Annotated in this window: 97 protein-coding genes and 1 other annotated feature (1 of these 98 running past the window's edge); of the genes, 26 read left to right on the forward strand and 71 right to left on the reverse strand. The window is 37.9% G+C overall.

The genetic code is table 11. The features are described 5' to 3' along the window. Window positions 1-110 precede the first annotated feature (110 nt). The 9 genes from ychF to ACFFHT_RS02140 all read right to left on the reverse strand — a co-directional run bounded on the left by ychF (window position 111) and on the right by ACFFHT_RS02140 (window position 10,601). Window positions 111-1,202, reverse strand: coding sequence for a redox-regulated ATPase YchF (gene ychF / locus ACFFHT_RS02100; protein WP_382373008.1), 1,092 nt, complete (start codon window positions 1,200-1,202; stop codon window positions 111-113). Window positions 1,203-1,214: 12 nt separating this feature from the next. After that, window positions 1,215-1,802, reverse strand: a complete 588-nt coding sequence (pth, locus tag ACFFHT_RS02105) for an aminoacyl-tRNA hydrolase (protein ID WP_382373010.1) — start codon at window positions 1,800-1,802, stop codon at window positions 1,215-1,217. 124 nt (window positions 1,803-1,926) lie between these two features. Continuing rightward, a complete protein-coding gene (gene pgsA, locus ACFFHT_RS02110) occupies window positions 1,927-2,481 on the reverse strand; it encodes a CDP-diacylglycerol--glycerol-3-phosphate 3-phosphatidyltransferase (protein WP_382373012.1) in 555 nt (184 codons plus the stop codon). A 73-nt stretch (window positions 2,482-2,554) separates the two neighbouring features. Then, the gene (uvrC, locus tag ACFFHT_RS02115) at window positions 2,555-4,378 is read right to left on the reverse strand and encodes an excinuclease ABC subunit UvrC (protein ID WP_382373014.1); all 1,824 of its coding nucleotides are present in this window, start codon (window positions 4,376-4,378) and stop codon (window positions 2,555-2,557) included. Window positions 4,379-4,382: 4 nt separating this feature from the next. Next, entirely contained in the window at window positions 4,383-5,159 is a 777-nt protein-coding gene (gene kdsB / locus ACFFHT_RS02120; protein ID WP_382373016.1) for a 3-deoxy-manno-octulosonate cytidylyltransferase, read from the reverse strand. Between the two features lies 1 nt (window position 5,160). Then, a complete protein-coding gene (locus tag ACFFHT_RS02125) occupies window positions 5,161-5,367 on the reverse strand; it encodes a Trm112 family protein (RefSeq protein WP_382373018.1) in 207 nt (68 codons plus the stop codon). Continuing rightward, on the reverse strand, window positions 5,367-6,362 hold the full coding sequence (gene lpxK, locus ACFFHT_RS02130) for a tetraacyldisaccharide 4'-kinase (protein WP_382373020.1): 996 nt from the start codon (window positions 6,360-6,362) through the stop codon (window positions 5,367-5,369). The genes ACFFHT_RS02125 and lpxK overlap by 1 nt, the downstream gene beginning before the upstream one ends. Window positions 6,363-6,374: 12 nt before the next feature. Then, a complete protein-coding gene (gene msbA / locus ACFFHT_RS02135) occupies window positions 6,375-8,123 on the reverse strand; it encodes a lipid A ABC transporter ATP-binding protein/permease MsbA (protein ID WP_382373022.1) in 1,749 nt (582 codons plus the stop codon). 57 nt (window positions 8,124-8,180) lie between these two features. Next, window positions 8,181-10,601 carry a DNA internalization-related competence protein ComEC/Rec2 gene (locus tag ACFFHT_RS02140; RefSeq protein ID WP_382373024.1) on the reverse strand — a complete coding sequence of 807 codons (2,421 nt, stop codon included), beginning with the start codon at window positions 10,599-10,601 and terminating at the stop codon, window positions 8,181-8,183. Between the two features lie 368 nt (window positions 10,602-10,969). On the opposite strand from ACFFHT_RS02140, the gene dksA reads away from it, so the two are divergent. The 3 genes from dksA (at window position 10,970) to folK (ending at window position 13,529) form a co-directional block, all read left to right on the forward strand. Continuing rightward, window positions 10,970-11,419, forward strand: a complete 450-nt coding sequence (gene dksA, locus ACFFHT_RS02145; protein ID WP_066109108.1) for an RNA polymerase-binding protein DksA — start codon at window positions 10,970-10,972, stop codon at window positions 11,417-11,419. Window positions 11,420-11,703: 284 nt separating this feature from the next. Then, window positions 11,704-13,032, forward strand: a complete 1,329-nt coding sequence (gene pcnB, locus ACFFHT_RS02150; protein WP_446685284.1) for a polynucleotide adenylyltransferase PcnB — start codon at window positions 11,704-11,706, stop codon at window positions 13,030-13,032. Between the two features lie 8 nt (window positions 13,033-13,040). After that, window positions 13,041-13,529, forward strand: a complete 489-nt coding sequence (gene folK, locus ACFFHT_RS02155) for a 2-amino-4-hydroxy-6-hydroxymethyldihydropteridine diphosphokinase (RefSeq protein WP_382373027.1) — start codon at window positions 13,041-13,043, stop codon at window positions 13,527-13,529. Between the two features lie 85 nt (window positions 13,530-13,614). Here folK and glnE read toward each other — a convergent pair whose 3' ends face one another. From glnE to ACFFHT_RS02265, 22 genes are all read right to left on the reverse strand, one after another. Next, complete coding sequence (gene glnE / locus ACFFHT_RS02160) at window positions 13,615-16,521, reverse strand: bifunctional [glutamate--ammonia ligase]-adenylyl-L-tyrosine phosphorylase/[glutamate--ammonia-ligase] adenylyltransferase (protein ID WP_382373029.1); 2,907 nt, start codon at window positions 16,519-16,521, stop codon at window positions 13,615-13,617. 88 nt (window positions 16,522-16,609) lie between these two features. Then, window positions 16,610-17,305 (reverse strand): 5'-methylthioadenosine/adenosylhomocysteine nucleosidase, encoded by a 696-nt coding sequence (locus tag ACFFHT_RS02165; protein WP_382373031.1) that lies wholly within the window; start codon window positions 17,303-17,305, stop codon window positions 16,610-16,612. Next, window positions 17,302-17,970, reverse strand: a complete 669-nt coding sequence (locus tag ACFFHT_RS02170) for a thioredoxin domain-containing protein (RefSeq protein WP_382373033.1) — start codon at window positions 17,968-17,970, stop codon at window positions 17,302-17,304. The genes ACFFHT_RS02165 and ACFFHT_RS02170 overlap by 4 nt, the downstream gene beginning before the upstream one ends. Window positions 17,971-17,973: 3 nt before the next feature. After that, entirely contained in the window at window positions 17,974-19,692 is a 1,719-nt protein-coding gene (gene recJ / locus ACFFHT_RS02175; RefSeq protein ID WP_382373035.1) for a single-stranded-DNA-specific exonuclease RecJ, read from the reverse strand. A 77-nt stretch (window positions 19,693-19,769) separates the two neighbouring features. Next, on the reverse strand, window positions 19,770-20,456 hold the full coding sequence (gene dsbC / locus ACFFHT_RS02180) for a bifunctional protein-disulfide isomerase/oxidoreductase DsbC (protein WP_382373037.1): 687 nt from the start codon (window positions 20,454-20,456) through the stop codon (window positions 19,770-19,772). A 3-nt stretch (window positions 20,457-20,459) separates the two neighbouring features. Next, complete coding sequence (gene rnhB / locus ACFFHT_RS02185; RefSeq protein WP_382373039.1) at window positions 20,460-21,050, reverse strand: ribonuclease HII; 591 nt, start codon at window positions 21,048-21,050, stop codon at window positions 20,460-20,462. Beyond that, window positions 21,050-22,240 (reverse strand): lipid-A-disaccharide synthase, encoded by a 1,191-nt coding sequence (gene lpxB, locus ACFFHT_RS02190; protein ID WP_382373041.1) that lies wholly within the window; start codon window positions 22,238-22,240, stop codon window positions 21,050-21,052. Before lpxB ends, rnhB begins: the two co-directional genes overlap by 1 nt. A gap of 77 nt (window positions 22,241-22,317) precedes the next feature. After that, window positions 22,318-23,106: an acyl-ACP--UDP-N-acetylglucosamine O-acyltransferase gene (gene lpxA / locus ACFFHT_RS02195; protein ID WP_382373043.1), complete on the reverse strand. Its 789-nt coding sequence runs from the start codon at window positions 23,104-23,106 to the stop codon at window positions 22,318-22,320. A gap of 1 nt (window position 23,107) precedes the next feature. Then, window positions 23,108-23,563, reverse strand: a complete 456-nt coding sequence (gene fabZ / locus ACFFHT_RS02200) for a 3-hydroxyacyl-ACP dehydratase FabZ (protein ID WP_382373045.1) — start codon at window positions 23,561-23,563, stop codon at window positions 23,108-23,110. Between the two features lie 26 nt (window positions 23,564-23,589). Continuing rightward, window positions 23,590-24,624 carry a UDP-3-O-(3-hydroxymyristoyl)glucosamine N-acyltransferase gene (lpxD, locus tag ACFFHT_RS02205; RefSeq protein ID WP_382373047.1) on the reverse strand — a complete coding sequence of 345 codons (1,035 nt, stop codon included), beginning with the start codon at window positions 24,622-24,624 and terminating at the stop codon, window positions 23,590-23,592. A gap of 15 nt (window positions 24,625-24,639) precedes the next feature. Then, on the reverse strand, window positions 24,640-25,173 hold the full coding sequence (locus tag ACFFHT_RS02210) for an OmpH/Skp family outer membrane protein (RefSeq protein WP_382373049.1): 534 nt from the start codon (window positions 25,171-25,173) through the stop codon (window positions 24,640-24,642). Between the two features lie 76 nt (window positions 25,174-25,249). Next, window positions 25,250-27,661 carry an outer membrane protein assembly factor BamA gene (gene bamA, locus ACFFHT_RS02215; RefSeq protein ID WP_382373051.1) on the reverse strand — a complete coding sequence of 804 codons (2,412 nt, stop codon included), beginning with the start codon at window positions 27,659-27,661 and terminating at the stop codon, window positions 25,250-25,252. 57 nt (window positions 27,662-27,718) lie between these two features. Then, on the reverse strand, window positions 27,719-29,059 hold the full coding sequence (rseP, locus tag ACFFHT_RS02220; protein WP_382373053.1) for a sigma E protease regulator RseP: 1,341 nt from the start codon (window positions 29,057-29,059) through the stop codon (window positions 27,719-27,721). Window positions 29,060-29,070: 11 nt separating this feature from the next. Further along, window positions 29,071-29,937 carry a CDP-archaeol synthase gene (locus tag ACFFHT_RS02225; RefSeq protein WP_382373055.1) on the reverse strand — a complete coding sequence of 289 codons (867 nt, stop codon included), beginning with the start codon at window positions 29,935-29,937 and terminating at the stop codon, window positions 29,071-29,073. A gap of 12 nt (window positions 29,938-29,949) precedes the next feature. Further along, window positions 29,950-30,675 carry a polyprenyl diphosphate synthase gene (gene uppS, locus ACFFHT_RS02230; protein WP_382373057.1) on the reverse strand — a complete coding sequence of 242 codons (726 nt, stop codon included), beginning with the start codon at window positions 30,673-30,675 and terminating at the stop codon, window positions 29,950-29,952. Window positions 30,676-30,733: 58 nt separating this feature from the next. Then, the gene (gene ispC / locus ACFFHT_RS02235) at window positions 30,734-31,921 is read right to left on the reverse strand and encodes a 1-deoxy-D-xylulose-5-phosphate reductoisomerase (protein WP_382373059.1); all 1,188 of its coding nucleotides are present in this window, start codon (window positions 31,919-31,921) and stop codon (window positions 30,734-30,736) included. Between the two features lie 75 nt (window positions 31,922-31,996). Continuing rightward, window positions 31,997-32,554, reverse strand: coding sequence for a ribosome recycling factor (frr, locus tag ACFFHT_RS02240; RefSeq protein ID WP_065237278.1), 558 nt, complete (start codon window positions 32,552-32,554; stop codon window positions 31,997-31,999). Between the two features lie 74 nt (window positions 32,555-32,628). After that, window positions 32,629-33,357: a UMP kinase gene (gene pyrH, locus ACFFHT_RS02245; RefSeq protein WP_382373061.1), complete on the reverse strand. Its 729-nt coding sequence runs from the start codon at window positions 33,355-33,357 to the stop codon at window positions 32,629-32,631. A gap of 135 nt (window positions 33,358-33,492) precedes the next feature. Further along, window positions 33,493-34,341: a translation elongation factor Ts gene (gene tsf, locus ACFFHT_RS02250; RefSeq protein ID WP_382373063.1), complete on the reverse strand. Its 849-nt coding sequence runs from the start codon at window positions 34,339-34,341 to the stop codon at window positions 33,493-33,495. Between the two features lie 129 nt (window positions 34,342-34,470). Further along, window positions 34,471-35,220 (reverse strand): 30S ribosomal protein S2, encoded by a 750-nt coding sequence (rpsB, locus tag ACFFHT_RS02255; RefSeq protein ID WP_382373065.1) that lies wholly within the window; start codon window positions 35,218-35,220, stop codon window positions 34,471-34,473. A 193-nt stretch (window positions 35,221-35,413) separates the two neighbouring features. Further along, window positions 35,414-36,784: a DNA repair protein RadA gene (gene radA, locus ACFFHT_RS02260; RefSeq protein WP_382373067.1), complete on the reverse strand. Its 1,371-nt coding sequence runs from the start codon at window positions 36,782-36,784 to the stop codon at window positions 35,414-35,416. 4 nt (window positions 36,785-36,788) lie between these two features. After that, complete coding sequence (locus ACFFHT_RS02265) at window positions 36,789-37,847, reverse strand: CYTH domain-containing protein (protein ID WP_382373069.1); 1,059 nt, start codon at window positions 37,845-37,847, stop codon at window positions 36,789-36,791. 160 nt (window positions 37,848-38,007) lie between these two features. Here ACFFHT_RS02265 and ACFFHT_RS02270 point away from each other — a divergent pair, with 160 nt between their 5' ends. From ACFFHT_RS02270 to ACFFHT_RS02290, 5 genes are all read left to right on the forward strand, one after another. Then, window positions 38,008-38,688, forward strand: a complete 681-nt coding sequence (locus ACFFHT_RS02270) for a TIGR00153 family protein (RefSeq protein WP_382373071.1) — start codon at window positions 38,008-38,010, stop codon at window positions 38,686-38,688. A gap of 42 nt (window positions 38,689-38,730) precedes the next feature. Next, a complete protein-coding gene (locus tag ACFFHT_RS02275; RefSeq protein ID WP_382373073.1) occupies window positions 38,731-39,990 on the forward strand; it encodes an inorganic phosphate transporter in 1,260 nt (419 codons plus the stop codon). 94 nt (window positions 39,991-40,084) lie between these two features. Then, window positions 40,085-40,690, forward strand: coding sequence for a TIGR04211 family SH3 domain-containing protein (locus tag ACFFHT_RS02280; RefSeq protein ID WP_382373075.1), 606 nt, complete (start codon window positions 40,085-40,087; stop codon window positions 40,688-40,690). Beyond that, window positions 40,690-41,868, forward strand: a complete 1,179-nt coding sequence (locus ACFFHT_RS02285; protein ID WP_382373077.1) for a tRNA nucleotidyltransferase/poly(A) polymerase-related protein — start codon at window positions 40,690-40,692, stop codon at window positions 41,866-41,868. The genes ACFFHT_RS02280 and ACFFHT_RS02285 overlap by 1 nt, the downstream gene beginning before the upstream one ends. Beyond that, entirely contained in the window at window positions 41,868-42,623 is a 756-nt protein-coding gene (locus ACFFHT_RS02290; protein ID WP_382373216.1) for a Nif3-like dinuclear metal center hexameric protein, read from the forward strand. The genes ACFFHT_RS02285 and ACFFHT_RS02290 overlap by 1 nt, the downstream gene beginning before the upstream one ends. A gap of 366 nt (window positions 42,624-42,989) precedes the next feature. Here the strand turns inward: ACFFHT_RS02290 and ACFFHT_RS02295 are convergent, their stop codons facing one another. Beyond that, complete coding sequence (locus ACFFHT_RS02295) at window positions 42,990-43,571, reverse strand: thymidine kinase (protein WP_382373079.1); 582 nt, start codon at window positions 43,569-43,571, stop codon at window positions 42,990-42,992. Between the two features lie 138 nt (window positions 43,572-43,709). On the opposite strand from ACFFHT_RS02295, the gene dapF reads away from it, so the two are divergent. From dapF to ACFFHT_RS02320, 5 genes are all read left to right on the forward strand, one after another. Then, window positions 43,710-44,534 (forward strand): diaminopimelate epimerase, encoded by an 825-nt coding sequence (dapF, locus tag ACFFHT_RS02300; protein ID WP_382373081.1) that lies wholly within the window; start codon window positions 43,710-43,712, stop codon window positions 44,532-44,534. 9 nt (window positions 44,535-44,543) lie between these two features. Then, window positions 44,544-45,242, forward strand: a complete 699-nt coding sequence (locus ACFFHT_RS02305) for a DUF484 family protein (RefSeq protein WP_382373083.1) — start codon at window positions 44,544-44,546, stop codon at window positions 45,240-45,242. A 3-nt stretch (window positions 45,243-45,245) separates the two neighbouring features. Further along, entirely contained in the window at window positions 45,246-46,136 is an 891-nt protein-coding gene (xerC, locus tag ACFFHT_RS02310) for a tyrosine recombinase XerC (protein ID WP_382373085.1), read from the forward strand. A 12-nt stretch (window positions 46,137-46,148) separates the two neighbouring features. After that, window positions 46,149-46,856, forward strand: coding sequence for an HAD-IA family hydrolase (locus ACFFHT_RS02315; protein ID WP_382373087.1), 708 nt, complete (start codon window positions 46,149-46,151; stop codon window positions 46,854-46,856). 132 nt (window positions 46,857-46,988) lie between these two features. Next, entirely contained in the window at window positions 46,989-48,320 is a 1,332-nt protein-coding gene (locus ACFFHT_RS02320; protein ID WP_382373089.1) for an anaerobic C4-dicarboxylate transporter, read from the forward strand. A 48-nt stretch (window positions 48,321-48,368) separates the two neighbouring features. Here the strand turns inward: ACFFHT_RS02320 and ACFFHT_RS02325 are convergent, their stop codons facing one another. From ACFFHT_RS02325 to ACFFHT_RS02345, 5 genes are all read right to left on the reverse strand, one after another. Then, window positions 48,369-50,393, reverse strand: coding sequence for an RNA/DNA-binding domain-containing protein (locus ACFFHT_RS02325; protein WP_382373091.1), 2,025 nt, complete (start codon window positions 50,391-50,393; stop codon window positions 48,369-48,371). Between the two features lie 98 nt (window positions 50,394-50,491). Further along, window positions 50,492-50,788, reverse strand: coding sequence for a YciI family protein (locus ACFFHT_RS02330; protein WP_382373093.1), 297 nt, complete (start codon window positions 50,786-50,788; stop codon window positions 50,492-50,494). 5 nt (window positions 50,789-50,793) lie between these two features. After that, window positions 50,794-51,246 (reverse strand): acyl-CoA thioester hydrolase YciA, encoded by a 453-nt coding sequence (yciA, locus tag ACFFHT_RS02335; RefSeq protein WP_382373095.1) that lies wholly within the window; start codon window positions 51,244-51,246, stop codon window positions 50,794-50,796. 1 nt (window position 51,247) lies between these two features. Further along, complete coding sequence (locus tag ACFFHT_RS02340) at window positions 51,248-51,799, reverse strand: septation protein A (RefSeq protein WP_382373097.1); 552 nt, start codon at window positions 51,797-51,799, stop codon at window positions 51,248-51,250. Further along, window positions 51,796-52,536, reverse strand: coding sequence for a hypothetical protein (locus ACFFHT_RS02345; protein ID WP_382373099.1), 741 nt, complete (start codon window positions 52,534-52,536; stop codon window positions 51,796-51,798). The genes ACFFHT_RS02340 and ACFFHT_RS02345 overlap by 4 nt, the downstream gene beginning before the upstream one ends. A gap of 113 nt (window positions 52,537-52,649) precedes the next feature. Between ACFFHT_RS02345 and ACFFHT_RS02350 the strand changes: the two genes are divergently transcribed. After that, window positions 52,650-54,371, forward strand: coding sequence for a protein-disulfide reductase DsbD (locus ACFFHT_RS02350; protein ID WP_382373101.1), 1,722 nt, complete (start codon window positions 52,650-52,652; stop codon window positions 54,369-54,371). A gap of 56 nt (window positions 54,372-54,427) precedes the next feature. Here the strand turns inward: ACFFHT_RS02350 and ACFFHT_RS02355 are convergent, their stop codons facing one another. The 3 genes from ACFFHT_RS02355 to ACFFHT_RS02365 all read right to left on the reverse strand — a co-directional run bounded on the left by ACFFHT_RS02355 (window position 54,428) and on the right by ACFFHT_RS02365 (window position 57,085). After that, a complete protein-coding gene (locus ACFFHT_RS02355; RefSeq protein ID WP_382373103.1) occupies window positions 54,428-55,039 on the reverse strand; it encodes a Fic/DOC family protein in 612 nt (203 codons plus the stop codon). After that, window positions 55,029-55,199 (reverse strand): antitoxin VbhA family protein, encoded by a 171-nt coding sequence (locus tag ACFFHT_RS02360; protein ID WP_382373105.1) that lies wholly within the window; start codon window positions 55,197-55,199, stop codon window positions 55,029-55,031. The genes ACFFHT_RS02355 and ACFFHT_RS02360 overlap by 11 nt, the downstream gene beginning before the upstream one ends. 227 nt (window positions 55,200-55,426) lie before the next feature. Then, the gene (locus ACFFHT_RS02365; protein WP_382373107.1) at window positions 55,427-57,085 is read right to left on the reverse strand and encodes a putative transporter; all 1,659 of its coding nucleotides are present in this window, start codon (window positions 57,083-57,085) and stop codon (window positions 55,427-55,429) included. Window positions 57,086-57,266: 181 nt separating this feature from the next. On the opposite strand from ACFFHT_RS02365, the gene ACFFHT_RS02370 reads away from it, so the two are divergent. After that, window positions 57,267-59,051 carry an ABC transporter ATP-binding protein/permease gene (locus ACFFHT_RS02370; protein WP_382373109.1) on the forward strand — a complete coding sequence of 595 codons (1,785 nt, stop codon included), beginning with the start codon at window positions 57,267-57,269 and terminating at the stop codon, window positions 59,049-59,051. A gap of 254 nt (window positions 59,052-59,305) precedes the next feature. On the opposite strand, the gene hisD is transcribed toward ACFFHT_RS02370, so the two are convergent. The 3 genes from hisD to menC all read right to left on the reverse strand — a co-directional run bounded on the left by hisD (window position 59,306) and on the right by menC (window position 62,766). Next, window positions 59,306-60,592, reverse strand: coding sequence for a histidinol dehydrogenase (gene hisD, locus ACFFHT_RS02375; RefSeq protein WP_382373111.1), 1,287 nt, complete (start codon window positions 60,590-60,592; stop codon window positions 59,306-59,308). Between the two features lie 13 nt (window positions 60,593-60,605). Beyond that, window positions 60,606-61,505: an ATP phosphoribosyltransferase gene (hisG, locus tag ACFFHT_RS02380; RefSeq protein WP_382373113.1), complete on the reverse strand. Its 900-nt coding sequence runs from the start codon at window positions 61,503-61,505 to the stop codon at window positions 60,606-60,608. Between the two features lie 33 nt (window positions 61,506-61,538). Further along, window positions 61,539-61,661, reverse strand: a sequence feature (His leader region). A 106-nt stretch (window positions 61,662-61,767) separates the two neighbouring features. Next, entirely contained in the window at window positions 61,768-62,766 is a 999-nt protein-coding gene (gene menC, locus ACFFHT_RS02385) for an o-succinylbenzoate synthase (RefSeq protein ID WP_382373115.1), read from the reverse strand. Window positions 62,767-62,998: 232 nt separating this feature from the next. Between menC and queA the strand changes: the two genes are divergently transcribed. Beyond that, window positions 62,999-64,084: a tRNA preQ1(34) S-adenosylmethionine ribosyltransferase-isomerase QueA gene (queA, locus tag ACFFHT_RS02390; RefSeq protein ID WP_382373117.1), complete on the forward strand. Its 1,086-nt coding sequence runs from the start codon at window positions 62,999-63,001 to the stop codon at window positions 64,082-64,084. 84 nt (window positions 64,085-64,168) lie between these two features. Continuing rightward, window positions 64,169-65,323, forward strand: a complete 1,155-nt coding sequence (tgt, locus tag ACFFHT_RS02395) for a tRNA guanosine(34) transglycosylase Tgt (RefSeq protein WP_382373119.1) — start codon at window positions 64,169-64,171, stop codon at window positions 65,321-65,323. Between the two features lie 356 nt (window positions 65,324-65,679). Here the strand turns inward: tgt and ACFFHT_RS02400 are convergent, their stop codons facing one another. The 13 genes from ACFFHT_RS02400 to hpaA form a co-directional block, all read right to left on the reverse strand. Further along, the gene (locus ACFFHT_RS02400) at window positions 65,680-67,125 is read right to left on the reverse strand and encodes an NAD-dependent succinate-semialdehyde dehydrogenase (protein WP_382373218.1); all 1,446 of its coding nucleotides are present in this window, start codon (window positions 67,123-67,125) and stop codon (window positions 65,680-65,682) included. Between the two features lie 24 nt (window positions 67,126-67,149). Further along, a complete protein-coding gene (gene hpaI / locus ACFFHT_RS02405; RefSeq protein WP_382373121.1) occupies window positions 67,150-67,959 on the reverse strand; it encodes a 4-hydroxy-2-oxoheptanedioate aldolase in 810 nt (269 codons plus the stop codon). 10 nt (window positions 67,960-67,969) lie between these two features. Next, window positions 67,970-68,773, reverse strand: a complete 804-nt coding sequence (hpaH, locus tag ACFFHT_RS02410) for a 2-oxo-hept-4-ene-1,7-dioate hydratase (protein ID WP_382373123.1) — start codon at window positions 68,771-68,773, stop codon at window positions 67,970-67,972. Window positions 68,774-68,788: 15 nt separating this feature from the next. Then, window positions 68,789-70,012 carry a Bcr/CflA family multidrug efflux MFS transporter gene (locus ACFFHT_RS02415; protein WP_382373125.1) on the reverse strand — a complete coding sequence of 408 codons (1,224 nt, stop codon included), beginning with the start codon at window positions 70,010-70,012 and terminating at the stop codon, window positions 68,789-68,791. A gap of 21 nt (window positions 70,013-70,033) precedes the next feature. Continuing rightward, entirely contained in the window at window positions 70,034-70,414 is a 381-nt protein-coding gene (locus ACFFHT_RS02420) for a 5-carboxymethyl-2-hydroxymuconate Delta-isomerase (RefSeq protein ID WP_382373127.1), read from the reverse strand. Between the two features lie 9 nt (window positions 70,415-70,423). Beyond that, window positions 70,424-71,272, reverse strand: coding sequence for a 3,4-dihydroxyphenylacetate 2,3-dioxygenase (hpaD, locus tag ACFFHT_RS02425; RefSeq protein ID WP_382373129.1), 849 nt, complete (start codon window positions 71,270-71,272; stop codon window positions 70,424-70,426). Between the two features lie 16 nt (window positions 71,273-71,288). After that, entirely contained in the window at window positions 71,289-72,752 is a 1,464-nt protein-coding gene (gene hpaE / locus ACFFHT_RS02430; protein ID WP_382373131.1) for a 5-carboxymethyl-2-hydroxymuconate semialdehyde dehydrogenase, read from the reverse strand. Window positions 72,753-72,775: 23 nt separating this feature from the next. Then, window positions 72,776-73,537, reverse strand: a complete 762-nt coding sequence (locus ACFFHT_RS02435) for a fumarylacetoacetate hydrolase family protein (RefSeq protein WP_382373133.1) — start codon at window positions 73,535-73,537, stop codon at window positions 72,776-72,778. 10 nt (window positions 73,538-73,547) lie between these two features. Then, entirely contained in the window at window positions 73,548-74,234 is a 687-nt protein-coding gene (locus ACFFHT_RS02440) for a fumarylacetoacetate hydrolase family protein (protein WP_382373135.1), read from the reverse strand. Window positions 74,235-74,255: 21 nt separating this feature from the next. Next, on the reverse strand, window positions 74,256-75,587 hold the full coding sequence (locus tag ACFFHT_RS02445) for a TRAP transporter large permease (RefSeq protein WP_382373137.1): 1,332 nt from the start codon (window positions 75,585-75,587) through the stop codon (window positions 74,256-74,258). 3 nt (window positions 75,588-75,590) lie between these two features. Then, window positions 75,591-76,118: a TRAP transporter small permease gene (locus ACFFHT_RS02450; protein ID WP_382373139.1), complete on the reverse strand. Its 528-nt coding sequence runs from the start codon at window positions 76,116-76,118 to the stop codon at window positions 75,591-75,593. 52 nt (window positions 76,119-76,170) lie between these two features. Next, window positions 76,171-77,196, reverse strand: a complete 1,026-nt coding sequence (locus ACFFHT_RS02455; RefSeq protein ID WP_382373141.1) for a TRAP transporter substrate-binding protein — start codon at window positions 77,194-77,196, stop codon at window positions 76,171-76,173. A gap of 242 nt (window positions 77,197-77,438) precedes the next feature. Beyond that, the gene (gene hpaA / locus ACFFHT_RS02460) at window positions 77,439-78,368 is read right to left on the reverse strand and encodes a 4-hydroxyphenylacetate catabolism regulatory protein HpaA (RefSeq protein ID WP_382373143.1); all 930 of its coding nucleotides are present in this window, start codon (window positions 78,366-78,368) and stop codon (window positions 77,439-77,441) included. Between the two features lie 324 nt (window positions 78,369-78,692). On the opposite strand from hpaA, the gene hpaB reads away from it, so the two are divergent. From hpaB to ACFFHT_RS02480, 4 genes are all read left to right on the forward strand, one after another. Next, the gene (hpaB, locus tag ACFFHT_RS02465; RefSeq protein WP_382373145.1) at window positions 78,693-80,294 is read left to right on the forward strand and encodes a 4-hydroxyphenylacetate 3-monooxygenase, oxygenase component; all 1,602 of its coding nucleotides are present in this window, start codon (window positions 78,693-78,695) and stop codon (window positions 80,292-80,294) included. A gap of 62 nt (window positions 80,295-80,356) precedes the next feature. Then, entirely contained in the window at window positions 80,357-80,860 is a 504-nt protein-coding gene (gene hpaC / locus ACFFHT_RS02470; protein WP_382373147.1) for a 4-hydroxyphenylacetate 3-monooxygenase, reductase component, read from the forward strand. 324 nt (window positions 80,861-81,184) lie between these two features. Beyond that, complete coding sequence (locus ACFFHT_RS02475; RefSeq protein WP_382373149.1) at window positions 81,185-81,499, forward strand: hypothetical protein; 315 nt, start codon at window positions 81,185-81,187, stop codon at window positions 81,497-81,499. Further along, a complete protein-coding gene (locus ACFFHT_RS02480) occupies window positions 81,492-81,809 on the forward strand; it encodes a hypothetical protein (protein ID WP_382373151.1) in 318 nt (105 codons plus the stop codon). The genes ACFFHT_RS02475 and ACFFHT_RS02480 overlap by 8 nt, the downstream gene beginning before the upstream one ends. Window positions 81,810-82,036: 227 nt before the next feature. On the opposite strand, the gene ACFFHT_RS02485 is transcribed toward ACFFHT_RS02480, so the two are convergent. Continuing rightward, a complete protein-coding gene (locus ACFFHT_RS02485; protein WP_382373153.1) occupies window positions 82,037-95,494 on the reverse strand; it encodes a YadA-like family protein in 13,458 nt (4,485 codons plus the stop codon). Between the two features lie 717 nt (window positions 95,495-96,211). Between ACFFHT_RS02485 and mobB the strand changes: the two genes are divergently transcribed. From mobB to ACFFHT_RS02500, 3 genes are all read left to right on the forward strand, one after another. Further along, on the forward strand, window positions 96,212-96,706 hold the full coding sequence (mobB, locus tag ACFFHT_RS02490) for a molybdopterin-guanine dinucleotide biosynthesis protein MobB (RefSeq protein ID WP_382373155.1): 495 nt from the start codon (window positions 96,212-96,214) through the stop codon (window positions 96,704-96,706). A gap of 13 nt (window positions 96,707-96,719) precedes the next feature. Beyond that, complete coding sequence (locus ACFFHT_RS02495; RefSeq protein ID WP_382373156.1) at window positions 96,720-98,120, forward strand: DHA2 family efflux MFS transporter permease subunit; 1,401 nt, start codon at window positions 96,720-96,722, stop codon at window positions 98,118-98,120. Between the two features lie 130 nt (window positions 98,121-98,250). Continuing rightward, window positions 98,251-99,855, forward strand: a complete 1,605-nt coding sequence (locus tag ACFFHT_RS02500) for an ABC transporter substrate-binding protein (protein WP_382373158.1) — start codon at window positions 98,251-98,253, stop codon at window positions 99,853-99,855. Between the two features lie 74 nt (window positions 99,856-99,929). Here ACFFHT_RS02500 and fdhE read toward each other — a convergent pair whose 3' ends face one another. From fdhE to fdnG, 4 genes are read right to left on the reverse strand one after another with little or no spacing between them, the layout of a single operon-like run. Next, window positions 99,930-100,853 (reverse strand): formate dehydrogenase accessory protein FdhE, encoded by a 924-nt coding sequence (fdhE, locus tag ACFFHT_RS02505; RefSeq protein WP_382373160.1) that lies wholly within the window; start codon window positions 100,851-100,853, stop codon window positions 99,930-99,932. Window positions 100,854-100,857: 4 nt separating this feature from the next. Continuing rightward, complete coding sequence (locus tag ACFFHT_RS02510) at window positions 100,858-101,514, reverse strand: formate dehydrogenase subunit gamma (RefSeq protein WP_382373162.1); 657 nt, start codon at window positions 101,512-101,514, stop codon at window positions 100,858-100,860. A 1-nt stretch (window position 101,515) separates the two neighbouring features. Continuing rightward, on the reverse strand, window positions 101,516-102,430 hold the full coding sequence (gene fdxH, locus ACFFHT_RS02515) for a formate dehydrogenase subunit beta (RefSeq protein WP_382373164.1): 915 nt from the start codon (window positions 102,428-102,430) through the stop codon (window positions 101,516-101,518). After that, window positions 102,431-105,487, reverse strand: a complete 3,057-nt coding sequence (fdnG, locus tag ACFFHT_RS02520; protein WP_382373166.1) for a formate dehydrogenase-N subunit alpha — start codon at window positions 105,485-105,487, stop codon at window positions 102,431-102,433. Window positions 105,488-105,702: 215 nt separating this feature from the next. On the opposite strand from fdnG, the gene fdhD reads away from it, so the two are divergent. After that, entirely contained in the window at window positions 105,703-106,506 is an 804-nt protein-coding gene (fdhD, locus tag ACFFHT_RS02525; protein WP_382373168.1) for a formate dehydrogenase accessory sulfurtransferase FdhD, read from the forward strand. A gap of 2 nt (window positions 106,507-106,508) precedes the next feature. Here fdhD and ACFFHT_RS02530 read toward each other — a convergent pair whose 3' ends face one another. From ACFFHT_RS02530 to dapA, 3 genes are read right to left on the reverse strand one after another with little or no spacing between them, the layout of a single operon-like run. Beyond that, window positions 106,509-107,201, reverse strand: a complete 693-nt coding sequence (locus ACFFHT_RS02530; RefSeq protein ID WP_382373170.1) for an aspartate/glutamate racemase family protein — start codon at window positions 107,199-107,201, stop codon at window positions 106,509-106,511. 47 nt (window positions 107,202-107,248) lie between these two features. Beyond that, a complete protein-coding gene (locus tag ACFFHT_RS02535) occupies window positions 107,249-108,061 on the reverse strand; it encodes a pyridoxal phosphatase (RefSeq protein WP_382373172.1) in 813 nt (270 codons plus the stop codon). A 60-nt stretch (window positions 108,062-108,121) separates the two neighbouring features. Then, complete coding sequence (gene dapA, locus ACFFHT_RS02540; RefSeq protein ID WP_382373174.1) at window positions 108,122-109,015, reverse strand: 4-hydroxy-tetrahydrodipicolinate synthase; 894 nt, start codon at window positions 109,013-109,015, stop codon at window positions 108,122-108,124. A gap of 162 nt (window positions 109,016-109,177) precedes the next feature. Between dapA and bcp the strand changes: the two genes are divergently transcribed. Beyond that, a complete protein-coding gene (gene bcp, locus ACFFHT_RS02545) occupies window positions 109,178-109,648 on the forward strand; it encodes a thioredoxin-dependent thiol peroxidase (RefSeq protein ID WP_382373176.1) in 471 nt (156 codons plus the stop codon). 61 nt (window positions 109,649-109,709) lie between these two features. Here bcp and hisIE read toward each other — a convergent pair whose 3' ends face one another. The 7 genes in view from hisIE to hisC are tightly spaced (at most 21 nt apart) and all read right to left on the reverse strand, a layout consistent with a single transcriptional unit that may run on beyond the window. Continuing rightward, window positions 109,710-110,327, reverse strand: coding sequence for a bifunctional phosphoribosyl-AMP cyclohydrolase/phosphoribosyl-ATP diphosphatase HisIE (gene hisIE / locus ACFFHT_RS02550; RefSeq protein WP_382373178.1), 618 nt, complete (start codon window positions 110,325-110,327; stop codon window positions 109,710-109,712). A gap of 9 nt (window positions 110,328-110,336) precedes the next feature. Continuing rightward, the gene (hisF, locus tag ACFFHT_RS02555) at window positions 110,337-111,110 is read right to left on the reverse strand and encodes an imidazole glycerol phosphate synthase subunit HisF (protein WP_382373180.1); all 774 of its coding nucleotides are present in this window, start codon (window positions 111,108-111,110) and stop codon (window positions 110,337-110,339) included. After that, window positions 111,092-111,838 carry a 1-(5-phosphoribosyl)-5-[(5-phosphoribosylamino)methylideneamino]imidazole-4-carboxamide isomerase gene (gene hisA, locus ACFFHT_RS02560; RefSeq protein ID WP_382373182.1) on the reverse strand — a complete coding sequence of 249 codons (747 nt, stop codon included), beginning with the start codon at window positions 111,836-111,838 and terminating at the stop codon, window positions 111,092-111,094. The genes hisF and hisA overlap by 19 nt, the downstream gene beginning before the upstream one ends. Window positions 111,839-111,848: 10 nt before the next feature. Next, window positions 111,849-112,442 carry an imidazole glycerol phosphate synthase subunit HisH gene (gene hisH, locus ACFFHT_RS02565; RefSeq protein ID WP_382373220.1) on the reverse strand — a complete coding sequence of 198 codons (594 nt, stop codon included), beginning with the start codon at window positions 112,440-112,442 and terminating at the stop codon, window positions 111,849-111,851. Window position 112,443: 1 nt separating this feature from the next. After that, the gene (locus ACFFHT_RS02570; protein WP_382373184.1) at window positions 112,444-113,463 is read right to left on the reverse strand and encodes a PDDEXK nuclease domain-containing protein; all 1,020 of its coding nucleotides are present in this window, start codon (window positions 113,461-113,463) and stop codon (window positions 112,444-112,446) included. A gap of 21 nt (window positions 113,464-113,484) precedes the next feature. Then, on the reverse strand, window positions 113,485-114,582 hold the full coding sequence (gene hisB, locus ACFFHT_RS02575) for a bifunctional histidinol-phosphatase/imidazoleglycerol-phosphate dehydratase HisB (protein WP_382373186.1): 1,098 nt from the start codon (window positions 114,580-114,582) through the stop codon (window positions 113,485-113,487). Between the two features lie 13 nt (window positions 114,583-114,595). Beyond that, a protein-coding gene (gene hisC / locus ACFFHT_RS02580; protein WP_382373188.1) for a histidinol-phosphate transaminase crosses the window boundary here: on the reverse strand, window positions 114,596-115,343 show its 3' portion. Its footprint extends 311 nt past the window's final position; 748 of the gene's 1,059 nt are visible here — the last part of the coding sequence; its start codon lies off the right edge, out of view — the gene reads right to left on this strand; its stop codon occupies window positions 114,596-114,598.

The following is a 115,343-nucleotide window of genomic DNA, read 5'->3' on the forward strand; positions in this document are numbered from 1 at the left end:
GTTATATTTGGTCATAAAAAATCTGCACCTCTGTCTGTTGGATAATAAGTCCAACTTTAGGGGTGCAGATCACTTTGCCTCTCCTTTTTTTCATCACTATTATTACAAGGTTAGACATTAAATCTAAAGTGCATTACATCACCATCTTGCACAATATATTCTTTCCCTTCTAAACGCCATTTACCCGCTTCTTTTGCACCATTTTCACCACCAAACTCAACAAAGTCTGCATAACTAATCACTTCCGCACGGATAAATCCTTTTTCAAAATCAGTATGGATTACTGAGGCTGCTTTTGGTGCAGTTGCTCCAACTGGAATCGTCCAAGCACGCACTTCTTTCACACCCGCAGTGAAATAAGTTTGTAAATTTAATAACTTATAACCGGCACGAATCACACGATTTAAGCCTGGCTCTTCTAGCCCAAGTTCTTGCAAGAACTCCATTTTTTCTTCATCTTCCAGTTCTGCAATTTCAGCCTCAATCGCTGCACAAACAGGAACAACCACAGCCCCTTCTTTCTCTGCGATTTCACGCACTCTATCAAGATATGGATTATTTTCAAATCCATCTTCATTCACGTTGGCAATATACATTGTTGGTTTTAACGTTAAGAAGTTATAGCTTTTAATCGCCTGTAATTCTTCTTTATCTAAGCCAATCGAACGAATCATTCCTGCATTTTCGAGCACAGGCAAACATTTTTCCATAATGGATAATTCAAATTTTGCCTCTTTGTCGCCACCTTTAGCACGTTTTTGTAAACGTTGAATCGCTTTTTCACAACTCTCTAAATCGGCTAACGCTAACTCTGTATTAATCACTTCAATATCATCAGCTGGATCAATTTTCCCTGCAACATGCACAATATCGTCATTTTCAAAGCAACGAACTACATGACCGATCGCATCTGTTTCCCGAATATTAGCTAAGAATTTATTACCGAGTCCTTCCCCATTTGACGCACCTTTAACCAAACCAGCAATATCTACAAACTCCATCGTGGTTGGTAACACACGTTGTGGATTCACAATTTTTGCCAATTCATCTAAACGATTATCAGGCATCGGTACAACCCCTGTATTTGGCTCGATTGTACAAAACGGATAATTTGCTGCCTCAATTCCTGCTTTGGTTAACGCATTGAATAACGTTGATTTACCGACATTTGGTAAACCGACAATACCACATTTAAACCCCATAATTTGTCCTTTTTATGCTGCATGGAATCCATTTAAGCGATTCATCGCTTTATCGATTCCTTCTTTAATCAAAATTTCAACACAACGTTCTGCTTCGTCTAACGCTTGATCAATTAACTGTTGATCTTGTGGCGAGGCTTTGCTTAATACATAACCTGCCACTAAATTTTTATCACCAGGATGACCAATTCCTAGACGTAAACGGTAAAAATTTTTACTATTTGCTAACTGTGCAATAATATCTTTTAGTCCGTTGTGTCCACCATGTCCACCACCAAGTTTTAATTTGGCACTGCCTGGTGGTAAATCTAATTCATCATGAATAACCAAAATTTCTTCTGGCAAAATACGATAAAAAGTTGCTAATGCCCCTACTGATTTTCCACTTAAATTCATAAATGTTGTTGGGACTAATAAACGCACATCTTGCCCTGCAATAGTAACCATTGCCGTTTTTCCGAAGAATTTATTTTCTTCTTTTAAATTCACATTAAAACGGCGTGCAAGTCGTTCTATTAACCATTCACCAGCATTATGACGAGTATCGCTATATTTGTTGCCTGGATTTCCCAAACCCACAATTAATTTAATTTTTGCCACAATTCTTATCCTGTCGCTAAAAACGGCTTGCTATTGTATGCAAAAACACCTGTTTCTACAATCGCAAATCTATGCAAAAAAAATCGCCCTCAATTTGAGGGCGATTTCACCAATATAAATTTAATTACTCGTCTTCTCTTAATAAACTCTCTTTCGCCAGAGTTAAATATTGCCACATTGACCAAACCGTCAAAATAACAGCAATATAAAGCGCTATAATCGCAATAATTTCCATTGTTGGGCTATAACGCCACAATAAACCAATTAATGCGATCATTTGTGAAGTTGTTTTTACTTTTCCTAACCAAGAAACGGCCACTTTATTACGATCACCTAACTCCGCCATCCATTCACGCAAGGCTGAAATAATAATTTCTCGAGAAATCATTACGATTGCAGGAATGGTGATCCAGAAAACGTGATAATGTTGCACCACTAACACTAACGCTGCTGCGACCATTACTTTATCGGCAACAGGATCAAGAAATGCACCAAACCTTGTTGTTTGTTTCCATCTTCTCGCCAAATACCCGTCTAGCCAATCTGTTACGGCCGCCACTGTAAAAATAATGGCTGTCCATAACGGTGCCCAGCTAAATGGAAGATAAAACAAGAGAATAAAGAATGGAATGAGTACCACACGGAAAAAGGTCAAAAAGGTTGGAATATTTAACTTCATCTTGATCACCAGATCATTTAACACTACGCAATACTATTGTAAAACATAAGGCGTACTTTGCCTATAAACAAAATCAATGTTTTAGAATTTCAAAGATTTTTTCTGCCAATGCACGAGAAATTCCTGGCACTGAAGCAATTTCTTCCACTGAAGCCGCTTTCACACCTTGTAAACCACCTAAGTATTTTAATAATGCTTGTCGACGTTTGGCACCTACACCAGGAATACTCTCTAACCCACTTTGCATAAAAGCCTTTTGTCGTTTTTTACGGTGCCCTGAAATTGCATGATTATGTGATTCATCGCGAATATGTTGAATCAAATGTAAGGCTAAATCATCTGGTGCTAAATGAATCTCTCGATCAGAACGCCCAATTAACAACGTTTCTAAGCCCGCTTTGCGATCAACACCTTTCGCTACGCCAATTAATTTAGGTTTACGCTTATCCCAATTTACCTTGAGATTGTCAAAGACGGCTAATGCACGATTCAACTGTCCTTTACCACCATCAATAAAAATAATATCTGGGATTTTGTCGGCAGTGAGATCTTTGTCATAACGTTTTTGCAAGGCCTGCTCCATTGCAGCATAATCGTCACCATGCGTGCCTTCAATATTAAAACGGCGATACTCTGCTTTTAATGGGCCAGCCTCCCCAAATACTACACAAGAAGCCACTGTGTTTTCCCCCATCGTATGACTAATATCGAAACATTCCATACGTTGAATATTATCTATTCCTAATAAAGTTTGTAACGCCTGATAACGCTCTTCGATTCGTCCTTGTTGCTGTAATTGGGTAGTCAATGCGACTTTAGCATTGGTTTGTGCTAATTGTAGATAACGATTTTTTTCTCCTTTTACTTTATCTTGGATCTGAATTTGTCGCCCCGCTTGCTCACTTAGTAAGGTTTCCAACATTGTTTTTTCTGCTAAGGTATGATCCAAGACTATGCTATCTGGAATACTGCGCCCTTGATGTGCCTGTAAATAAAATTGTCCTAAAAAGGTTTCAATCACCTCCGTCAAACTGGTATTAGCTGGAATTTTGGGAAAATAGCTACGATTTCCTAAAATTTTGCCATGACGAATAAATAATACCTGTACACAAGCTAATCCTGATTTGTATGCAATCGCAATAATATCAATATCATCTAGACGATCATTGCTGACAAATTGTTTTTCCATTACCGAGCGTACTGCTTGAATTTGATCACGAAAACGAGCTGCAGTTTCAAAGGCTAATTGTTGGCTAGCTTGTTCCATTTTTTTAATCAGATGTGTAACAACCTGTTGATCTTTACCTTGTAAAAACAGGCGAGCTAACTCTACTTGTTGCTGATACTCTTCATCACTCACATACCCAGCAACACAAGGCGCTAAACAACGTTTAATCTGATATTGCAGGCACGGACGAGAACGATTGTTATACACGCTATTTTCACACTGACGAATAGGAAATAATTTTTGCATCAATGACAAGGTTTCACGCACAGCAGAAGAGTGTGGATAAGGACCGAAATATTCACCTGCAATTTTTTTCGCCCCACGATAGGAGGTAATTCGAGGATGTCGCTCATTAGTTAATAAAATAAATGGATAAGATTTATCATCACGCAACAACACGTTATAACGAGGTTGGTACTGCTTGATAAAATTATGCTCTAGTAATAACGCTTCGGTTTCTGAATGGGTAATTGTTGTATCAATATGATCGATTGAGGCAACCAATGCTTCTGTTTTTTTACTACTAACTTGTTTACGAAAATAACTGGAAAGACGTTTTTTCAGATTTTTCGCTTTACCAACATAAATGACCGTATTATTACGGTCATACATCCGATAAACACCAGGCTGCTCCGGTGCATCTCGCAGAAAAACTTTTGCATCAAACATAAGATTAACGTGCTAGTAACTCACGAACTTTAATTAAATCTTCCATTGTATCCACACCAACCGCAGGCACTTCTTTTGCTTGTTCACAATGAATACGCTCGCCATTCCATAGCACACGCAACTGCTCTAACGACTCACATTTTTCTAACTTCGTTGGTTGCCACGCCACATATTGACGAATAAAGCCTGCTTTATAGGCATAAATACCAATATGACGTTGATAATCTTGGTCTTCGATAGATAAAGTTGGAATTTGTGATGGCTGTTGGTAAACCGTAGTGAATTGATCACGTTGCCAAGGAATCACGGCTCTTGAAAAATACAAGACATAGCCGTTTTTATCCGTTAACACTTTCACCACATTAGGATTAAATAATTCTTGTGGATCATCAATACTTACCGATAAAGTTGCCAGATTGACCTGATATTTTTGTAAGTTCTCAGCAACTTGCTGCACAATCACAGGCGGAATTAATGGTTCATCACCTTGAATATTCACAATAATTTCATCATCAGGCAATTCCATTTGACTCACGACTTCAGCAAGACGCTCTGTACCAGATGAGTGGGCTTCTGAGGTTAAACAAACTTCACCACCAAAATTACGAACAACATCAACGATTTGAGGATGATCAGTGGCAACAATAACGCGTGTCGCCCCTGATAATTGTGCTTTTTCCCATACATGTTGAATCATCGGTTTACCCGCAATATCCGCTAATGGTTTAGCTGGCAAACGACTAGAAGCATAGCGAGCAGGAATAATAACAGTAAAACTCATTTTATACTCCTTCAACCTTGTGATTATTGAGATTTTGCTCCGTAGGAGTTAAGGAAATCGCATTTTCTGGTAATAATGCTGGAATCCCCTTCACCATTGGATAAGCTAATTGTTCATTTTGGCAAATAAAGCGTTGTTGTTCTGCATCGAAACGTAACGCTTGATGACAATGTGGACAAGCCAACATTGTAATAACAGAAGATTTCATCAAGACTCCTTGTAGGTTACTATACCTACTTTAGCTATGATTTTTTCAATTAAAGAGGTTAATTCATTGTGGTCAATTTCTGCTGTAACAGGCACATACCACCAATTTTCTTGAGCAAAAGCAGTACACTTCACCGCATCTTTTTCTGTCATAAACAGTGGCGTATCTTTATGATCAATTTTCGCTAAATCTGCCGCTTGAAAGGCGTAGTGATCCGCAAAAGATTGTTGTTCAAGTACAGTTAAACCCTGTTGTTGCAATGTCGCAAAAAAACGTGGTGGATGTCCGATCCCTGCAACCGCATTCACTTGAGAAAATTCCGTTAACGACCGTTGCTCACCAGTACATAAATTCACTGCCACTTTAGCCGTGAGCTGCATTGCAATTTCATCAGATTGTGCCATACCACCATTACAAATTATCGCATCTACCGTTGCTAAACGTTGTTGTGGTAATTCACGCAATGGTCCTGCTGGTAATAAATGTCCATTGCCAAAACGACGTTCACCATCAACTACCACCAACTCAACATCTCGCTGTAATTTATAATGTTGTAGCCCATCATCACTAATAATAATTTGTGGATGATACGCCTTATAAAGTAGTTCAATACTTTCCCGACGATTCGGTGAAATAGCGACAGGTACAGCAGTTCGTTTTGCAATCAAGACAGGCTCGTCACCTGTTTTGCGAGGATCAGAACTTGCACAAACTAAAAATGGATAATCATTGCTTTCACCACCATAACCGCGAGAAATTACCCCTACTCGAATACCTCTTGCTTGTAATTGTTCAACTAAACAAACGACTAGCGGTGTTTTCCCATTACCACCCACAGACAAATTACCTACCACAACCACGGGACAAGGCGCTTTCCAACTGGAAAATATCCCTGTTTGATAGGCTTTTCTACGTAAAAAAGTGATGAATTGGAATAACCAAGCAAATGGCAATAATAGCCACTGTAACCACGATTGTTGATACCAAAATTTCATATCGCCCCTTGTTTAGCCATCAAACTGCATTTTATGCAGTTGTGCGTAAACTTGCCCTTGCTGCAATAGTTGTTGATGTGTACCACGCTCAACAATTTGTCCCTGATCAATGACCAAAATTTCATCGGCACGCTCAATCGTAGATAAACGGTGTGCAATCACCAGCAAGGTTTTGTGTTGTTGTAATTCTTCTAATGCACGTTGAATCGCTCTTTCAGATTCCATATCTAATGCTGATGTTGCTTCGTCTAAAATAAGTACTGAGGCATTACGCAACAATGCGCGTGCAATCGCTAAACGCTGCCGTTGTCCACCCGATAGCGATACACCATTCTCGCCGATCATCGTGTCCAAACCATGTTCCATTTTTTCAATAAATTCCATTGCATGAGCTGCTTTTGCCGCTGCAATAATCTCTTCACGGCTATATTTATCAGTCGCTGCATAAGCAATATTATTGGCAACTGTATCATTAAATAGGTGTACTTGTTGTGATACCACTGCACAATGTTGACGTAAATTCGCTAAGGTATAATCCTTGATATTTCGTTCATCTAGATAGATTTCACCTTGTTGAATATCATAAAAACGCGTTATTAAATTCGCGATTGTCGATTTTCCTGATCCAGATCGCCCCACTAAAGCAACGGTTTTCCCTGCAGGAATTGAGAAAGAAATATGCGATAACGCTGGTTCATCCTTACCATCATAATAAAAGCTCACATCATTAAAACGTACTTCACCTTTGACTTGTTCGGTAATATAGCGTCCCTGATCTTCTTCCGTTTTTAGATCTAAAATAGCAAACAGTGTTTGACAAGCAGCCATACCACGTTGGAATTGTGCATTAACATTCGTTAATGATTTTAATGGACGCAATAACGCAAACATTGAGGAAAAAACTAAGGTAAAATCACCTGCGGTCAGTTGCCCACCCATCATGGTTGGTACCGTCGCTAAATACAATACGACTGCCAATGCAAACGAGGCAATAATTTGCACAATAGGATCCGAAATTGCACTCATCGCCATCATTTTCAGGCTCTTGCGTCGCATATCATCACTGACAACATCAAAACGCTCTTCTTCAATTTTTTGTCCACCAAAAGATAACACAACACGATGCCCTTTTAACATCTGCTCTGCACTTGCCGTCAATTCCCCCATTGAGTTTTGCATATTTTTACTTAAACGGCGGAAATGTTTTGATACCACACTAATTAAAGCAGCAATAATAGGTCCAACAACAAATAACACTAATGAAAGCTGCCAGCTGGTATATAACATCAAGGCTAACAACGAAATCACCGTTGCGGTTTCTTTGACAATAGTAATTAGTGCATTTGAAGAAGAGTTTGCCACTTGCTCAGAATCGTAGGTAATTCGAGAAAGCAATTTACCTGCTGCTTGATGATCAAAATAGCTCACTGGCATATACATTAAATGTTTAAATAACATTCTCCGCATCACCATCACGACATTTCCCGATACCCAAGACAAACTATAATCAGAAACAAAACTGGTTAATCCACGCAAAATAATAAGACCAATCACAATAAAGGGTAGCCATTTTAAAAAGGAAAGATCTGCTTTACCAAACCCCTCATCAAGTAATGGCTTTAATAAATAAAGCAAACCAGCCTCTGTTAAAGCATTAAAAACTAAGGCGACAATCGCAATTAAAATTCCAGATTTATATTGCCAAATCATTGGCCATAAACGTTTAAAAGTTTCTTTAGTAGAAAAGTCTTGATCATTCATACAGACAATTTATTCACTTTAAAAATAGCATTAAGGCGCTATTCTACCTTTATTCTGCTATTTCTCCAACTCAAGCAGTGGTCGCTGTAAATTAGGTAAATCCGTAAACCATGCTTTAGCTGAATTACGTTGTCGAATCACTTCTAATTGGTTATTTCGAGTAATGCGTACTGAAATCTGTCCGTCCCAACCAGTATTCAATATTTTGACTTGCTGTCGCTGTAAACGCTCTAAGACCTCCTGATGAGGAAAGCGCCAACGATTTGTTAAGCTAGATGAAATTAATGCTATTTTAGGTTGGATCTGTTGCAAAAAACGCTGGCTAGTTGAGGTTTTACTGCCATGATGGGCAACTTGTAAAATATCCACTGGCGGAAATGAGGCTAAATAATATAATTCACTACGTCGATCTAAATCCCCTGTGAGCAATACACGATAAGTACCATCATCAATCAATACAACACAAGAATGTTGATTGCGTGCAGTGGGAACAATAGTTAATGGAGCTAACATGGTAAATCGTAATGCTCGCCACTGAAAAGATTGTCCTTGTTTACAAGGTAACGGTTTTTTATCGGCATAACTGACCTGCGAAGGAGTGAATAGCGTTGCTTGCGGATAATGTTGGAATAATTTGTTTGCACCACCACTATGATCATTATCATCATGGCTTAACATTATTTTTTCTAGATGAATACCTTGTCGGCGCAAATAAGGCATTATTTCTAACTCTGCCATACTACCACCGTCCCAACTCGCACCAGTATCATACAATATTCCATAATTACCTTGACGAATTAAGATCGCTAATCCTTGACCAACATCTAACATTTCCAATGACCATTTTGTTTGCCACTGTTGATAATAGGTGTAGCCAAGCAATGTAAGTTGTCCACATAGCATCAATATGAAAAAGCATAACAGACGAGCTAAGTGATGGTGTGATGTAAGTAACTCTGCGTTAAGTTGCAATTTTTTAGGGGGTAATTGAGTAATTAAATTAGATTGAACTACTGGTGTTTGACGATAGAAATAGAGATAACTAGCAATCAATACACAAAATAATACACACCCTATACTCACCCAACGTACTTCAATTAATGATAAATCTCGCCAAGTGCTTTGCCAAAAAGTTAATGCTTTAATACTAAATTCGGCAACAGTTATACACCATTGCCAACTATTAAAGAGATCAAAGGTTAAAATTGACGTTAAAATACAAGGGATCAGGACAAAACTAAATAAGGGGACAATCCATAAATTAATCAACAGATTTTGTAGATTAATCCCTGAAAAGAAAAACAACACAACAGAAGTAAATAGTAACATCAAGCCAACTTGTAAATGTATTAAAGCAATAATGTAATAGCGTAATTTACCCAACTGAGAAAGTGCCTGTCCTCGCCATTGCCATGCAGATAAAGGTAATAAAGTCTGCCAAAGCAATAAACATAAAACAGCTAAAGCCGACAGCCAAAAACTATCGCTCAATAAAATTAATGGATCAAATAACACAAATAACGCAATACAACGTAAATAGATCTGCCACCAATTTAAATAACTACGTTGCAAACGTAACAACAATAACAGAGAAAGTGCTAATAACGCACGAATAGTTGGAATTGAAAAATCGGCTAAATAACTATAAATCGTGGCTAACACAAGCCCACCTAACAGCGGCAAAGTAGGCGTAATCCAGCGTGTAGGCAATAGATATTGCATTCCTCGCCCGATCATCACACCTAGCAACATAACTAACCCAATATGCAACCCCGAAATTGCAATCAGATGTGCTGTACCTGTTTGTTGAAATAGTTGTAGTTGTGCTGTGGTAAGTTGTGATTTTTCACCAAATCCTAATGCCAGTAATAGTCCCTTAGCAGACTGTGAGGATATTTTAGTTTCTGCAAAGAGCAAAAGTTGTTCACGTACAGAAGGTTGATCATTAATTAAGATTGCCTGTTTAACCGTTATATTTCCAACAATTCGGTTCGCATAAAGCCACTTTTGCCGTTGAAAACCGCCATCATTTAAACGTGCAGCCATTTGTTTTAATGTTATCTGTGCTTGCCAAACTTGCCCTGCTTGTAATTGTTTATTAGGCTGCCAGTTTACATAAACACGGTATGATTTTTGTCCGTATGGGGAATTTAATATGCCAACTGCAGTTTGGTAGTCGCCTTGGTGTAAGACTTTTTCAATGTGCAATTCAGCTTGTGATAATACGCCAATTAAAGAATCTAGCTGTTGTTGCTGCTGCAATAAGGTTTTTACTTGGAATAAATTCCAGTAACTACCCAAACTAAAGGTTAATAATAATAGTGCAAGAGTTCTGCTTCTTCGCCAAAAAAACAAGATTACACCAAACAGTAATAAAACCCCTAAACCTCCCCATAAATATGCAGAAGTCATCCATAACATTGGTAAATATAAAAATAGCAAACTACTAAAAAAATAGAGTAAACAGATACGCTCCATATTGGCTAACTTTAGCTAACGAATTATTTTGGTTATTATTTTTTACATAAAGCAACACTTTAATTGTTGTCTCTATAGCAGTACAAAATGCACACTGCAAAAATGTGAACTCTCTCCAAAATTTACAAAAAACTCTAAATTTACATAATCTTTCTGTTCAAATAATCAGCGAACCAGAAAAATTTATTTGCTAAAAACAATAAGTTTTGCTATTTATATGCGGCTTTTTGGAAGACCCCCTTCAAGCAGTATAAAAATTGGCGGAAATTAAGTAAAAAAACCTCCTAATAATTGGTGCATTGTTTGCTCATTTTGGAGTTCCGACAATTGCTTGTATTATCAATTTTGGTGTCTAGGAGAGATTAAAAATGACAGCAAATACGCCAAAATCATCACTCAGTATTTTAGCTCTTGCTGGTGTTGAACCTTATCAAGAGAAAAAAGGTGAAGAATATATGAATGAAGCTCAGTTGCTTCATTTTAAAAAAATTTTAACTGCATGGCATGCTCAAATTGTTGGCGAAGCAGATCGTACTGTTGCCCATATGCGTGACGAGGCTTCAAATTTCCCAGATCCATCTGATCGTGCAACTCAAGAAGAAGAATTTAGCTTAGAATTACGAAATCGTGATCGTGAACGTAAACTATTGAAGAAGATCGAGCGTACTATCAAGAAAATTGAATCTGAGGACTTTGGTTATTGCGAATCTTGCGGTGTTGAAATCGGGATTAAACGTTTAGAAGCAAGACCAACAGCGGATCTTTGTATTGATTGTAAAACTCTCGCAGAAATTCGCGAAAAACAAATTGGTGGTTAAGCCTATTTATCCATCACATATTTACCAGAACAGCAACCTCTCCCTAAACGACTTAGGGAGAGTTTATTTATTTGTAGTAACATAAATTGTTATTGTTAATGAAGTATATTTTGAGGTGAACTATTTTTAACTATATTCGGAAACTCTTTCATAAAAAAAATACGAAAGAGGAAAGCATTCAACCTACTAGTGAAACTACAATCCCCACTAGTACCGCGAAGAAACCAACAGAACCCAAGAAAAATTCTCATCACAGACCAAGTAAGTCCGTAACGCATTCATATATTCTCAAAGCATCCGATTACGGTATTTATCCACATCTTATTAGTCGCCAAGCACTCCAAGTTGTTGAAAAATTACAAAAGAATGGTTTTGAGGCTTATGTTGTTGGTGGTTGTTTACGTGATATTTTATTAAATAAAACCCCAAAAGATTTTGATATTGCAACCAATGCTCGCCCAGAACAAGTACAAAAAATTTTCCAACGGCAATGTCGTTTAGTAGGTCGCCGTTTCCGACTTGCTCATATTCTTTTCGGTAAAGATATTATTGAAGTGGCTACATTCCGTGCTGCACATGATGATATTAATAATGATAAATTTGCCAAACAAAGTGCAGAAGGTATGTTATTACGTGACAATGTGTACGGCACATTAGAAGATGATGCCGCTCGTCGAGATTTCACAGTTAATGCCTTTTACTTCAATCCTCATAAAGATCAACTATATGATTTCTTTAATGGGATCAAAGATCTGCGTGCAGGGCGTTTAATGCTCATTGGTAATCCAAAACAACGTTATCAAGAAGATCCTGTAAGAATGTTACGAGCCATTCGTTTTATGGCAAAATTGGATATGTTCTTAGATAAACAGTGTGAGCAACCCATTTATGAGTTAGCCCCGTTATTACAAAACATTCCTGCAGCTCGTCTATTCGATGAGTCATTAAAATTATTACAAACTGGACAAGGTGAAAAAACCTATCATCTCCTTTATAAATATCAATTATTTCAACAACTTTTCCCAGTACTCACGCCATTTTTTACCGAACAAGGCGACTCTTTTACGGAAAAAATGTTATTGAAAGCATTGCGTTCTACTGACGAGCGTATTGCCGATAATTTACGGATTAATCCAGCTTTTATTTTTGCGGCTTTTTTTTGGTATCCATTGCGTGAACGAATTGAAGTTTTAAAAAATGAAGGGGGATTAAATAATTTTGATGCTTATTCTTTAGCAAGTAATGATCTGCTTCATCTTATCTGCCAACGTGTCGCAATTTTACGTCGTCATACTGCAACAATCAGAGATATTTGGTCATTACAATTACTCTTTACTAAACGTACAGGAAAACGTCCACAATTAACGCTAGAACATCAAAAATTCCGTGCAGCATATGATTTATTAGCAATGCGTGCTGAAATTGAACATGGGGAAACCATTGAATTGGCTGCTTGGTGGTATGAATATCAACAAAGTAATACTGCACAACGCAACGAATTAATTCAAGTCCAACAAAAACGCCATGCAGAGAACGATAGAGAAAAAAAACGTCGCCGTCGTTATCGTTCGCATAATCGAAAAAGAAAAACTTCAGCTGTTACCAATAAATAGTAAATGATATGAATAATGTCTATATCGCCTTGGGCAGTAATTTGAATCAACCACTTCAACAACTTATTACTGCCTTACAAACATTAAAACATCATCCCGATCTACAATTAATTGCGGTCAGTCCCTTTTATGCGAGTCGGCCATTAGGGCCACAAGATCAACCTGATTATGTCAATGCCGTTGCTCAACTACACACAACGCTTACGCCATTAGCATTATTAGATGTATTACAGGCTATTGAACAACAACAAGGACGCGTAAGATTGCGTCGTTGGGGTGAACGCACCTTAGATTTAGATATATTGCTATTTAATCAAGATATTATTCAATCAGAACGTTTAACCATTCCTCACTGCGAAATGAAAAATCGTGAATTTGTCTTAATTCCACTATTTGATATTGCACCAAGCTTGATATTGCCTGATGGACAGCCACTAAGCGATGCCGTGAAACCATTCTTACAACATACAATGCAAAAAATTGGCGATTTTTCCTAAAAGTTGGCTTATCTATCTCTCTTTCAAATATATTGTTCTTATCTGTCTGTGTCGGATATCCCCTATCCGACACCTAGATCCAAAATTAGTTAAATAACTGTTGCCATATCTGTCCAATAAAAGATCGCATCTCTACAAATTCAGCCTCTTCAACCACTGAATTTTTTCCTGCTAAATTTAAATGATGAATATGATTACGTAATTCCACATAGATCTCAGTCAATCGTTTACCGACTTCAGGAGTAATAACTTGATATTTCACCATATCCTCAAAAATTCGCACATTATCTGACCAAGTAGTTAACTCAGGAATATCCATTGCATTTGCTAACATCAAATATTGCGCAATAAATTCAATATCCGTAATTCCCCCACGATCTTTCTTAATATCGAAATAACCTGTTGGGGTATGCGATAAATGTTCATACATTTTTTCTCGCATTTCACGCACTTCAACTTTTAGCTTATCTTTATCCTGCGGTGCAGATAATACTTCGTGACGAATCTGTGTAAAACGTTGTTGCATTTCAGCTTCGCCATATACTGGTCTGGCTCGTACTAACGCTTGCTTTTCCCATGTCCAGGCTTCATGCTGTTGATAATCTTTGAAGGCTTCCACTGAACTTACCAACAATCCCGCACTACCTGAAGGACGCAAACGCATATCGACTTCATATAAGATCCCTGAATTAGTATTAATGTTAAAAATACTATTAATTTTCTGGGCTAGACGTAAATAAAATTGTCCACTATCAATACTACGCTTGCCCCCCACAGTCTGCCCATTCGCTGGGGCATCATATAGAAATACTAAATCAAGATCAGATTTATACCCCAATTCAATCCCACCTAACTTGCCATAACCAACCACCAAAAAACGCTTTTCATCTGCTTGAAGATGATCGGGTGTACCAAAGCGTTGCGTAACTTGTCGCCACGCTAAATTCACTACACTGGCGATAATTGCTTCCGCTAAATAAGTCAGATGATCGCTTACTTTCATCACAGGTAAGGCTCCTAAAATATCAGCCGCCGCAACCCGTAATTGTGTAGCTAATTTAAATTGGCGTAGTACATCAATCATCTGTTCTTCATCTTCTTGTGGTACACGCAACAGGTAATGTTCTAATTCAGCTTGATACTGACTAAATGGTGGTGGTGATAATAAGGTATTTGGATTTAGCAACTCGTCCAATAACAACGGATAATCAGCAATTTGGCGAGCTACAAACGGAGATGCACTACACAGTTTCATCAATAATGTGCGTGAATTTGGATTTTCTCGCAGCAATTCCAAATAAGTCGTCCGTGTCGCAATACATCCAATAATTTCTAGAATACGTGGTACTAATACCGCTGCTTGTTCCATTGCTAACATTTCATCAATTAATGTTGGCAATAATTGTTCTAATACATCCCGTCCTCGTACACCAATCGATTTGCGTAGCATTTCCTGTTTAAATTGCCAAAGATTTTCTGCAATCTGTTCTGCTTCTGTAATGGCTAATTTATGCAATAGCGTCATCACATCTTGATAGTTAAAACTAATTCCGAGAAAATCCTGCCACTCACTATTACTCGCTTCATCTTTTTCATCTTCACTACCAATAAGATGATGAAAAACTTCCCGAACATTCTGTTGATGTTGAGTAAGTACCTGATAGAAACTTTGCCAATCATAAATTGGATATTCAAGTGTCACCAACTGCCCTTGTTGATTAAAATAGGTAAAGGCTCGACAAGCCTCTACTAATCGTTGTCGATCTTGCTCATTGGTTGGCAATAACTGGGTTTGTTGATCATTAATCGCTTGCAATACATTTTCTACTCGGCGTAAAAAGAGGTAAGCCTGTGATAAATGTGTTGCTTCTAATTGTTTTAATAGATCCAATTCAACTAATTTAGGCAAAATCAACAACAACTCTCGTTGCTGTAAACTTTTTTCTCGTCCACCTCGAATAAGCTGGAACACTTGTACAATAAATTCAATTTCACGAATTCCACCCGCACCTAATTTAATATTATCGACTAAGCCACGGCGACGAACTTCAGCATTAATTTTTTGCTTCATATCTCGCAATGATTGGATCGCACTAAAATCAATATAGCGACGATAAACAAAAGGTCTTAATAACTGATTCAAGTAACGATGATTAATATCTTGGCTATCTTCTCCCATAATCCGTGCTTTAATCATCGCATAGCGTTCCCAATCACGCCCTTGCTCTTGATAATAATCTTCCATTGAGGCAAAACTTAAGGCCAATGCTCCCGCATCACCGAATGGACGTAAACGCATATCAACTCGATAGACAAAGCCATCTATGGTTTGTTGTTCTAATGCTTTGATAAAACGTTGTCCTAAACGTACAAAAAATTGCCCGTTATCAATACTGCGTCTTGCCCCTACGGTTTCGCCATGATCTGGATAGGTAAAAATCAGATCAATATCAGAAGAGAAATTCAGTTCTCTACCGCCTAATTTTCCCATACCCAAAATAATAAGTTGTTGAGCTTCACCCTCTGCGTTCGTTGGTGTTCCTAATTCACTACACAGTTTTTGATATAACCAATCTTTCGTCACCACAATAATCGCCTCTGCTAATGCCGAAAGTTGGCGGAAGATCTGTTCAACTGATGCCAAATTTAGACTTTGACAAAAGCTCAATTTAGCCATTTCCTGATGACGAAATTGACGCAACACTTGATAAAGCACATTTTCATCCGTTATCGAGGAAAGTTTCTCCGTTAAACGTTGTTGATAATTACCGCACTCTGTAAATTGTGGAGTACTCTCTAACCATTGTTGTAATAAAGTAGGATATTTTTGTAAGGTATCAGCAACAAAATCAGAAAAATAAATGGCGGTGGCTATCTGTTTTAAGGAATCTGGTAGAGTGGAAAAATCGAATGGTAGGGAATATTGTTCAGCGTATTCTGTCGTTTGTAATAAATCAAATAAGCGTTGTTGTTGTGCTGGCGAAAGTTGCATAAGCGTATCCTTATAGTAAATTTTCTTCACTATATTGTGTTCACTAGCAAAAAACTAGTGAACACAAATACTGGTATGAGAATACTCTCTAATTTACCAATTTTTCTAAGGTCGCTAAAACAATTTGTGAAGATTGTTTGACGGCTATCGGTAAAAACTCATCAAAGGAGATATGTGATTCTTTATCGGCAACGTCTGAAATTGCACGAATAACCACAAATGGTACCTGAAACGCATAACAAATATGAGCAATCGCAGCCGCTTCCATTTCAACAGCAGCAACTTCTGGGAAATCTTGACGAATGCGTGCTATGGTTTCTTGTCCATTAATGAATTGATCTCCTGAACAAATTAAACCCACTACGGCATTCTTACCTTGCTCATGCACAACTTCTGTCACTGTATTAATCAAGTTTTTATCTGCACTAAATTTTTCTGGGCAAGCAGGAAGTTGTCCCTTTGCATAACCAAATGCAGTCACATCAGCATCGTGATAACTCACATAATCAGAAACAATAATATCGCCGATATTCAGTTGTGGATTTAAACCACCTGCAGAACCCGTATTGATAATGCAATCTGGTTGGCAAGTAAGAATTAATGCTGTTGTTCCCATTGCAGCAGCACTTTTCCCAATCCCCGATTGTAATAAAGCAATATCATGCTGACCAATTTTGCCTTCATAAATTGTACAAGTAGCTAGTTTTTTCACTTGTTTATCTTGCATCAAGCTTTGTAGAATCTCGACTTCTTGTGCCATTGCACCAACAATTCCGATTTTCATTTCTGTCCTCGTTGTTCTCGTAAAAGTTTAGCCGTTAAAGAGTCTAATACTGCGATAGTATAATCGTCATTATATAGCGTGCTTTCTGTTAATACATATCGTCCACCTACTGCGACAAATGGTAAGGTAAACACACCATATTGTTTTGTCGCAAGAATCGCTTTCTTAACTTTTTCTTCTGTTACAGGTGAATTTAATAATTCAGAAAAGGCATTAATATTCACATTCTTTTTTTCTAACCATTGCTGCAAAAATTCACCACGAGCTTTACGACTTTGATCAAACTTCAACTCTGCTGTATCAAAAATAAAGAGATCTGCTAAATCAGGGCGACCAATATTTTCTAATGCATAATACACAGAAGCTGAGTAATGCCCTGTTTCAGTTGCAGCAGGGATCCATTCAATTTCCACATCATTTGGATTTAATCGTTTATATAAACTTAAATTGTCTGCGGCAATTAAACAAATACGACATTCATAAGCAAAGAAGAATTTAATCTTTACTTTTTTATCTGGTGATACAGTTTCCTGTAATGGCTTTTTATAGGAAAAATAGTCTTTACCATCTTTAAAAATAGGTAATTGTTCTGCATAACTTGTTGAGAAGGTAACGCCTAACCATACTAATACGACAAAACGTACTACAAATATCACGCTGTTCATTGATTATCCTAGTGCTTCTATGTAATTAACTAATAATTGTACCTGTCTATTTCCTCGATATTCATTTACAGCTAGGTGATAGACCATTCTAGCTGACTTAATTGATAAATCCGGATATAAGCGAGTATCTGCATTAAATTGAATTGCATCAAACATATTCCCACCATTTATCGGTTCTACCAACATTTTTAAATGCTTTTCTCCAACAATCCGTTGTTGAAGAATTTTAAATTCACCATCAAATTGTGGTTCAGGAAAGTGTTGTCCCCACGGTCCTGCAAACTGCAATTTTTCCGCTGTTTCTACATTCATTTGTTGTGAAGTTAATTCACCATCAGTATAGACCACACCTTGAAGTGATTTTTCATCTAGCCACTCTTGTGCATATTGATTAAACAATTTCTGAAACTTAGCAAAATATTGTTCGTGAATACTTAAGCCTGCGGCCATTGCATGTCCACCAAACTTAATAATGATTTCAGGATGTTTGCTGTGTAAGTGCTCTAACAAATCACGAATATGCAATCCTTCTATCGAACGTGCTGATCCCCGCAATATCCCCGTTTCCTCTTGTGCAAATACCACCGTTGGACGATGAAATTGATCTTTCATTCTTGCAGCAACAATGCCTAATACCCCTTGATGCCAATCAGGTTGATATAGTGCAATCGCAAAAGTATCTTGTTGATACGTTAATTTGAACTCACGTAAAAAATGTAATGCCTCTTGTTTCATACTGGCTTCAATTTCTTTCCGTGTTTGGTTTAGGCTATCCAACTCAAGGGCTAATGCTCGTGCTTGCTCCATACTTTCAGCCAATAACAGCTCAACACCAATTGACATATTATCAATACGTCCTGCTGCATTCAGGCGTGGTGCAATTGAAAAACCTAAATTACTCGCCACCAACTGGGTAATATCCAAATTAGCTACTTCAATTAAAGCCCGAATACCACAATGACAATGTTGTGCACGAATTCTTGCTAATCCTTGTGATACTAAAATACGATTATTGTAGTCTAATGGCACAACATCAGCGACTGTTCCCAATGCCACTAAATCTAACAATTCAGCAAAATTAGGCTCAGAACGATTAACAAATAAACCTTGTTCTCGAAATGTAGCACGCAGTGCAATCATCAAATAAAAAGCAACTCCAACGCCTGCTAAATATTTAGATGGAAAACCACAATCAGCTAAATTTGGATTAACAATAACATCTGCATTGGGCAATTTTTCACCTGGCAGATGATGATCTGTTACGACTACCTGTACTTGATGTTGTTTCAGATAATCGATCCCTTCAAATGAAGAAACACCATTATCCACAGTGATTACTAACTCGGCTTGTTTTGCGATAGCATCTTGAGCGACAGATACACTTAATCCATAGCCTTGTTCAAAACGATCTGGTACTAGATAATCGACAGAAGTAAAACCTAATTGACGTAAGGCAAATACAGTTAATGCAATACTGGTTGCTCCATCAGCATCAAAATCACCAACAATCACAACTTTTTTCTGCTGGTGATATGCATCAACTAATAGCTGCGTTGCACGTTCAAGATGTGTCAATAATGTCGGTGGCAACATAAATTTTAAGGCATAGTTAAGTTGTTGCTCAGTAGAAATCCCTCTACTACGATAAATACGATCCAATAGAGGATCATCACTTACCGCCACTCCTTCTGATAACACTCTCCTTTCAATATTTTTTCGCACAACTTCGACCTTATGTTTACAACTTAATCAACAATACTACATCTTTATCAACACAACTTATTATAATGCGAAAATGATTACGGCTCTTGTAATATCTTCAATAATTCTTTTGGAGGAACGTATCCGCCTAATAATTCACCACTAGGCAAGATCATACTTGGTGTTCCATTTACACCATATTGCAAACCAAGTTGATAATGTTTGGCAATCATTTGTGGTGTTTTAAGCTCTTTTGGTAAGTTACCTTTTTCGGCTTCGTCCAATGCGTAAGCTGGATCTTTTGCTGTCCAAATGCTTTCCATTTGTTGTGCTGCTTGCGATCCTAAACCACCACGAGGAAAGGCAAGATAACGGATAGTGATACCTAAATCGTTATAATCTTTCATTTGTTCATGCAGAATATGACAATAATGACAAGTAATATCCATAAAAATGGTCACTACATACTTTTCATTTTTTGCTGGATACACAATCATCTGTTTAGAAAGTTTATCCACTTGATTCATCAGTAATTTATTAGAAAGATTAACAGGACCTTTATCTGTTACTTGATAAAGGTTTCCATATAACACATATTTGCCATCTTCTGAAATATACACAATCCCTTGATCAGTAATAGCTGTTTTGATTCCTGCTAATGGAGAAGGCTGAATCTCAATATCTTTCACACCTAATTTTTTTAATTCTGCTGTAATTTGTGCATCATCTGCCAAAGTCGTTGTTGCTGTTACTGCTAATAACAGAGCTAACATAGATTTTTTCATAAACTATCCTTTAATGTATTGTTTAACAGGAGCAAAACTTTGCCGATGCTCAGGCAAAATACCATGTTTTGCTAACATTTCTAAATGGAATGCCGTTGGGTAACCTTTATGGCGATCAAAACCATATTCAGGATATTTTTGATGTAACTCAACCATTTCCTGATCTCGTGCAACTTTTGCTAAAATCGATGCTGCACTGATTTCTGCAACCAAACTATCTCCCTTCACAACAGCTTGTGCCTGAATACCCAGTTGTTTGGGAATACGATTACCATCAATTAACACAAAATCAGGTTGGATCGCTAACCCTTGTACCGCACGACACATTGCCAACATTGTCGCCTGTAAAATATTGAGTTCATCAATTTCTTTTGCTTCGGCTCGCCCTAAACTCCAAGCTAATGCTTTTGATTTAATCTCTTCCGCTAAGATTAATCTTTTCTTTTCTGACAGCTTTTTAGAATCTGCCAATCCTTGAATAGGACGTTCAGGATCTAAAATCACGGCTGCTGTTACCACTGCCCCAATTAATGGACCACGCCCTACTTCATCTACACCAGCAATGAATTTTGCCTCTGGATAACAAAATACCATTATATTTTTGCCTCATTTGCTAATACACTCACAACTGCTTCTGCCGCAAGTTTATCTGCATCTTGTTGAATCGAACGATGTAAATCTGTAAACGTTTGACGTAACTGTGCTTTATGGCGTAAATCTGCCTCTTCCATTGAAAAATAAATGGCTAATTTTGCAGCCAATAATTCAGGCTCACACTGTTCCTGAATCATCTCTGGAACTAATAAATCATTAGCTAAGATATTGGGTAATGAAATATAGTTAGTTTTCACTAAACGTTTTGCCAACCAATAGGTACTTGCTTTCATTTTATAGCCAACAACCATTGGTGATTTACATAACATCGCCTCTAGTGCTGCAGTCCCTGATGCTAATAAAGTAGCTTCTGCTGCAATCATTGCTTGTTTCGCATGACCATCAATTAACGTCATTGCTAAATCGGGTGCAACTTGTTGCAAAATCTGTTCGAATTGCTGACGGCGTTTTGCATTTGCCAATGGCACAAGCAATTTAATATCTGGATATTGTTGTTGTAATAAAATTGCCGTTTTAATAAAGGTTTCGGCTAAGAAAGCGACTTCATTATGGCGACTTCCCACCAAAATGGCTAAGTAACGTTGATTAGGATCGATCTGTAATAATTCGCATGCTTCTAAACGATCGGGCTTAAGGGGTAAAGCATCTGCCAATGTATGCCCAATAAAACGACAAGGTACTTGATGTTGATCATAGAATGCTTTTTCAAATGGCATAAATACCAACATCATATTCACTGCTTCGGCAATCTTATGAATTCGATTTTGTCGCCACGCCCAAACAGATGGACTTACATAATGTAATGTTTTAATTCCATGCTGTTTTAATTTAAGTTCAACACCAAGATTAAAGTCTGGTGCATCAATACCAATAAAAATATCAGGCTTAAGGTTAATCAGATTCTCAATTAAGCTACGACGAATTTTGACTAAACGAGGCAAATGTTTAATCACTTCCACCAATCCCATCACGCTAAGTTCTTCCATATCAAATAGCGTTTCACATCCTTCTTGCAACATTTTAGGACCTGCGATACCAATAAATTTGGCTTGTGGATAACGGATTTTTAATGCTCGAATTAATCCAGCACCTAAAATATCGCCTGACGCTTCTCCTGCTACGATCGCAATAGTTGGTGAATAGGTGATCTCAGAAATCATTTGCTCCATTTTTCTCTCCAGAGATATAAATAAACCGCACTTTCTATCTGCTTTCGTCAGATAAAAAGTGCGGTCTATGCAAAATATTAGCGGATAATGCCACGTGTTGAACGTTTAAAGAAATCAATAAAGAAACTAATAGAAGATTCTGTTTCTGCAATTTGTTCAATTTCAGGCATAACTTGTTCTAACGTTTTTTCACTACGATAGATCAATTTATAAACACTACGGATCACATGCAACGTTGGTTTATCAAATCCTCGACGTTTTAATCCTTCGATATTAATACCAAATGGACGTGCATGATTACCTTGTGCCATTACATATGGCGGAACATCTTGGCTCACCATTGAACCACCACCGAGCATTACATGTGCACCAACAATGACAAATTGATGAATTGCAGACATACCACCCACAATAACAAAGTCATCTAATTGTACATGCCCTGCCAATGTTGCATTATTCGCTAGAATACAGTTATTTTTGATTTGGCAATCATGTGCAATATGTGCATTGACCATAAAGAGATTATTATCCCCAACCTTGGTTGTGCCTCCACCTTGAACCGTACCACGATGGATTGTCACGTGTTCACGGATACGATTGTTATTACCAATCACTGTTGCTGTTGGCTCGCCAGCATATTTCAAATCTTGGTTCACTTCACCAATCGTTGCAAATTGATAAATCTGGTTATTTTCACCAATCTTGGTTTTTCCTTTAATGACTATATGAGAATTCAAGACAGTATTCGCACCAATCTCGACATCTTTCTCAATAATACAAAATGGACCAACAACAACATTAGCACCAAGGGTTGCCCCCTCTTCAACAATCGATGTTGGATGGATTTTAGCACTTGGGTGGATCATCTTAAACTCCTCGTCTAGCACACATTAAATCGGCTTCACAAACTAATTGCCCATCAACGGTTGCAATTCCTTTAAAACGCATCACTCCACGTCTTTCACGTTCAAATTCAATTTCTAATAATAGTTGATCGCCTGGGATTACTGGTTTTTTAAAACGAGCATTATCAATGGCAGCAAAATAATATAACTCATTTGGTGAAAGTTGTGTGGTTTTAAAAGCTAATACACCAGCAGACTGCGCTAACGCTTCTAAAATTAACACGCCAGGGAAAATCGGTTTTTGTGGGAAATGTCCAGTAAAGCAAGGTTCATTTACACTCACGTTTTTCACGGCTTTAAGCCATTTACCCTCTTCAAAATCTAACACACGATCAACCAATAAAAATGGGTAACGGTGTGGCAAAAGCTGCATAATTTCGTCGATATCAACTGTTCTTGGTTCTCGTTCAATTGTCACTTTGGTTGCCCCTTAATATACTTTTATCACTTATGGATATTTTTAATTTGTTTTTCTAATTCTTTTAAGCGTTTATTCATCTCACTAATGCCCAAAGTTAAAGCAGCTGTTTTACGCCACTCTTTATTTGGTTGTAATGGAATACCCGAAGAATAAACACCTGGCTCTGTAATTGGGCGCATAACCATTCCCATACCGGTTACAGTTACACCATCGCAAATTTCCATGTGTCCATTAATTACACTTGCGCCACCAATTAAGCAATAACGTCCGACATGTAAACTTCCAGCCATAATCACACCACCAGCAACCGCAGTTCCTGTTCCGATATGAACGTTATGTGCTATTTGACAAAGATTATCTATAATCACATTATCTTCGATCACTGTTGCATCTAATGCACCACGATCAATGCAGGTACAAGCACCAATTTCGACATGATTACCAATAATCACTGTTCCTGTTTGTGGAATTTTAATCCATTTTCCACGTTCATTTGCATAACCAAAACCATCGCTACCAATCACAGCTGAAGATTGGATTAAGCAATCTGTACCAATTTCAACTTCATGATAAACAGATACATTAGCCCATAATTTTGTTCTCGCACCGATTTTGGCATTTTTACCAATAAAACAACCCGCTCCAATACAGACATCATCACCTAATACAGCCCCATCCTCGATAACTGCATTAGCACCAATGCTTACATTTTTTCCTAATGTAGCTGTTGGTGAAATGACTGCACTGTCGGCAATCTCTGTTGCTGGTTTTGGCGTATTGTCCATATATTGAGCCAAAATTGCATAAGCAACATAGGGATCTTTAACCACAATAATATTTTGTGTTTCGGCACAATAAGGAATATCCGCTTCGCTTACTAATAATGCTCCTGCTTTACTTTCTGCAAGCAATGAACGAAATTTTGGATTGGAAATAAATGTTAAATGTTGTGATGTTGCACGCTCTAAAGGCGCTATACTTTCAACGAAAATATCGGCGTTACCCTTAAGAGTACCGCCGACTTTTTCCGCCAACTCACTTAGACGGTATTGTTGCATAATTCCAGCTAGTCCTTATTTTTTAGCTGGTGCAGCTGCTGGAGCTAATTTATCCATAACATCTTTAGTAATGTTTTTACCATCTACTGCGTATGCTACTGCGTTAGCATCGATTACAAAAGTATATTTCTTCTCTTGTGCAATAGAATTCACAACTTTTTGGATAGATTCTACAACTTTATTTTCTTCTTCTGCACGACGTGCATTGATTTTTTGTTGTAATTCGCCAGCTTCTTTATCATAGTCAGCACGTAATTTATTGATTTCATCTTCACGTTTTTTGATATCTGCTTGACGTAAATTTTTACCATCTTTTTGTAATGCTTGGATTTTATCTACGATGACTTTTTCTTTTGCACGTAATTGTTCAACTGGTGCTTTAAATTCTTCATCTAATTTTTTCAATGCTGCTTGACGTTCTGGTGAATTTTGGAAAATGTAAGCTGAATTGATAAATGCAATGTTCTCTTCAGCATTTGCTACTGAAGCAAATAATGCACCACTTGCTAAAGCTAAAGTTAAACCAGCTACTTTTAAAGATTTTTTCATAAAAACTCCTAAAGAATATTATAAATTGAGTTAAGTATTTAGAGGGCTTTAACTTAACTGAGCCCTCATAAGATTCTTAGAATGTTCCACCAATACTAAATTGGAACTGTTCTACATCATCGCCTTCATATTTTTTGATTGGTTTTGCATAAGAGAAAACCAATGGCCCAATTGGCGATTGCCATTGGAATGAAATCCCTGCAGAAGCACGAATACGTGATGGGTCACTATAATCCACTATGCCATATTTTTGCGATAATGATTTATCCCATGTTGTATCCCAAACACTCGCTGCATCTACAAAGAATGATGTTCTGACCGTAGTTTGATTTTTATCACTCACAAATGGAGTTGGAACAATTAATTCAACACTCGTTGTTGCCATGGCATTACCACCAACAACATCCGAACTTTGTCCGCCAGCATAACAGATAAATTCATTATGAATATTACCATCACGACATCCTGCTGGAGAATTATCAGTTAAATAAAATGCATTTGGTCCTATCGCTCCATAAGAGAAACCACGCAATGAACCAATACCACCAGCGGTATAGTATTGATAAAACGGTAATTTTTTACCACCAAACCCATTCGCATAATTAAGGCTAGCTTTACCTGATAATACCCAAGTTTCTGCACGATTCAACGGATAATAGCCAACAATATTTGCATTTAACTTGTAGTATTTATTATCTGAACCTGGAATACTAATACGTCCACCAATATTTGCTTTTATCCCTTGTGTTGGGAAGAAACCACGATTTAAGCTGTTATAGCCCCAACCCAAACTAAAATCAAAATCATGATTTGAAAATTCCCAACTATCGGCATTAATCGATTTTAAGTATAAAGATCTTTGATATTCTGGCTGGATATCCTTTAATTTATTGTGAGCATATCCTAAACCTAAATAGTAAGAGTTATTTTCATCTACAGGAAAACCCAATGTCGTATCAATACCATAAGAGGTTTTAGAATAAGAGGCTTGATAATTATTCTTTGAGTTATCATATGTTTCATAGAAAATATTTCCACCAAGACTTACACCATCTTTTGTGAAATATGGTTCATTATAACCAAGCGCTATACTCATACCATAATCATTACGTGTACCAGATAAACTTGCTGACGCACCAGTTCCCAAGAAATTATCTTGTTTTACACTTGCGTTATAACTTAAACCACTTTCTGTACCATAACCAATCCCAAAGTTAATGCTACCCGTATTACGTTCTTTCACTTTATAGATGACATCCATTTGGTCAGTGGTACCTTTTACCATTTCAGTAGAACTATCTACTGTTTCAAAGAAACCTGTACGCTCTAAACGAAGTTTCCCTTGTTGAATCGCAGATAAAGAGTATAAAGATCCTTCTTGTTGACGCATTTCTTGACGTAATGTTTTATCAGCACTTGAATCATTACCCTTAAACAAAATATTACGGACATAGTAACGATGACCCGCATCTACAACATAAGTTAATTGCACTTCATGTTTTTCTTCATCAAACTCAGGTACTAAATTGACTTGTGGAGCAGCATAACTGTTATCACCAAGAATCTGCTTAATACCATCTTCAACATCTTTTGCATTGTCACCGTTAAACAATTCACCCACATAAATTTTCTTTAATAATGGTTCCATTTCTGGCATTAAACCAGCTGTATCGCCAACAATACGAACACCGCTCACTTTATATTGTTCACCTTCAGAGACATCGATTGTGATAGCAATATCTTTTTTATCATCACTCACTTTTGTTTTCACATCAGTGATATTAAATTTTGGATAACCCTTATTTAAATAGAAAGTTTTGAGCGCTTGTAAATCATTTTGGAATTTTTGTTGATCTAATTTACTACTCGCAAATAAATTCCACCAAGATACATCTGGTTGAGTATCCATTTGCTCTAATAATGTTTTACGATCAAATACTTTATTCCCTTCAAAATTAATCTCTTTGACTAAAGCACGATCACCTTCTGTAATATTTAATTTCACATTAGCTTGATTACTTGCTACTTGGTCAATATCAAAATCAACTTTTGCATTATAAAAACCAATTGAATGATAGTAATTTACTAATTCATCACGAAACGCATTGAGCTTTTCACGATTTAATAAACTACCCGCTTTAATATCATTCGCATTTAAATTATCTTGTAGCGCATCTTTTGGAATAGAATCATTTCCAGAAAATTCAAGATTATTAATTACTGCACGTTCCGCAATATGAAGCACTAACGTATTACCTTCCCGAGAGGCTTGTACGTTAGAAAAAGAACCATTTAGGTAAAGTGCTTTAACAAGCTCTGAAATATCTCTATCTGTAATGGTTTGCCCTACTTTTACTGGTAAACGCTCTAAAATTGCGCCTTTATTACCTTCTGATACGCCATCTAACCGAATATCTTTTACAACAAACGGTGCTGCGACACTCACGGTACTACTAAATAATAAACTGGTTAATAAAAGTTTCTTCATATTGCTCAATCCTGTTGTTTTCAATAACAGCAAAAACCTTATAGTTTAACTGTCACATTATAAACGCATTATATCATTAAATAACACAAAAACTGTAAGCCATAATAATAAAGCGACACCAATACGATACGCGATATTCTGAATTTTTTCTGGTACAGGCTTTTTAGTGATTCCTTCAATTAAAAGGAATACAAGTTGTCCACCATCTAATACAGGCAATGGAAATAAATTCATAATCCCTAGATTTACACTAATTAATGCCATAAAGCGTAAAAAATAGGTTAAGCCATTTTCAGATGATACTCCTGCTCCTTGAGCAATAGAGATTGGACCACCCAAGCTGCTTAGACTCACTTCCCCTGTAAAAAGTTTTCCAACAATCTTAATCGTTGCCCAAGAAAGTTGTCCGACCATTTGCCAAGAATGTGATAACGCAGACAATAAACCATAACGTTGCGTTTCAATATCTGTAGCACTAACTCCTTGCACAACTGGGACTAACCCAACATATGGTTTCCCTTTTTCATTTAATTGTGGAATTAATTCAATACTTTTTATGATACCTTGTCGCTCAACACTAATTTGTAGAGATTGATTTGCTGAATGTTGAATCTTCTGCACAAACTCTGTCCAAGTAAGTTTTTCGCCGTTCACAGCTAAAATCTTATCGCCAATTTGCAAACCACTTTTTGCTGCTGGTGAATTATCGGCTACTTTAGCAATCACATTTTCCACTTTTGCTCGTTTAGGTTCGATACCTAATGCGGTAAATGCAGTTTCATTACTTGGATCAAATTTCCAATCTGAAAGATCGATTGTGCGGTGGATAAGATTATCTGAACCTTCATCTTGCAAACTAAATTCAACATTTCCATCCCCCATCTTCGCCGCTAATACTAAATTCACATCTTCCCAATTATGAATAGGCTCATTATCAATCGCAGTAATACGATAATTTGTAGGAAACTGTGCTTGTGCAGCTAATGAATCTTGACGTAACTCAGCAATAATAGGTTTTAACGTTGGAATTCCGATTAAATAGACAAGCCAAAAAGCGAAAAGAGCAAATAAAAAATTAGCCAATGGACCCGCTGCATAAATCATAATACGAGAAAGGACAGGTTGACGAGTAAATGATTTAGCAAGTAATTCAGGCGGCACCTCTTCATTACGCTCATCTAGCATTCTGACATAACCACCAAGTGGAATTAGCGAAACAACAAACTCTGTACCATGTTTATCTGTTTTCCGCCAGAGTACTTTACCGAATCCAATCGAGAAACGTTGTACTGCTACTCCGCATTTTCTTGCCACCCAAAAATGCCCGAATTCGTGTACAAACACTAATACAGCAATAACAACAATAAATGAAATAACAGTCCACAAAAATGATGGCATAAATTATCCAACTAAGTTAGTACAAAGAAAAAGGCACAAAATACAGGTAACGCAGCTGTTAAACTATCTACACGATCTAAAATCCCACCATGTCCAGGGATTAATTGGCTACTATCTTTAATCCCACAATGACGTTTAAACATACTTTCCGTAAGATCACCCAAAATTGATACCATTACAGTTAGTACTGATACAGCAACCAACTCGGCAAATGAAAGATTTGTTGCTTCATATAGTGGTGTAATAGTTAAAAAGATTGCTGCAACCACAATCGTTAAACAAATACCACCAATAACACCTTCCCATGTTTTTCCAGGTGAAACTTTTGGCGCTAATTTATGCTTACCAAATTTTCGACCTGCAAAATAAGCACCTGTATCAGCAGCCCATACTAATAAGAATACATATAAAAGTAAGACAATTCCTTGATAACTGCTGCTGTTATACTGATAAAAACGCAATGCTAATAAACTTAAAAAGAAAGGAGTCAACGTAAAAAACGCAAATAAAAGTTGTGCAATCGCAGATGAACCCCAGAAGGTCGTACTTTTTGGATAGCTAATCACTAAAATAAAGGCAATCATCCACCATACCAACGAAGCGACTATCAACAACTCCGAAACATCATTTAAAATTTTACCACTGGCAATAAAATCGCTATTCGCATAAATAAATAGATAAAGTAACGCAGCAGCAATACTCGTAATAATCCAACGTAAAATAGGTTGTTTAACTTTAGCAAATTGGGTCCATTCCCAAACCGCTAACACAACTAATAATGCACAAGTACACGCAAATAATAGGGGCGGGAAAACAAAGAGCACAATAAATACTAGACTAACTAATACCAGTGCTGACAAAATTCGAGCCTTTAACAAAATAAACTCCTATTATGATCTTTTAGAAAGTGAGCCAAAACGACGCTCTCGTTGTTGATAAAAATCCAGTGCTGCTTCAAATTCCATTTCTGAAAAATCTGGCCATAAAACCTCAGTAAAATAGAGTTCCGCATATGCCACTTGCCATAATAAAAAATTACTAATTCGTTGTTCGCCACTGGTACGAATTAATAAATCAACCATTGGTTGTTCTGCTGTTGTTAAATAATCGGCAAATTTTGTTTCATCTAATTGTTGTAAATCTAATTTACCCGCTTGTACTTCTGCACAAACACGCTTAGTTGCCTGTAAAATATCCCAACAACCACCATAATTTGCAGCAATATTTAACGTTAATTGAGTATTATGTTGTGTTAACTCTTCCGCATGGCGAATACGTTTTTGCAAACCATCGCTAAAACGAGAAATATCACCTAAAACTTTTAAACGAATATTATTTTTATGTAATTTTCCGACTTCCAGATCTAACATCCGCACAAATAAATCCATCAACGCATTCACTTCATGTTCTGGACGTTGCCAATTTTCACTACTAAATGCGTATAAAGTCAGATATTTGATACCAGTTTGTGCAGCATAATAGACAGCACGTCTGACAGCTTGAGCTCCATTACGATGACCAAAAACTCGTAATTTACCTTTTTGTTTAGCCCAACGTCCATTGCCATCCATAATAATTGCAACATGTTGAGGAATATTTTCAGGATCTAACGCCATATAATATTTAAAATAGTGTGACTAATATCGAGCGACAATATACCACGCAAGTGATTAATTAAAAACTTAAAATCCTATCATGAGCCAATTCTCTGGCGATTTTATCAACGGCTAAAACATCTTCTACTGAAGTAATCAGTTGACTTGGAATTTTCTCTACCACAAAACGATTTAATTCAGCAATTTGAGTAAATTTAATTTGCTCTTGCAAAAAAGCGGCAACCGCAACTTCATTTGCTGCATTCATTGCCGTGGTTGCATATTGTCCAGCATCAAATGCTTCAATCGCTAATTTTAAATTTGGGTAACGTTGAAAATCTGGTGTCATAAAGGTTAACTCAGAAATCTGCGTGAAATCTAATGGTGCCACGCCAGATACAATACGCTGTGGATAAGACATTGTTTCTGCAATCGGGGTTCGCATATCAGGATTTCCCATCTGAGCAATAACACTGCCATCGATATACCGTACCATAGAATGAATAATAGATTGTGGATGAATAATGATCTCCATTTGTTCTGCACTAGCATTAAATAACCAACGTGCTTCAATATATTCCAATCCTTTATTCATCATTGTTGCTGAATCAACGGAAATCTTTGCCCCCATTGACCAATTTGGATGTGCAATCGCTTGTGCTGGTGTAATACTCTCAAATTCATCTAAAGGTTTAGTTCTAAATGGACCGCCTGACCCCGTCAAGACAATTTTACTGATGCCTAATGCAGCTAAATCACAAAAACCAATATTTCGTTGTGCTTCTACTGGCAAAGATTGAAAGATCGCATTATGCTCACTGTCAACAGGTAACAACGTTGCCCCATATTTCTTCACCGCATCCAAGAACACTTGACCACAAGTAACTAATGACTCTTTATTCGCTAATAAAATTCGTTTTCCAGCTTTAATCGCCGATAACGTTGGTAATAAACCTGCCGCCCCAACAATCGCTGCCATCACCATATCGACTTTTTCATGGGCAGCTAATTCACAAATTGCCTCTTCACCCGCCACGACTTCTGTCGCACAACCTTGACGTTTTAGTCTTTCAGCAACTTGTTTTGCTGCTTCATGATTCGCCATAGCGACAAACATAGGTTCAAACTCTAAACACTGTTTTGTCACTAATTCGACATTACTATTCGCTACCAAAGCAAAAACTTGATAATTTTTATTGTGCTTAATAACAGACAAGGTACTTTGACCAATAGAACCAGTAGAACCTAAAATGATGATATTTTTCATGATATGCGTGGCTTGTAGTTAAACAATAAAAAAATAACTGGCGCGACCTGATCACGCCAGTTATAAAAAAATTAATTAGAAATCCATTAACTCTTTTTCTTTTTCTGCTAATGCTTCATCAACTTTCTTCACATAAAGATCAGTTAATTTTTGGATCTCTTCTTGTGCTTTACGTTCTTCGTTTTCACTGATTTCTTTATCTTTTAATAATGCTTTAATTTTATCATTTGCATCACGACGAATATTACGCACCGCAACACGTCCTTGCTCAGCTTCACCACGAACAACTTTAGTTAAATCACGACGACGTTCTTCTGTTAAAGGCGGTAATGGAACACGAATTGTTGTACCGGCAGAAGCTGGATTTAAACCAAGATCTGAAGCCATAATCGCTTTTTCAACCGCAGAAATTAAACTACGATCAAAAACTGTTACTGCTAATGTACGTGCATCTTCAGCAACAACGTTAGCAACTTGGCGTAATGGTGTCGCTGCACCATAGTATTCCACATGAATACCATCTAATAAACTTGGATGAGCTCGTCCAGTACGAATTTTAGAGATTTGGCTTTTTAACGCTTCAACGCTTTTTTCCATACGTTGTTGCGCTTCATCTTTAATTGTTTTAATCACATTATTTTCCTTTTTAAATTAAGTTGAATAACAACTGCTGCCGAATTTTAACTAATGTAACACTTTTTTTAAATCTATTTTTTATCAGTAATTAAGGTACCCTCAGCTTCACCTAATACCACTCGACGTAATGCACCTGGTTTATTCATATTAAATACACGAATTGGCATACCATGATCTCTCGCTAAGGTGAACGCGGCTAAATCCATCACTTTTAATTCTTTTTCTAATACTTCTTGGTAAGTTAATTGTGAATATAATTTTGCATCTGGATTAGTTGCAGGATCGCAATCATAAACACCATCCACTTTTGTTGCTTTAAGCACGACATCCGCTTCAATTTCAATACCACGCAAACAAGCAGCCGAATCGGTAGTAAAGAAAGGATTGCCTGTACCTGCAGAGAAAATCACAACTTGTCCTTGTCTTAATAAGCGAATTGCTTGTGCCCAACTATAAGTATCACACACGCCATTAAGAGGAAATGCCGACATCAATTTCGCATTTACATCTGCACGATGTAATGAGTCACGCATTGCTAACCCATTCATCACGGTTGCTAACATCCCCATATGGTCACCAACAACACGATTCATCCCTGCTTTCGCTAATTTTGCTCCACGGAATAAATTGCCACCACCTAATACAACCGCAACTTGTACACCTAATTCCAAGAGATCTTTAATTTCTGCCGCCATACGATCCAAAATAGAAGGATCGATCCCAAAGCCCTCTTCACCTTGTAATGCTTCACCACTAAGTTTAAGTAAAATACGGTTATAAATTGGTTTTAATTGACTCATTGTGATTTTCCTTCTTATATTGTTGTGAAAATATAAATAAATAATTTCCTACTTAAATTAAACATCGAAAAACACTTGTTTATATTTTCAGCTTATAAAAAAAGCGAGTTACCTCGCTTTTTTTCATATCGCTAATTATGCTTTTGACATCGCAGCTACTTCAGCAGCAAAGTCAGCTTCAACTTTCTCAATACCTTCACCAACTTCTAAACGGATGAAGTTAACAACTGTTGCACCTTTTTCTTTCAATAAGTCACCAACAGTTTTTGATGGATCCATAACAAATGGTTGGCCAGTTAAAGACACTTCACCAGTGAATTTCTTCATACGACCTTCAACCATTTTCTCAGCGATTTCGCGTGGTTTACCAGATTGCATTGCAATGTCCACTTGGATTTGACGTTCGTGAGCAACAACTTCAGCTGGAACATCTGATGGATTTACATAATCTGGACGGCTTGCTGCAATGTGCATTGCAATGTGTTTCATTAATTCATCATCCGCATTTTCAGCAGCAACTAATACACCGATTTTTGCACCGTGTAAATATGAACCTACTGCTGCACCATTGATTGCTGCAACACGACGGATATTCATATTTTCACCAATTTTCGCAACTAATGCAGCACGTTTATCTTCAAAGTGTGCTTTTAATGCTTCAATATCAGTTACTTTGTTTGCTAATGCATAATCAGCCACTTCATTTGCTAACGCTAAGAAACCAGAATCTTTTGCAACGAAGTCTGTTTCACAGTTCATTTCAACTGCCACACCGTAACCATCTTGGATACGTACTACGATTACACCTTCAGCAGCAACACGACCAGCTTTTTTAGCTGCTTTTGCTTGGCCTGATTTGCGCATATTGTCGATTGCTAATTCAATATCACCGTTTGCTTCAACAAGTGCTTTTTTGCACTCCATCATACCTGCGCCAGTACGTTCACGAAGTTCTTTTACTAATGATGCTGTAATTTCAGCCATTTTTAAATCCTCTTTCTGTGTCAGTTAGACCACATTTTATATAAAACAGGGAACCCTAATGAGTCCCCTGCTAACCAATTAGTTTACTGTGGTTAATAAGGGATTTAACCTTATTAGATCCCAATAAGATTATTCTGCTTTTGCTTCAGCTTCTGCTGCTAATTCTTCAAAAGCTTCTTCTGCAACTGCACCTTGAGCTTGTGCTTTACCTTCTTTCACAGCGTCTGCTGCTGCAGTTAAGTAAAGTTGGATTGCTCTTACTGCGTCATCATTACCAGGAATCACATAATCAACGCCATCTGGATCAGAGTTAGTATCAACAATCGCAAACACAGGAATACCAAGATTATTTGCTTCTTTAACTGCGATATGTTCGTGATCAGCTGCGATAACAAATAACGCATCTGGTAAACCGCCCATATCTTTGATACCGCCAAGACTTAACTCTAATTTTTCCATCTCACGAGTACGCATTAACGCTTCTTTTTTGGTTAATTTATCAAAAGTACCATCTTGAGATTGAGTTTCTAAATCTTTTAAGCGTTTGATTGATTGACGAACTGTTTTCCAGTTAGTCAACATACCACCTAACCAACGGTGGTTTACATAGTATTGTTGGCAATCTAATGCTGCTGCTTGTACTGGATCAGTTGCGGCACGTTTAGTACCAACGAAAAGAATTTTACCGTTATTTGCTGCAATACGTTTTAATTCTTCTAACGCTGCATTAAACATAGGTAAAGTTTTTTCTAAGTTGATAATATGAACGCCATTACGTGGTCCGAAAATGAATGGTTTCATTTTTGGATTCCAGTAACGAGTTTGGTGACCGAAATGAACGCCAGCTTGTAGCATTTCACGCATTGTAACTTGTGCCATAATTTTTTCCTTATTTAATTGGGGTTTAGCCTCCACATATCCCTAAACAATCGACCGTTTGGCACCCCGATTGTTAGTATAGATATGTGTGTGAAATAATAAATTTGCCTTTCAAAAATTTTACGACAAAAAGGCGGTGCGTTTTATACCATAAAACGCATAGAAAACCAATGCTTATCGATAAATATTTTATCTAAAAACCATCTAATACTTGTAAAGCGTCACTCAATTTTTTCACCACAAAAACCTGCATATTCTCAATCGGATTTTTAGGACGATTAGCATAAGGCACAATAGCTCGGCGAAAACCGTGTTTAGCTGCCTCACTAATTCTTTCCTGTCCACTTGGTACAGGACGAATTTCACCTGCTAGCCCTACTTCTCCAAATACAACCAAATCTCGTGGTAACGCTCGATTACGGAAGCTAGAAATTAACGCTAATAACAATGCAAGATCTGCACTGGTTTCACTGACTTTTACACCGCCAACTACATTCACGAAAATATCTTGATCTGCCATTTGTAAACCACCATGGCGATGTAATACCGCTAACAACAAAGCAACACGATTATGATCCAATCCTACTGCTACTCGGCGTGGATTGGCTAACATTGAATGATCGACTAAGGCTTGAATTTCGACTAACAATGGGCGAGTTCCTTCCCATAATACGACTACCGAACTACCAGGCGTTTGTTCTTCGCCACGACTTAAAAAAATTGCAGATGGATTTTTCACTTCTTTTAAGCCTTGCTCTGTCATACCAAATACACCAAGCTCATTAACAGCACCAAAGCGATTTTTTTGACTACGCAAGGTACGAAAACGAGAATCTGCTTCGCCCTCTAATAAAATCGAACAGTCTATGCAATGTTCTAATACTTTTGGTCCAGCAAGCGTACCATCTTTCGTTACATGCCCTACCATAATAATGGCAACTTGTTTGGTTTTCGCATAACGCGTTAAAAAAGATGCGCATTCACGCACTTGCGCTACACTTCCTGGTGAGGATTGAATATCTGCTAAGTGCATCACCTGAATGGAATCAATCACCATAATTTTAGGTTGTAATTGATCGGCTAACAGACAAATTTGTTCAACAGAGGTTTCTGAAAGTACCTGTAAATTTTCCGTAGGTAAATTTAAACGCTTTGCCCGCATTGCTACTTGTTGCAATGATTCTTCCCCAGTTACATATAACGTCGGCATTTGTTGTGCTAAGCCACACATTACTTGCAACAATAAAGTACTTTTTCCAGCACCAGGATGCCCACCAATTAAGATCGCACTACCAGGTACAATACCACCGCCTAGTACCCGATCTAATTCATTAAATCCACTACCAAAACGTGGCAACTCTGACAAACTAATTTCAGATAATTTTTGTACTTTACTGCCACTTGCCCCAGCATAACCACTAAAGCGATCATTTTTACTTGGAGTGCTTGCTAGTCTGACCTCTGTAATGGTATTCCATGCTTGGCAAGCACTGCATTGCCCCTGCCAACGTGCATATTCTGCACCACAATCATTACATACGTACGCTGTTTTTACTTTTGCCATTTTCTTATTTCAAGGTAATTTTTAATAGATTAATCATTCTTTGCAGATACTTGCCACGAGAGGTTAATTCCAATAATTGTTGAATTGCTTTGGTATGATCTTGTTGTTCAACATGACGTGCAATAATTTGTTTAATTTGCTGATAAAACAATTCGTTAGCATCTTTCAGTTCATCAATTAACTCATTAGTGTGACTTAATTGTTCCTGCTCCACTACTGAATGCAAAAATAGTTCATCGCTACTGTAATACTGATATAAATTAAAAAATAATCCAATTAACTCTGTAGTAGCAAAACCATCCAAGGCACATGCTTGTGCATTAACTTTTTCTAAATATTTTAATAATTGCCATTCATAATCTAATAATGCAGAAACTTTTTGCACTGCTGAATCGAAAGGTTGATGCAATAAATTCCGCCAATCCTCAATAGAAACTGGCTTAAAACTTTTCCCTAATCCAGCTAATTGATAACCTCTTTCTGCTTTACTTTCTTGTCCAATTCTCATCCCATCAAGGAACAGGAAGTTTTGTACAAAATTCAATACATCAATCACCGCCCCCATTTTTAATTCAATTTCAATTTCACTTATCGGTGCTTGTTGTTGATTAGCTTGAATTTTTCCCTGATCAATCGCAATCTCCAACTGCGTACCACTACCAGTTTCCAGTACATAATAATCTCGCTGAAAATCTGTACTAAAAATTGGAACTAATGAAGATTGCAATTCCGCATACTCTCGTGCTAATTGTAATTCTGGATATTGATTAAATAACATAAGATCTGGCGTTGGTTCGAGTAAATCAACATTATATTCTGGGCGAATATGTAAGCCACCTTGCACATTCCCTGCTGTTTTTAATGTCATCGTATAAGATTGCTCTTCCTTTCTTACACGCAATCCCATTTTTTGTTGAGAAAAGAAATGATCTTGGGTATCAAAATAAATATTTTGACTAAAAACCTGTTGTTGCTTAAGTAATTTAAAGTGGCTAAGTTCTTGTTTTATACTATTGATAACATCTTGATTTGCCAATAATTTTAACTCTATTTCTGGCGACATATTATATTTCTCACTTTTAATGCTAAATATTGCTACTTTAACAAATTTTTTCCTCACTGCACAAAATAAAATCTTGTAACTGTAAAAAGGTCTATTGTAAAATTCGCGCCAGTTTTATCTTCCAAAATTTGCTTAAAAACTCACAGTTAAGGAGATGTTTATGGCAATTAATAACATTCTTGGTCTATTTGCCCAATCCCCTCTTAAACCTCTACAAAAACATTCCACTAAAGTTAATGAAGCCTGTGCAATGTTGATTCCTTTTTTTGAAGCATGCTATGCAGATGACTGGGACACCGCAATGCAACTTCGTACAAAAATTTCTGAATTAGAGAAACAAGCAGATTTGCTCAAACGTGAAATCCGTTTGAAATTACCTCGTGGCTTATTTATGCCCGTAGAACGTACTGACTTATTAGAATTAGTGACACAATTAGACAAATTAGCTAACTATGCAAAAGATATTTCTGGCCGTGTTATCGGTCGTCAATTAAGAGTCCCAGAACAGATTCAAGCGGAATTTTTAGCTTATGTGCGTCGTAGTTTAGATTCAAGTGATCAAGCTAGACGTGTAATTGATGAAATGGATCAATTACTTGAAACTGGATTTAGAGGCCGTGAAGTGAATTTTGTAAACGATATGATTACAGAATTAGATAAAATCGAAGACGATACCGATCATATGCAAATTCTTTTACGTCGTAAATTACTAGATTTAGAAGCCTCTTATAATCCAATTGATATGGTCTTTTTATATAAAGTTATTGAATGGGTAGGGGTGTTAGCAGATCAAGCTCAACGTGTAGGTTCACGTATTGAATTAATGTTAGCGCGTTCATAATGCAATCAATGATAACAATGACTTAATTTATTAGGATTACTTATGGAAACATTATCTCATTACAGCACCCTGCTGGTGATTTTGACCGCAATCTTTGGTTTTTTAATGGCATTTGGAATTGGTGCAAATGACGTATCAAACGCAATGGGAACCTCTGTTGGTTCAAAAGCAATTACTCCTCGCCAAGCTATTTTAGTGGCAATGTTCTTTGAAGGTACAGGAGCATATCTTGCTGGTGGTGAAGTCACAGAAACAATTAAAGACGGTATCGTTGATCCAACTATCTTTATTAACCAACCTGAGATTCTTGTCTTAGGTATGATGGGAGCATTGCTTGCTGCTGGTGTTTGGTTATTAATTGCTTCTCGTGTTGGTTGGCCTGTATCCACAACCCATACCATTATCGGGGCGATAATTGGTTTTGCTTGTGTAACTGTAGGAACAAGTGCTGTAGATTGGCATAGTTTACTTGGCATTGTAGGTAGCTGGTTTATCACACCAATTATTGCTGGAATCATTGCCTATACTATTTTTACTAGTACTCAACGTCTGATTTTTGATACTGAATCACCATTAGAAAATGCGAAAAAATACGGCCCTTTCTATATGGGATTGACCGTATTTATCATTTCATTGGTGACAATCAAAAAAGGATTAAAGCACGTTGGTTTACATCTTGATAACCTAGAAACTTTTGGACTTTCACTCTGTTTTTCAATCATTGCTATCATCGCTTGTCGTTTTTATCTGCGGAGTACTGCATTTGAAAAACAAGCTGACAGTGGTTTTGGCGGTGTAGAAAAGGTATTCCGTATTTTGATGTTACTTACTGCTTGTTCAATGGCTTTTGCTCATGGTTCAAATGACGTTGCCAATGCGATTGGACCTCTATCTGCCGTGGTTTCTGTTGTTGAAAACGGAGGCATTGTTGCGAGCAAAACTCAATTAGCTTGGTGGATCTTACCATTAGGTGCTTTAGGGATTATCTGTGGTCTTGCGATTATGGGACATCAAGTAATGGGAACGATTGGAACAGGAATTACTGACTTAACACCAAGCCGTGGTTTCTCTGCAGAATTTGCAACAGCAACGACAGTTATTCTCGCTTCTGGTACAGGATTACCAATTTCCACAACACAGACTTTAGTAGGTGCGGTACTTGGTGTTGGTTTTGCCCGTGGTATTGCGGCACTTAACTTAACGGTTATTCGCAATATCATTTCCTCTTGGGTGATTACCCTACCAGCTGGTGCGGTATTCTCAATTATAATTTTCTATACCCTAAAAGCTGTGTTATTGTAAAATACATATCTCATCACTAAATGCAGGCTACGCTGCATTTAGTGATAATCTTATCCTATCTAAGTAACTGTAAATCATCAAAAAGTACATATTTATGAAAAAGTTTTCTCACCTTTTAGGGGTGTTTTCAACCCTTGTCATTGTTAGCCAATGTGCTTTTGCACAAACTCAATATGTTTCAGAAAATTTAAGTACCTATCTCAGAAAAGGGGCAGGTGATCAATTTAAAATTGTAGGGACAATCAAATCGGGTGAAGCTGTCACGATATTAGAACAAAAAGATAAATATACACAAATTCGTGATAGCCGTAATCGAGAAGGTTGGATCCTCACAAGTGAACTTAGCACGACAGCAAGTAGTAAAGAACAAGTTCCTGCTTTGCAAAAACAGATTGATGAACTTACTTTAAAACTCAATCGTATCAATAATGATTGGCAACAACGTACTAACGAAATGCAACGTCGTACACAACAAGCCGAAAAACAAAGTAGCGAATTACTGGAACAAAACTCTCAATTAAGTCGCCAATTAGACATTATCAAAAATAAAAATAAAGATTTAGAAGCAATGCTCGATTCTGAAAAACGAGGCATTATTATTCGTTGGTTTATTTATGGTGGATCCGTATTAGCAGCAGGACTTATTCTTGGTTTAATTATTCCTGTTTTAATTCCAAGACGCCGTCGAGATCGTTGGTAATGGAAATACAACCCAAAATCTATCTAGTAGGTGGTGCAGTACGCGATCGCCTATTAGGTTTACCTGTTAAAGATAAAGATTGGTTAGTTGTTCACGCTACCCCTGAATACCTCTTACAACAAGGCTATCTACAAGTTGGGAAAGATTTTCCTGTTTTTTTACACCCTAAAACCAAAGAAGAATATGCCTTAGCCCGCACTGAACGCAAAACAGGTAAAGGTTATACTGGCTTTTATTGTGATTTTTCGCCTAACATCACACTAGAACAAGATCTCATTCGCCGCGATTTAACAATTAACGCCATCGCAGAGGATCTACAAGGTCATCTATACGATCCTTATCAAGGCATCTCTGATCTAAAGAACAAAATCTTACGTCATATTTCACCTGCATTTTGTGAAGATCCTTTGCGAGTATTGCGTGTCGCCCGTTTCGCTGCTCGTTTCTATCAACTTGGTTTCCAGATTGCCCCAGAAACCTTAGCTTTAATGGAGAATATAGTAAAAAGTGGTGAATTACAGGATTTAACACCTGAACGTGTCTGGCTTGAAACAGAAAAAGCCTTAAATACCGCTAACCCTGAAATCTATTTCCAAACATTAAACCAAATCGGTGCAGGCGAGCTATTTACCGCATTACAACCATTATGGCAATCAGAAAATAGTAACGTAATTGATGCATTAATTCGCTTAAATAAACTTTTAATCAATCAAACTATTGATGATAAAACTGCACGTTTTGCCTTGCTCTGTGTTTGTTTAATATCTCAAACAACACGCTCTATCCCGCAAATTACCCAACAAATTAAACAGCTTTGTCAACAATATAAAGCATCTCTTGCTTATCAAGAATATGCGATCTTAAGTATCCAATTTGCTGAACAATTTGCAAAAACAGAACAGCTTTCTGCCGATCAGATTGTTACTATTTTTGATCAATTAGATTGTTGGCGTAAACCACAGCGGTTATCTGATTTATGCTTGATTTATCAAGCACTTTTTACTGACTTTACTGCCAAACAGCAACAACAATGGCAACATTGGTATCAATTAGCTAAATCGGTTGATGTGCAACAAATTATTGCTGCAGGGTTTCGTCAACAACAGATTAAACAAGAACTTTATCAACGCCGTGTATTAGCGATTTCTAATGCAAATGAAAGGATAAACATACCATGATTAATAATCTTGAACTTGAACAACAACTTAATCAATTACTAAATAGCGATAAAATTAATGATTATGCCCCTAATGGCTTACAGGTTGAAGGTAAAGCACACATTCAAAAAATCGTTACTGGAGTAACAGCATCACAAGCCTTGTTAGACTATGCGGTAAGTGTCAAAGCAGATGCGATTATTGTTCACCATGGTTATTTCTGGAAAAATGAAAATCCTTGTATCCGTGGTATGAAAGGCAAACGTATTCAAACGTTATTAAAAAATGAGATCAATTTATATGCTTATCATCTACCATTGGATATGCACCCAACACTAGGCAACAATGCACAATTAGCCAAATTACTTGGCATAGCAAACTTACAACCCTTAGAAGATTCACCTAATTCGATCCCAATGTGGGGGACACTACCTCAAACTATCTCTGGTCAAGCCTTTGCGGAACGTATCAATCAAACATTAGGTCGAGTTTGTTTACATTGTGCCAATAATCCAGCTCAACCAATCCAAAAAATTGGACTTTGTACTGGTGGTGGGCAAGGTTATATCGATCTTGCAGCAAGTAAAGGTTGCGATGCTTTTATTACTGGGGAAGTTTCCGAACAAACCGTTCATTCTGCACGGGAGCAAGATATTCAATTTTTTGCCGCAGGACATCACGCTACCGAACGCTATGGTATTAAGGCTTTAAGCGAATGGTTACAGCAAAATTATGCACTAGAGGTTGAATTTAAGGATATTGATAATCCTGCTTAATATGAGGGAATCTGTATTTAGTATTCAACAAGCCACTAACAAACTTCGTTTTAAGAAAGATCTTTATAAATCCTCCATAGGGTTCCCTTGTGCTTTGCCCGAATGTAGGAAAGATTTTTAGGCAAAAAACGTCTAATTTTTCTGAGTTGTGCAAAGAAAAATATCAGTTTTTTGCCGTCCGAAAAATCTTGACGAAATGAGGAAATAGCAAGGTACTAGGGCGTGCTTTTTTTGCCCATTTTTCTTTGCACGAGCAAAAAAAAGTGGGTCACCCTTTAGGGCGAAACCTAAATCTAAATTGAGCAAAGAATATTGATAAAGGTTAATTCATTCGACTTTATCAATAAATTAAATACAAAAACTAATTTAATACTTTCCCATCTTCTCTTTATAATGCCGACGACAAACAGATAAATAATGATCATTTCCACCAATCTGAATCTGATCGCCCTCTTTAATAACTTCACCTTGTTCATTCAGACGTAGCACAAAATTGGCTTTGCGACCACAATAACAGATCGTTTTTAACTCTTCTAATTGATCGGCCCACGCTAATAAATAACGACTACCTTCAAACAACTCCGCTTGGAAATCAGTGCGTAATCCATAACATAACACTGGAATATTTAATTTATCGACAACTTCTGTTAATTGATAAACTTGAGATTTTGTTAAGAATTGAGCTTCATCTACCAAAATACAATTTAAATTTTGTTGCTGATGTTGTACTTGAATCTCAACAAATAAGTCTGTTTTTAAATCAAATAATTTTGCCTGTTCTTCAATTCCAATCCTTGAGGTAACTTTTCCCACACCATAACGGTTATCAATCGCTGCCGTATAAACCAACGTGTGCATTCCTCGCTCCCGATAGTTATATGAAGATTGTAATAACGTAGTCGATTTTCCTGCATTCATCGAAGAGTAATAAAAATAGAGTTTTGCCATAGCCCAATCCTTTATAAAAAACGGCGCTAGTATAACGAGATTCAGAGTTGATTAATATATTTGATTTTGCACTTCAGGCTTTAGACTTTAAGCGGAACTCTCTATAATAACCCCATCAAATTTATACATGAGGTAAGTATGCAGTTTTCCAAAATGCACGGATTGGGTAATGATTTTATGGTGGTTGATGGTATTACCCAAAGCGTTTTTTTCTCCGAAGAGATTATCCGCCGTCTAGCTGATCGCAATCGAGGTATTGGTTTTGATCAATTATTATTAGTAGAAGCCCCTTATGATCCTGAATTAGATTTTCATTATCGTATTTTTAATGCTGATGGTAGTGAAGTGGAACAATGCGGTAATGGGGCGAGATGTTTCGCCCGTTTTGTCCGTTTAAAAGGTTTAACCAATAAAAATGAGATTAAAGTCAGTACTGCAAAAGGCAAAATCGTTCTCATCGTCAATGATGATGAAACAGTGCGTGTTAATATGGGCGAGCCAATTTGGGAACCTGCTAAGATTCCTTTTATTGCCAATAAATTCGAAAAAAATTATATCCTGCGTACAGATTTGCAAACCGTATTATGTGGCGTAGTTTCAATGGGCAACCCTCATTGCGTGTTACAAGTAGATGATGTAACAACAGCCAATGTCGAACAATTAGGTCCACTATTAGAACATCACGAACGCTTTCCTGCTCGTGCAAACATTGGTTTTATGCAAGTCATTGATCGTCAACAGATTAAACTAAGAGTATTTGAACGTGGTGCTGGTGAAACACAAGCCTGTGGAACAGGAGCATGTGCCGCCGTTGCAGTTGGCATTATGCAAGGTTTATTAGATAACAAAGTTAGTGTCACCTTGCCAGGGGGAAAATTAGAAATTGAATGGTTAGGACAAGGACATCCTCTTTATATGACAGGTGATGCCACATTTGTCTATGATGGCGTTATCCAATTATAAGGAGTGATTATGAGCGATATAGATGCGAATTTAGAACAACAGATTGCCGATTATTTGCAAACCCATCCTGATTATTTTGCACGCCATTTGCCATTATTAGATCAATTACTGATCCCACATGAACGCAAAGGTATGATCTCATTAGTTGAAGCACAATTAGGGCGACAACGTGAAAAAATTGCCCAGTTAGAAAATACACTGAATCAAGTGAGCAATACTGTACAACAAAACGAAACCCTATTTTTCAGTTTGTTACCCTTACAAAAACAGCTTTATCAAGCAAAATCTATGATTCAAGCCAATAATATATTAGATCAATGGGCGAAAAAACTTGGTTTGAAACAAGGAAAATTACTCTTACTTAAAGATGCGTGGCAAATAGATCAGCTGGAATCAGAACAATTCTGGTTAGATCGTAAAGCCTTTGAGATTATTCGCTTAGAACGTTTTGGCTTACAATCTTTTTATCTTGGCAAATTAACCAATCGAGAAAAATCATTGCTCTTTTTACCCGAAGAACTACCTATCGGTTCAGTCGCACTATGTCTGTTAAACAATAAATTAGACCATAAACCTTATCACACCGTTTTAGTCTTTACCGCATTGCATGAAGGGCATTTTTACCGTGGACAAAATACTGATTTTCTTGAAACCGTAATCGAATTACTTGAACCTTTACTTCATCAATGGCTGACTTATAAAAAATAGCGTATGTTACAACAGTGGTTAGAACAATATTGGAATTATTTGCGAATTGAACGTCAACTAAGTCCAAAAACTCTCGAAAGTTACCAACAGCAAATGGATGCTTGTGTTGAATTACTCACAACCGAAGGAATTACTGATTGGTTACAAGTCGATGGGAGTGTCATTCGTTTTATTTTGACCCAAGGAAAAAAGTCAGGCTTACATGAACACAGCCTTGCATTACGTCTTTCGAGTTTACGCGGTTTTTTCCAATTTTTATTGCGTAAAAAAGTCATTGCTGTTAATCCAACAGATGGTATCTCTGCACCAAAAGCAGGTAAACGCTTACCAAAAAGTTTGGATATGGAATCAATTACCCAACTACTTGATATTAAAAGCAAAGAACCGCTTGCCTTACGTGATAAAGCGATTATGGAATTGATGTATAGTTCTGGGTTACGTCTTTCTGAATTACGAGGTTTAAACCTTGAAGATATTAATTTTAAAGCTAAAGAATTGAAAGTATTAGGAAAAGGGAACAAAGAACGTATCCTACCATTTGGTCGTTATGCTGCTGGTGCATTGCATGAGTGGTTGCAGGTACGAGGTCAATTTCAACCAAAAGATAATGCCTTGTTTATTAGTCATCAAGGTAATCGTTTGACCAGTGCAGCTATCCAACAACGCTTAGATCAATGGGGCATTAAACAAGGTTTAAATGCACATTTAAACCCACATAAACTTCGTCACTCTTTTGCAACACATATGCTAGAAGCCACATCTGATTTACGTGCTGTACAAGAGTTATTAGGGCATGAAAATCTCTCTACTACCCAAATTTATACACATCTTAATTTTCAACATCTTGCTCAAGTCTATGATTCTGCTCACCCTCGTGCTAAACGTAAAAAGTAAGGAATTATTGTTATGCTTCATTTCTATCGTACCTTTACTCAACCTAAAGTCATTAGTTTTGATCTCGATGATACCTTATATGATAACTACCATGTTATTCGCCAAGCTGAGCAAGCCTTTTTAGATTGTTTACAACAATTTGTGCAATTTGCCCCTGAGCAATGGCAACAATATAAACAACAACTGTTACAACAAGATCCGATTCGCTATGAAGATGTTGTTGCTTGGCGACAGGCAGCAGCGACTTGTTTACTTCAATCCTTAGGCAAACAGCCCTATGAAATTAACAAAATCCTTAATGAAAGTATGGCTGTCTTTGTTGAATGGCGACATAAAATTGAGGTGCCATTAGCCAATCAACACTTTTTAACACAATTAGCAAAATGTTACCCATTAGCTGCGATTAGCAATGGAAATGTTTATCCACCAAAAATTGGTTTACATCAGTTCTCCTTAATGTTACGTGGAGGAGAACATGGTCGAGCAAAACCTCACTCAGACTTATTCCAGCAAACTGCAAAACATTTTTCTTGTAACACCAATGAGATACTTCATGTTGGTGATAATCTTATTACGGATGTACAAGGTGCGGTTATTAGCGGTTGTCAAGCGGTATGGATTAATACTAACCAAGAATCAATTAGGCATATTAGTGAGGCCTCTCACCTCCCTACTATCGAAGTTTTTGATGTTACCGAGTTAAATTTTCTGCTCAAATAAACAGCAAAATTTGATATAAGATAAACTTTATTTTAAATCTTGTTCTTTTTTTTGAACTGGATCTTGCGATCTTTTCGCCTTTCTTTATCATTACCTCAGTTTAGTTATTTCCAAACATTTTATGAGGTTCTTATGCTATACGCTGAATTTATTCTTCTACTCTTTTTCTTATATATGGGTAGCCGTTACGGTGGTGTCGGATTAGGTGTGGTATCCGGTATTGGTTTACTCGTTGAAGTTTTCATCCTCCGTATGCCTCCATCATCTCCACCAATTGATGTAATGTTAATCATCTTAGCAGTTGTAACATGTGCATCTGTACTAGAAGCAGCTGGTGGTTTGAAATATATGTTACAAATTGCTGAACGTATTCTACGCAGCAATCCAAAACGTGTAACAATTCTTGGGCCAATGGTAACTTATTTTATGACTGTTATTTTAGGAACAGGTCATGCCGTTTATACCATTATGCCAATTATCGGTGATATCGCCCTTAAAAATGGTATCCGTCCAGAACGTCCAATGGCTGCCGCCTCTGTTTCTTCACAAATCGGGATAACAGCAAGCCCAATTTCTGCAGCAGTTGTCTATTACTTAGGACAAATTTCTGAATTACCTGGATTCTCTCACGTTAGCTTATTAACAATTGTCTCTATCACTATTCCAGCAACTTTCTGTGGTGTATTAGCTCTTTCTTTATATAGCTTACGTCGTGGTAAAGAATTAAAAGATGATCCAGAATATCAACGTCGTTTAAATGATCCTGAATGGAGTAAGTTAATTAAAAATACGACTAGCACCAGTTTAAATGAAACTTTACCACCTGCTGCGAAAAACTCTGTATTACTTTTCCTTTTAGCATTAGTTTGTATTGTCATCGTAGCAATGTTCCCAGCAATTCGTACTATTGGCGATTCACCAAAAGCAGTATCAATGGGTGTCATTATTCAAATGATGATGCTAGCATTCGCAGGGATCATTTTATTATTTACCAAAACTGATGTGAAAAAAGTTCCTAATGGCGTGGTATTCAAATCTGGTATGGTGGCAACCATTGCAATCTTCGGTATTGCGTGGATGAGTGATACTTACTTCACTTATGCAATGCCTTCATTTAAAGCAGGTATCACTGATATGATCAAAGCCTATCCTTGGACATTTGCTTTCGCACTCTTTGCTGTATCTGTCGTAATTAACAGCCAAGCTGCGACTGGAAGAATGTTACTACCAGTTGGTATCGCAATGGGCTTACCTGCACCATTACTTGTTGGTTTACTCCCAGCAACCTATGGTTATTTCTTTATCCCTAACTATCCATCAGATATTGCAACTGTAAACTTTGATATTTCAGGGACAACTAAAATTGGTAAATACTATTTTAACCACAGCTTTATGATGCCAGGCTTAATTGGTGTTGTAGTAGGATGTATTGTTGGTATTAGTATTGCAAATGTGATTATGTAAGTTTAATTCAAGCTAAAAAAATACCTCGCTATGCGAGGTATTTTTTCTCTATCTATTTTCTTTAGAAATGAAACGATATGACTGATCTTTATGAGTAGGTTGTTGTGGGAATGCTAATTCTAACATCCCTTGTTCTACAAATTCTTTTAGATGTAATCTTAGACTAGATTCTGTCATACCTAATAGTTCTGCAAGCGCCTTTTTAGTTACAAATTGTCCGTTACACAATATACATACAAGTTCTCTTACTTTTAATTTCTCTTTCTTTTTCTTGTGATAAAACTCTCTTGGAATAATTGCTTGTAAAGAAGCTAAAAATTCAGGATTTAAATCTTGTAAATCAGTAATAATTTTACGCCCATCTTTCACTGTACGACCATATTCATCTAAATCAAAACTATAAACAGCGATCTTGGGAACAGCTTGTAAGTTAGCTTGTAAGTTAGCTTGTAAGTTAGCTTGTAAGTTAGCTTGTAAGTTACTCTTTTCGTGAATATTTTTTATATCAACACTTAACTTCTCATCGAGTGTTATATCACGACGTTTACCATAGATAGCTTGTAAATCCACATCTTTCACCCAAGGTAAAATATAAAATTTTTCCTTTTTCTCTCCTTTACTTAATAGCAACCCTTTTTTCTCTAAAACTGGTAACGCTAAAGTAATATCTCTACTATGGTGATCCTCGCCTAATTTTTCAGATAAAATTGAATGATTAATCCATCCCTTATTCAATACTGCTAATAATAGAATTTTTTTATGTAATTCATTATCTAGTTGTTGATAAGTCTGCCCTAACTGATTATGTAGTTGTTGATGAGCTTGAATTACAGCACTATCTTGTAAAGTTAAAGTAAGAGATGTTTTTTCAGCATCTGTATATAAAATAGGAGAGGTAAGTAATTCTTTTCTATAATTAGAAAAAATAGTTTCAATTCCTTTTCCTTCACGCTCACATAGCCCTATTCTACGAAACATATTATGCAAAATTGAATTTCTACACTCTGATTTTTGACCATGTTGTGCTTCTACAATACTTACTAACATTACGCCTGGATTTTCAAAAGTTAAGGTATTTGATATTTGAGAAATTTTTAAAGTCACTCTTTCATTAAAATAATCTGAATGTGTAAGTGTATTAATAAAAGCCTCTCGTAACGCATAAGTAATTAGATTATCTTCAATTCTCGTTAAATGATTTAAAGCAAAATGTTTGTTTTTTGCCAGATCAAATAATTTAGGCGCAACTTTTAGATAAAACTCAAATAAATTCCCTTCCTCTAAATCATCACAGGTAATACGTTCATCATATCTCTGTTCACTTTCTTTAGATTTATATTCTAAAAAATAGTGTGGTAATAAAGAACGGATAATATGTAACTGCCCAAACATGAGCAATCCAGCATAAGTTAAACCTTCTGTTTGTGTATTTAAATCACGCTGATAAGCATTAATTTTCTTCAAAAACGCTAGATTATCCAACGCAAGTAACGGACTAGTAGAATTATAATTTTTAATATATTGCCGAAATTTTTCTAATGTAGGCAAATGCAATTCGGAAAGGGAAGTTTGTGGAATAATCTTACTATCTTGATTAGTTTTTGTATAACTTGATAGAAAATGTTTTAATTCTGTTGCAGATAATCTGTGATCACCAGTATTCAAACGAACATAAGAATTAGTAATATCACCATTCAAATGCACGGGAATATAGTTATTTTCGGCTTTAGGAACATAAACAGCAATAACATTTTTATCGGCAAAAATACCGCTATCAAAAAGTACTGACGAATTATTCAAAGAATGATGACTAATTTTTTGCCCTCCTCGAGCTTGCGAATATAAATCATCAACTACTTTACGAACATCTTTAACACCAGTAATTTGAAACTCATTATCCCGCTCACTCACACCAAGCAGAATAAAACCTCCTTGTGTATTTGAAAAGGCACTAAATGATTTCCAAAAGTCTTTAGGTAAACTATTTGCAGCAGTTTTGCATTCTAGATATGTTTTCTCTTTAATGGATTCTGGATTGGACAAAAATTGTTTTATATCTTCCCAAGTTAACATTATTCTACTCCCAAAACTGCTTTACCATTTACAACCTCTTGTTATTCTTCTGTTGATTAAAAACTACATTTTTAAGCCTGTTTTATTACTTAAAATAATTAAAACACCCTCTTAAATGGTTTCACGATAACTTCGCCATATACCCCTGCTGCAACATAAGGATCTTGTGATGCCCACGTTTTTGCTTCTTCTAATGAGGCAAATTCTGCAATCACCGTTGAACCAGTAAAACCTGCACTACCTGGATTTTCATCATCAATCGCTGGATTTGGGCCAGCGACTAATAATCGACCTTGTTGTTGTAATAAATTAAGACGTGCTAAATGCTGTTCTCTTACCGCTAAACGCTTTTCTAAAGTATTAGGTAAATCTTGTGCAAAAATAACATAATACATAACAATTACTCCTTTGATTGAAATTCTGCAATAATCTCTAAGGCTTGTGCTAATTCTGGATTATTTTCACGAGGTACAGGGCTTGGGCGACCTTGTTCATCTATTGCAACATAAGTAAATACCGCATCTGTCACCAAATAACGATCAGATACTGCATCTTGAAATACTTGTTTAACCCAAACTTCGACTTTTACCTGAATTGACGTATTTCCCACTTTCGTACAACGCCCATAACAGCATACCACATCACCTACTGAGACAGGTTTATGAAAGGTCATATTGTTAACATGGACAGTAACAACACGGCGATGAGCAATTTCTTTTGCTAAAATCGCTCCACCAATGTCCATTTGGGACATAATCCAGCCACCAAAAATATCACCATTTGCATTAGTATCTGATGGCATTGCCAATGTTCTAAGTAATAATGTGCCATCAGGCGTACGAGCTGTATCCATTTTACTGATCCTTTTTCTGTTGTGATTGAGCTGAAAGATGTGGGTAGATATAAATACCTGTCAACAATGAAGCTGCCAATGTCATACCAAAGAAACCGAATGATTTAAAATCAACCCAAATATCATCAGATAAAAATTGGCTAACATAGAGATTAATCAACATACAAAGAATAAAAAATATTCCCCAACCAAGATTAAGATTCGCCCAAACTCGTTCTGGCAACTGAATCTCTTTTCCTAGCATACTTTTAATCAAAATCTTCTTAAACCCATATTGACTAACTAGCAGGATTAAAGCAAAAAGTGCATAAACAATGGTAACTTTCCATTTTAAAAATTCCAGATCATTAAAATAGGCTGTCAAACTCCCAAAGAACACAATCCCGATTGCCATAATCCATTGTGATTTTTCAATTTTTCCATATTTCACTTTCAAGATAATAAATTGCACAATCGTTGCGATAATTAAAGTAATCGCCGCCTCACGCACTCCAAAGAGTTTATAAACAGCAAAGAATAAAATGAGAGGAATAAATTCTAGAAGTTGTTTCATAGTGTAGTTGCCTTAATATAAATACGATAAAAACGGTAAGCGAAAATTAATGAAAATAGATTAATAAATGCTGTTACCAAAGTAGAAATGACTAATAAGGCATCACCTAAAAACCCTACTAACACATTACTTAACAACATTGGAACGAGATACACTAATAACAAATAAATCACCATTACTTTAGTTTCTCGGCGACGATTCACAAATTGTAATAGATTTCTAAATCCTTTTGTCTTGGATTCCAATAGATAAGCATACGGCAGTAAAGCTACACGAGTTAATAAATAACCACTTACTAATAAGAAAAATGCACCACCAACCAATAATGCAAAGCCACCTTGCAAACCTAAAATGCTAATTCCCATAATAAATGGCATTAATGCCAGAATTAACACACAGTTATAACCAATAAAACCAAGCAATTTTTGTAAGACAGTAGGAATACAACTAAAAATATCACCAATACGATTAGTAGAAACCTGATCGATGGTTAAGATAAACCACATATTAAACATGACAGAGAGAATTAAATTAAAAAAAGAGGCAAAAATCACCCCAGATGAAATCTTATCTGGTGTCGCTTGTAATTGTTCCAATCCCCCATTCGCACTCATCACTAACTGAAAAATCAACGTATTCAACGCATATAGCACCGTAAAAGTCACCACAATTGGATAACGATTACGCACAAAATAACTACTTTCTTGCAAAATACGAATAAAATTAATTGACATCATTTCCTCTTTCATTGCAACAACTCAAAACTGAGTGAGTATAACAATTTCAGCTAAGAAATTCAGCTGTAACTATGCTAAACTTCCTTTCCGTTTTTTCAATTAATAGCATCAGTATGATTAGAAAATCTTTCTCTCTATTTTGTGTTTTTTGCTTATTTTTAATCACTACAACTGCCAGTGCAGGTTTATTTAACAAAAAGAATGAATATCTCACTGTCGAGCAAGCATTCCCTTTTTCTATTCAAGCTGATACACAAAAAATCACACTACATTGGGATATTCTGCCTAATTACTACTTATATAAACATACCGTCACCATCAATAGCGATGATGTAGCCTTTAGCCAACAAATTGTCCCAATTATTGAGAAAAAACATCAAGATCCCTACTTTGGTGAAACGCTTATTTTTGAACAAGGCTTAGATATTTATCTCACTCCAAAACAAAATACATTCCTTCCACAGGGAAAATTACAAATTAATTATCAAGGTTGTACTGAAGGACTCTGTTATCCACCACAAACTCAAGAGATTGATCTTTCTCAACTGATTAAACCGACACAAACAACTACGGCGACAACTAGCCCAGATACAAAAAATGAAACTAATCAATTTAGTCAACAGCTTTTCCAAAGTAAGTTTGCCGTTTTTTGGTTCTTCCTATTAGGAATTGGTTTAGCTTTTACCCCTTGTGTACTGCCAATGTTGCCTTTGCTATCTGCTATCGTTATTGGTAAAGAGCAACGAGTAAACACGGGGAAAGCCCTATTATTAAGTTTTATTTATGTGCAAGGTATGGCGTTGACTTATGCACTTTTAGGTTTAGCGGTTGCTGCAGTAGGCTTATCATTACAGGTTTGGCTGCAAAGTCCTTATGTATTAGGTGCGTTCGCTCTACTCTTTATTCTGCTTGCTTGTTCAATGTTTGGTTTATTTACCTTACAACTGCCAAACAGCTGGCAAAATAAGTTAACCCAGTTAAGCCAAAAACAATCGGCAGGAATGTATGGTGGCGTATTTATGATGGGGGCGATTGCAGGCTTAATTGCTTCACCTTGCACATCTGCTCCACTTTCAGGTGCATTACTCTATGTTACTCAAACTGGCGATCTTGTAACTGGTGCATTAACACTCTACCTTTTAGCCTTAGGAATGGGAACACCACTCATGGCGATTACCGTGTTTGGTAATAAAATTTTGCCGAAATCAGGTGCTTGGATGGAAAATGTCAAAATTGCATTTGGTTTCGTATTATTAGCTTTACCGATCATTCTGTTATCACGTTTCTTACCAGCAAATTGGGAACAAATTTTATGGTCTTTACTTGGAATTGCCTTTTTTGCTTGGCTAATGACGCTTACTGGACGACATAGTCGTTTATGGCAAGTCATCTGTGTAATGGCGATGATCATTTCAGCGACACCACTCTACCTCTCTATTCAACAAATGTTGAATCCAGAAACGACTACCACACAAGACAACTTTATTCTTGTGCAGGATTTAACTGAACTACAACAACAGCTACAACGCAATCCTCATAAAATTGCGATGGTTGATCTGTATGCGGATTGGTGTGTGGCTTGTAAAGAATTTGAACATAAAACCTTTAATCAACCACAAGTACAACAACGCCTACAACAGATCCAATTATTACGTGTGGATATGACGAAAAATAGTGCAGCCAATCAAGCGTTAAGTAAACAATATCAAGTACTTGGTTTGCCAACCATTCTGTTTTTTGATCAACAAGGCAATGAAATTCCAAATAGTCGCATCACTGGTTTTTTAGATGCCGAACAATTTAGTCAATGGTTAGATCGGTTATTAAGCCAGTAAAAATAAGCCCCATCTGTGGGGCTTGTTTGTAATCACCTACAAATATTACTTTATTTTTATAACTTCAATTTTTCCAAATGATTAGAAAGTGGTTTCAATCCCCTTTCAATAATTGATTCTAGCCCCGTATAATCACAAAAATAAGCAGCAATAGACGCTTGTATCATTTCTTCTTGAGTAGTTTTATCAAAAGTTAATTCAAATCCTGCTTCTTTTGCTAATTGCGAAATAAAAACTCTTTGAGTTCTACCGTTTCCCTCTCTAAAAGGATGTATAGCGTTAATTTCACCCAGATAATAGGCTAATCTACTAGCCATCTTTTCAGGTTCAGTATTCTTTAGATAATTCTCTTTTCTTAATTGAGAGAATAATTTTTCTGCTTCTGGAATGATTCTTGAGTTTGTAGCAAACATTGAATTACCTTTTGATATATCAATGTTTCTAATATCTCCAGCCCAACTATAAATTTGGTCAAAGATATGTTTATGAATAGCTTGAAGGTGTTTTAAATCAAAAGAACCTTTTATAGGATCTATTGATAATTTAACAATCTGAACAGAAGTAATATTATTTTCTTTCTTATTCAGTTCATTTTGATCATCTATCCCAAACTTGTTAAGTAATACTCCATTTTTAGATACTAAACGATCAGAAGTATTATATTTCATAAGCTATGGATTGAAGTTCACTCATTGATATTTCACCATTAATCCATTGCTGGAAATAATTTAGCATTTCACTGCTAACATCAAAACCCTCTAAACGATTGTTATCGATAGCAAACTGAACAGCTTTTTGCCTGTTTAACTTTTCTTCTTCTGTAATCATATAATCCTCACTAATTACATCCATATCATCTGTACAAATTGTCAATATTATAACCAATCACTCACATACAATCAATCACAATAAAATATAAGCCATTGATTTATAAATAATAAATAATTATTTTCAAATCTAAAATTAAGAAATTTTTGCTTGATAACAATCTACAATTTTTTGTTATCTAGATAAAAATAGCCCCACATCTGTGGGGCTTAGTAAACTTTATAAACCTAAATGGCAAACAACAATATTGCCAATAACTGCGGTGAGATAATCCGCAGGAACATCACTAATGGATACACTGTGGCATAAGAAAGAGAAGCGGCCCCACTCTCTTCCTTAATGGCATTAGCAAAGGCTAACGCTGGTGGATCGGTCATCGAACCAGCAAGCAAACCACAAATAGTAAGATAATTGAGTTTGCCATATAACCTTGCGACAAGCCCAGTAATAAAGAGTGGAATAAAGGTAATTAACATACCGTAAAGTACCCACTCACCACCATCGCCGTCCACTAAGGATTCAAGGAAGTTACCACCAGATTTCAAGCCAACAACGGAAAGGAATAACACAATACCAATTTCACGCAAGGCTAAGTTTGCACTTGGTGGCATAAACCAATAAAGTTTACCAATACTACCAATTCTTGCCAAAATTAAGGCTACCACCAACGGTCCACCAGCAAGACCTAATTTTAACGCTACAGGGAAACCTGGAATTTGTACTGGAATAGAACCTAGCAATACCCCTAAACCAATCCCAATAAAAACAGGCAACATTTGTACCTGTTGTAGTTTTTGCTGTGCGTTCCCAATAATCGCAGTAACAGCTTCAATCGCATCTAAACGACCAACAAGATTCAACACGTCCCCAAATTGCAAACTCGTATTTTGGCTTGGAACTAATTCAATCCCCGCACGGTTTAAACGAGAAATCACCACTTCATATTTTTGATGGATATTGAGATCTCGAATTTTCTTCCCTAACACTTGCTCATTAGTCACCACAACACGCACTGTACGCAAGTCAGTTCCACGAGTCGTTAATAATTCACTGCCCGCTAACTCACCTACCACTAATTGCACACGGTGCAATGCTGCTGGTTCACCAACTAAGTGCAAATAATCATTCAGGTTCACAATCGTATCATCTTTCGGTACTGACAACGTATCACCACGTTTTAATCGTGAACAGATCACTTCCTTGACTTCTAAACCTGGAATTTCACCAATACGTAATCCAGCAAGATTCGGGTTAGTTACACGCACATTAATTGCACTTAATGTTTCTTTATCGTGATTCATTTCTCGTTCAAACGCCGCTGCTTCTTGATCGACTTTGATTTTGAAGAATAAACGAATTAACCACATCGTAAGCAAAATACCACAAATACCAAACGGATATGCCATTGCATAAGCAGTACCCATGGTTTCCGTAATATTCGTAAAACCTAACTCTGCAAGAATTTGTTGGCCTGCACCAAGGGATGGTGTATTAGTTACTGCACCAGAGAAGATACCTAAAATCACTGGCAACTCTAAGCCAAATCCTTTGTAAAGGATAATGACTAACAATGCACCTAAAAAAACGATCATCATAGCGAATAAATTAAGTTTTAAGCCTGATGATCGTAGTGAAGAGAAGAAACCGGGACCAACTTGAATACCAATGGTATAAACAAATAGAATCAAACCAAATTCTTGCACAAAGTGCATAGTATGCGAGTCTAAGGTGATCCCATATTGTGTCGTAAAATGGGAAACCAATATCCCACCAAACAACACCCCGCCGATCCCTAGACCGACCCCTCTAATTTTCCAGTGTCCTATCCATAATCCAAGTACAGCAACTAACGATAGGAGACTGATAGTGATAGCAATATCACTCATACAACTACTCCTTAATAGTTAAAAATAAACTGTGCGAAATTATATTGCTTTCTATCTGGAAAAAAACTGAGAAAAGGCAAATTTTGCTAATTTTTTTAGAAATTTTTTGCTTAAAGTGTTATCTCTAGGCAAAATAAGCAGGTTTCTTATTAATGATTAATCATACTAGGTTGTAATTACAATGGACTTACTGTCAGAAGCGATGACCTCGCTCATTTGGATTATTAAAAGTTTTATTATTAGTAGTATCTGTTTCCTAATAGCTTTAATGTTACTCATTAAATTTACTCGTTGGGGACATCAATTTTGGCAACTCACTAAAAATTATTTTCTGAGTAAGCAAGGCATTGTGCCACTCCTTACCTTCACGATTATTGTATTGTTAACCTTACTTTCCGTTCGTATTGATGTGATTTTTTCACAATGGTACAACAATATGTATAAATCCTTGCAGGAACTCAATGCTGAAGCCTTTTGGCAACAAATGGTGGTTTTCTGTGTGATTGCAGGGGTAAATTTAGTTAATGTACTTGTGATTTACTTTGTAAAAAGCAAATTTAACATCCATTGGCGAGAATGGTTAAATGGACAATTTCTTGATCGTTGGTTAAGTAACCAAAGTTTCTATAAAACCCAATACACCTATAATCAAATGGATAACCCCGATCAACGTATTCAACAAGATATTACTTCTTATGTGGAAAACTCAATGAGTTTCTCGACTGGTGTGATTAGTGCTTGTGTATCGATTGTCGCTTTTACAGGTATTTTATGGAATCTTTCTGGCCCAATGACGATTGCAGGCGTTGAAATTCCACATATGATGGTATTTCTTGTATTTATTTACGTTTTGATTACCAGTGTTTTTGCTTTTAAATTAGGTCGTCCGCTAATTAAATTAAATTTTGCTAATGAAAAATTAAATGCGGATTATCGTTATTCCTTGATTCGCGTTAAAGAATATGCAGAAAGTATTGCTTTTTACGCAGGCGAAAAAATAGAACGTATTCTGCTTAATCAACAATTTAAACGTATTATTGATAATGTTTGGCAATTAATTTATCGAACCTTAAAACTCTCTGGTTTTAACTTAGTGGTTAGCCAAGTATCCGTGGTATTTCCATTTATTATTCAAGCACAACGTTTCTTTTCTAAACAAATTACGTTGGGAGATATGGTGCAAACGGCACAGGCTTTTGGGCAGGTGCATAGCTCATTATCCTTTTTCCGCAATAGTTATGATGTCTTTACGGAATATCGAGCTACCCTTGAACGGTTAAGCGGATTTACTGCTGCTATTCAAAATTGCCAACAAAATAATGTGGCACAAATCGCACATGATAGTGATGATATTGTTTTTGAGGATCTATCTGTCTTTAATGCAGAAGGTACAACCTTATTAAATCAACTTAATTTAACCTTAAAAACAGGACAACGTTTATTAATTCAAGGTCCATCTGGCGTAGGAAAAACAACGTTATTGCGTACCATTGCAGGTTTATGGCTTTATTCTAGTGGTAAAATCCGTTGCCCAGAAGAAGCACTCTTTCTCTCACAAAAGAGTTACTTACCACAAGGTACATTACGTTCAACCTTATATTATCCAAACAACATTATTGAAAATGATCAGCAACGTGCAGTAGAGATTTTAAAAGCAGTACAACTGCCGCATCTTGTGGATAAATTAGATGAATCTCGAGATTGGACGCGTATTCTCTCTTTAGGTGAGCAACAACGTGTCGCTATTGCTCGTTTATTACTAGCCGAACCTAAAGTCGCTTTCCTTGATGAAGCAACATCTAGTATGGATGAAGGCTTGGAATTTGCAATGTATCAATTATTAATTGAGCGTTTGCCAAATACGATATTAATTAGTGTCGGTCACCGTTCGACCTTACACCAACATCATACTGATTTGTTGATGTTATTAGGTAAGGGAGAGTGGCAAAGTAAAGCGTTACATTAAAACTGTAATATAGATGTAGGATATCAGTATCTGATCTAGTTGGTTGACAAAGTCATTTTCATTAATTTTGGGTTTATTTTTTCACTAAACTAGCCTCATCTATTGTAACAAGAGACTAGGGGAAATTAGTCCCCCTCTTTCGTAAAGAGGGGCTAGGGGAGATTTCAGCTAGCATTTTATTAAATCAAGACTGCCAAATCTCCCAAACCCTCTTTGCTAAAGAGGGTTTTAGTTGCCACAAGTGTACCACTATATTATTTCAAACTCGCACATCGTAGCGTAACCGCATTCTTATGTGCTTGTAACTGCTCGGCTTCTGCCATTAACTCCACTGTTTTAGCAAGTTGTGCGAAACCTTGTGGGGTTAACTCTTGTACCGTCATTCGCTTACTGAAATCGGCCAAACCTAAACTTGAACTGGTACGGCTGTAACCATAAGTTGGCAAAACGTGATTGGTGCCAGACGCATAATCCCCCATACTTTCTGGTGAATAAGCACCTAAGAAAATTGAGCCAGCATTGTCTAATTCTGGTAATAATGCTCTGGCATTTTCCACTTGTACAATTAAGTGTTCAGGTGCATAAGCATTACTAATTTCTACGCATTGAACTAAATCTTGCGCAATAATGATACGACTATGTGAAAGCGCTTTTTCGGCAGTTTCGGCTCGTGGTAATAGAGCTAATTGTTCTGCAATCGCTTGTTCTGTTTGTTCGGCTAACGTTTGACTTGGTGTAACCAGAATAACTTGTGAATCTGCACCATGTTCCGCTTGAGAGAGTAAATCGGCTGCAACAAACTGAGGATTCGCAAATTGATCAGCAATAACTAATACTTCTGATGGGCCAGCTTGCATATCGATTGCTGCACCATTTGGATCTTGGCTAACTTGACGCTTTGCTTCTGTTACAAAAGCATTTCCTGGTCCGAAAATTTTATCAACTTTAGGAATGGATTCTGTACCAAATGCCATTGCCATTACGGCTTGTGCTCCACCGACTTGATAAATTGTTTCAACACCACACAATGCAGCCGCATAAAGAATTTCATCGGCAATCGGTGGCGGAGAACAGAGAATAATTTGTTGACAACCAGCGATTTTTGCAGGCGTCGCTAACATCAACACGGTTGAGAATAGTGGTGCTGAACCCCCAGGAATATATAAACCGACTTTGTTAATTGGACGAGTAAGCACCTGGCAGCGAACACCAGGTTGCGTTTCAATATCGACTGGTGCCGCTTTTTGTGCTTGGTGGAATGTTGCAATATTACGTTGTGCAGTTTGTATCGCTTGTTTTAATTCAGGTGCGATTCTTGCACTGGCTGCGTCAATTTGTTCGGCAGACACTTTTAATTCGGTAAGATTAACCTTATCAAAACGTTGATTCAGTTCAAATAGGGCTTGATCCCCTTTTTGTAAAACAAGTTCTCGAATTTCATCAACTGCAGCTTGGATTTTTTGTGAACTGACAATCGCTGGTCGTTGCATAGCTTGCTGGCGTTGTTGTTGATCTAAATTATTCCAAATAAGTGTTTTCATATCAGTACCCTACTTAATTCATCATTTTTTCAATAGGTAATACAAGGATAGAACTTGCACCGACTGCTTTTAATTGTTCCATTGTTTCCCAGAAAAGATTTTCTTGGCTAACCATATGCAATGCAACACGATCATCTTCGTTAGCTAAAGGTAAGATAGTTGGATCTTCAACGCCTGGTAATAAGGCAACTACTTCTTTGAGTTTGCTTTTTGGTGCGTGCAACATAATGTATTTGGATTCTCTTGCTTGCATTACCCCTTGAATACGGGTGAGCAATTTATCGATTAATTGTTGTTTAGCAGGTTCTAACGGATTGTTTTGTTGAATTAAGCAAGATTTTGAACGATAGATGACATCCACTTCACGCAAGCCATTGGCTTCTAATGTTGCCCCCGTAGAAACAAGGTCGCAAATTGCATCGGCTAGACCAGCACGAGGAGCCACCTCTACGGAACCATTTAATAAACAACTTTTGAATTTTAAACCACGCTCGGTCATAAAACGTCTTAATAATTGGGGATAAGAGGTTGCGATTCGCATATTGTTTAATGATTCAGGACCAGTATATTCCGCATCTTGTGGGACAGCGAGTGATAAACGACAAGCACCGAAATCTAAACGAGTGAGCATTTTATAATTGGCTTCTTCACCACTTGCTTTACGGCGAAGTTCTTCTTCTTCTAAAACATTTTCACCAATAATCCCAAGATCAACCACACCATCAAACACTAATCCTGGAATATCGTCATCTCGCACTCGCAGAATATCAATAGGTAAGTTCTCTGCATAAGCGATTAAACGTTGTTCATTTAAATTAATTTTTACCCCACATTGTTTTAGTAATTCTTGAGAATCTTTACTTAAACGACCTGATTTTTGCATTGCAATACGTAAACGAGTTTTGTCTGACATTGTGTATTTCCTTCTTATTTAAATGCTAAAAAAATAAAAAACCCTTCGGAACAACTTCCGAAGGGTTATAACTTGATATTCGCACTCTCGGAAGTTTGTTATCTTCCAAGCAGCACCAAACGCCTGAAAGATTATTCAGAAGAATGGTGATGATGATGAGAGTAACGAATGAATAACATAAACTTTTACTTCCTAAGCTAAAAAACGACCTTGCTTAAACTATGCGATTTTAATTGATTATGCAAGTATTTTCTTGGTGATTTTAGTGAATTTCTATTTCGCTAATATATTCACTCTGTAAATCCGCTATTGGTAAAGTCGAATTTGGCCAACTACGCACAAGTTGTACTTGCATTAAATCTAATGTATCTAAACCTGGCGTGGTATCTGGGGTATATTGTTGGGCAATTCGAGCAAGTTGTGTTAAACCAAAGCTCGACTCAATGCTTGAGCTAATCACCGCCATCAAGCCTTGTTGATGTGCTTGTTCAATTAACTGCACACATTTTTCTAATGAACCTACAAGAGTGGGTTTAATTACGATTGCAGTCACATTATTTTCAGCTTTCACTTGAAAATCAGGATCTCGCACCGTTTCATCCCACGCAATGGCAATCCCTGTATCCGCAGCAAATTGTAAACTCTCACTAGGCGTTTTACATGGTTCTTCAATAAATTGAATTCTCGCTCGATGTTCAGGTTTAACATATTTGGCAAACATTGCCGCTTTTGCTGGCGTCCAAGAACGATTTGCATCTAAACGAAGTTTCAGATCGGGAATCGCTTCTAAGAACATATCTGCAATTAAACCATCACGATTAGCTTCATATAGCCCAACTTTAATTTTGGCTATTTTGTCACCAGGTAGCTGTTCTAATTCTGCATACAGTTCATCAGGATCGCCATAACATAATGGGGCAGTTTTAAAATTACCTTGTTCACCTAACTTCTCTTTTAGCTCAGCTAAGGCACAACTTAAACCAAAAGCAACAGACGGATAGCAGCTTTCGAGTGATAATTTTTCATTACGAGATCGAGCTTGATCCCAGTTTTTAAGCCATTCAATCGCTTGTTGTTGTGCTTGTTCTAATGTTTCGTGGCTAAATTCAGGTAATGGGGCAATTTCGCCCCAACCTGAGTGTTCTCCACATTGAATCTGGACTAATAGACCTTCACGCTGTTTTAAAAAGCGATTGCGTAAAACAACTTGGGAATCCATTGGAATTTGATAACGATAGAGTTTATAACAGCGTTCGGTCATAATTTTTTCCTACAATAATGAGTAAATTTAGCAAGTGGCGAGTATAGCAATTAGGTGAAAATGCGACAATCACAAAACTGGGTGAGTCCAGCTAAAACAAAAAATTGTCGCTCTTTTTTGCATTTTGTAAGTAATCGCAATAAACTTAGCCACCAAACAAAAAGAGTACATACGTTTCTTGAGTCAACATACACAAGAAACGGTTTTTTATTGATAAAAAATAGGTAAACATATGCGTGTTGCAGATTTTTATTTTGATCTTCCTGATGAATTAATCGCACGCTATCCACAAAAAGAGAGAACCGCAAGCCGTCTATTAAAATTAGATGGCAATAGTGGTGAGTTTTCACATCACCATTTTAAAGATGTCCTCTCATTTGTGAATGAGGGAGATCTGTTAGTCTTTAATAATACACGAGTTATTCCGGCCCGAATTTATGGTAGAAAAAGTAGTGGTGGAAAATTAGAAGTCCTAATTGAACGTGTATTAGATGATAAAAGTTGTTTAGCTCATGTGCGTGCCTCTAAAGCACCAAAAGAAGGTAGTGAGTTAATTTTAGGGGAAGATAAACTTGGCGAGGGTAACGGCATTCGTGTAAAGATGTTAGGTCGTCAAGAGGCATTATTTCATCTGCAATTTGAGATCACAGGATCGTTATTTGATAGCTTACAACAAATCGGACATATTCCATTGCCGCCGTATATTGATCGTCCTGATGAGGATGCAGATCAAGAGCGTTATCAAACAGTTTATAGTAAAGTCCCTGGTGCAGTTGCTGCGCCAACAGCAGGCTTACATTTTGATGAAGAATTGTTAGCTGCATTGCGTGCAAAAGGGGTGAAGACTGCATTTGTCACATTACACGTTGGTGCAGGAACATTCCAACCAGTACGAGTAGAAAATATTGAAGATCACCATATGCACGCCGAGTATGCGGAAGTGCCACAAGAGGTGGTGGATGCAGTATTAGCGACTAAAGCAGCGGGTAAGCGTGTGATTGCAGTAGGCACAACATCAGTACGATCCTTGGAGAGTGCTGCGTTAGCTGCAGAACAGCATCAAAGCGAACAGTTACTCGAACCATTTTTTGCGGATACCACCATTTTTATCTATCCAGGCAAAAAATTCCGTGTAGTAGATTGTTTAATTACTAATTTCCATTTGCCAGAATCTACCTTAATTATGTTGGTTTCTGCGTTCGCTGGTTATGACAATATTATGCGAGCGTATCGGAATGCGGTGGAAAATCGGTATCGTTTTTTTAGTTATGGCGATGCAATGTTTTTGACTAAAAAAGATAATTCCTCTTCACATTAAGTTGAAAGAGCGAAAATATTTAACCTCTCAATCTTGAGTAGGTATTTTTAACTTCGAACTGTTTATTCGTTGATTGGAGAAACTATGCAATATGAATTAAAAAAGACGGACGGTCGTGCTCGCCGTGGGCAACTGACGTTTGAACGTCCGCAAGGAACTTTTACTGTACAAACCCCAGCGTTTATGCCAGTAGGAACGTATGGCACAGTAAAAGGGATGACACCAGAAGAAGTGCGTGCAACAGGTGCGGAAATCTTATTAGGAAATACCTTCCACTTATGGTTACGCCCTGGTCAAGAAATTATGCGTAAGCACGGTGATTTACACGACTTTATGCAATGGCATCGCCCGATCTTAACTGACTCAGGCGGTTTCCAAGTCTTTAGTTTAGGTAAATTACGCAAAATTACCGAAGAGGGCGTGAAATTCCAAAACCCAATTAATGGTGAACGTATTTTCTTATCACCAGAAAAATCAATGGAAATCCAATATGATCTTGGTTCAGATATTGTGATGATCTTTGATGAATGTACACCGTACCCATCAACCTTTGACTATGCGAAAAATTCAATGGAATTATCCTTGCGTTGGGCTAAACGTTGCCGTGATCGTTTTGATCAATTAGGCAATAAAAATGCACTCTTTGGGATTATTCAAGGTGGTGTCCACGAAGAGTTACGTCAAGTTTCATTAGATGGGCTATTGGAGATTGGCTTTGACGGCTATGCTGTTGGCGGCTTAGCAGTGGGTGAACCGAAAGAAGATATGCACCGTATTCTCGAATATATTTGCCCGAAAATTCCACAAGATAAACCACGCTATTTAATGGGCGTAGGGAAACCTGAGGATTTAGTGGAAGGAGTAAGACGTGGTATTGATATGTTCGACTGCGTAATGCCAACACGCAATGCACGCAATGGGCATCTCTTTGTTACTGATGGGGTAGTAAAAATTCGCAACGCAAAATATCGTGATGATACCTCGCCATTAGATCCTGAATGTGATTGCTATACTTGTAAGCATTACACCAAATCTTATCTTTATCATTTGGATAAATGTGGTGAGATTTTAGGTGCAAGATTAAATACCATTCACAACTTACGCTATTATCAACGTTTAATGGAACAAATTCGTCAAGCCATTGAAGAACAACGTTTTGAGGAGTTTGTACAGGAATTTTATGCCAGAATGGGCAAACCTGTTCCACCATTAAATCAATATCATCCATTTGAAGAGTAATAAAAAATTATCCCGCTTCTGTAAGAAGAAGTGGGATAAAGCTCAGACTGCTAATAACCTCAATTTTAAGCAAAGTCTTTATAAAATCCCCAACGGTTACCTTGTGCCTTGCCCGAATGCAGGAAAGATTTTTAGGCAAAAAACGTCTAATTTTTCGTAGAAAAATATCAGTTTTTTGCCGCCCGAAAAATCTTGACGGAATGAGGAAATAGCAAGGCACTAGGGTGTGCTTTTTTTTGCCTACTTTTCTTTGCACAAGCAAAAAAAAGTAGGTCGCCCTTTAGGGCGAAACCTACATTGTGTTAAAAATAAGATAAGAAATTAACTAATATAATTTTTTATTTAACTCATAAACATCAAATCTTCATACACAAATATTTCAACTCCATAAACTCATCCATACCGTGATGTGAACCTTCTCGACCAAGACCCGATTCTTTCACACCACCAAATGGTGCCACTTCTGTTGAAATAATGCCTTCATTAATGCCCACCATACCATATTCTAAGGCTTCACTAACACGCCAAATACGGCTCATATCTTTCGTATAAATATATGAAGCTAAGCCGAACTCAGTATCATTTGCCATTTTGATCGCTTCTTCTTCACTATCAAAACAGAATAATGGCGCTAATGGAGCAAAGGTTTCTTCTTTTGCCACTTTCATATTTTGCGTAACATTGGTCAAAATCGTTGGCTCAAAGAATGTACCGCCTAATGAATGACGTTTTCCGCCACAAACTTGGGTCGCCCCTTTGGCTAAGGCATCTGCAATATGATCTTCGATTTTTTTCACTGCATTTTCTGTAATCAAAGGTCCAATTTCTACGCCTTGTTCAAAAGCAGAACCAATTTTCATTTGTTGTACTCGTGCAGTAAATTTTTCAGCAAATGCAGCATAAATTCCCCGTTGCACATAAATTCGATTAGTACAAACACAAGTTTGTCCCGCATTACGGAATTTTGAGGCAATCACGCCTTCAATTGCATTATCTAAATCCGCATCATCAAAAATAATGGAAGGGGCATTACCGCCCAATTCTAAAGCAACTTTTTTCACCGTTGAGGCACATTGTTCCATTAAAATTTTGCCTACTCTGGTTGACCCTGTGAAGGTGAGTTTTTTCACGATTGGATGTTGGCTTAATACTTTGCCAATACCAATAGCATCGGTACCAATCACCACATTAAACACACCAGCAGGCACACCAGCTTGTTCAGCAAGTACCGCTAACGCTAAAGCAGATAAAGGCGTTTCTGGGGCAGGTTTTAGCACCATCGTACAACCACTTGCTAATGCAGGTGCTGCTTTACGCGTGATCATTGCATTAGGGAAGTTCCACGGAGTAATGGCAGATACCACACCAATAGGCTGTTTAATTACCACGATACGGCGATTGGTTTTATCTTGTGGAATGACTTCACCATAAGAACGTTTTGCTTCTTCGGCGAACCATTCCAGAAAACTTGCCCCATAAGCAATTTCACCACGGCTTTCCGTAATTGGCTTACCTTGTTCTAAACTCAATAATTGAGCTAATTCTTCTTGATTTGCCATCACCAGTTCAAACCAACGGCGTAAAATTTGACCTCGCTCTTTGCCTGTTTTAGAAGCCCAAGCAGCTTGTGCTTGTTGAGCTGCATAAAGTGCTTGTTCTGTTTCTTTTACTCCAGCATCACTCACTTGGCAAAGAATTTCCCCTGTTGCAGGATTAGTTACGGGGAAAAGTTTACCTGATTCAGCAGGGACAAATTGACCATTAATGTAGGATTGCGTGCGTAAGAGGGGGAATTGTGTAATATCCATTATCGGTCTCCTTTGATATTAATACACACTATTATTAGTTGTTGTAATGGCTGGTGCTTGTTGTTTAAAGCTAGCAGCCAATTTACTTAACTCACGCATTAAGATTGAAGTATCAACACCAACGGCGACAAATAAACAACCTAATGCTAAATAGTGCTGTGCCATTTTTGGATCAGCATACAGGATTCCTGGCGCTTTATCAGCTTGACGAATAATTTGAATTGCTTGTTCGATCTGTTGTTGTACGTCAGGATGACCTGGATTACCTAAATGCCCTAAAGAGGCACTTAAATCCGCTGGTCCAATAAAAATGCCATCAACGCCTTCCACTTTAGCAATTTCAGCTAGATTTTGTAATCCTTTTTCGTTTTCAATTTGTAGTAATAAACAAATTTCTTGATCAGCTTGTTGTAAATAATTAGTGACATTATTCCAACGTGAAGCTCGTGCTAAGGCACTCCCTACACCACGAATTCCTCTTGGAGGATAACGAACCGCACGAACTAACGCTTCCGCTTGTTCCACAGTTTCTACCATTGGAATTAATAATGTTTGTGCACCAATATCCAGCAACTGTTTAATAATAACTGCATCACCAATGGGTGGACGAACAATAGCAGAAGTGTCAGGATACCCACTAACGACCTGTAATTGATGCAGTAAAGTTTGAATATCATTTGGTGCGTGTTCACCATCAAGTAATAACCAATCAAAACCTGCATTGGCTGCAATTTCACACGCATAACCATTTGCCATTCCTACCCAAACACCAATTTGTGCTTGTTTCTGATGAATAGCTTTTTTAAACCGATTTTCTGGTAATTTCATTTTTTATCCCCTAGACGAATTGCATTGAGATACTGCCAAGCTCATGATAATCAACATGGAAAGTATCGCCTTGTCTAGCGGGAACAGGGCGAGTAAATGAACCACCAAGGATAATTTGTCCTGCTTTTAGACTCACACCATGTGGTGCTAATTTATTCGCTAACCAAGCTACACCTTTTAATGGATTATTTAATACTGCAGCAGAAACCCCTGATTCTTCTACAATACCATTGCGATAAAGAACAGCAGATACACGGCGTAAATCTACATCCATTGGTTTAATTGCTCGTCCTCCTAATACCACACCAGCATTGGCAGCATTATCTGAAATGGTATCAAATACACGGCGAGGCACTTTGGTTTTACGATCAAAAGATTCAATGCGTGCATCAATAATTTCTAAGGCAGGAATCACATAATCCGTTGCTTCTAATACATCAAAAATGGTGCAATTCGGACCTTGTAAATCACGTTTTAAAATAAACGCTAACTCTACTTCTACACGAGGTACGATAAAACGTGACATTGGAATTTCACCATTTTCCTCAAAAAACATATCGTCAAGTAATGCCCCATAATCAGGCTCATCAATTTGTGAACTGTTCTGCATCGCTTTTGAGGTTAAGCCAATTTTATGACCTTTTAATACTCGCCCTTCGGCAATTTTCATTGCTACCCACTCTTTTTGAATAGCATAAGCATCTTCAATCGTAATACCTGGATAGGCTAAAGAAAATTGTTCTATTTGTGTTCTGCTTTTTTCTGCTTCATTTAATGCGACTGCAGCTTGTCGAATGATTTCTGGAGTTAACATAATTTCACCTTAAATTTATGATGTTGTCTGATTATTGGTTTGGTTGTTAGGAAACAATGCAGCAAAGAGAAAACCAATGACTGCACAGATCGAACAGGCACAAAGTACGGTTAGCATAGTTTGCGGTGTTCCTTGGAAAAAATAAGAGAGGGTGGCACTAGCAAGTAATCCACCTGCAAATTGCATAGATGTGGCAAGTGCCATTGCTGTTCCAGCTCGTTCACGATGTAATTGCAATAACATTGCCATAATATTCGGCGCTATCGCACCAGTTAGCCCAATAAAGATAAATAACGGTAACATAATGGCGATTAGACTATCTGGATTAGCAAGTGCAAACCCGACACCAGCGATAGCAACAACACTGACTTCCACGCTTAACAGCGTTTTCAATGAATATTTTTTCGCAAAACGGTTATTCAACAATGTGCAGCAAATAATCGCTATCACATTTAAACCAAAGAAGTAACCATAGTATTGTGGCGAAAAATGGAAGTAATCAATATATACAAAAGGCGTACCCGCAACATAAGTAAATAATCCACCAAACATTGAAGCTAAACAAAAGATATAACCTATGGTGGCACGATGTTTAAGCACGGTACAGTAAGGTTTAAATATAGTAGTAAAAGTTAATGGCGTAGAAACGGTAACTTGATGCGTTTCTTCTAAGCGAAAATAGACAATAGCCCAACAGATACAGCCTAAAATAGCTAACAGTACAAAATTGGAACGCCAATCAAAAAAGAGTAATAACGCACCACCGATCATAGGTGCAAGCAACGGTGCTAACATCGTGATCAGTTGCATCATAGATAAAATACTGACAGTGCGTTGTGGCGGAAAGCGATCTCGTACAATGGCACGACCTAATACAGGTGCAGCACCTCCGCCAAAGGCTTGTAAAAAGCGACAACATAATAGTTGTTCAATATTGCTAGCAAATAGACAAGCCAAACTGGCAAGCACATAAAGTGACATCCCGAGAATCAGAATAAACCGTCTGCCATAACGATCTGATAATGGGCCATAAAGTAACATTCCAGCACAGAACCCCATTAAAAAGGTACTGACCGTAAATTGCACTTGAGCAATATCAGTTCCCAAATAGGCAGCAATATTGGGAAAAGTAGGTAAATACATATCGATAGAGAGTGGGCCAAACCCAACTAAACCACCAAGAAAAATGATTAATGCAGTTTCTGATAAAGGTTTAATTTGTGTTCGTGAGCTTGGCATACACTCTCCTAGTTTACAAAGTTATTTGAAACGAGTATGAACATTATTTTTTTTGAAATTGAGTGTTTCACTTAACTCACTGATTTCAAAAGAGAGTGCGAAATAACGTTTTGCAAATATTGGTGCGAAAAATTCGGTTAAGATTGCAAAAAGTTTTTCACCGACCTGTTTTAACTCAGCAGGATCTCGACCCGCTCCGATCTTTAAGGTGATATGAACAAAAGCATCATCTTCTTTACCATCTGCCATACGATAAACATCTACCCAATGGACTCGGCTGCGAATGCCGCCGAGTGGGAAAATCCCTGTACCAGCAAGATAGTCATGTACTTGTGGAAAAAGAGCTGCAAAATCCACATCGCCTTTTAGATTATCGGTCGCTTCAACAATAAAATGAGGCATATCAACTCCTTAATTTAAAGGGAAAACCGCATTGATTTGTCCAGTGCCTGAGCTAGGGAATAAGTCTGTTAAAATTTCAACACCTTTGTTGTATTTATCCCAACCAAGCATTCCCAATAACATCACCGTATCGTGCATATTGCCTTCACCGCGGCAAAATTCAGCATATTCAGGTAACATTGCACAGAAATCTTTGAAGTTGCCTTGTTTCCACATTTCTACAACGTGTAAATCAACTTGATGTTCAAACTCTCTGGTATAACTGTTCATTCCCTCTGCTGCACGTTCATCTGGAATGAAGTAGTGCGAAAGTGAACCACTGGCTAATACCGCAACAGTACCATCATAGGCTTCAATTGCTTCTAATACAGCCTCACCTAATTTGCGACTATTTTCAAAATCATGCGAGGTACAAAATGCAGAAATGGAAACCACTTTGAAATGCTTATCTTGATTCATATACCGCATTGGTACTAATGTGCCATATTCCAATTTCAAACTTGGAATTTCGTGTGCTTGTGCCCGTACACCTTTTTTCACCGCAAAATCAGCAATTAAATGCCCTAATTCAGGATTACCATCATAATTAAACGTAATATCTTTAATGAAATGAGGTAGCTCATTGCTGGTATAGATCCCTTCAAAATGATCACAGCAGTTAATGTGATAAGCACTATTCACCAACCAGTGTGTATCAAAAACAATGATGGTATCGACCCCTAACTCACGACAACGGCGACTAATTTCTTTATGGCCTTGGATTGCACTTTCACGGCAACCGTGGTTTTTACCAGGTAATTCAGAAAGATACATTGACGGCACATGTGTAATTTTGGCGGCTAATGCTAATTTACCCATAGCGCTCTCCTCATATTTATTTTACGCCCCAGCGTGGGATCGTGTGGTTTTCTAACGGTAAACAGATATTCTTGATTTCAGCGAAGACTTCAAAACTATATTCACCACCTTCACGACCAACACCAGACGCTTTAATACCACCAAATGGTTGACGGAGATCGCGGATATTATGACTATTAATAAACACCATACCAGCTTCAATGCCGTGAGCTAAACGATGTGCTTTGCCTAAATCGTTAGTCCAAACATAAGAAGCCAAACCATATTCAACATCATTAGCTAAACGTAATGCCTCTTCTTCATCTTTGAATGGAATTAAGCAAGCCACTGGCCCAAAGATCTCTTCTTGAGCAATTCGCATCTTATTATTCACGTTGGCAAAAACAGTTGGGCGAATAAAGTTACCTTTACTGAGATGTTCTGGTAAACCCTCTGGACGTTCTAAGCCACCAGCCATTAAGGTTGCCCCTTCTTCGATACCAATACGGATATAACCAGTTACTTTATCGTAATGTTGACGAGTAATCATTGAACCAACTTGTGTATTAAAGTCTTGTGGATCGCCGACAATAATACGTTTAGCTCGAGCAGCAAACTCTTTAACAAAATCATCATAGATAGTTTCTTGAATAAAAATACGCGAACCAGCAGTACAACGTTCCCCATTTAATGAGAAAATCGCAAAGAGCGAAGAATCTAAAGCACGTTCTACATCGGCATCATCAAAGATTAAGACTGGCGACTTACCACCTAATTCCATTGAGAATTTTTTCAAACCAGCATTACGCATAATATTGCGTCCAGTCACCGTACCACCAGTGAAAGAAACGGCACGCACATCATTATGGCAAACCAATGCGTGACCAGCTGTGGCACCATAACCTTGTACAACATTGAAAACCCCTTCAGGAATACCCGCTTCTAATACCAAACGGCCTAATTCATTGGCTGTAAGTGGTGATAATTCTGACATTTTTAATACGGCGGTATTACCTAACGCTAAACAAGGTGCAGTTTTCCAAGTTGCTGTCATAAATGGTACGTTCCAAGGTGAAACTAAACCACAAACACCAACAGGTTGATAAAGGGTATAGTTGAGCATTTTGTCATCAACAGGATAAGAATGCCCATTCATACGAGTACAAACTTCGGCAAAGAAGTTGAAATTGTGTGATGCACGAGGAATTAATACATTTTTGGTTTGATGAATTGGTAATCCAGTATCTAATGTTTCTAATTCAGCTAACTGTGCGACATGTTTATCAATTAAATCCCCTAAATTACGCATTAATTTAGCACGTTCTTTTGCTGGTGTTTTTGACCATTTAGGGAAAGCATCTTTTGCCGCTTGTACTGCCGCATTAATCTCTTTTTCACCACCACTGGCTACTTCACAAATCACTTCACCTGTCGCTGGATTAATATTTTGAAATGTTTCTTCGCTGGCAACTTCTTTACCATTGATCCAATGTTTAATCATAGTGTTATCCTCTCTAAAACTGGTTATTGATTAAAAAATGCACATTCACTTACAAGATAATTGGTTAACTTTCCAACCTGTTCAATTTCAACATCTACAACATCGCCAGGTTTAACATCTGCTAACCCTTTCGGTGTGCCTGTCGCAATCATGTCACCGGGTTGCAATGTCACTCTATGCGAGAGGTACTCCACTAAAAATGGAATATCAAAAATCATATCTTTGGTGCTGCCTTGTTGTTTCAATTCACCATTAATCCACGTTTTTAATGTCAAATTCATTGGATCAACAATATCATCACGATCGACAATCCAAGGACCAACTGGTGTGGTAGCATCACGGTTTTTAACGCGTAAATTTGGGCGATAATAATTTTCTAAGTAATCACGAATAGCATAGTCATTACATAAGGTATAACCTGCTATATACTCCATAGCCTGTTCACGTTTTATATCTTTGGCAACTTTGCCAATCACGGCGACTAATTCACACTCATAGTGCATATATTCGACATTATCTGGTCGCCAAGTTACTTGTTTATGTCCTGTATAAGTATTTGGTGCTTTGATAAATACGAGTGGTGTTGTTGGTGCTTTAAATTCCAACTCAGAAGCGTGATCAGCATAATTTAAGCCAAGTGCATACATTGTGCCGTTGCTTGGTGGTAGCCATTGCACGGCTGCCGCAGGAATCGGTTGTTGATTCGCTAATAAGAGTGTGTCGTCATCCAGTACAGTCACGACTTGCACTTGGTTGCGATAGAGTACACGAGCATATCTAGCCATATTTTGCTCCTTATTTTGCACTTTCCACGACAGTATTCGCTACACAACCTAACTGCTCAAAAGTTGTTTCGATATGACTGTTTTTAGTTACAATAATTGGGCAATCATCTGTCCCGACTAATAAAATATCGCCACATTTAAAGGTCATAAATTGACTAAGAAACGAGATTAATTCTGAAATACTGCGTAACATTTTATTGCCCTCACTGGTTTTCTTTAATTGGCCGTCCACATTGACTTGAATGGCAATACTCTCTGGATCGGCTACGGCTGATTTTTGCACCTCTTGTCCAATGACACAGAAGCCATCTCGACAACGTCCCGTAATATCAGGACGATAATAATCATCGCTTGGCAATGAAAAGAGATTAACAGGAACAAAACCACGAATATGTTGATGAGCTTGTTGCTCAGTCACTCTTGACGTTGTATCGGCAAAGACAACACCAATATGCGGTTCAACACGAAGTTGAGTTTGTTCTGCGGGTAATACAACATTTGCCCCATTACGATTAAGCGTACTTGGTGGTTGTAAAAAAATTACTGGTGTTTTTGGTGCTGCTTTATAAGGTGCTTGTTGAAATTTATCGGCTAGTCGTGCTAACTGTTCACGGCTATTTAATGCAATGGCAAACACACTTGGTGCTGCAGTGGTACAAGATTCAACCACATATTTTGCTAATGATGTTTGTGTCATAAAAAATATCCTCTATTCAAACTATTCAAATAGGTGAACAAGTCCATAAGCTAAAATCGGCACGAATGTGACTAAAGCGATACGTGCAAAATCAGACATTAGAAAAGCAAAGATCCATTTTGAAGTTTGACCTAATGACGTTTCTCCATCGATTTTATTGATAATAAAGAGGTTCATACCTACTGGTGGCGTAACAAGACCGATTTCGACAACCATTAAGGCTAAAATCCCAAACCAGATAGATTTATCTTGTGCAGAAAGCCCCCAGAAATCTAACCCCATAATAATTGGGTAAAAAATTGGAATCGTGAGGAGAATCATTGCGAGTGAATCCATCACACAACCTAAGAATAAGTAGATTAATAAGATAGTGAACAGAACTAATAATGGTGGAAATTGTTGTTCAACTACCCACGCCGCTAATTGATTCGGCATTTGTGTAATCGCTAACCCTGAATTCAATAAATCGGCACCAATCAGTACCATAAAAATCATTGCGGTAGTGGTTGCTGTTCCTAAAATGCTATCAATCACCCCACGCCAATTTAAGCCGCCATTTAACCAAGCAATCACACCACAAGCAGCAGCACCAATAGAGGCTGATTCTGTTGGATTTGCCCAACCAGCATAAATACTGACAATCACAATCAAGAACACAATAAAGATTGGAATAACTTGGAATTGGCTTTTTAATGCTTCTTTAAATGGCATTTTTTCGGACGTTGGACCTGCATCAGGATTGATAGTGACTAAAATTTTCACCACTAACACATATCCAAGCATAGCTAACAGACCAGGAATAATGGCAGCAACAAATAGCTTCCCAATAGACTCTTGAGTAAGTACCGCATAAATAATTAATGGAACAGATGGAGGAATTAAAATACCAAGCGTTCCCCCTGCGGCTAAAGTTGCAGTGGACAACGCACCTGAATATTTTCTTTTCTTTAATTCAGGTAAAGCGACCTGTCCCATAGTAGCTGCAGTTGCTAAAGAAGAACCACAAATTGCACCAAAGGCTGCACAACTACCAATGGCAGACATAGCTAAACCACCCCGCCAATGACCGATAAAGCTACTTGCCGCTTTAAATAGTGCTTTCGACATACCACCGTTAAGTGCAAATTGTCCCATTAAAATAAAGAATGGAATTACCGCTAAATCGTAATTGGATAAACGTGCGTAAACTAAGCCATTTAAGGTAAACATCAACATACTGACATCACCTTGTCCTAAGTAGAGGTAAAGCCCTGCTGCGGCAACAAACATCGCAATCCCAATATGAATACGGATTAAGAGTAAAGTTAATAGGATTAGGAATCCAACAATTCCCATTTCAACACCACTCATCATAGACTATACCCCTTTTTGTGTGGCGTGCATTACGCAGTAATAGAGAGAGCAGATAGCCATTAAGACAAAACCTGGGATCATTAGCATATTCGGTATCCAAACTGGAATAGACATTAATGCCGTCACTTCAGCGAAGTCATATAACGCCATACTTTGAATAACCATTCGGTACACTAATAACACTGCAACAGCAAATAAGACTAAATCTGCGAAAGCATCCATTTTATTTTGCACAGAGAGTGGAAATTTCATTGTGAAAAAATCCACTTTAAGATGCTCATACATAATGGTACAGAAAGGTAAAAATAGTGAGCCAGCAACAGCTCCACCTGCTTGAACTAATTCAATATCGCCTACTACCCCACCGAATCCTAATTTACGTCCCACTAATGAATAGAGTGAAATCGCAATTAGAATAAGAAAGATAAATCCACCAGCAATGGCACATTTTCTTGTGATTTGATATAAAACTCGTCCTACAGGGGTATCAACTAAAGTAGGAACTGCGTTGACAGGCAATGTTTCACTCATTGCGTCCTCCTGCCCCATCTATCTGATGGGGCGAACAGTTAGAAGGTAATGGTTAATTTTGTTCCTTAACCATTTGTTTAATATCATCGATTAATTTTTGGCCATCGATACCAGATTTCTTCGCATCCGCAATCCATTGTTCGGTAACGGATTTGGTTAACTCTTGCATTTGTTGCGTATGGTTAGCATCAAATTTAGCAATCGTTCCTTTACCTGCTACAGTTTTATCAATAGCCTCTTTTTCTGCCTGTTCCCAAGCCTTAGTAATACGTTCTACCATTGCTGGGCCACTATATTTATCGAAGATCGCTTTCAAATCAGCAGGCATACTGTTGTATTTATTTTTGTTCATTAACAACATTAAAACGGTAACAGTTGGATAAGGTTGACCAGCTTCAGGTAAAACGTGATATTTAGTCACTTCATCTAACTTAGACGGTGGCACAACTTCCCAAGCTCCCATTGCACCATCAACTACCCCTTTAGAGATACTTTCAGCAACTTGTGATGGTGGAATAGAAATTGCTTCACCACCAAGTGCTTTCATAATTTGTGAAGCGAGGCGAGTAGGTGTTCTCAGTTTTAATCCTTTAAGATCACTGACATTATTAAGCGGTTTATTGGCGTGGAATGTTACCCCACCATCAGTTTGCACACTCAAGACTTTAAAATCTTTAAACTCACCATCTTTAGAATATTTTTCAAAGAATTTCCAAGCGACTTGGTTACCAACACGAGAATTAGGTAAAAGGAAAGGTGTTTCAAGTGCCTCAATTGTTTTAAAACGTCCAGCAGAATAACCAGGTGCAGTCCAAACAATATCTGCAACACCATAACGAACTTGGTCAACTAATTGTGCAGGTGTCCCACCAAGTTGGTTTAATGGATAGAGTTGGCATTCAATACGACCATTGGACTCTTTATTTAAATCATTACACCATGGAGTAAGAATTTTTTGATGAATGGTTGAAAGAGGCGGTAAAAAGTGTCCAATTTTTAATGTAACTTTATCTGCAGCCCAAACGTTTGTTGCGGCCGAAACAGCTAAAATAGAAGCTAATAATGTCATTTTTTTCATGGTAGGTCTCCATCATAAATATGAGGTGTTGCATGAACTTGCCTAAAACCATAAAGAAGCAAGCAGAGTAGTTATTATTAAAATCGTTAAGACTATTTAGAAAACAGACATAAAGGTCAAAACTCAATCTTAATAGTTAAAAAATTATTAAGATTGTTAAAATTTATAATGGATTTTTTACAAACTTGAAATGTACTTTTCTGCCAAAAAACTGTACTTTTCCCCATTAAGGGGTTGAGATTTTAGGATGTGTGATCTCGATCGCGAAATCTTTTTGGTGATACACCAACACGAGATTGGAAATAACGAGAAAAATAAGCAGGATCGTTAAAACCAAGATCATACGCAATTTTACTAACCGAATCTTGAGAATAAAGCAGTTTAAAACGTGCTTCTTGTAGCTGACGTTCAATAATAATTTGCTTAGGTGATAAACCAGAGAATTTTTTACATAAAACATTTAAACGACTTTCACTAATACAAAGAAGTGTTAAATATTCCGAAATTGTCCAGTTCTTTCTAAAATGCTCTTCAACCAACAGATTAAATTGATTAAAGAGATCAATATCGCCACCTCTTATTGGTAATTTCTCTACTGTCTGAATATTCAATTCTTGCAAACGCATAATATTGATAAACAGAATTTTGGTGTAAAGACGTAGCATTGCATGTTTTTCGATTAAATCACGAGTATATTCTTCCCTAATTTTGTTCAGAACATTTTCAATCTCAAGTGTAATCGAGGATTTTTTTTCTAACTCAAAGCAACCTGAATGAAAGTAATTACTTTTTTGTTGGATCGAATTCAGTAAGTCCCAAATAAATTTCTGTGGAATCGTTAATACATGACCAACAGCATCTAACTCAGTATAAAAACTGTGTGGAACAGAAGGTGGAGTAAGAAAAAAGCAAGGTGCTTTTAAACTATAAACATTTTCACCGAGCTGCAGATAGATTGCACCTGCTGTAAGATAATGCACTTGGAAATAACGGTCGTGAAAATGGAGTTTAGGAAACTGCCCATAAAATAGGCGTAAATTTTCAAAAGATTCATAATGAATTTGTGAACCATCTTTGGGAGCACCATAAGTTTTTGCTATATCAATATTGGTTGCTTCAATTTTTGAATGATCCAATAAGGTAATAAAACTTTCTTTATCATAAATGTGCATAAACGGCCCTCACAATTCATAACAGATAAAATCCCCCTTCAAAAATTGAAGGGGGTTAGGGGGATTTAAGCAATCTCTATTTATTAACAGTAATCAATGAATTACCCCCAAAGTGGATTTATTCTAACATCTTTTTTCTGTAAAAATGAATTCAATCTAGGTAAATGAGATCTAACTCACATTTTATTGATAAAACTGCCAAATAACAGAAAAGTACATTTTTTAACGTAAAAATTACATTTTAATAACACATTTTCTCCTCTATAAATGTCACTACTACCCAATAAGGGTAAAATTCCAACAACTTTATAAGGAGTGACTACCATGACCGACCAAAATCGTTTTTATCAACATAAAAGACCTGATGATTGCCGTAAAGAAAAAAATCGTCCTTTCACAGGCGAAGAATATTTAGAAAGTCTTCGCGATGGTCGTGAAATTTATATTTATGGAGAGCGTGTTAAAGATGTAACTACTCACCCTGCATTTAGAAATGCGGCCGCTTCTATTGCTCGCCTTTATGATGCGTTACATGATCCAAAAAGCAAAGATGAGTTATGCTGGGAAACAGATACTGGCAATGGTGGTTATACTCATAAATTTTTCCGTTATGCAAGAACAGCTGAAGACTTGCGTGAACAACGTGATGCAATCGCAGCATGGTCACGTCTTAGCTATGGCTGGATGGGTAGAACGCCTGATTATAAAGCTGCCTTTGGTACCTCATTAGGTGCAAATGCTGATTTCTATGGTCCGTATGCTGACAATGCCCGTGAATGGTATAAACGTATTCAAGAATCTTGCCTCTATTTCAACCACGCTATCGTTAATCCACCAATTGACCGCAATAAACCAATCGATCAAGTAAAAGATGTCTATGTTAAAGTTGAAGAAGAGTTAGAAGACGGTATTATCGTGAGCGGAGCAAAAGTAGTCGCAACCAACTCTGCATTAACCCACTATAATTTTATCGGTTTCGGTTCGGCACAAATTATTGGTTCAGACGAAAAATTTGCCATGATGTTTATTGCTCCAATGGATGCAAAAGGGGTGAAATTAATTTGCCGTCACTCTTATGAATTAGCGGCAGGTGCGACAGGTTCACCATATGACTTCCCTCTTTCTAGCCGTTTTGACGAAAACGATGCCATCTTAGTCTTAGATAAAGTCTTTATTCCAAAAGAAAATATCTTAATTTATAAAGATTTTGATCGTTGCCGTAAATGGGCACAATATGCAGGCTTTGCAACATTATTCCCAATGCAAGCGTGTACTCGTTTAGCCGTAAAACTTGATTTCCTATCAGGTATTATTCACAAAGCCTTACAATGTACAGGCGTAATCGAGTTCCGTGGTGTTGCTGCACAAATGGGTGAAGTGTTGGCTTGGCGTAATCTTTTCTGGTCATTAACCGATGCAATGTATGGTAACTCTTTCTCATGGGAAAGTGGCTGCCGTATGCCAAGTTTAGCAGCTATCCAAACTTATCGTGTAATGGCACCAATGGCATATCTTGCTGTGAAGAAAATTGCGGAACAAACCGTAACCAGTGGATTGATTTATCTCCCATCACACAAAATTGATTTTGATAATCCAGATATTGATAAATACCTCGAAAAATATGTGCGTGGTTCAAATAATATTGAATATCGTGAACGGATTAAGATCTTAAAATTATTATGGGATGCGATTGGCACAGAATTTGGTGGTCGCCACGAATTATATGAAATCAATTACGCAGGTAGCCAAGAAGAAGTTCGTTTACAAGTCTTAGGTCAATCAACCGCAAACGGTATTCTACAAAAATGCTTTGATCTGGTTGATCAATGCTTGGCAGATTACGATGAAAACGGTTGGAAAGTACCGCACTTGACGAATCCAGATGATATTAATATTCTCGGTGACCTTAATAAATTCTGTAAATAGTGAGGAATGTCGGATACCAAGTATCCGACATTATTCAACAAATCATTGAGGAAGTAGAGATTATGTCCAAACAACAATTAACACCAGAACAACAAAATTTCCGTAATGCAATGGCGAGAATGGCAGCCGCAGTAAATATTATTACCACTCATGGCGAAGCAGGCACTTGTGGTATTACCGCAACAGCGGTTTGCTCCATTACGGATACCCCACCAACAGTTTTAGTTTGTGTAAATCGTAATAGCCAAATGAATCCTGTATTTCAACAAAATAAACAAGTTTGTATTAATGTGTTGTCGGCAGAACAAGAAGAGTTAGCTTGCCATTTTGCAGGTATGCGAGATAGCTCAATGGAAGAACGTTTTAATATGGATATTTGGAAAGAAAAACACGAACCTGGACATGCACCAGCATTAATCGGTTCACTATCCAATTTACACGGTAAAATTACTACAGTGCATGAAGTTGGCACACATTCGCTCTTTCTGGTTACCTTAGATAAGATTGATGTACACGAAGGAGATGGGCTAGTCTATTTCAATCGCACATTTCAAACAGTTAAATAAAATTTATTATTTGTTAAATCCCTATCCCTCTTCAATTTGAAGGGGGAAAGTAATATCTCTCAATTCAGTCTTTATTCCATTGTAGTGATCCACTAAATTAGTCCCCCCTCTTTCATAAAGAGGGACTAGAGGAGATTTTAGCTAGCATTTTATTAAATCAAGACTGCCAAATCTCCCAAACCCGCTTTGCTAAAGTGTTGCACTTAGTTTGACAATTCAAGCTTCAAAAAATCAAGAAGTTAAGAAATCAAAAATTGAGCAAATGTTTAGTTGTGATATATTCTTGTATATATTTACTCATTTAATTAAAAGGGAATTAAGATTATGACTAAAAATACTGTAAGAATAAACTTTGATACAGATTTTGAAACAAAGCAAAAGATTAAAATTTATACTTCTGCTCATAACTTAACAATGAGAGAGTTTTTTGAAGAATTGATTGAAGAGAAGTTCAATTCTGATGTTCAATCTTTGACAGAAGAAGAACAAAAAGAAATAGATGAAGCATTTGAATTCTTTAAAGATAAGAAAAAATATAATTTTTCTAGTTCTGAACTAAATAACATTGCAAACAGAGTTAGAAATAATAATGAAGATTTAGCAACATTACTGAATATGAATGAGTTCATAAATGATTAAGTTAGATTTTAGCAATAGTTTTACTCATTTTGTGTTCAATAATGTGTTAAGTCAGCAATCAAAAATTTCCCTCGTAGAAAAACTGCATTCTGTTATTCAACTTTCTGAAAATCAAGACAATAAGATTTTCGTTAAAAGAAAACCACAACAAGTCATCGTTTTTGTTAAGTATTTTAGAAAAAATCCTGTGGTAACTGGCTACAAATTTGGTCAAACTGACATACTAACTGGAACAAAGAAACGACATTTTAAGACTGTTGAACAGATATTAAGAGAAAAAACAGAAACAGAAATAGAACATCTGTATTAAATGTGTAGTGATCCACTAAATTAGTCCCCCTCTTTTGTAAAGAGGGCTTTAGCTGTCATAAGGAAACCCAGTGGTTGTTTGATACAGAACTTCCTTAAAGCTAGGTTTGTTATTAGTCGGTATCGAATTTTTTAATCCAATTTCGTCTATTACTAAAGGCATAAAAAAAGTGCATCCATCTGGATGCACTTTATTTTTACTTCACAGTTTATCGGACTACTTAGTTATTACCAAGTATAACCAACACTTACAGAACCGCCTGTATCACCACCGCTGGTTGTCATACCAGAGATACGGATACCAACTTTTCCGTTGTCTGAGAGTTTAGAGAAGCCTAACGCTACTGCACTTTCTCCCTTGAAGGTCGCTGTGCCAACTGAAACGGTTGTACGTCCCGGTTGAGTGGTTTGTACTAAACCTGCAGTTGCCATCGCTCCTGCGATACCGCCTCTTGACTCTTTGGTTAAGTCGTCAACTCGTTTGTTCACTTGGTTGATGGCTTTCGTTGTACCTGCTGCTAATGCTTTAACTTGACCAACATTCGCCACATCAGTGTCTTCCACACCAGCTGCCACGCCAGTGATACGAGCTTTGTTCACATTCAACACTGGTACACTGTTACCTTCAGCATCTTCACCAGTTGTAGAAGTCAACTTCACGTTGCCTTCACCGATGGTGATAGAGTTTTCTACTTTAATGTCTTTACTTAAGCCAACTTTGTAGATTGTCTTATCAGACACACTAGTATCTTTCTCAACTTTAATGTTGCTATCTAAGTTAGTCACTTCAATATTCGCTCTCTTCACGACTTCTTTAAACGCTTCACTAATTGTTGTCTTACCAGTTCCGCCGATACCATTTGTACCATCTGTGCCATTCTTCACAGTCACTTTGCCATCTTTATTTTCAAAGTCACTACCAAGAACATCTGCAACAGATTGTGCTGTAGTATGGAGTTGTCCGCCATTAACAGCTTGTTTGCTGCCTGCTGCGACCTTACCGTCAGCAACGTTATCCACTGTTAAGCCTTTATCTGGATTATCTGGGTTAACCACTTTCATACCAGCAATAGTTGTATTGGTATTTGTTGGATCAATTTCACCATTAGGTTTAAGTGCAACAAACTTATCACCAACTTTCACTAAGGTATCACCTGCACTATTAACATAGCTCATTGGGATGCCGTTGACTTCGATAGTGTAGCTAATTACGTTAGCTGAACCAGAATCAACTTTGGACACTTTGGTATTCTTACCATCTACCATTACAACAGTGGTATTCGGTTTGACTGCACCAACGTTTCCAGTTTCTTTAACAACAACCTTACCATTCTCAACTTCTTGTGTCCCTGTGTTTAAGGTAAAGCCTGCATTAACATCTTTTTGGATATTAGTGACAGTATCGCCTAAGTTAGTGACTTTAGTATCAACTCCCTTGACTTTGTCATCCACATAACCCTTGTTAGCTGCATCGCTATCTTCAGTTGGTGTACCAATATTGGTAATTACAGAACCGCCAGCATCAATGGTTTTCTCTTTTTCACCCTCTTCACCGCCTTCTTTATTACGATTACCAAAGGTTAATGAACCATCAGTGTATTTACCGTTTTCATCAGTCGCACCACCGATAGAAGTAATACCAGTCAACTTATCGCTCAACTTAACATTTACGATACCACCCTCTTCTGTTGAAGTCTTGATGTTATCATCACCTTTGAAAGTGAGACCTTGTTTAAGTGAGGTTTCTTTAGCTGCCTCTGTGCCTGCCTTATAAGCGAGTTTAATTGCTGCATCGCTACCATCGTCCTTAGTACCATTGAGGTCTTTTTCAGTAATGACTTTTGACGCACCATCGGCACCGTCTTTACCATCAGCACCTTTAGTACCATTGGTACCGTTCTTAACAACAACATTACCTTTATCATCCACACCGATATAGCCGTCTTTGCCATCTTTACCATCTTTGTTTTTACCATCTAGTACGATGCCATCAAAGGTTGGAGTTTTCTTCATCTCAATGCTTAAGGTGCCGTCTGCACTGTTGTGAGTGATAAGGTTATCGGCAGTGTAATCCTCTGCGTAGGCTTTTCCTGCTTCAGGCTCTGTCGGTTTAGTATCTGTTGTATATGTTACTCCAGACTTACCAATGATATTCAACGCTGTACCTAATGGACGATGGATTTCTGCGCCATCATTACCGATAAAGGTTAAGCCAGCTTGAGCTACAGTTTGAAGATCGCCAACAGTTGCAGCGTTATTCAAGCCAGTGGTTCTGGTTAATAGACCGCTGTCACCAGCCACTGCATCACGTGCAGCTTTGATCAAGTCAGCTTTCGCCTTAGCCACAAGTTGCTCAGCCTTAGCTGTAGCCGCTGCTTCTTTAGCATTGTCATCGCCATCTACTTCTGCATCTTTTAATTTAGCAATTAAATCATTGTAGTCAGTCGCTTTTTCAGGCTCTGCTTTGTCTGCATTATAAGCCTCAACAGCAGCTTTCTTAGCGGCTTCATCGGTCACTAATCCTTTATCACCTAGGTTACCTTTAATATTTGCCAAGGTGGTTGGAGTTTGTGTTTTACCTTCTGGATTGACTGCAGAAAGCATTACATTTTCAGGCTTAACAACTTCACCATTACCAGCTTTAGCTAACGCTGCCAATGTTGTACCTGTCTTACCTTCTTTCGCTTCACCAGTTGCTGCATCGACATCCTCTTTCGCATACCAGAGTCCATCGTTCGCTTTCACTTTACCGTCCACTGTGTCGATTGTGTAATATTTGCCACTTTCGACTAATACACGTTCGCCAGTATCTGCTTTAGTGTAAACCACAGTACCTGCTGCGCCATCACGCAAGGCTTGGACTTTGTTAGCGGTTGTTGTGCCGTTTAGACCATCACGACCTGCTGGGCCTTGTAAGCCTGTACCTGGTTGTCCAGCTTCACCACCAACACCTGGCTCGCCATCACGTCCTGGCACACCACGGTCGCCGATAATCGTTTTACCATCAACACCATCTTTACCTGCGGCACCATCAATACCGTTGATAGGTTTAGTGCCAGCGCCAACTTTCGCTGCTAAGTCATCTAATTGCGCTTTATTAACTGCATCATTAGCATTCACTCCATTAGCAACATCGGTTAAACGTGCATGATTTACACTGATGGTTGGTGTTGTGCTTTCATCAATATCCTTGGTGTCAGGATTATCCTGAGTGCCATTATTAAAGGTAATACGCGCCTCATTAGCTGCACCATTAGTAGCTCCACCACCAATAGAAGTAATACCATTCAACTCTGGATTTAGGTTGTATTTCACAATACCGCCCGCATCAATTTGAGCTGTGGTATTAGTACCGTTTTTGAAGTCAAGACCAGTATCTAAAGCAACTTCTGCAGATTTAGTCAACTCTTTATCTTCAAGTTGAGCTTTATAACCTGTACCATTGCTAGTTTGATATTTCAATTTCACAATGGCATCGCTACCTTTAAGGTTTTCTTCGGTCACAACACGGGTGACTGACTCACCATCGGTACCGTTTAAACCATCCTTGCCATCAACACCATTCTTGTTGACAACAATATTGCCGTCTTTATCTACGCCAATAAAGCCATCTTTACCATCATCACCGTCTTTACCGTTGATAACGATACCTTCAAAGTGAGGTAATTTCTTCATCTCAATACTTAATGTACCGTCTTCACTGTTGTGAGTGATAAGGTTATCCGCAGAATATTTCTCTGCTTCATAACCAGTTGCTCCATATTTCGCACCCACTTTACCAATAATCTTCAACGCTGTACCTAATGGACGATGGATTTCTACATCATCATTGCCGATAAAGGTTAAGCCAGCTTGTGCCACAGTTTGAAGGTCACCAACAGTTGCAGCGTTATTCAAGCCTGTGGTTCTGGTTAATAGACCGCCATTGCCGTCTTTGTCATTACCTGCTACGGCTTTGCGAGCAGCTTCCACTTTAGCTTGCGCTTCAAGTTCAGCTTTGGCTGTCGCCATGCGCCCTTCTGCTACCTCTTTCCCTAGTTTAATCTTTAGTGCAGCATAATCACTAACTTTTTGTTTATCATCTGTTTGACTTGCGTTGTAATCCGCTACCGCTTTGTCTTTAGCTGCATCGTCAGCAATTTTTTCTGGAGTTGCAGCCACAGTACCTTTGATATTATCCAACACAGTAGCCGTATTGGTTGTACCATTCGGATTGACTGCAGAAAGCATTACTTTGTCAGCAGAGAGATGTTTATTCGAATCGTTACCAGCAAGGTCAGCTAGCGTTTGACCTGTCTTACCTGCTTTCGCTTCGCCAGTTTTTTCATCGACATCATCTTTCGCATACCAAAGTCCATCGTTCGCTTTCACTTTGTCTTTCACTGTGTCGATTGTGTAATATTGGCCATTTTCGACTAATACACGTTCGCCAGTATCCGCTTTAGTGTAAACCACAGTACCTGCTGCGCCATCACGCAAGGCTTGGACTTTGTTGGCAGTCGTTGTGCCGTTTAGACCATCACGACCTGCTGGTCCTTGTAAGCCATTGCTACCTTTTTCTCCGTTTGTTCCTGGCACACCACGGTCGCCGATAATGCTTGCGCCATCTTTACCTGCGGCACCATCAATACCGTTGATAGGTTTAGTACCAGCGCCAACTTTCGCTGCTAAGTCATCTAATTGCGCTTTATTCACTGCGGAATCGCCAGTTTCACCCGCAGCAATACCACGCACGACAACATCATTAGCCGTTGGATTCTTAGCATCTTCCTCTGTGCCATTGGTTAGGTTAAGAACTGTCTTACCTTTATCCGCTACACCGTCCGCTGTTGATTTCGTTGGGGTTAAGGTCACTTTCGCATTAGCTGGGGCTTCCTTACCATTATCCAAGGTTACGCCTGTGAAGGATGGGTTCTTCAACATTTCAATGCGTAAGGTGCCTTTATCATTATGGGTGATAAGGTTTTCATCACTGTATAGCTTACTGGTGTCGCTCTTATACTTCGCATCTTTCTTACCTTCGATATTTAATACAGCACCTAAGGCTTTATGGATACGATTTGCGTTTTGCTCACCATCCTCTTGGTTGCCTAAAATATCTAAGCCTGCCATACCTAAAGCTTGTAAATCTGCTAGGGTTGCAGCACGATTCAAGTCACGGCCTTGTTTAGCGTATAAGCCTGTTGCTTCTTCAGTACTAGTCTTCGCTTTACCAATTACAGCTTGTGCAGCATCTTTGGTGATTGGCACGCCACCAAGTGTGCTACCGTTGGCAGATGTACCACCAGTCTCAATACCTAAGCCACTGAGTAAATTACCTAACGCAATTGGTGTGGTTAAAGTATTCTTATCACCATCATTTTTATCCACTAATGAGAGATAAATATTTTCTGGATCACTGATAGCAGCTACTGTTTTCTTGTCACCAACAGGTGCGTTTTCATCTTTATTCCAAGCGCCATACCAAGCTTTAGTCACTTTATCGTAATAAAGGTCTTTAACATCATCGTATTTATAGAAGTTATCACCCGCTTTCACCACACGATGACCCTCTTTATCGGTATAAACCACAGTACCTTTTAAGCCTTGTTCTAACTTAGTAATACGATCGCCGATACTGTTGTGTTGGTTATTGTTAATACCTAAGGCTTCAGATAACTGACCGCCAGTAACTGCATCTTTAGAACCAGCCTTAATCTCACCATCAGCTAAACCTGTGAGTTTAACATCGTTGGCAACGATACTTGCTGCAGCATCCCCTTTAGCACTATTAAAGGTTAAGCGCGCTTCTTGGGCTACATCTTTACTACCAGCTGTATCATCTGTCGCGTCACGAGAACCACTACCGATAGAGGTAATCTTACGAAGATTAGGATCTAAAGTGAAATCAACAACACCTTCTTGCGCACCTAGGCTAATTTGAATGTTGTTATTGTTAGGAGATGCAGTTGTTTCCCCACGGAAATCAAAACCAACTGCAGCTGTTACTGTTTTACCACCCGTTGCATTCGCTTTATACGAAATTGCTGTACCAGAGAAATTGCCCTCACTTAAGGCTTTTAAAGCATCTTCTACTGCTTGAGTAGTTTTGATTCTTAATGAGGTTGGTTGATTATTCTCATCTTTATCATATTCCACGGTAACATAACCATCGCCCACAAAGCGTAATTCTTGGCCTAAAGCGACTGTTTTGGATACAGGTTTAGATTCGCCTTTCACTTCGGTCATTTCTGCGATATAGCCTGAATTAGTCATCCAATTCTTAGCAACATCCGCAGTGTCTAAGTTATCTTGAGATGCTACTTGATCTAAAGTACCGCTAGTTTGCCCTTTTCGATACACAGTTACAGTTTCGGTATCTGCATTATATTGTGCATAATAAATACCATCCCCTTTCTTATAGACATCATATTTAACGCCATTAATGGTTGCAGTTCGTTGTGCCTCTACTGAGGTGTGATAGTCATCAGTAAAGGTAATGCTTCCTCCTGTTGAACTTTCAAGATAAGTACCTCTCAACGCATCAGTTAGCATTTTCTTAGTTAACGCAATGCCCCAAGTATCGCCGTTGATACCTGTTCCATCCGTTGATTTTACAACTTGAATTAAGTTGTCGGCGTCTTTAGTAAACGCCCACTTTTGGCCAGTGCTGCTAGTTGCAGTTGCTGCTTGGATAGTCGGACGAGCTGCGTTAATCGCCGTATAGACTGCACTAGAAGTCACCGCTTTGGTACCCTTTTCGGTAACTTTTGTATCTTTATTAAGCGTTAAGGCAACGCTGCTACCGCTTGCGTTGGTGGTAATATCGTCATTACCAGTAATCGCAAATGAGAGTCCGTCTGATTTAAGTAATGTTTGAGTATCTGTTGCTGAAGCAGTTTCAGAACCTGCTGCTTTATCTCCAGTAAGCTTAAAGGTATTTTTCGCTAAAGCATCCGCATTCTCTAAACTCGTTTGCACATCCTTCTGTAACTTCGCTTTAGTCACATTTTGATCTGCAATCTTATCTGTTATGACTGCATTTGTACCCAACTGTTCAGAACCAATACCGCCAGATTTCACATTAATTTTGACTGTTTTCTTATCAGTAGCATCAATGGAAGTTTCTATGGTTTTACCATCACCTTTCACCCCAAACTCAATACCACTTTCTTGAGCTAGCGTTTGTGCATCAGTACTACCTGTAGTCGCATTGAGTTTAATAGTTTGGGCTGCTTTCGCATACTCTGTGGCTAAGTTAGTGGTGCCTGTGATTTCTTTCAATTTGGCATCATCTAATGCGACAGTGAAAGTTTTCTTACCATTAGTATCTGTTTCAGACGTAATCTCTAAAGCATCTGATGGCTTAGCTGTTGATTCTACCACATCGACTAAACCAGTAATCACGCTCTTACCATCCGCATCAATATTATCTAAGGCAATATTCGCTTTACCATTTAGTAACTCATTCACATTTTCGCTTGGAATATTAGCCAATTTATCTGTGATAGCCTTAGCTAATTTAATGCTTAAGCCTTGTCCACTTGCAGTGGTTTCGATTTGATTTTCTGTACCAGTAATCGCTAACGCTTGTTCAGCTAATTTTACAGCGCCTTTTTGGCTTGTATCTTTAACAGTATTATCACCTGTGAAATTCAATGTCACTGCGTTGATCGCTGCAGTGGTATCTTCCGGCATATTATCAAGCTTATCCGTTACCGCTTTAGTTAAGGCAATCGTTACTCCACCATTTGCGGCAGTAGTGGTGACATATTTATCAGTTGCTTTTCCACCTGTACCAGTTAAGCCATCACCCCAAATATTTAAGGCACCGCCTAGTGGAATATTTACTGAACCACCAACACGATCGGTAAAGTTCATCCCAGCCACAGCCAACGCTTGTAAGTCAGCGGCAGTGGCTGCACGGTTAAGTTCTGCGCCTTTCATTGCGAATAGACCTGTAGGATTTGTACCAGCTGTTCCCACTTTCACTTTCGCATTCTCTAACGTAATTGGTGCAGTAGTATCTATAATACCCAACGCACTCGCAATATTCGCTAAAGTCACTGGAGTTGCAGTTTTACCATCTGGGTTGACGGCAGAGAGGATAACCTTATCACTTGCAAGTATATCTGCTTCAGCAGTCACTAACTGTGCTAATGATTTACCTTTCTTCTCTATTTTAGCTTGCTCTTTTACAGAACCATCTGGATTAACATCAGTTGCGTCATACCATAAACCATCATTTGCTTTTACTTTATTTGCTAATTCAGCTGCACCAGCGTTGTAATACTTACCATTTTCCGCTAACACACGGTTTCCAGCGGTATCGGTGTACACGACTGTACCTGAAACACCATCACGGAGTGATTGGACTTTATTAGCTAAAGTCGTACCGCTTTGACCGTCACGACCTGCTGGCCCTTGTAAACCTGGTGTGCCGTTCTGACCATCATCACCATCTTTACCAGGTACACCTTGTTGACCTCGGCTACCTGCCGTACCTGGAGTACCTGCGACAGACTCACCAGCAGCGCCAGTTGCACCGTCTACGCCATTGATTGGACCATTACCCACTTTTTCTGCTAAGTCAGTGAGGTATTTGTTAGTGTAGTATAGTTGTGAGCCGTTAATCGCATCAGTGGATGTCGCAGAAATCACACCTGCCGCAACGTTTTGGATTTGGCGTTCTTTACCCGCTGCGCCGACAGAGAAGACGGCGATGTTTTGATTGAGTTTCGCGTTAAGTGCCTGTTCTGCTTCAATTTTTTGTTGTCCGAGTGTCCTCAACTGTTCGGTTAGTAATTGGACCTCAGGATCACGGAGTCCCTTAGCATCCTTCAATTTTTTCCATTGATCAGATTTTGTAGTGTATTCAGCAAAAATTCGATCAAATTCCTCGACCAAAGGCTGTATTGTGGCTTTATCAAAAGATTTTCCTGTAGGATTAGCGGCTACAGTCTCTCCTCCAATAGAGAATGAGCCTGTATGTGCAAGGCTATTAGCTTGAGCACCCAGACCGATAGCAACACTAGACCATGCAGCTGCATCAGTTACGCCACTATTACGCCCAATCGCTACTGAGTCACCCATAGCTGCCTTTGCTGTTACACCAACAGCAATCGCATTGTAACCAGAAGCCTGTCCAGCTTGCAACGCTAAGGCACGTACACCAGAAGCGACTGAACCAGGACCAAGGGCACTGGCATACTCTGCTGTTGCACCTGCATTTGCCCCTAACGCTACACTACCTCTCGCACTACCATAAGCCTGGTTACCAATCACTACTGCACTGCGACCGACTGTACCAGTTTGTTTAGCGTCCAAATTCTCTAAACTTGTACCAGCCTGGCGACCAATCACGACGGCACCCTCAGCATCAGTAGTGGTTGCTTGGATATCTTGACCGATGACTACCATGTTTTGAGAATCGGCTTTGACGGTATCACCAACTGCAATACTGCTCTTCTTGTTTGCCTTGGCGTCGGTACCGATAGCGATAGCACGGATTTCACCGTCTTTTTCTGCCTGAGTAGCTCCATTTGGATTAGCGGCAACGCCTGCTGTCGCATTACGACCCACAGCAATACTGTCTGTGCCTAAAGCACCAGAGTGTTCCTTATCGTAGTTAGTGCCTGCTTTATCTGCAGGCTCAGCTGAATTCACATTAACCCAATTGACACTCGCATCCCCAATGCCCAGTTTAGTACGCCATGTATTCCAAATAGCATTTTGCGCATTAGCTGCATCAATATCAGCTTGGTTTGTAACGGTAGAGTCATCTTTCGTTTCTGCTGGTACTGCTACTTTTTCAGGCAAATTAGAACCATCGATTTTAACGTAGGTATTACCTAAATTATTTACATTATCTTGGACACCATTAATTTTGGTTAATAAACCAGAAGTAATAGAGAATAGTTGCGAACCGTTGATGGCATCGGTGGAAGTAGCAGAAATTGTACCTGCTGCCACGCCTTGTAATAGACGATTAAAGGTTGCACCGCCGATTGTGACAATACTACTTGGATTATCTCCAGCAAAATTACTAAAGGTAGTACTGCTTACCGTAACACTGTTATAAGAATTACCTAGAGCACGGCTACGATCACCAGTGATACGTTGGCTGCTGTCACCCAAATAAACAGACATTCCTAAGTCTGCATTAATATTATGACCTAAGATGACAGACCATCCTTTATCAGTACCTTGTGTATAATTCACCGTATTGTCGCGTCCAATGACAATACTTCCTGTAGATTTACCACTTGCTGCTGTGCTCTTAGAGCCATTAGTAATCGCATCCGCACCCGCCAAAGTATTACGTAAACCAATAACAAAGGATTCTGTTTCTCCCTTACCGATAATATTGTTATTACCCATAATAAAGGAGCTGGTAGCATTGTTTTGAATAGTGTTGCTATTACCAACTGCATAAGATTGCATGGCAGAGATTATATTTACATTACCAAATGTGCCTGCCTTATTAGCCTTAATTGTATTCCCTTGCCCCACAATAGTAGATAGACCATTGTTTTGTTCATCTGCCAACTCTACTTTACTATCTGCACCAATCACAATGGTGTTTGTACCTTGAGATTTTGCTTGATAGCCGATAGCGATACCACCACCATTTCGAACTTCTGTTTCTGTACCAATGGCAATGGCATCTGAGCCAGTTATACCGTCATTAGATGCCGTACCTTGAGCGCCTCTACCAGCTTGGAAGCCGATAGCGATGGAATTTTGTCCACCCTTATTGTTAGCATCCACTGTCGTTTTAGTCTTCGCCCTATAACCCAATGCGATAGAGTCTGCTCCTTGAGCACCGTCGTTTTTGAAGTTGCTGTCTTCTATTTTCGCTTTGAGTGCTTTTTCTTCTGTAGAAAGAATGTCCACTTTCTTATCAGCGTCAAAGCCTGAGGTTAACTGCTTAACTATCGCATCGTATTCAGTTTTGTTGACTCCATTCTGAGTAATAGTATCTAGCTTATCCTGTACATCCTTCAAACCAGCAGAACGCGTCGCAAAATCAGTTTTGTCAGAGAGTTTATCCATGCGAGCTTTAATATCATCTAGTGCAGCTGTATTAATGGTTTCTCCATTGAGTTTTTGACGCGCGACAAAACCTAGGTATTGTTTTCTAAGCGTGATGTATTCGTTATAGTTACTTTCCTTATTGACGACCGCTGCTAATTGACCTGCCTTACCCTGTGTATTTTGGGTATCAATAGACATATATTGGAATAAACCAGAAGAGTTTTCAGAACCAATGATGTTGCTGATACGTTCGCCTAGGGTTTTTAATTGTGCAACGTTGACCGCATCACTGTCATTGGCACCAGAGGCAACGTTGACAATACGACGTTCTTGGTTAATTGCACCCACAGAGATAACACCAGTTGCTGCAGAGGTTGGGATGGCGACGGCACCATCAGCTACCCAACCTGGTTTGTTAAGATCCTCAGGTTTGTAATCTGTCTTAGAATTTACACCAAGTGCCACAGAATTATGAATGTCAGCGACTGAGTTGTTACCTACTGCCATCGCATTAAATGCAGTAGCTGTAGCCAGTTTACCGAATGCGGCAGCATTGCGGGCTAAATAACGATAAGAAGTGGTGGTTGTGCCATTCTCTGTTATAGAATTTTTAACCACTGTAGGTCCGTTAGGTTGGAAATTCGCAGCCTTAGACTCAGCCTCAGAAATAATAGTATAACCCTGAGCTCTGAGATTAGTCTCAATAGTACCAACTTCCCCACTATTTGTAGTTGATGCCACAACGCCACCTGCTTTCGCCCCCACACCGATTACCACAGAGTCGTTAGCATAGGTACGTGCAGAATAACCTGCCACAAAAGCGTTTTCACCAGAAGCATATGCATTAACACCTAATGCCACAGAGTTAGCGGAAATATCGTCAACATGAGAAAAAGAGCCGATAGCAATGCCTGATTTTGCATCAGAGATGGTCGCATAACCCATGGAGATACTGTTGGCACGTAGAGCAAAAGAATAACGACCGATAGCGACACCATTAGCCGCACCATAGTCAATAGTAGACTGTTTCTCAGAGTCACCGAGTTGTAGGTTATAGATTTTCTTACCACCTATTTCGAGGAATTCATTACCATTTGCCGGATCTTTTCCATCCCTGCCTTTTTGATCAAAGAGTTTATTATCCGTGAATTTTTGCTCAATCCCTTCAGAGATTCTTTTTATGGTACCGTTCTCCTTCTGTGGCGTACCGTTTTTGTCCTTGGCAGATTCACCATTAATCAAGTCGTCAACACCAATATTAAACTTTGTAACATTCGTAGCATTGGTAGTACCATCGCTATTAATAATATCAAGTGCATGTAGACCAGCAGTGGCTTGTTTTAGTGCGTAGTACTCTGAATTCTTAACTCTGGCTCCAGCCACCGTACCATAACCAAAAGCGACTGCCCCCTTACCTACCGCTTTAGCGTTATAACCATAAGAGAAAGAGCCATCATGTGATGCTTCAGCACTGTTACCAATTGCGACTGAGTTTTTAGCAAAAACGCGAGAGTTTTCACCAATAGCGGTTGCACCAACAGCTCCATCATCTTGTACGCCATTAATCAAGCCTGGCCCTGAAACGAAAGCACGAATACCCATCGCGGTAGAGCGGTCAGCCAAGGCAAAAGAGAGCGAACCTACCGCAGTAGATACGACACCACCCGCAATGGTACGAGAACCGATTGCAATTGCGCCTTGTTTAGCAGCATAGGTAGGCGAGAAGATACGGTAGTCTTTGATAAGGTCATCGGTTGTGTCTTCTTTAGTCCCTTTGTCGTCTAAAGTAACCGTCTTATTATATTTATCATTAAAGCCAGCTTCGCCTTTGAAGAACCACCCTGTTTTATTATTGGCATTGGGGTCTGCATTATAGAGATCGCCAAAAATGCTCTTCAAGGTAGCATCAGGTAATTTATCAGCAAAAGGTGATGTGACAAAATCGGTAGAGCCGATGAGGTCATCATTACCGATAGCAATAGAAGATTCGCCGCGTGCATAAACGTTGCCCCCGATGGCGACGGATTGAGATGCTGCACCTGAAGTATTCCCTACGACAACAGCTTGGTCGCCCATTGCTTTTGATTGAGAACCCACAAGAGTGGCTCCACCAGCATCACTGCCAGTCCAGTTATAAATACCTGAGTTATATCCGATTAATACGCTTCGTTCAATCGCATTGCCTTTGTCAGTATCACCATTTGCAAAAGCTCGACCAATTAAAACAGAGTTGCTACCGCCGTTAATCTGCCATGCCCCTACAAAACCAATGGCTACAGTACCTTCGCCTTTAAGACAAGCGGTATCATCATAGTCCTTGCCAGCTATTTTAGATGCATAAGAACCTGTTAAGTTAACGGTATAGTTGTCAGAACAATCTACCTGGTCTGCCGCCCCAGCTTTTTTAATCGCACCATAATTTTTTTCATAGATCCCATAGTCATTCCATGCCATAGCATTTTGCACTGGAACGATAAGCCCCAATCCAATCAATACAACTGCTGAGGCACTAGTTAGCGAAAATACCCCCCCCCTTAAGCGTTTTGGCGAAGACAATGAATGTTCTGCAATTTGTTCAGATTTTTCTTTGGTGTGATTTTTGGTAAGTTCAGAAACAGCTACGAAAATGCCACGAGTTTTATCAAAGATAACTTTAAATATATGGTTCATTAGATTCCTCTTTCCCCCCCCCCCATTACGGTATGAAATGTCCAGTTACTAAGTTTTTCTAGATAAATTAAATATTCTGCTTCCGTGTCAGGATATTCATGTAGTAAAAATAGCAAAATTCTAGCAACTCTATAAAGCTATGTAAATATAAAAATAACGTTTTAATTACATTAAGTCACTTATTTAGTACTCAATAGAAAAAGCAAACGTTTACGTAAAATCAAACCCAAACAAGCTAGAAAATAAACAATTTTGACTTACATCAAAAAAAATAATTAAATAATTGATATTTAAAGGAATATTTAAATATATCTTTATTCCGTATATTTTACACTTATGTTAAAATTGTTTATAAAATATAAATAATTGAATTTTTGTTTACATTCTAAGTATGGAAATAGGATGGTGGATCCAAGTATTCGCTAAGACTGCTAACAAACCTAGTTTTAAAAAAGATCTTTATAAAATGCTACTGAGCTCCCTTGTGATCACTAAAGCCCTCTTTAGCTAAGAGGTTTTGGGAGATTTGGCTGCCTTGCTTTAATGAAATGATAGCTAAAATCTCCCCTAGCCCTTCTTTATGAAAGAGGGGGACTAATCAGCATTAATAATTAATTTTTATATTTGATCTTCTCTAATGAATAAATAACAATAACCAAAAATCACTTTAGCCCCTCTCCAAGCAAGAGGGGTGCTTTTTTAACAAAAGGAGAGCATATGATTCCAATGCTTGGTATTACTGGTTATAGCGGTACAGGCAAAACAACATTATTAGAAAAATTATTACCACTACTCGCTCAACAAGGTATTCATACCGCTGTTATTAAACATACTCACCATAATGTACAACTCGATAAACCTGGTAAAGATAGTTGGCGGATGAAAGAAGCTGGTGCACAGCAAGTTATTATGACCTGTGATCAACGTTGGGCATTAATGACAGAAACAACACAGCCTGTCACCCTTAATTATCTAGCAGAGCAATTTGATCCTGAATTAGTTGATCTCATTTTGGTAGAGGGCTTTAAACAAGAACCTATTGCTAAAATTATGTTGCATCGTCAAGCATTAACTAAACCGTTACCCGAATTTGATGAGCATATCATTGCGTTAGCATTAGATTATCCGTTAGCAACAACATTACCTATTTTAGATATTAACCAGCCGAAGCAAATCGCTGATTTTATTGGTAATTTTTACCGCCATTTATAGGAATAAATACAATATGGCAGAATTAAGTAAAGAACACCGCGGTTTAGCGTGGATTGCTTCGTTTGCTTTTTTTATGCAAACACTCGATGTCACCATTTTAAATACCGCATTACCTATGATCGCCCACGATCTCCATGTATCTCCTTTAAATATGCAGTTAACAGTCATCAGTTATGCGTTAACTGTTGCCCTTTTTATGCCGTTGAGCGGTTGGTTAGCCGATCGTTACGGTACATTAACCGTCTTCCGTTATTCGGTGCTGCTATTTGTTTTAGGATCGGTATTTTGTGCAATATCAGGATCATTGGATATCCTCATTTTGTCACGCATTGTTCAAGGCATTGGTGGGGCGATGATGATGCCAGTAGCACGGTTAACTTTGATTAAAGCTGTGCCAAAAACAGAATTGTTATCAGCGTGGAATTTAATGGCAATGGCTGGACTGACTGGACCGATTTTAGGGCCATTATTGGGTGGTTGGCTGGTCACTTATGCCTCTTGGCATTGGATCTTTTTAATTAATATTCCCGTTGGATTACTCTGTATCTTCTTTGCTCGTTTTTATATGCCTAATTTGAAAGGTTCAAAAATGAGTTTTGATCGGGTAGGCTTTATCCTATTTTCAGGTGGTATTGTGTTAGCAACCTTAGGTTTAGATTTTATCGGTGAAGCAAATCAAGATGGGTATATTACAACAACATTTATTGTTATTGGATTATTACTGATGGCAGGTTATGTATTTTATGCCAAAGGAAAACGTCATGTCCTGTTTCCATTATCTGTTTTTCTTAATCGTACTTTTACTTTGAGTATGATCGGGAATGTTTTAATCCGTCTTTCCGCTTCTGGTATCCCGTTTTTATTACCCTTAATGTTACAAATTGGCTTAGGCTATTCAGCGGATCAGGCGGGAATGTTAATGGTACCGTTAGCGATTAGTTCTATCATTATGAAGCCAATCATCACGAAAATTTTAGAAAAATTTGGCTATAAACGAACATTGGTTGTGGCAAGTATCTTATTAACCGTTGCTGTAAATGGACTCGGTTTGATTGGTTATAGCCAAAATCTGTTATTCAGTATTTTGATTATTATGTTTTATGGTGCGTGCATTTCTATGATTTTCTCTAGTGTCAACACGCTAATGGTGAGTGAATTAAAAGAGGATCAAGTGAGTGCGGGGACAACATTGCTCAGTATTGTGCAACAAATTGGTATAAGTTTAGGAATTGCTGTTGCTTCTGTGGTGTTGAATTTATATCATCATCACTCGGCACAAAATGAATTATTGCAAAGTTTCAGTAATACTTTCTTTACGCTGTCGGTTTTTGGGGTGTTATCGATGCTGACATTTTTATGTTTTCGTGCTGATGTCGGTGATGTTATGCGACATAAACGTGATACAACAGAATAGTTATGCCTTTTAGTTATAATGAACGACTTTTCGTTATTTCATTTTAAAAATTAACTGGCTAATCTATACCGCAATAATAAGTGTATCTTCATTAAGAAGTGCATAATTGATGACTATGGGGAGTAACCAAATGAAATTTAAACACGTCTTTGCATTAAGTGCAGCAGCAACTGCATTGTTAAGTACGGCAAGTTTTGCGTATGCAGAAAAAACGTTTATTAACTGTACTAGCCGTTATCCACAAGGAATTAGTCCAGCACTTGTGATGGATGGCATTTCATACAATGCAAGTTCTCAACAAGTTTATGATCGTTTAATTAATTTTAAACGTGGTTCAACTGAAATTGAGCCAGGCTTAGCAGAAAGTTGGGATATTTCACCAGATGGATTGACTTATACTTTACATCTCAGAAAAGGGGTGAAATTCCATTCAAGTAAAATCTTTAAACCAACACGCGATTTCAATGCAGATGATGTGATTTTCTCATTTATGCGTCAATTAGATAATAATCATCCATATCACAATGTGTCTAAAGGAACTTATCCATACTTCAATGCGATGAAATTCCCGCAATTATTAAAATCAGTGAAAAAGATTGATGATAATACAGTAGAAATTGTGTTAAATCGCCCAGATGCCACATTCCTACCAACACTTGGTATGGACTTCCTTTCTATTTATTCAGCAGAATATGCTGATCAAATGATGCAGAAAGGCACACCAGAAAAAGTGGATACTGACCCAATTGGTACAGGTCCATTTATTTTTGCTGGTGCAAAATTGGATCAAGCATTACGTTATAAAGCGAATCCTGATTACTGGCAAGGTAAAACCCCAATTGATACTTTAATTTTCAGTATTACACCAGATGCGACAGCACGTTATGCGAAATTGCAGAAGGGACAATGTGATATGATCGATTTCCCGAATGCAGCAGATTTAGAGCGAATGAAAAAAGATCCGAAAGTACAATTAGTATCGCAACCAGGCTTGAATGTCGCTTATATTGCATTTAATACCTCAAAAGCACCATTTGATAATGAGAAAGTTCGTCAAGCATTAAACTATGCAGCAGATAAAGCAGCTATTATTGAATCGGTTTATCAAGGTGCGGGATTAGCAGCGAAAAATCCATTACCACCAACCATTTGGAGCTATAACGATAGTATTCAAGATTACCCATTTGATCTTGAAAAAGCGAAAAAATTGTTAGCAGAAGCAGGGTATCCAAATGGATTTGAAACTGAACTTTGGGTTCAACCTGTTGTGCGTGCATCTAATCCAAATCCTCGCCGTACCGCAGAAATTTTACAAAATGACTGGGCGAAAATTGGCGTGAAAGCAAAACTCGTCAGTTATGAATGGGGTGACTATATTAAACGTACCCGTGCAGGTGAATTTACTGCTGGAATTTATGGCTGGTCAGGCGATAACGGGGATCCAGATAACTTCTTATCACCATTATTAAGTTGTGAAAATGCGAACAACGGTAGTAACTATTCTCGCTGGTGTAATAAAGAATTTGATGCTTTACTCGCCAAAGCGATTGTTACTTCAGATAAGAAAGTGCGTACCCCACTTTATGAAAAAGCACAAGAAATTTTCCATAAAGCAGTACCATGGATTCCAGTAGCTCATTCCGTAAGTTATACGCCATTAAGTCCTCGTGTGCGTAACTATGCACAAAGCCCATTTGGCTATAATGCTTTCTATGGCGTAGATGTTGCGGAATAAGAAGTAATAAATTAAATTTATTAATATAAAAAAACGGACAGCGATGTCCGTTTTTTTAATTTGTTGATTACCCATTAACCTTCTGGAAAAAGCAACGGATTAATACCACTTCGAGAAAAACCTTTCTCTTCCATTTCATTATCTAATAGCAAAGTAGCTAAATCATCTGCTGCTGGCTCAACATCAGGATCTTTCTCCTGATAAAGTACTTTGAGATAACTACTACAATCATCGCAACTCTCTGCTTTGACTGGTGCATACTCGCTATCTAATGACCAATAATCAATATGTGCAGTTTCTTCACAGTTAGTACACTTACTTCGTACTACATTCCATTCACTTTCGCATAATGCACAATGAACATAACGCAAACCTTGCGTACTACCAAAATGGACAACACTGGTTATTGGTGCAGAACCACATACAGGGCAGAAATGACGATGTTCACCGAGTTCTGCATTAGCGTGATGTGGAATTTGTTGTACTAATTGTACCCAATAAAGATTTAACGCCGCCCAAATAAATACTGCTTGTGCACTATTCACTAACTCAAACTCATTTTTTAACAAATGATCCGCTAAATCTTCTCGCTCTTGTACAGATGTCTTTTCTAGAGACTCTATCGTATCGGCGATCACACCATCAGCAAAACTTTTACACTCTTCTAATAAATTAGTTAGTAAGGTTTGCCAGATTGGTGAACGTTGCCAATGTTGATAATGTAATGGTTGTCCTGCCAAAACTTCTTCCGTCAACACCGCTTTATTCAAACGTTCATCTTGTGGAATAGGTTGTTCCTGCAATAATCTTAATTGCACATCCACTAATTTTGCTGTGAAATCAAGATAATCTTTAAACGGACTCTTCTCTGCTAATTGGCGTAAACGTTTAGCACGACGTTGATAAAGATTTTTTGGATTAGCGAAAAGTAACGGGGGGCTAGTTAGCCCCTCCGCTGCTTGTTGAATTTCGCTCTCTGGTAAGATACGAATACTCATTAATTTATTTTCCTTGTTGTTCTTCTCGTTTTAAAATCGGTTCAATTTCTTCACGATACCAACGTGGATGGTGTTTTTTCACCCAACGTGCTGTAACTTTACCAGTTAACATTCCCGTAATTGAGCCTTTCACCCAAATTGCCATATAGATATGCACCATAATACCGAGTATTAGTGCAATCGCACTGCAAGCGTGCAGTAAAATCGCAATTCGAATAACAGGAATAGAGAATGATGGTGCAAAATATGGACGCCACATAATGACACCAGTAACTAATAAAAGTAATAATGCACCAATTAAGGTCCAGAACAATAATTTTTGTCCCATATTATAATGACCAACATCAGAAACATGATGCTCATTACCTTTTAATACTTCCACTACGTTAAGTAACCAACGCCAGTCCCCTTTTTCGATAAGATTATCACGCCAATAGGTTTTAAATAGCACCATAAAGGCAGCAATCATTATCAAACCAGTGAATGGGTGAACAACACGAGCAAGTTGTGGTGTACCTAAAATTTCAGCAATCCACGCAAAATCTTGGAAAAAGAATGATAATCCAGATAGTCCTGTGGTGAAAAAGCAGAAAACAACAAGCCAATGACTTAAACGTTCTTTCACGCTATGGCGCAATACTTTTTTGTTTAAATCGACCATATTATTTTCCTCCTTTTTCGTTATCATGAGCATGTGGATCAATAAGCTCTTCTTCCTCAAGATCCTCAGTGTTTGGTCCCATTGCAATATAGTGTGCTGCTGCACCTACTGCTAATGCACCCATTGCCACGCCAGCAAGTGGTTTAAGCACCCCTTTCCAGAGTGAAACAACATCACTAATATGTGGATCTTTTGGCAATCCTGAGTAAAGCTCTGGACGATCAGCATGATGCAACACATACATTACATGCGTACCGCCCACACCTTGTGGATCGTAAATACCTGCATTTTCATAACCACGGCTCTTCAAATCTGCCACACGTTTTTCCGCATAATGCAACATTTCTTCTTTGCTACCGAAATGAATTGCACCTGTTGGACAAGTTTTCGCACAAGCTGGCTCTTGTCCTACATTTACACGGTCAGAACAGAGTGTACATTTATAGGCACGGTTATCTTCTGGGTTGATACGCGGTACATTAAACGGACAACCTGCAATACAGTAACCACAACCAATACACTTATCAGATTGATAATCAACAATTCCATTTGCATATTGGATGATTGCACCTGGTGAAGGACACGCTTTCAAACAACCTGGATCAGCACAGTGCATACAACCATCTTTACGAATTAACCATTCTAGACGATCGTTTTCTTCAACTTCGTTGAATTTCATCACTGTCCATGCTTTTGGTTCAAGATCAACTGGGTTGTCATAAACCCCAACACAACTGCCTGGTTCAGCACGTAAATCATTCCATTCAGAACAGGCTACTTGACACGCTTTACAACCAATACAGGTTGTTACATCAATCAATTTCGCCACTTCAACTTTGTGATCACGCACTTGTGGTGGTGGTGTAAGCCCCGATGTTGCTGAGGCTCTGATAATATCTTGAGTTTGAACTGCCATTTACACCTCCGCAACTTTCTCAATATTCACAAGGAATGCTTTAAATTCTGGTGTTTGTGTATTTGCATCACCAACACGAGGCGTTAAGTTATTGGCAAAGAAACCTTTCTTACCTACGCCAGCAAATCCCCAGTGGATTGGAATACCGATAGTATGAACAACCTTACCATCAACTTCTAACGGACGAATACGTTTGGTCACAACAGCTACCGCTTTCACATAACCACGCACAGAACTTACTTTTACTTTATCGCCATGCTTAATGCCTTTTTCAGCAGCAAGTTGTTCGCTCAGTTCGACAAATTGTTCTGGTTGTGCAATGACATTCAACATTGAATGTTTAGTCCAATAATGGAAATGTTCGGTTAAACGATAAGTCGTTCCCACATATGGGAATTGTTCATGTGATCCAAACAGTGCTTTATCCGCTGGCAAAATACGTGCCACAGGGTTAGAAATCACGTTCGGGTGTAATGGATTTGTACCAATTGGTGATTCAATCGGCTCATAATGTTCTGGGAACGGACCTTCTGCCATTTTATCAATCGCAAAGAGACGAGAAACCCCTTCAGGCTGCATAATAAATGGTGAAACATCACTTCCTGGTGGTGCAGTACCAAAGTCCGCCACATCAATGTAGTTCCAGTTTTTACCATTCCATTTCACTAACTGACGTTTCTTATTCCAAGGGTTACCTTGAACATCAGCAGAAGCGCGGTTATAGATAATACGACGGTTAAGTGGCCATGCGTATGCCCAGTTTAACGTATTACCTAACCCTGATGGATCTGAGCTATCACGGCGAGCCATCATATTACCTTTTTCAGTCCACTGACCTGCATAAATCCAGTTAGCAGATGAAGTTGTGCCATCATCACGAAGGAAAGCAAAACTCGGTAATAATTCACCTTTCTTCACTAACACCGTGCCATTTGCATCTTTCAGATCTTCTAAGGCATAACCATTATTTTCTTTCGCTAATTCTTCTGCTGTTGGCTCTGCTGGATTGAGATAATTCCAACTCATTGCTTTAAGTTGTTCAATTCCACGCCCCCCTTCTTTTTCATAAAGTTCTAATAATTCCTCACGAATTTCAGAAAGAATAGCAATATCTGGCTTGGCTTCTGCTGGCGCATCTGCGCCTTTCCAGTGCCATTGTAACCAGCGCCCTGAGTTAGCGATTGAACCATCTTCTTCCACAAAACAGGTCGTCGGCAAACGGAATACCTCTGTTTGAATATCTTCTGTTTTCACATCATTATATTCACCATAATTTTGCCAGAAGTTTGAAGTATCCGTAGCTAATGGATCCATAATAACTAAGAATTTTAACTTACTTAATGCACTAATGACTTTGTTTTTATCTGGATATGATGCAACTGGGTTAAAGCCTTGACAGAGATAACCATTCACTTTGCCAGAATACATCATATCGATGAAACGGAAGTGATCGTATTTTTGATCCATCTTCGGTAGGAAATGGTAGCCAAATTGATTTTCTGCTGTGGCATTATCACCAAAAAATGTTTTTAGCATACTAATAAAGAATTTTGGTGTATTTCCCCAATAGTTTACCTGTCCTTTTTGCGTTTGTTTTGGTGTGATGCGATTGAGATAAGCCTCTAAAGAAACATCTTTATCCGTTGGTAATCCCATATAACCTGGTAGCATATGTGGGAATAAACCGAGGTCAGTAATACCTTGTACATTAGAATGTCCACGTAACGCATTGACTCCCCCACCAGCAACACCAATATTCCCTAATAATAATTGGATTATTGCCATTGTACGGATATTTTGTGAGCCCACAGTATGCTGTGTCCAACCTAATGCGTACAAGAATGTCGCTGCTTTTGCAGGATCTGATGTTTTTGCAATTTCTTCACAGAATGTTAAGAAATCTTTTTGTTTTGTTCCGCAAATACGCTCAACCATTTCTGGTGTGTAACGAGAAACATGTTTTTTCAATAGATTAATCACACAACGTGGATCTTGCATAGTAAGATCACGTTTTGCAAATCCTTCTTCATCTAATTGATAAGACCAAGTTGATTTATCATATTGACGTTTTTCAGGATCATACCCCGTAAATAAACCCTCTTCAAAATTGAAGCCTTCATTTACTAAGAAACTTGCATTTGTGTAATGTTTTACATATTCGTGTTGAATCTTATCGTTCGTTAATAGGTAATTAATTACGCCTGAAAGGAACGCAATATCTGTACCTGAACGAATCGGCATATAAATGTCAGCGACGGCAGCGGTACGATGGAAACGTGGATCTACCACTATAATTTTCGCACCATTATTTTTCTTCGCTTCAATCGCCCAGCGGAAACCAACAGGGTGAGCCTCTGCGGCATTACCGCCCATAACAATAACAAGATCAGAATTTTTAATATCAACCCAGTGATTAGTCATCGCACCGCGACCAAATGATGGAGCAAGACTTGCTACCGTTGGTCCGTGTCAGATACTCGCTTGGTTGTCAACTGAAAGCATTCCTAACATTCTTGCCCATTTTTGGGTCAAAATGCCTGTTTCATTACTGGCTGCCGATGCGGCTAACATTCCTGTTGTTAACCAACGGTTAACTGGTGTTCCTTCAGCATTTGTCTCAACAAAATTAGCATCACGATCGTTTTTAATTAACCGTGCTATGCGTGTTATCGCTTCGTGCCAAGAAATTCGCTGCCATTCTTTTGAACCAGGTGCGCGATATTCTGGATATTGTAAACGGTTTGGACTATTAACATAATCCAATGCACCTGCACCTTTCGGGCAAAGCGCACCTCGACTTACTGGGTGATCAGGATCACCTTCAATATGAAATAATTTACCTTTAGCATTTTTAGCTTTATCGCTGATGGAATAGAGTAACATTCCACAGCCAACAGCACAGTAAGTACAGGTATTTCTCGTTTCTGTCGTGTGTAATAATTTATACTCACGAGGAGATGCTAACGCCGTTTCAGGCGCAAATCCGAGCATAGTAGCAGATGTACCTGCCATTCCACCTGCACAGATCTTAAAGAATTTTCTTCTTGTGACCTGCATAGATACTCCTTGTTGGATAATAAGTAGAGAGTTAATAGATTTGTGTTTTTTATGTAACTAAAATGTAATCCTTACATTTTCGAGGTGTAGGTTACTCTTTATTTATACTATAATCAATCTTCACTTCGACTGATCACTCAGGATTACCGTCACAAGCATATTCCTGCTAGTCAAAATAAACACCTACTTATTATAGGTATTTTGAGGAAAATTTGATGCAACTCATAAAAAAGAAATGTGTTTTATATCAAAAAAGTAACAATTATTTTTCATCTGAACTTACTGCCGAAGAGAAATTAGAGAAATTAGATAGTTTAGCCATCGAAACGCCAGTTGCATTGGTTTACAACGGTATTTCACATAGTGTGATGATGTGTACACCGCAAGATTTAGAGGAATTTGCAGTTGGCTTTTCACTAACTGAAGGTATTATCAACGATCCAAAACAGATTTATGGTATTGATATTGAACCAAGTTGTAATGGAATAGAAGTACAAATTGAATTATCTACTCGCCAATTTGTGGCATTAAAAGAACATCGCCGTAATCTTGTTGGCAGGACAGGTTGTGGCATTTGTGGCGTAGAACAATTACAACAAATCCAACGCCAATATCCTAAAACAGTTCCTACTTTTACACTCGATCCTGCATTAATCGATCACTGTTTAATACAATTAGAACAGCAACAACAATTATCACAAGAAACAGGAGCTACTCACGCTGCTGCATTTTTTACCCCAACAGCTGAATTGTTAGCTTTGCGTGAAGATGTAGGCCGCCACGTTGCACTAGATAAGTTATTAGGCTGGTATGCAACACATCAACGACCACAAGGTTTTGTTTTTGTCAGCAGTCGAGCAAGCTATGAGATGGTACAAAAATGTTTAGCTTGTGGGATTGAGATGCTCGTTGCGATTTCAGCACCCACCGCACTTGCTGTTGAAATGGCAGAACAACATAATTTCACTCTCTTTGGATTTGCTCGTAAAGGTCGAGTTACTCAATATACCAACCTTTAGCCCTATTCTTGTAAAGCGAGTTCAACTGCTCGCTTTGCATGAATTTCTGTTGTATCAAAAATTGGTAATACCGCATCTTTCTGATTAATCAATAGACCAATTTCCGTACAACCGAGAATAACGCCTTCCGCCCCTTGCTGTTGTAGATTTGCAATAATTCGTTGGAATGTTTGGCGAGAGTTTGGATTAATTTTACCTAAACAAAGCTCAGTAAAAATAATATGATTTATTTTCTCAATATCTTCGTTATTTGGAATAATAACTTCTATCCCTTGCTCAATAATTCTCTGCTTATAGAAATCTTCTAACATCGTATATTTAGTACCTAATAAGGCAACTCGTTGTATCCGTTGTTGTTTTAATACTGTTGTGGTTGCATCAGCAATATGAATCAGAGGAACTGTCAATCTACTAGCAATTTGTGGGGCAACTTTATGCATAGTATTCGTACAAATAAGAATAAAATCAGCACCTGCTAGCTCTAATTTATGAGCTGCTTCACTAAGTATCTCTGCACTTTTATCCCAATCCCCACTTGCCTGACAGGTTTCAATTTCAGCAAAATCAACACTGTAAAGAACAATTTTTGCAGAATGTAAGCCACCACGTTGATTTTTGATTTGTTCATTAATCATTTGATAGTAGGAAACGGTGCTTTCCCAGCTCATTCCGCCTAAAAGCCCAATCACTTTCATATTGCAGTTCCTCTTTTAATTGCTATCAACAAAGGATAGATCCCATTCTACAAATATTTATCCAATACTTGTGCAATTCCCTCTTCATCATTGTTTAAAGTGACTAATTTCGCTTGACGTTTTACTTCCTCTTCCGCATTTCCCATCGCCACTCCTAAGCCAACAGCTGTCAGCATACTGGTATCATTATGATTGTCGCCAAATGCGATCGCTTGTTCTGGAGCAATATTCCATGAGGCTAAAAGTTCTAATAAACGCCCACCTTTACTATTGCCAACATTGGCAATATCCACTCGATCAACCCAAGACCACTCACAACTAAATTGATCTGCTGGTAATTCAGCAACGACTTTCAACATCACTTCACGACTCGGTGCACTAATCACACACTTCCAAATCGTATCGCCACTGGTAATAAAATGATATAAATCAGTCACTTGTTGTACATTAGGACGAACTTCACTCGGACAACTGTCTGCCCATGCTTTAAATTTTTCCATATGTGGATTAAAGGTTTGAAAATTCATTGCATCACGAGAATAAAGCAAAACATGGGATCCATAATGATAAGCTAGATCAAGGATCTTCTTCGCTTTTTCTGCCGTTAATGGATTCGCTGCCAATACTTGATCGGTTTCCATTTGATATAGGTAAGTACCATTACAACACACTACTGGTGTATCTAGACCTAACTCATAATAATAAGGTTTTACTGCGGTATGGTGTCTGCCTGTAACTAATACCACTTTTTTACCTTTTGCTTTCGCTCGCTGAATCGCTGCAATACTACTTGGTAAAATTTTCCCTTCGCTATTTAGCAATGTTCCGTCTAAATCAAAGGCAATCACTTGATAACTCATACTTCTCTCCCTTAAAAATAAAAAACAGGCGAAATCGCCTGTTTTACTGAATCAATTTACTTATAGTAAACCTGCAATCTGTAATGCTTGAATCACTTTTGGTTGCGCAGACTCACTTAATGTTGTGAGTGGTAAACGTAAGGTTGGCTCATCAATTAAGCCTAATTTATAGCATGCCCATTTCACTGGAATCGGATTAGATTCTACAAAGAGATCATGATGTAGTGCCATTAAACGTTGGTTAATTTTTTCTGCTTCTGCAAAGTTGCCTTCAAGGGCTAATTTACATACTTTCGCCATATCGGCAGCTGCAACATTGTTGGTAACAGAAATAACACCTTCCCCACCTGCTTTCATTGAATCTAAGAAAGTCGCATCATCACCACTTAACACGATAAAATCTTCGCCTGCGAGTTGTTTGATTTTTTGTACACGACTTACGTCACCTGTTGCTTCTTTAATTCCAACAATATTAGGAATTTCTGCTAAACGACCAACAGTTTCTGGTAACAAATCACTTCCCGTACGGCTTGGTACATTATAAAGAATTTGCGGTAAATCCGTACATTCAGCAATCGTTTTGAAATGTAGATACATACCTTGTTGGGTTGGTTTATTGTAATAAGGCACAACGGTTAAACAGCCAGCAATACCACTACCGTTTAATAATTTTGTCATCGTTACTGCTTCGCTAGTGGCATTTGCACCCGCACCAGCAATAACGGGAATACGTCCATCGGCAAACTCTACGGTTTTTAAAATTGTTTTAATATTTTCTTCGATACTTAATGTCGCTGCTTCGCCACTGGTTCCCACGGAAACAATCGCACTCGTACCTGCTTCAATATGGTAATTCACTAATTTTTTTAATTGTCCATAATTGACTTCACCTGCACTATCCATTGGGGTGACTAAGGCAACAATACTGCCTGAAAATAAAGGTTGTGATGACATAATTACTCCTGATATTTTTGTTGTTGTACTTCGCAATTTTGCTGATACAGTCCGAATAAAAACAATGTTTTCTAGATTGCCAAAAATACCTTACATTGCAAGCAATTTTTTTATTTTTCGTTATAATTCTTATGAAAAATGATCACTAAATAAGGAGAAAAGATGAAAACCTTAGTGGCAGGCGACAAAGCACCTGAATTTTGTTTATTAGATCAACATAATCAAAGTGTGGCATTAAATAATTTTTATGGACAAAAAGTACTCGTGTATTTTTATCCTAAAGCGTTAACACCTGGCTGTACAACTCAAGCCTGTGGGATTCGTGATAGTCAATCTGAATGGCAAGCATTAAATGTTAAAGTGCTAGGCATTAGTCCTGATCAGCCAACTAAATTGGCTCAATTTGAGCAGAAAAAAGAACTTAATTTCACCTTACTTTCTGATCCAGATCATCAAGTGGCAGAAGCATTTGGTGTGTGGGGCGAAAAGAAATTTATGGGAAGAACTTTTGATGGTATCCATCGCATTAGTTTCCTTATTAATGAGCAAGGCATCATTGAGAAAGTCTTTGATAAGTTTAAGACAGGTGAACATCATCAAGTGGTTTTAGACTATTTAAAAAATCACGCTTAACTAATGGTAAACAGTAAAAAGGCTTAATTCATTCAACAAATTAAGCCTTTTTATCGTTTGATTATTTATGCCGTTCTTTCAGTTTTTCGATTACATCTGCCCAAGTTAAATTTGCATCTTGCAGTAATACCGTCAAATGATAAGCAAGATCTGCTGCTTCACAGATGGTTTCATTGCGGTCTTTTACGGTTGCAGCTAATGCAGTTTCTACCCCTTCTTCACCAACTTTTTGTGCTATTCGCTTAGTACCTTTTGCATATAAAGAAGCAGTATAAGAACTTGCAGGATCTGCATTTTTACGTGCATTTAATAATTTTTCGAGCTTACTTAAGAAAATCCAGTTTGGTGTTTCAGAAATTGGTGAGAAACAACTATCTGTTCCTTCATGGCAAGTTTCACCGACTGGATTGACTAAAACTAACAATGTATCTCGATCACAATCTAAGGTGTAATCTACCACATTTAAAAAATTACCTGAGGTTTCACCTTTCGTCCATAAACGCTGTTTAGTACGAGAAAAAAAGGTAACACGTTTTTCCGCCAACGTTTTTTCTAAGGCCTCTTGATTCATATAGCCTAACATCAACACTTCGCAAGTATCCGCATTTTGTACAATTACAGGCAATAAACCCTCTACTTTTTGCCAGTTAATTGATTCTATTATTTGTTTTTCTAACATAACGCTTTCCTAACTTCTAATTGCAATCTTTTCATTAAGTAAATACTGTTTTAATTCACCAATATTAATAATCTGTTTATGGAACACACTCGCCGCCAAAGCACCATCCACATCTGCTTCGATAAAGGCATCACGGAAATGCACCATTTCACCAGCACCACCTGAAGCAATCAACGGTACATTACACACTGCACGCACCATTTTTAATTGTACTAAATCATAACCTTTGCGTACGCCATCCTGATTCATCATATTTAATACAATCTCACCAGCACCACGTCGTTGTACTTCTTGTACCCAATCTAATAACTGCCAATTAGTTTGGCGAGTACGTTTTTCATCCCCCGTATATTGATTTACCCAGTACTTACCTGTTTCCTGTTCAAACCAACTATCAATCCCAACGACAATCGCTTGCACACCAAAGCGATCCGCCAGTTGATTAATCAGATCAGGGTTAGCCAGTGCAGGTGAATTTATCGAAATTTTATCTGCACCAAACGCAAAAATCTGCTCAGCATCGGCAATGGTTTTGATCCCACCAGCAACACAGAAAGGAATATCAATCACCTGTGCCACACGTTCTACCCAACTTTTATCCACTGTTCTGCCATCGGAAGACGCAGTAATATCATAAAATACTAACTCATCGGCACCTTCTTCGGCATAACGTTTCGCTAATGGCACAATATCCCCAATAATCTCGTGATTACGGAATTGTACGCCTTTCACAACTTGTCCATCACGCACATCCAAACAAGGAATTATCCGTTTTGCCAACATTTGATTGCCTCCTGTACCGTAAATTTACCTTCTAATAATGCACGTCCGACAATCACACCTGCAACGCCAGTGCCTTTCAAGGCCTCAATATCTGCTAATGAACCAATACCACCTGATGATTGAAATTGAATAGTTACATATTTCGCACAAATTTCACGATATAAAGCGACATTGGAACCAGCTAATGTGCCATCTTTTGAAATATCTGTACATAAAACGTGTTGTAGTCCTACTTGAGCAAAATCTTCAATCACTTGCTCTAATGTTAAAGTACTGGTTTCTTGCCAACCGTGAATAGCAATTAATTTTTGTCCATTAACAATATTAATATCTAAGGCTAAAACAAATTTTTCTGCACCATATTTTTTAAACCACGCTTTCACCATCTCTGGCTGTTTAATTGCCGTAGAACCAATTACTACACGATTTGCACCAACTGCTAGTAAATCCGCTACATCTTTTTCTGTACGAATTCCACCACCTACCTGTACAGGGCAAGAAGTTGCAGCAATAATTTTACCAATTAACTCTGTTTGACGAGCTGTTGGATCTTTTGCCCCCGTTAAATCAACCAAATGAAGTTGTTTAGCGCCTTGTGCAACATAATCAGAAAATTGTTCTATTGGATTATCGCTATAAGTTGTTTGTTTCGCATAGTCGCCTTGATGTAAACGCACTACTTGCCCATTAATTAAGTCCAATGCTGGAATGATGATCGAATCTGCCATTGTTTACCCTTTATATGTTCTCAATAAAATTGCGTAATAATTGTGCTCCCACTTTACCAGAACGTTCTGGATGGAATTGAACACCATAAAAATTGCCATTATTTAATGCAGCAGAAAATGGTACACCATACTCACAGGTCGCAATAGTATGTTGATTAGGTAACACTGCAAAGCTATGTACAAAGTAGAAATAACTACCATTTGGAATCCCATCAAATAGCGGTTGGTTCTCAATAAATTTAACTTGATTCCATCCCATATGAGGTAAAGGTAAACCTGTATCAGGTAGCTTTTCTGTTTGCCCATCAATCAAATTTAATGTTGCTAAGTTGCCCTCTTGAGAAAATTTTGTCATCAACTGCATCCCTAGACAAATTCCCAAGACAGGTTGTTTGAGCTGTTTAATTGTTGTAATTAAATTACGTTGTTGTAGATTCTCCATAGCAGCATTCGCTGTTCCTACCCCAGGAAGAAGTAATTTATCGGCTTGCTCTAGCTTTCCAAGATCACGACTAATTTCAGCTTGATAACCTAACCGCTCTATCGCAAACTTCACCGATGATAGGTTGGCACAACCTGTGTCGATAATGATGATTTTTTGCATTTTATTCACTATTTCCTATTTTTTTCTGTTCAAAACTTTCGATTTCTTTTTGAATCTCACGAAGTAACATCTTTTCTGTTGGTAAATAAAGTTGATATTGGCTCGCAAAAATCTGTGTTTGATTTTCTGGCAGAGAAAATCTCACTACACTATCGTTTTTATCAGCACATAGTAAAATCCCAATTGTAGGATTTTCATGTGGTAGCTTTTCTACACGATCGAAATAATTCACATACATTTGTAACTGTCCAAGATCTTGATGAGTAAGTTTATGTGTTTTCATTTCAATCAATACAAAACATTGTAGCAATCGATTATAAAACACTAAATCAACGAAAAAATCATCACCATCAAGATGCAGTCGTTTTTGTCTAGCTACAAAAGAAAAGCCATTACCTAATTCTAATAAAAACTCTTGCAAGTGAGTAATGATTGCTTGTTCAAGATCTTTCTCATAATAAGCACTTTCTCGTTGCAAACCTAAAAACTCAAGTATCATTGGATCCTTAATAATCTGCTGGGGATCAGTGGGTAACATACTTTGATTTGCTACTGCTAACACACTTTGCTTATCATTACTCAGCAATAAGCGTTCATATAACTGACTATGAATTTGTCGCTCTAACTGACGAGAACTCCAATTATTTTTGACACTTTCAGCAATGTAAAACTCTCTTTTATCTTCGTCATCTATAGAAATAAGCAGCTTATATTGCGTCCAATTTAATTGCGTCCGCAGTGCAGACGCAATTGGAAATATGCGATAAAACTGACGATAACGTTCTAATTGACGTGGTGAAAAACCACTTCCAAATTCAGGTTGTAACTGTTGAGCAAGAGACTTTATCAAATAAGCCCCATAATCCGCACGTTCTTGTCCTTGTTGCTCTTCTTCAAAAATTCGCTTACCAATATGCCAATACATTAGTACACGTTGGAAATCTACCGCTCGCACTGCATTTTCACGCGATTGAGCGATAATTTGTTTAATATCTGCAACGATGATACTTGTGAGTGCCACTTTGATTTTACCTATAAATTTCTATAAAACCCCTTTACTACTTGGTAATTCATTACTTTCAATACGAATCGCTTGTCTTAATGTTCGACCAAAACATTTAAACATTGCCTCAACTTGGTGATGTGTATTAGAACCTTTCACACTAATATGTAACGTACAAGCTAACGCATAACTTAAAGACATAAAAAAGTGCTCAACCATTTCGGTACTAAAATCTCCGACTTTATCACGTCCAAATTTCGCTTTAAATTTTAAGTATGGGCGACCTGAAAGATCCAACGCACACTCCGCTTTACATTCATCCATCGGTAACACAAAACCGAAACGTGCAATGCCTCGTTTGTCTGCTAATGCTTTTCTCAAGGCTTCACCTAATGCCAATGCAGTATCTTCAACCGTATGATGGTCATCGATATGTAAATCCCCTTTCACACTAACATTCATCCGAAAACCGCCATGTGTCGCAATTTGATCCAACATATGATCAAAGAAACCAATGCCTGTATTGATTTTATTTACTCCCGTTTCATCTAACCACACTTGAACTTTAATATCCGTTTCTTTTGTTTTGCGTTCAACTTCTGCCACACGAGGAGTACGACTTCCAATATTGGTTACTGCTGTTCCTAATAACTTTTCAGTAATGACTTCCCAATTCATTTTAACAGGATCATACTGTAAGCCCGTAATGCCTAAATTTTCTGCTAATTGTAAATCAGTTGGACGATCACCAATCACATAACTATGTTGTTTATCAAAGAGTTTCTTTTTGATGTATTTTTTCAGTAAACCTAATTTTGGCTTACGACACTCGCAGTTATCTTCTGGTTTATGAGGACAAATCAATACATCATCAAAATAAATCCCTTGAGAATTAAAGATTTGCATCATCGCATTATGTGGTTTATCAAAATCCTCTTGCGGGAAAGACTCTGTTCCTAAACCATCTTGGTTACTCACCATCACTAATCGATAACCAGCTTGTTGGAGTTTTAGTAATGCAGGAATAACATACGGTTCCAATTTCAATTTTTTTAAGCTGTCAATTTGAAAATCCGTTTTTGGTTCATCAATTAATGTTCCATCACGATCAATAAAAAGAATGTTTTGTGGTTGCATATTAATTTCCTTGTTACGCAAATTGGTTAATTGCTTGCATTGTACGTTGATTTTCTTCCACTGTCCCCACAGTGATACGAATACAGTTCTCTAAATTTAATTGGCTATTTTGGTTACGTAAAATAATGCCGTTATCCCATAAAAATTGAAACAGTTTCTGTCCATTGTTTGCTTTAAATAACAAATAATTCGCTTCACTTGGATATACCTTTTCAACCAATGCGGAAGCAGTCAATTCATTCACCAACCATTCTCGATTTGCTTTTACTTCTTCTACACGTTGTTTCATTACTGCCAATCCTTCTACCGTTAAGGCTTGAGCAGCAATATCTGCAACAGGTGTTGGCAATGGATAAGGTGCAATAACTTTTTGTAAAACCGCAATAAGCTCTGCATTAGCTAAAGTAAAACCACAACGTAATCCTGCTAAAGCAAAGGCTTTAGATAAAGTACGGATAATTGCTAAATGAGGATAATTTTTTAATTCTGTCACCATCGTTGCTGTTGGACAAAATTCAATATAGGCTTCATCAATCACGACTATTGCACGATTTTTTGTCATTTCTAGTAATGCAATTAAATCTTCACGATTAACTAAATTACCTGTTGGATTATTTGGACTACAAACAAATACGACTTTTACGCCATCCAGTGCTTTTTCAATTTCAGTTAAATTGAGTTGAAAATCTTCTGTAAGTGGTACTGTTTTACAAGCAATACCACAAGTTTCTGCACTCACAGAATACATACCATACGTTGGT

Origin of the sequence: Gallibacterium melopsittaci, from assembly GCF_042433085.1 — a bacterium.
Lineage (GTDB): Bacteria > Pseudomonadota > Gammaproteobacteria > Enterobacterales > Pasteurellaceae > Gallibacterium > Gallibacterium melopsittaci.

Excerpts from the sequence above, each read along its gene's own strand:
- queA (WP_382373117.1), top strand. The coding sequence starts at position 62,999 with ATGCGTGTTGCAGATTTTTATTTTGATCTTCCTGATGAATTAATCGCA.
- lpxA (WP_382373043.1), bottom strand. The coding sequence starts at position 23,106 with ATGATCCACCCAAGTGCTAAAATCCATCCAACATCGATTGTTGAAGAG.
- msbA (WP_382373022.1), bottom strand. The coding sequence starts at position 8,123 with ATGAATGATCAAGACTTTTCTACTAAAGAAACTTTTAAACGTTTATGG.
- ACFFHT_RS02330 (WP_382373093.1), bottom strand. The coding sequence starts at position 50,788 with ATGTATTATGTTATTTTTGCACAAGATTTACCTAATACTTTAGAAAAG.
- hpaH (WP_382373123.1), bottom strand. The coding sequence starts at position 68,773 with ATGTTAACTCCAGAAATCATTCGACAAGCTGCAGTCGCATTAAATGAA.
- ACFFHT_RS02295 (WP_382373079.1), bottom strand. The coding sequence starts at position 43,571 with ATGGCAAAACTCTATTTTTATTACTCTTCGATGAATGCAGGAAAATCG.
- fdhD (WP_382373168.1), top strand. The coding sequence starts at position 105,703 with ATGCAACTCATAAAAAAGAAATGTGTTTTATATCAAAAAAGTAACAAT.
- ACFFHT_RS02475 (WP_382373149.1), top strand. The coding sequence starts at position 81,185 with ATGACTAAAAATACTGTAAGAATAAACTTTGATACAGATTTTGAAACA.
- ACFFHT_RS02125 (WP_382373018.1), bottom strand. The coding sequence starts at position 5,367 with ATGAAATCTTCTGTTATTACAATGTTGGCTTGTCCACATTGTCATCAA.
- glnE (WP_382373029.1), bottom strand. The coding sequence starts at position 16,521 with ATGCAACTTTCGCCAGCACAACAACAACGCTTATTTGATTTATTACAA.
- dapA (WP_382373174.1), bottom strand. The coding sequence starts at position 109,015 with ATGTCATCACAACCTTTATTTTCAGGCAGTATTGTTGCCTTAGTCACC.
- ACFFHT_RS02315 (WP_382373087.1), top strand. The coding sequence starts at position 46,149 with ATGCTTCATTTCTATCGTACCTTTACTCAACCTAAAGTCATTAGTTTT.
- fdxH (WP_382373164.1), bottom strand. The coding sequence starts at position 102,430 with ATGGCAGTTCAAACTCAAGATATTATCAGAGCCTCAGCAACATCGGGG.
- ACFFHT_RS02170 (WP_382373033.1), bottom strand. The coding sequence starts at position 17,970 with ATGAACAGCGTGATATTTGTAGTACGTTTTGTCGTATTAGTATGGTTA.
- hpaE (WP_382373131.1), bottom strand. The coding sequence starts at position 72,752 with ATGATTAAACATTGGATCAATGGTAAAGAAGTTGCCAGCGAAGAAACA.
- folK (WP_382373027.1), top strand. The coding sequence starts at position 13,041 with ATGAATAATGTCTATATCGCCTTGGGCAGTAATTTGAATCAACCACTT.
- lpxD (WP_382373047.1), bottom strand. The coding sequence starts at position 24,624 with ATGCAACAATACCGTCTAAGTGAGTTGGCGGAAAAAGTCGGCGGTACT.
- dksA (WP_066109108.1), top strand. The coding sequence starts at position 10,970 with ATGACAGCAAATACGCCAAAATCATCACTCAGTATTTTAGCTCTTGCT.
- ACFFHT_RS02455 (WP_382373141.1), bottom strand. The coding sequence starts at position 77,196 with ATGAAAAAAATGACATTATTAGCTTCTATTTTAGCTGTTTCGGCCGCA.
- ACFFHT_RS02445 (WP_382373137.1), bottom strand. The coding sequence starts at position 75,587 with ATGATGAGTGGTGTTGAAATGGGAATTGTTGGATTCCTAATCCTATTA.
- hisIE (WP_382373178.1), bottom strand. The coding sequence starts at position 110,327 with ATGTTAGAAAAACAAATAATAGAATCAATTAACTGGCAAAAAGTAGAG.
- ACFFHT_RS02495 (WP_382373156.1), top strand. The coding sequence starts at position 96,720 with ATGGCAGAATTAAGTAAAGAACACCGCGGTTTAGCGTGGATTGCTTCG.
- lpxB (WP_382373041.1), bottom strand. The coding sequence starts at position 22,240 with ATGGAGCAAATGATTTCTGAGATCACCTATTCACCAACTATTGCGATC.
- bamA (WP_382373051.1), bottom strand. The coding sequence starts at position 27,661 with ATGAAGAAACTTTTATTAACCAGTTTATTATTTAGTAGTACCGTGAGT.
- ACFFHT_RS02285 (WP_382373077.1), top strand. The coding sequence starts at position 40,690 with ATGGAAATACAACCCAAAATCTATCTAGTAGGTGGTGCAGTACGCGAT.
- radA (WP_382373067.1), bottom strand. The coding sequence starts at position 36,784 with ATGGCAAAAGTAAAAACAGCGTACGTATGTAATGATTGTGGTGCAGAA.
- ACFFHT_RS02360 (WP_382373105.1), bottom strand. The coding sequence starts at position 55,199 with ATGATTACAGAAGAAGAAAAGTTAAACAGGCAAAAAGCTGTTCAGTTT.
- hpaI (WP_382373121.1), bottom strand. The coding sequence starts at position 67,959 with ATGAAATTACCAGAAAATCGGTTTAAAAAAGCTATTCATCAGAAACAA.
- ACFFHT_RS02280 (WP_382373075.1), top strand. The coding sequence starts at position 40,085 with ATGAAAAAGTTTTCTCACCTTTTAGGGGTGTTTTCAACCCTTGTCATT.
- ACFFHT_RS02435 (WP_382373133.1), bottom strand. The coding sequence starts at position 73,537 with ATGGCTAGATATGCTCGTGTACTCTATCGCAACCAAGTGCAAGTCGTG.
- yciA (WP_382373095.1), bottom strand. The coding sequence starts at position 51,246 with ATGGATACAGCTCGTACGCCTGATGGCACATTATTACTTAGAACATTG.
- rnhB (WP_382373039.1), bottom strand. The coding sequence starts at position 21,050 with ATGGTATTTTGTTATCCAGAGGCAAAATTCATTGCTGGTGTAGATGAA.
- ACFFHT_RS02350 (WP_382373101.1), top strand. The coding sequence starts at position 52,650 with ATGATTAGAAAATCTTTCTCTCTATTTTGTGTTTTTTGCTTATTTTTA.
- hpaA (WP_382373143.1), bottom strand. The coding sequence starts at position 78,368 with ATGCACATTTATGATAAAGAAAGTTTTATTACCTTATTGGATCATTCA.
- ACFFHT_RS02355 (WP_382373103.1), bottom strand. The coding sequence starts at position 55,039 with ATGAAATATAATACTTCTGATCGTTTAGTATCTAAAAATGGAGTATTA.
- ACFFHT_RS02340 (WP_382373097.1), bottom strand. The coding sequence starts at position 51,799 with ATGAAACAACTTCTAGAATTTATTCCTCTCATTTTATTCTTTGCTGTT.
- ACFFHT_RS02440 (WP_382373135.1), bottom strand. The coding sequence starts at position 74,234 with ATGACACAAACATCATTAGCAAAATATGTGGTTGAATCTTGTACCACT.
- tgt (WP_382373119.1), top strand. The coding sequence starts at position 64,169 with ATGCAATATGAATTAAAAAAGACGGACGGTCGTGCTCGCCGTGGGCAA.
- uvrC (WP_382373014.1), bottom strand. The coding sequence starts at position 4,378 with ATGTTTGATGCAAAAGTTTTTCTGCGAGATGCACCGGAGCAGCCTGGT.
- hisA (WP_382373182.1), bottom strand. The coding sequence starts at position 111,838 with ATGGCAGATTCGATCATCATTCCAGCATTGGACTTAATTAATGGGCAA.
- uppS (WP_382373057.1), bottom strand. The coding sequence starts at position 30,675 with ATGGCGTTAGATCCTGAAAATATTCCTCAACATGTTGCAATTATTATG.
- ACFFHT_RS02535 (WP_382373172.1), bottom strand. The coding sequence starts at position 108,061 with ATGAGTTATCAAGTGATTGCCTTTGATTTAGACGGAACATTGCTAAAT.
- hisD (WP_382373111.1), bottom strand. The coding sequence starts at position 60,592 with ATGAAAACACTTATTTGGAATAATTTAGATCAACAACAACGCCAGCAA.
- bcp (WP_382373176.1), top strand. The coding sequence starts at position 109,178 with ATGAAAACCTTAGTGGCAGGCGACAAAGCACCTGAATTTTGTTTATTA.
- dapF (WP_382373081.1), top strand. The coding sequence starts at position 43,710 with ATGCAGTTTTCCAAAATGCACGGATTGGGTAATGATTTTATGGTGGTT.
- lpxK (WP_382373020.1), bottom strand. The coding sequence starts at position 6,362 with ATGAAATTTTGGTATCAACAATCGTGGTTACAGTGGCTATTATTGCCA.
- ACFFHT_RS02265 (WP_382373069.1), bottom strand. The coding sequence starts at position 37,847 with ATGTCGCCAGAAATAGAGTTAAAATTATTGGCAAATCAAGATGTTATC.
- ACFFHT_RS02510 (WP_382373162.1), bottom strand. The coding sequence starts at position 101,514 with ATGGTCGATTTAAACAAAAAAGTATTGCGCCATAGCGTGAAAGAACGT.
- ispC (WP_382373059.1), bottom strand. The coding sequence starts at position 31,921 with ATGAAAAATATCATCATTTTAGGTTCTACTGGTTCTATTGGTCAAAGT.
- ACFFHT_RS02210 (WP_382373049.1), bottom strand. The coding sequence starts at position 25,173 with ATGAAAAAATCTTTAAAAGTAGCTGGTTTAACTTTAGCTTTAGCAAGT.
- tsf (WP_382373063.1), bottom strand. The coding sequence starts at position 34,341 with ATGGCTGAAATTACAGCATCATTAGTAAAAGAACTTCGTGAACGTACT.
- rpsB (WP_382373065.1), bottom strand. The coding sequence starts at position 35,220 with ATGGCACAAGTTACAATGCGTGAAATGCTACAAGCTGGCGTTCATTTC.
- hisF (WP_382373180.1), bottom strand. The coding sequence starts at position 111,110 with ATGTTGGCAAAACGGATAATTCCTTGTTTGGATGTGCGTGATGGACAA.
- mobB (WP_382373155.1), top strand. The coding sequence starts at position 96,212 with ATGATTCCAATGCTTGGTATTACTGGTTATAGCGGTACAGGCAAAACA.
- ACFFHT_RS02140 (WP_382373024.1), bottom strand. The coding sequence starts at position 10,601 with ATGGAGCGTATCTGTTTACTCTATTTTTTTAGTAGTTTGCTATTTTTA.
- ACFFHT_RS02500 (WP_382373158.1), top strand. The coding sequence starts at position 98,251 with ATGAAATTTAAACACGTCTTTGCATTAAGTGCAGCAGCAACTGCATTG.
- ACFFHT_RS02305 (WP_382373083.1), top strand. The coding sequence starts at position 44,544 with ATGAGCGATATAGATGCGAATTTAGAACAACAGATTGCCGATTATTTG.
- hpaD (WP_382373129.1), bottom strand. The coding sequence starts at position 71,272 with ATGGGTAAATTAGCATTAGCCGCCAAAATTACACATGTGCCGTCAATG.
- hisH (WP_382373220.1), bottom strand. The coding sequence starts at position 112,442 with ATGCAAAAAATCATCATTATCGACACAGGTTGTGCCAACCTATCATCG.
- fdhE (WP_382373160.1), bottom strand. The coding sequence starts at position 100,853 with ATGAGTATTCGTATCTTACCAGAGAGCGAAATTCAACAAGCAGCGGAG.
- ACFFHT_RS02345 (WP_382373099.1), bottom strand. The coding sequence starts at position 52,536 with ATGATGTCAATTAATTTTATTCGTATTTTGCAAGAAAGTAGTTATTTT.
- pyrH (WP_382373061.1), bottom strand. The coding sequence starts at position 33,357 with ATGAGTCAATTAAAACCAATTTATAACCGTATTTTACTTAAACTTAGT.
- xerC (WP_382373085.1), top strand. The coding sequence starts at position 45,246 with ATGTTACAACAGTGGTTAGAACAATATTGGAATTATTTGCGAATTGAA.
- ACFFHT_RS02320 (WP_382373089.1), top strand. The coding sequence starts at position 46,989 with ATGCTATACGCTGAATTTATTCTTCTACTCTTTTTCTTATATATGGGT.
- hpaC (WP_382373147.1), top strand. The coding sequence starts at position 80,357 with ATGTCCAAACAACAATTAACACCAGAACAACAAAATTTCCGTAATGCA.
- ACFFHT_RS02165 (WP_382373031.1), bottom strand. The coding sequence starts at position 17,305 with ATGAAAATCGGAATTGTTGGTGCAATGGCACAAGAAGTCGAGATTCTA.
- kdsB (WP_382373016.1), bottom strand. The coding sequence starts at position 5,159 with ATGAGTTTTACTGTTATTATTCCTGCTCGCTATGCTTCTAGTCGTTTG.
- ACFFHT_RS02270 (WP_382373071.1), top strand. The coding sequence starts at position 38,008 with ATGGCAATTAATAACATTCTTGGTCTATTTGCCCAATCCCCTCTTAAA.
- pgsA (WP_382373012.1), bottom strand. The coding sequence starts at position 2,481 with ATGAAGTTAAATATTCCAACCTTTTTGACCTTTTTCCGTGTGGTACTC.
- ACFFHT_RS02365 (WP_382373107.1), bottom strand. The coding sequence starts at position 57,085 with ATGAGTGATATTGCTATCACTATCAGTCTCCTATCGTTAGTTGCTGTA.
- hisG (WP_382373113.1), bottom strand. The coding sequence starts at position 61,505 with ATGTCAGACAAAACTCGTTTACGTATTGCAATGCAAAAATCAGGTCGT.
- rseP (WP_382373053.1), bottom strand. The coding sequence starts at position 29,059 with ATGCCATCATTTTTGTGGACTGTTATTTCATTTATTGTTGTTATTGCT.
- ACFFHT_RS02420 (WP_382373127.1), bottom strand. The coding sequence starts at position 70,414 with ATGCCTCATTTTATTGTTGAAGCGACCGATAATCTAAAAGGCGATGTG.
- ACFFHT_RS02485 (WP_382373153.1), bottom strand. The coding sequence starts at position 95,494 with ATGAACCATATATTTAAAGTTATCTTTGATAAAACTCGTGGCATTTTC.
- hisB (WP_382373186.1), bottom strand. The coding sequence starts at position 114,582 with ATGCAACCACAAAACATTCTTTTTATTGATCGTGATGGAACATTAATT.
- ACFFHT_RS02275 (WP_382373073.1), top strand. The coding sequence starts at position 38,731 with ATGGAAACATTATCTCATTACAGCACCCTGCTGGTGATTTTGACCGCA.
- menC (WP_382373115.1), bottom strand. The coding sequence starts at position 62,766 with ATGACCGAACGCTGTTATAAACTCTATCGTTATCAAATTCCAATGGAT.
- ACFFHT_RS02480 (WP_382373151.1), top strand. The coding sequence starts at position 81,492 with ATGATTAAGTTAGATTTTAGCAATAGTTTTACTCATTTTGTGTTCAAT.
- ACFFHT_RS02370 (WP_382373109.1), top strand. The coding sequence starts at position 57,267 with ATGGACTTACTGTCAGAAGCGATGACCTCGCTCATTTGGATTATTAAA.
- ychF (WP_382373008.1), bottom strand. The coding sequence starts at position 1,202 with ATGGGGTTTAAATGTGGTATTGTCGGTTTACCAAATGTCGGTAAATCA.
- ACFFHT_RS02450 (WP_382373139.1), bottom strand. The coding sequence starts at position 76,118 with ATGAGTGAAACATTGCCTGTCAACGCAGTTCCTACTTTAGTTGATACC.
- hpaB (WP_382373145.1), top strand. The coding sequence starts at position 78,693 with ATGACCGACCAAAATCGTTTTTATCAACATAAAAGACCTGATGATTGC.
- ACFFHT_RS02415 (WP_382373125.1), bottom strand. The coding sequence starts at position 70,012 with ATGCCAAGCTCACGAACACAAATTAAACCTTTATCAGAAACTGCATTA.
- ACFFHT_RS02530 (WP_382373170.1), bottom strand. The coding sequence starts at position 107,201 with ATGAAAGTGATTGGGCTTTTAGGCGGAATGAGCTGGGAAAGCACCGTT.
- ACFFHT_RS02325 (WP_382373091.1), bottom strand. The coding sequence starts at position 50,393 with ATGTTAACTTGGGAAGATATAAAACAATTTTTGTCCAATCCAGAATCC.
- dsbC (WP_382373037.1), bottom strand. The coding sequence starts at position 20,456 with ATGAAAAAATCTATGTTAGCTCTGTTATTAGCAGTAACAGCAACAACG.